The sequence below is a fragment of the Chromohalobacter sp. 296-RDG genome, assembly GCF_029889885.1.
In the GTDB taxonomy this organism is placed as follows: domain Bacteria; phylum Pseudomonadota; class Gammaproteobacteria; order Pseudomonadales; family Halomonadaceae; genus Chromohalobacter.
On record NZ_JARANY010000004.1, the window covers coordinates 57,672 to 149,884 of the forward strand.

Annotated in this window: 82 protein-coding genes and 4 tRNA genes (1 of these 86 only partly in view); 35 read left to right on the forward strand and 51 right to left on the reverse strand. The window is 62.5% G+C overall.

Features of this window, described 5'->3' with window-relative positions; translation table 11 throughout:
- The 3 genes from tatB to ppk1 all read left to right on the forward strand — a co-directional run.
- Nucleotides 1–6, forward strand: the 3' end of a protein-coding gene (gene tatB / locus OP495_RS03060; RefSeq protein WP_280562735.1) for a Sec-independent protein translocase protein TatB. The gene continues 390 nt to the left of window position 1, outside the view; the window shows 6 of its 396 coding nt (coding positions 391–396); its start codon lies off the left edge, out of view; its stop codon occupies nucleotides 4–6.
- A complete protein-coding gene (gene tatC, locus OP495_RS03065; RefSeq protein WP_280567115.1) occupies nucleotides 3–782 on the forward strand; it encodes a twin-arginine translocase subunit TatC in 780 nt (259 codons plus the stop codon). Before tatB ends, tatC begins: the two co-directional genes overlap by 4 nt.
- 115 nt (nucleotides 783–897) lie before the next feature.
- Nucleotides 898–3,099: a polyphosphate kinase 1 gene (gene ppk1, locus OP495_RS03070; protein WP_280567118.1), complete on the forward strand. Its 2,202-nt coding sequence runs from the start codon at nucleotides 898–900 to the stop codon at nucleotides 3,097–3,099.
- 130 nt (nucleotides 3,100–3,229) lie between these two features.
- Here ppk1 and OP495_RS03075 read toward each other — a convergent pair whose 3' ends face one another.
- From OP495_RS03075 to OP495_RS03105, 7 genes are all read right to left on the reverse strand, one after another.
- A complete protein-coding gene (locus tag OP495_RS03075; RefSeq protein WP_280567121.1) occupies nucleotides 3,230–5,377 on the reverse strand; it encodes a PhoX family phosphatase in 2,148 nt (715 codons plus the stop codon).
- A gap of 95 nt (nucleotides 5,378–5,472) precedes the next feature.
- Complete coding sequence (locus OP495_RS03080) at nucleotides 5,473–6,543, reverse strand: 3-deoxy-7-phosphoheptulonate synthase (protein ID WP_280567125.1); 1,071 nt, start codon at nucleotides 6,541–6,543, stop codon at nucleotides 5,473–5,475.
- A 508-nt stretch (nucleotides 6,544–7,051) separates the two neighbouring features.
- Nucleotides 7,052–7,765, reverse strand: a complete 714-nt coding sequence (folM, locus tag OP495_RS03085) for a dihydromonapterin reductase (protein ID WP_280567127.1) — start codon at nucleotides 7,763–7,765, stop codon at nucleotides 7,052–7,054.
- Nucleotides 7,762–8,574 carry an NAD(P)H-flavin reductase gene (locus OP495_RS03090; RefSeq protein ID WP_280567129.1) on the reverse strand — a complete coding sequence of 271 codons (813 nt, stop codon included), beginning with the start codon at nucleotides 8,572–8,574 and terminating at the stop codon, nucleotides 7,762–7,764. The genes folM and OP495_RS03090 overlap by 4 nt, the downstream gene beginning before the upstream one ends.
- Nucleotides 8,564–10,090 carry a 4-hydroxy-3-polyprenylbenzoate decarboxylase gene (gene ubiD, locus OP495_RS03095; protein WP_280562729.1) on the reverse strand — a complete coding sequence of 509 codons (1,527 nt, stop codon included), beginning with the start codon at nucleotides 10,088–10,090 and terminating at the stop codon, nucleotides 8,564–8,566. The genes OP495_RS03090 and ubiD overlap by 11 nt, the downstream gene beginning before the upstream one ends.
- Nucleotides 10,091–10,206: 116 nt before the next feature.
- Nucleotides 10,207–11,466, reverse strand: a complete 1,260-nt coding sequence (rho, locus tag OP495_RS03100) for a transcription termination factor Rho (RefSeq protein ID WP_280562728.1) — start codon at nucleotides 11,464–11,466, stop codon at nucleotides 10,207–10,209.
- A gap of 431 nt (nucleotides 11,467–11,897) precedes the next feature.
- Entirely contained in the window at nucleotides 11,898–12,230 is a 333-nt protein-coding gene (locus OP495_RS03105) for a thioredoxin domain-containing protein (protein ID WP_280567130.1), read from the reverse strand.
- Nucleotides 12,231–12,349: 119 nt separating this feature from the next.
- On the opposite strand from OP495_RS03105, the gene ppx reads away from it, so the two are divergent.
- Nucleotides 12,350–13,849, forward strand: coding sequence for an exopolyphosphatase (gene ppx / locus OP495_RS03110; RefSeq protein WP_280567133.1), 1,500 nt, complete (start codon nucleotides 12,350–12,352; stop codon nucleotides 13,847–13,849).
- Here the strand turns inward: ppx and tilS are convergent.
- From tilS to rpsB, 18 genes are all read right to left on the reverse strand, one after another.
- On the reverse strand, nucleotides 13,836–15,149 hold the full coding sequence (tilS, locus tag OP495_RS03115) for a tRNA lysidine(34) synthetase TilS (protein ID WP_280567154.1): 1,314 nt from the start codon (nucleotides 15,147–15,149) through the stop codon (nucleotides 13,836–13,838). The genes ppx and tilS overlap by 14 nt on opposite strands.
- Entirely contained in the window at nucleotides 15,133–16,086 is a 954-nt protein-coding gene (locus OP495_RS03120) for an acetyl-CoA carboxylase carboxyltransferase subunit alpha (RefSeq protein WP_280562724.1), read from the reverse strand. The genes tilS and OP495_RS03120 overlap by 17 nt, the downstream gene beginning before the upstream one ends.
- A 172-nt stretch (nucleotides 16,087–16,258) precedes the next feature.
- Nucleotides 16,259–19,765 (reverse strand): DNA polymerase III subunit alpha, encoded by a 3,507-nt coding sequence (gene dnaE / locus OP495_RS03125; RefSeq protein WP_280567155.1) that lies wholly within the window; start codon nucleotides 19,763–19,765, stop codon nucleotides 16,259–16,261.
- Nucleotides 19,766–19,845: 80 nt separating this feature from the next.
- Nucleotides 19,846–20,448: a ribonuclease HII gene (gene rnhB / locus OP495_RS03130; RefSeq protein ID WP_280562722.1), complete on the reverse strand. Its 603-nt coding sequence runs from the start codon at nucleotides 20,446–20,448 to the stop codon at nucleotides 19,846–19,848.
- A complete protein-coding gene (gene lpxB, locus OP495_RS03135; protein ID WP_280567158.1) occupies nucleotides 20,445–21,608 on the reverse strand; it encodes a lipid-A-disaccharide synthase in 1,164 nt (387 codons plus the stop codon). Before lpxB ends, rnhB begins: the two co-directional genes overlap by 4 nt.
- A 12-nt stretch (nucleotides 21,609–21,620) precedes the next feature.
- Nucleotides 21,621–22,388: an acyl-ACP--UDP-N-acetylglucosamine O-acyltransferase gene (gene lpxA / locus OP495_RS03140; RefSeq protein WP_280562720.1), complete on the reverse strand. Its 768-nt coding sequence runs from the start codon at nucleotides 22,386–22,388 to the stop codon at nucleotides 21,621–21,623.
- A complete protein-coding gene (gene fabZ, locus OP495_RS03145; RefSeq protein WP_280562719.1) occupies nucleotides 22,385–22,828 on the reverse strand; it encodes a 3-hydroxyacyl-ACP dehydratase FabZ in 444 nt (147 codons plus the stop codon). The genes lpxA and fabZ overlap by 4 nt, the downstream gene beginning before the upstream one ends.
- Nucleotides 22,829–22,942: 114 nt before the next feature.
- Nucleotides 22,943–23,992, reverse strand: coding sequence for a UDP-3-O-(3-hydroxymyristoyl)glucosamine N-acyltransferase (gene lpxD / locus OP495_RS03150; RefSeq protein WP_280562718.1), 1,050 nt, complete (start codon nucleotides 23,990–23,992; stop codon nucleotides 22,943–22,945).
- 48 nt (nucleotides 23,993–24,040) lie between these two features.
- Nucleotides 24,041–24,544: an OmpH family outer membrane protein gene (locus OP495_RS03155; RefSeq protein WP_280567160.1), complete on the reverse strand. Its 504-nt coding sequence runs from the start codon at nucleotides 24,542–24,544 to the stop codon at nucleotides 24,041–24,043.
- Between the two features lie 84 nt (nucleotides 24,545–24,628).
- Nucleotides 24,629–26,965, reverse strand: coding sequence for an outer membrane protein assembly factor BamA (gene bamA / locus OP495_RS03160; RefSeq protein WP_280562716.1), 2,337 nt, complete (start codon nucleotides 26,963–26,965; stop codon nucleotides 24,629–24,631).
- 196 nt (nucleotides 26,966–27,161) lie between these two features.
- Nucleotides 27,162–28,517: a sigma E protease regulator RseP gene (rseP, locus tag OP495_RS03165; protein WP_280562715.1), complete on the reverse strand. Its 1,356-nt coding sequence runs from the start codon at nucleotides 28,515–28,517 to the stop codon at nucleotides 27,162–27,164.
- Nucleotides 28,518–28,556: 39 nt separating this feature from the next.
- Entirely contained in the window at nucleotides 28,557–29,762 is a 1,206-nt protein-coding gene (ispC, locus tag OP495_RS03170) for a 1-deoxy-D-xylulose-5-phosphate reductoisomerase (RefSeq protein ID WP_280562714.1), read from the reverse strand.
- 8 nt (nucleotides 29,763–29,770) lie between these two features.
- Nucleotides 29,771–30,571, reverse strand: a complete 801-nt coding sequence (locus OP495_RS03175) for a phosphatidate cytidylyltransferase (RefSeq protein WP_280562869.1) — start codon at nucleotides 30,569–30,571, stop codon at nucleotides 29,771–29,773.
- The gene (gene uppS, locus OP495_RS03180; RefSeq protein ID WP_280562713.1) at nucleotides 30,564–31,322 is read right to left on the reverse strand and encodes a polyprenyl diphosphate synthase; all 759 of its coding nucleotides are present in this window, start codon (nucleotides 31,320–31,322) and stop codon (nucleotides 30,564–30,566) included. The genes OP495_RS03175 and uppS overlap by 8 nt, the downstream gene beginning before the upstream one ends.
- 50 nt (nucleotides 31,323–31,372) lie before the next feature.
- Nucleotides 31,373–31,930 carry a ribosome recycling factor gene (gene frr / locus OP495_RS03185; protein WP_280562712.1) on the reverse strand — a complete coding sequence of 186 codons (558 nt, stop codon included), beginning with the start codon at nucleotides 31,928–31,930 and terminating at the stop codon, nucleotides 31,373–31,375.
- A 4-nt stretch (nucleotides 31,931–31,934) separates the two neighbouring features.
- Entirely contained in the window at nucleotides 31,935–32,696 is a 762-nt protein-coding gene (gene pyrH / locus OP495_RS03190; protein WP_280562711.1) for a UMP kinase, read from the reverse strand.
- A gap of 124 nt (nucleotides 32,697–32,820) precedes the next feature.
- On the reverse strand, nucleotides 32,821–33,690 hold the full coding sequence (tsf, locus tag OP495_RS03195) for a translation elongation factor Ts (RefSeq protein ID WP_280562710.1): 870 nt from the start codon (nucleotides 33,688–33,690) through the stop codon (nucleotides 32,821–32,823).
- 265 nt (nucleotides 33,691–33,955) lie between these two features.
- Entirely contained in the window at nucleotides 33,956–34,702 is a 747-nt protein-coding gene (gene rpsB, locus OP495_RS03200) for a 30S ribosomal protein S2 (protein ID WP_280562709.1), read from the reverse strand.
- 354 nt (nucleotides 34,703–35,056) lie between these two features.
- Between rpsB and map the strand changes: the two genes are divergently transcribed.
- From map to OP495_RS03235, 7 genes are all read left to right on the forward strand, one after another.
- Nucleotides 35,057–35,848: a type I methionyl aminopeptidase gene (gene map / locus OP495_RS03205; protein WP_280567163.1), complete on the forward strand. Its 792-nt coding sequence runs from the start codon at nucleotides 35,057–35,059 to the stop codon at nucleotides 35,846–35,848.
- A 55-nt stretch (nucleotides 35,849–35,903) separates the two neighbouring features.
- Nucleotides 35,904–38,579, forward strand: a complete 2,676-nt coding sequence (locus OP495_RS03210; RefSeq protein WP_280567166.1) for a [protein-PII] uridylyltransferase — start codon at nucleotides 35,904–35,906, stop codon at nucleotides 38,577–38,579.
- A 116-nt stretch (nucleotides 38,580–38,695) separates the two neighbouring features.
- On the forward strand, nucleotides 38,696–39,895 hold the full coding sequence (gene dapC, locus OP495_RS03215) for a succinyldiaminopimelate transaminase (RefSeq protein ID WP_280567169.1): 1,200 nt from the start codon (nucleotides 38,696–38,698) through the stop codon (nucleotides 39,893–39,895).
- A gap of 41 nt (nucleotides 39,896–39,936) precedes the next feature.
- On the forward strand, nucleotides 39,937–40,284 hold the full coding sequence (locus tag OP495_RS03220; RefSeq protein ID WP_280567172.1) for an ArsC family reductase: 348 nt from the start codon (nucleotides 39,937–39,939) through the stop codon (nucleotides 40,282–40,284).
- Between the two features lie 60 nt (nucleotides 40,285–40,344).
- Nucleotides 40,345–41,370, forward strand: coding sequence for a 2,3,4,5-tetrahydropyridine-2,6-dicarboxylate N-succinyltransferase (gene dapD / locus OP495_RS03225; protein ID WP_280567174.1), 1,026 nt, complete (start codon nucleotides 40,345–40,347; stop codon nucleotides 41,368–41,370).
- Nucleotides 41,357–42,514, forward strand: a complete 1,158-nt coding sequence (gene dapE, locus OP495_RS03230; protein WP_280567177.1) for a succinyl-diaminopimelate desuccinylase — start codon at nucleotides 41,357–41,359, stop codon at nucleotides 42,512–42,514. The genes dapD and dapE overlap by 14 nt, the downstream gene beginning before the upstream one ends.
- A gap of 8 nt (nucleotides 42,515–42,522) precedes the next feature.
- The gene (locus OP495_RS03235) at nucleotides 42,523–42,912 is read left to right on the forward strand and encodes a hypothetical protein (RefSeq protein WP_280562702.1); all 390 of its coding nucleotides are present in this window, start codon (nucleotides 42,523–42,525) and stop codon (nucleotides 42,910–42,912) included.
- Between the two features lie 77 nt (nucleotides 42,913–42,989).
- On the opposite strand, the gene OP495_RS03240 is transcribed toward OP495_RS03235, so the two are convergent.
- The gene (locus OP495_RS03240) at nucleotides 42,990–43,457 is read right to left on the reverse strand and encodes a cold shock domain-containing protein (protein WP_280562701.1); all 468 of its coding nucleotides are present in this window, start codon (nucleotides 43,455–43,457) and stop codon (nucleotides 42,990–42,992) included.
- A gap of 183 nt (nucleotides 43,458–43,640) precedes the next feature.
- On the opposite strand from OP495_RS03240, the gene OP495_RS03245 reads away from it, so the two are divergent.
- Entirely contained in the window at nucleotides 43,641–43,877 is a 237-nt protein-coding gene (locus OP495_RS03245; RefSeq protein WP_280562700.1) for a SlyX family protein, read from the forward strand.
- A 33-nt stretch (nucleotides 43,878–43,910) separates the two neighbouring features.
- Here OP495_RS03245 and OP495_RS03250 read toward each other — a convergent pair whose 3' ends face one another.
- The 3 genes from OP495_RS03250 to polA all read right to left on the reverse strand — a co-directional run bounded on the left by OP495_RS03250 (nucleotide 43,911) and on the right by polA (nucleotide 49,470).
- Nucleotides 43,911–45,461, reverse strand: a complete 1,551-nt coding sequence (locus tag OP495_RS03250) for a DHA2 family efflux MFS transporter permease subunit (RefSeq protein WP_280562699.1) — start codon at nucleotides 45,459–45,461, stop codon at nucleotides 43,911–43,913.
- On the reverse strand, nucleotides 45,462–46,514 hold the full coding sequence (locus OP495_RS03255; protein WP_280567178.1) for an HlyD family secretion protein: 1,053 nt from the start codon (nucleotides 46,512–46,514) through the stop codon (nucleotides 45,462–45,464).
- 187 nt (nucleotides 46,515–46,701) lie between these two features.
- Nucleotides 46,702–49,470 (reverse strand): DNA polymerase I, encoded by a 2,769-nt coding sequence (polA, locus tag OP495_RS03260; RefSeq protein WP_280567180.1) that lies wholly within the window; start codon nucleotides 49,468–49,470, stop codon nucleotides 46,702–46,704.
- Between the two features lie 180 nt (nucleotides 49,471–49,650).
- Between polA and OP495_RS03265 the strand changes: the two genes are divergently transcribed.
- The 4 genes from OP495_RS03265 (at nucleotide 49,651) to speA (ending at nucleotide 53,528) form a co-directional block, all read left to right on the forward strand.
- Nucleotides 49,651–49,929: a DUF2782 domain-containing protein gene (locus OP495_RS03265; protein ID WP_280567182.1), complete on the forward strand. Its 279-nt coding sequence runs from the start codon at nucleotides 49,651–49,653 to the stop codon at nucleotides 49,927–49,929.
- Nucleotides 49,930–50,025: 96 nt separating this feature from the next.
- Entirely contained in the window at nucleotides 50,026–51,003 is a 978-nt protein-coding gene (locus OP495_RS03270; RefSeq protein WP_280567184.1) for a homoserine kinase, read from the forward strand.
- Nucleotides 51,004–51,227: 224 nt separating this feature from the next.
- Entirely contained in the window at nucleotides 51,228–51,533 is a 306-nt protein-coding gene (locus OP495_RS03275; RefSeq protein WP_280562693.1) for a hypothetical protein, read from the forward strand.
- A 93-nt stretch (nucleotides 51,534–51,626) separates the two neighbouring features.
- Nucleotides 51,627–53,528, forward strand: coding sequence for a biosynthetic arginine decarboxylase (gene speA / locus OP495_RS03280; RefSeq protein WP_280567186.1), 1,902 nt, complete (start codon nucleotides 51,627–51,629; stop codon nucleotides 53,526–53,528).
- Nucleotides 53,529–53,560: 32 nt separating this feature from the next.
- Here the strand turns inward: speA and OP495_RS03285 are convergent, their stop codons facing one another.
- A complete protein-coding gene (locus OP495_RS03285; protein ID WP_280562691.1) occupies nucleotides 53,561–54,232 on the reverse strand; it encodes a fumarylacetoacetate hydrolase family protein in 672 nt (223 codons plus the stop codon).
- 109 nt (nucleotides 54,233–54,341) lie between these two features.
- Nucleotides 54,342–55,355 (reverse strand): GlxA family transcriptional regulator, encoded by a 1,014-nt coding sequence (locus tag OP495_RS03290; RefSeq protein ID WP_280567189.1) that lies wholly within the window; start codon nucleotides 55,353–55,355, stop codon nucleotides 54,342–54,344.
- Between the two features lie 128 nt (nucleotides 55,356–55,483).
- On the opposite strand from OP495_RS03290, the gene OP495_RS03295 reads away from it, so the two are divergent.
- The 11 genes from OP495_RS03295 to OP495_RS03345 all read left to right on the forward strand — a co-directional run bounded on the left by OP495_RS03295 (nucleotide 55,484) and on the right by OP495_RS03345 (nucleotide 65,978).
- Entirely contained in the window at nucleotides 55,484–56,647 is a 1,164-nt protein-coding gene (locus OP495_RS03295) for a TauD/TfdA family dioxygenase (protein WP_280567191.1), read from the forward strand.
- Nucleotides 56,644–57,222, forward strand: coding sequence for an HD domain-containing protein (locus OP495_RS03300; protein WP_280567193.1), 579 nt, complete (start codon nucleotides 56,644–56,646; stop codon nucleotides 57,220–57,222). The genes OP495_RS03295 and OP495_RS03300 overlap by 4 nt, the downstream gene beginning before the upstream one ends.
- Nucleotides 57,219–58,811: a 5-guanidino-2-oxopentanoate decarboxylase gene (locus tag OP495_RS03305; RefSeq protein ID WP_280567195.1), complete on the forward strand. Its 1,593-nt coding sequence runs from the start codon at nucleotides 57,219–57,221 to the stop codon at nucleotides 58,809–58,811. Before OP495_RS03300 ends, OP495_RS03305 begins: the two co-directional genes overlap by 4 nt.
- A 26-nt stretch (nucleotides 58,812–58,837) precedes the next feature.
- Nucleotides 58,838–59,770: an ABC transporter substrate-binding protein gene (locus OP495_RS03310; protein WP_280567196.1), complete on the forward strand. Its 933-nt coding sequence runs from the start codon at nucleotides 58,838–58,840 to the stop codon at nucleotides 59,768–59,770.
- A gap of 43 nt (nucleotides 59,771–59,813) precedes the next feature.
- Nucleotides 59,814–61,004 (forward strand): pyridoxal phosphate-dependent aminotransferase, encoded by a 1,191-nt coding sequence (locus OP495_RS03315; protein WP_280567199.1) that lies wholly within the window; start codon nucleotides 59,814–59,816, stop codon nucleotides 61,002–61,004.
- 61 nt (nucleotides 61,005–61,065) lie between these two features.
- Complete coding sequence (locus tag OP495_RS03320; protein ID WP_280567201.1) at nucleotides 61,066–61,857, forward strand: amino acid ABC transporter ATP-binding protein; 792 nt, start codon at nucleotides 61,066–61,068, stop codon at nucleotides 61,855–61,857.
- Nucleotides 61,858–61,933: 76 nt separating this feature from the next.
- Nucleotides 61,934–62,722 carry a transporter substrate-binding domain-containing protein gene (locus tag OP495_RS03325; protein ID WP_280562684.1) on the forward strand — a complete coding sequence of 263 codons (789 nt, stop codon included), beginning with the start codon at nucleotides 61,934–61,936 and terminating at the stop codon, nucleotides 62,720–62,722.
- A 69-nt stretch (nucleotides 62,723–62,791) separates the two neighbouring features.
- Entirely contained in the window at nucleotides 62,792–63,496 is a 705-nt protein-coding gene (locus tag OP495_RS03330; protein ID WP_280562683.1) for an ABC transporter permease subunit, read from the forward strand.
- Nucleotides 63,497–63,534: 38 nt separating this feature from the next.
- Nucleotides 63,535–64,266: an ABC transporter permease subunit gene (locus tag OP495_RS03335; protein WP_280567202.1), complete on the forward strand. Its 732-nt coding sequence runs from the start codon at nucleotides 63,535–63,537 to the stop codon at nucleotides 64,264–64,266.
- 130 nt (nucleotides 64,267–64,396) lie between these two features.
- The gene (locus OP495_RS03340) at nucleotides 64,397–65,368 is read left to right on the forward strand and encodes an XdhC family protein (RefSeq protein ID WP_280567206.1); all 972 of its coding nucleotides are present in this window, start codon (nucleotides 64,397–64,399) and stop codon (nucleotides 65,366–65,368) included.
- Nucleotides 65,358–65,978 carry a nucleotidyltransferase family protein gene (locus OP495_RS03345; protein WP_280567209.1) on the forward strand — a complete coding sequence of 207 codons (621 nt, stop codon included), beginning with the start codon at nucleotides 65,358–65,360 and terminating at the stop codon, nucleotides 65,976–65,978. The genes OP495_RS03340 and OP495_RS03345 overlap by 11 nt, the downstream gene beginning before the upstream one ends.
- Before the next feature lie 12 nt (nucleotides 65,979–65,990).
- Here the strand turns inward: OP495_RS03345 and OP495_RS03350 are convergent, their stop codons facing one another.
- The 5 genes from OP495_RS03350 to OP495_RS03370 form a co-directional block, all read right to left on the reverse strand.
- Complete coding sequence (locus OP495_RS03350) at nucleotides 65,991–68,219, reverse strand: xanthine dehydrogenase family protein molybdopterin-binding subunit (protein WP_280567212.1); 2,229 nt, start codon at nucleotides 68,217–68,219, stop codon at nucleotides 65,991–65,993.
- Between the two features lie 23 nt (nucleotides 68,220–68,242).
- On the reverse strand, nucleotides 68,243–69,229 hold the full coding sequence (locus tag OP495_RS03355) for a xanthine dehydrogenase family protein subunit M (protein ID WP_280567214.1): 987 nt from the start codon (nucleotides 69,227–69,229) through the stop codon (nucleotides 68,243–68,245).
- Nucleotides 69,226–69,909, reverse strand: a complete 684-nt coding sequence (locus OP495_RS03360) for a 2Fe-2S iron-sulfur cluster-binding protein (RefSeq protein ID WP_280567216.1) — start codon at nucleotides 69,907–69,909, stop codon at nucleotides 69,226–69,228. The genes OP495_RS03355 and OP495_RS03360 overlap by 4 nt, the downstream gene beginning before the upstream one ends.
- A 277-nt stretch (nucleotides 69,910–70,186) precedes the next feature.
- A tRNA-Thr gene (locus tag OP495_RS03365) sits at nucleotides 70,187–70,262 on the reverse strand.
- A gap of 58 nt (nucleotides 70,263–70,320) precedes the next feature.
- Nucleotides 70,321–70,521 carry a hypothetical protein gene (locus tag OP495_RS03370; RefSeq protein WP_280562676.1) on the reverse strand — a complete coding sequence of 67 codons (201 nt, stop codon included), beginning with the start codon at nucleotides 70,519–70,521 and terminating at the stop codon, nucleotides 70,321–70,323.
- Between the two features lie 353 nt (nucleotides 70,522–70,874).
- Here OP495_RS03370 and OP495_RS03375 point away from each other — a divergent pair, with 353 nt between their 5' ends.
- Complete coding sequence (locus OP495_RS03375; RefSeq protein ID WP_280562675.1) at nucleotides 70,875–73,109, forward strand: NADP-dependent isocitrate dehydrogenase; 2,235 nt, start codon at nucleotides 70,875–70,877, stop codon at nucleotides 73,107–73,109.
- Nucleotides 73,110–73,765: 656 nt separating this feature from the next.
- On the forward strand, nucleotides 73,766–74,320 hold the full coding sequence (locus OP495_RS03380) for a flavin reductase family protein (RefSeq protein ID WP_280567219.1): 555 nt from the start codon (nucleotides 73,766–73,768) through the stop codon (nucleotides 74,318–74,320).
- Between the two features lie 106 nt (nucleotides 74,321–74,426).
- On the opposite strand, the gene OP495_RS03385 is transcribed toward OP495_RS03380, so the two are convergent.
- From OP495_RS03385 to OP495_RS03415, 7 genes are all read right to left on the reverse strand, one after another.
- Nucleotides 74,427–74,502 (reverse strand) — tRNA-Thr (locus tag OP495_RS03385).
- A gap of 21 nt (nucleotides 74,503–74,523) precedes the next feature.
- Nucleotides 74,524–74,598: transfer RNA gene (locus OP495_RS03390), tRNA-Gln, on the reverse strand.
- A gap of 6 nt (nucleotides 74,599–74,604) precedes the next feature.
- Nucleotides 74,605–74,680: transfer RNA gene (locus OP495_RS03395), tRNA-Phe, on the reverse strand.
- An 85-nt stretch (nucleotides 74,681–74,765) separates the two neighbouring features.
- Complete coding sequence (locus tag OP495_RS03400) at nucleotides 74,766–75,038, reverse strand: oxidative damage protection protein (protein WP_280567221.1); 273 nt, start codon at nucleotides 75,036–75,038, stop codon at nucleotides 74,766–74,768.
- Between the two features lie 27 nt (nucleotides 75,039–75,065).
- The gene (mutY, locus tag OP495_RS03405) at nucleotides 75,066–76,127 is read right to left on the reverse strand and encodes an A/G-specific adenine glycosylase (protein ID WP_280567224.1); all 1,062 of its coding nucleotides are present in this window, start codon (nucleotides 76,125–76,127) and stop codon (nucleotides 75,066–75,068) included.
- A gap of 114 nt (nucleotides 76,128–76,241) precedes the next feature.
- Entirely contained in the window at nucleotides 76,242–78,611 is a 2,370-nt protein-coding gene (locus tag OP495_RS03410; RefSeq protein WP_280567227.1) for an AsmA family protein, read from the reverse strand.
- Nucleotides 78,608–79,063, reverse strand: coding sequence for an acetyl-CoA sensor PanZ family protein (locus OP495_RS03415; RefSeq protein ID WP_280562670.1), 456 nt, complete (start codon nucleotides 79,061–79,063; stop codon nucleotides 78,608–78,610). Before OP495_RS03415 ends, OP495_RS03410 begins: the two co-directional genes overlap by 4 nt.
- 206 nt (nucleotides 79,064–79,269) lie before the next feature.
- Here OP495_RS03415 and hisB point away from each other — a divergent pair, with 206 nt between their 5' ends.
- The 4 genes from hisB to hisF all read left to right on the forward strand — a co-directional run bounded on the left by hisB (nucleotide 79,270) and on the right by hisF (nucleotide 82,122).
- Nucleotides 79,270–79,863, forward strand: a complete 594-nt coding sequence (hisB, locus tag OP495_RS03420; RefSeq protein ID WP_280562669.1) for an imidazoleglycerol-phosphate dehydratase HisB — start codon at nucleotides 79,270–79,272, stop codon at nucleotides 79,861–79,863.
- A 28-nt stretch (nucleotides 79,864–79,891) separates the two neighbouring features.
- The gene (hisH, locus tag OP495_RS03425) at nucleotides 79,892–80,533 is read left to right on the forward strand and encodes an imidazole glycerol phosphate synthase subunit HisH (RefSeq protein ID WP_280562668.1); all 642 of its coding nucleotides are present in this window, start codon (nucleotides 79,892–79,894) and stop codon (nucleotides 80,531–80,533) included.
- 63 nt (nucleotides 80,534–80,596) lie between these two features.
- The gene (gene hisA / locus OP495_RS03430; protein WP_280567230.1) at nucleotides 80,597–81,346 is read left to right on the forward strand and encodes a 1-(5-phosphoribosyl)-5-[(5-phosphoribosylamino)methylideneamino]imidazole-4-carboxamide isomerase; all 750 of its coding nucleotides are present in this window, start codon (nucleotides 80,597–80,599) and stop codon (nucleotides 81,344–81,346) included.
- Between the two features lie 2 nt (nucleotides 81,347–81,348).
- Entirely contained in the window at nucleotides 81,349–82,122 is a 774-nt protein-coding gene (gene hisF / locus OP495_RS03435) for an imidazole glycerol phosphate synthase subunit HisF (protein ID WP_280567233.1), read from the forward strand.
- Nucleotides 82,123–82,129: 7 nt separating this feature from the next.
- On the opposite strand, the gene OP495_RS03440 is transcribed toward hisF, so the two are convergent.
- Both OP495_RS03440 and OP495_RS03445 read right to left on the reverse strand, forming a co-directional pair.
- Nucleotides 82,130–82,726, reverse strand: a complete 597-nt coding sequence (locus tag OP495_RS03440; RefSeq protein WP_280562664.1) for a YjaG family protein — start codon at nucleotides 82,724–82,726, stop codon at nucleotides 82,130–82,132.
- 23 nt (nucleotides 82,727–82,749) lie between these two features.
- A complete protein-coding gene (locus OP495_RS03445) occupies nucleotides 82,750–83,046 on the reverse strand; it encodes an MGMT family protein (RefSeq protein WP_280567234.1) in 297 nt (98 codons plus the stop codon).
- 62 nt (nucleotides 83,047–83,108) lie between these two features.
- On the opposite strand from OP495_RS03445, the gene OP495_RS03450 reads away from it, so the two are divergent.
- Complete coding sequence (locus OP495_RS03450) at nucleotides 83,109–83,816, forward strand: type 1 glutamine amidotransferase (RefSeq protein ID WP_280567237.1); 708 nt, start codon at nucleotides 83,109–83,111, stop codon at nucleotides 83,814–83,816.
- 28 nt (nucleotides 83,817–83,844) lie between these two features.
- On the opposite strand, the gene mnmH is transcribed toward OP495_RS03450, so the two are convergent.
- From mnmH to OP495_RS03475, 5 genes are all read right to left on the reverse strand, one after another.
- The gene (gene mnmH, locus OP495_RS03455; RefSeq protein WP_280567241.1) at nucleotides 83,845–84,930 is read right to left on the reverse strand and encodes a tRNA 2-selenouridine(34) synthase MnmH; all 1,086 of its coding nucleotides are present in this window, start codon (nucleotides 84,928–84,930) and stop codon (nucleotides 83,845–83,847) included.
- The gene (gene selD, locus OP495_RS03460) at nucleotides 84,927–85,964 is read right to left on the reverse strand and encodes a selenide, water dikinase SelD (protein WP_280567243.1); all 1,038 of its coding nucleotides are present in this window, start codon (nucleotides 85,962–85,964) and stop codon (nucleotides 84,927–84,929) included. Before selD ends, mnmH begins: the two co-directional genes overlap by 4 nt.
- Before the next feature lie 54 nt (nucleotides 85,965–86,018).
- Nucleotides 86,019–87,395, reverse strand: coding sequence for a DNA repair protein RadA (gene radA, locus OP495_RS03465; RefSeq protein ID WP_280562660.1), 1,377 nt, complete (start codon nucleotides 87,393–87,395; stop codon nucleotides 86,019–86,021).
- A gap of 133 nt (nucleotides 87,396–87,528) precedes the next feature.
- A complete protein-coding gene (locus OP495_RS03470; RefSeq protein WP_280562659.1) occupies nucleotides 87,529–87,987 on the reverse strand; it encodes a copper resistance protein NlpE N-terminal domain-containing protein in 459 nt (152 codons plus the stop codon).
- 102 nt (nucleotides 87,988–88,089) lie between these two features.
- Nucleotides 88,090–89,187 (reverse strand): alkene reductase, encoded by a 1,098-nt coding sequence (locus tag OP495_RS03475; protein ID WP_280567245.1) that lies wholly within the window; start codon nucleotides 89,185–89,187, stop codon nucleotides 88,090–88,092.
- 197 nt (nucleotides 89,188–89,384) lie between these two features.
- Between OP495_RS03475 and hisC the strand changes: the two genes are divergently transcribed.
- On the forward strand, nucleotides 89,385–90,440 hold the full coding sequence (gene hisC / locus OP495_RS03480) for a histidinol-phosphate transaminase (protein WP_280562657.1): 1,056 nt from the start codon (nucleotides 89,385–89,387) through the stop codon (nucleotides 90,438–90,440).
- Between the two features lie 75 nt (nucleotides 90,441–90,515).
- Here hisC and fliD read toward each other — a convergent pair whose 3' ends face one another.
- Nucleotides 90,516–91,844 carry a flagellar filament capping protein FliD gene (gene fliD, locus OP495_RS03485; protein ID WP_280567247.1) on the reverse strand — a complete coding sequence of 443 codons (1,329 nt, stop codon included), beginning with the start codon at nucleotides 91,842–91,844 and terminating at the stop codon, nucleotides 90,516–90,518.
- Between the last annotated feature and the right edge of the window lie 369 nt (nucleotides 91,845–92,213).

A 92,213-nucleotide genomic window follows, 5' to 3' on the forward strand; every position in this document is an offset into this window, starting at 1 on the left:
CCATGAGCGATACATCGTCTCGCGAGCCGGAGGAGCACGCCCAGACACCCCTGGTCGAACACCTGATCGAGCTGCGCTCGCGGCTAGTCAAGGCGGTAGCCGTGATCGTCGCCATCTTCGCGGCGCTTTACGCCTTCTCCAATGACATCTACAGCTTCGTTGCCGACCCGCTGATGGCACTCTTGCCAGAAGGCGCGCAGATGATCGCCACCGAGGTGGCCTCACCGTTCCTGGCGCCTTTCAAGCTGACGCTGTTCACGGCCTTGTTCATCGCCGTTCCCTTCGTGCTCTACCAGGCCTGGGCATTCATCGCGCCGGGCCTCTACCGGCACGAGAAGACCTTGGCATTTCCCCTGCTCGCCTCGAGCATCCTGTTGTTCTACGGCGGCGTGGCCTTCGCCTATTTCGCGGTCTTCCCCCTGTTGTTCGACTTCTTTGTCCACACCGGGCCGGAGAACGTCACGGTCATGACCGATATCAATCAGTATCTCAATTTCGTGCTCAAGCTGTTCTTCGCCTTCGGTGCGGCCTTCGAGATTCCCATCGCCACTTTCCTGCTGATCTGGACCGGCGCGACCAGTGTCGAGAGTCTCGGCAAGAAACGCCCCTACGTGCTCGTCGGCTGCTTCGTGGTCGGCATGCTGATGACACCCCCGGATGTGGTCTCCCAGAGCCTGCTCGCCGTCCCCATGTGGCTGCTGTTCGAGATCGGCATTCTCTTCGGCCGCCTGGTTCCGCGTCGCCGGCACAACACTGATGACGAGTCACATAGCGAAAGCTGATATCCCGATAGGTGGACCGCTCTTCTAGCCCGCCGCCACTGTCATATATCTGTCACATAGGAGCGTCATACTGTCGCCCCAATAGTTGGTCACCCCCGACGACAGGGAGCTCATGATGGACGGTACGCGCTCTTCCGATGTTCCCCTCGGTAGCGACAACGTCACCTCTCAGGAGGGCGGTGAAACACCCCCGCTTCGCGTCAACCGCACGCGCACGGGCATTCACGCCAAGCCCGCGCCATCCCCCGGGGCCGATCTCGACGATCCAGTACTGTACTTCAACCGTGAGCTCTCGCACCTGCAGTTCAATATCCGTGTACTCGAGCAGTCCCTGGACCCTTCGCATCCGCTGCTCAACCGGCTGATGTTCCTGCTGATCTTCTCTTCCAATCTGGACGAGTTCTTCGAGATTCGCGTGGCCGGACTCAAGCATCAGATCGCCCTGGCCCGCGAGGAAAGCGGCGCCGATGGCATGCCGCCACGCCAGGTGCTGACCGAGATATCGCGCATCGCCCACGAGCAGGTCGAGCGGCAATACCACATCCTCAACGAGACGTTGATTCCCGCGCTCGAGGAACAGGGCCTACGCTTCCGGCGCCGTACGCAGTGGACCGAGGCCCAGGCCGATTGGGTACGCGAGTATTTTGCCGAGGAGATCATGCCGGTGATCAGCCCCATCGGCCTCGACCCTTCGCATCCCTTTCCGCGCCTGGTTAACAAGAGCTTGAACTTCATCGTCGAACTCGAAGGCACCGATGCCTTCGGTCGTGAAGGGGGACTTGCCATCCTGCCCGCACCACGCTCGCTGCCACGCTTGATGCGCCTGCCACGCGAGCTGAGCGAGGCTGGCTATACCGAATATGTCTTCCTGTCGTCGATGATCCACGCCCATGCTCAGGAGGTGTTTCCCGGCATGCAGGTGCGCGGTTGCTACCAATTCCGCCTGACGCGCAACGCCGATCTGGCCGTTGACCCCGAAGACGTTTCGGACCTGGCCTCGGCCTTGCGCGGGGAACTGCTGGCACGACGCTATGGCAGCGGCGTACGCCTCGAGGTGGCCGATAATTGCCCCGACCGGTTGACGCACTTCCTGCTCACCCAGTTCGAACTCGAGGCGGCGGATCTGTACCGCGTATCCGGCCCGGTCAACCTTACCCGGCTGATGTCGGTACTCAGCGACGTCGACCGCCCCGATCTTTTGTATCGCACCTTCACGCCCGGTTTACCGCGTCAGGTCAAGAGCGACGTCAGCCTGTTCTCGCAGATCGCCCAGAACGACATTCTGCTGCACCATCCCTTCCAGTCGTTTGCACTGATCGAGGACTGGCTCCAGGAGGCCGCCAGCGATCCGGACGTGCTGGCGATCAAGCAAACCCTGTACCGAACCGGCGCCGATTCGCCCATCGTTAGCGCCCTGGTCGATGCCGCACGCAACGGTAAGGAAGTCACCGTGGTCATCGAGCTGCGGGCGCGTTTCGACGAGGCCGACAACCTCGCGCTGGCATCGCGTCTTCAGGAAGCCGGCGCCATCGTCATCTACGGCGTCATGGCCTACAAGACCCATGCCAAGATGCTCCACGTGGTCCGCCGTGAACGCGGTGCGCTGCGCTACTACGCGCATCTAGGCACCGGCAACTATCACTCCAAGACCGCCAAGTTGTACACCGACTACAGTCTGCTCACTGCCAACGAGACGCTGTGCGAAGATGTTCACAAAGTCTTTCAGCAGCTCTCGGGAATGGGCAAACCGCGTCAGATCGATACGCTCCTGCACGCGCCGTTCGTGCTGCACGACCGCCTGGTGTCGATGATTGATCGCGAAGCGCGCTACGCGGAAAAGGGTCACAAGGCACAGCTGATCATCAAGTGCAATTCGTTGACCGAGCCGCAGCTGATCCGCGCGTTGTATCGCGCTTCGCGCGCCGGCGTGCAGTGCGACCTGATCGTTCGCGGCATGTGCTGCCTGCGCCCCGGGATCGAAGGAATCTCCGACAATATCCGGGTGCGCTCGATCATCGGTCGCTTCCTGGAGCACACCCGCGTTTTCCACTTCCACAATGGCGGCAAGCCCGAAACCTGGTGCTCCAGCGCGGACTTCATGGAGCGCAACATGTTTCGCCGCGTGGAGACCTGCTTCCCACTGCTCGACAAGAAGCTCGCCCAAAGCGTGCGCAAGGACCTGGCTACCTACTTGGTGGACAACTGCCAGAGCTGGGAGCTACAAACCGATGGTCGTTATCGCCTCCTCGACGCCGGCGATGCCGAACCTGTCAGCACCCAGGAAACCCTGCTCTACGCCTACGCCGCCAAGCCCTGACCTCGAAGCTCGAAGCTCGAAGCTCGAAGCTCGAAGGCAGCCTAAAACAAACCGCCTCCGTCGCAATAAGCGGCGGAGGCGGTTCTCCTTTTAATTTCTCGACGCGTAGCGGCGCTTGTATCGCTTTCAGTTATACTCCGACCTGGCCACCATCGTCTTTCTGGATCACGACCGTGGCCGCTCGTGGACGCACGTTGTCAGCGGCAGCGCGCGTGGCATCCTGCGTCGCGGCATCGGGGTTCGCCGGCCAATTGCCGGGGTGCTGGATATTGATAAATAACGCTGTCTTGTCGGGCGTAGCGAAGATCCCCGTTACTTCGCAGCCATTGGGGCCGACCGCGAACCGCTTGAGATGCTGCTGATTGCCGGCATCCACCACCGAGGCTTGGCCACTATCGTGTGATAAGGCATTCGGCACCACCGCCAGCACTTGGTCGTTGGTCTGCTCGGCGACGCCATCGTAGCCATTATCGGTCTCGATCCAGAGGATGCCCTGGCCATCGCCCCGCGCGTCATACCACAGTCCATCGGGGCTGGCGAACTGGTTATGTTCGGTCAGCCCTGAGAGGTTGGTCGTGTCGTCCGCGGCGGCACCGAACACGAACACCTCCCAGTCGAAACGCGTGACATCATCGCCTCGCTCCCGCCAACGCAGAATCTGACCACTTTCGTTATCGGCCCGTGGATTGGCGGCATTGGTGGGAGCCGTGGCATAGCCAGCACCCGCAGCATCGATATCGCCGCCGTGGGTGTAGGTCGGCTGAGTATTCTCCGCTGTACGGTCGGCGTTGTTGGTCAACGTCATGTAGACCTCACCGGACACAGGGTCGACGGTCCCCCATTCGGGACGGTCCATCGGCGTAGCACCGAGCAGATCGGCGGCGTCGCAGGTATGCACGATGACGCCTGCCCGATCGTCCTCCGCCAGCGATAGGGCCTGCGCCAGCGTGCGCCCGTCCGCCACGCGCGCATCCGGCTCGAGGGGCAGCCACTCACCACTGCCATCGGCGTTGAATCGCGCGACGTAGAGCGTGCCTTGGTCCATATATTTGGCGCCCAAGGCCAAGCGATCGTAACCCTCACCGGGACGATTGGCATCCGTCGGATCCCATTTGGCATCGGAGACGAACTTGTAGATGTATTCATTGCGCGAGTCGTGCCCGGAGTAGAAGACTACCGGCTCTCCCGCCGTTAGTTTGCCGGGCCAGCAGCCCTCGTGGCGAAAGCGCCCCAACGCGGTGCGCTTCACCGCCCGGGATTGGCCATCGTAGGGGTCGATCTCCACGACATAACCAAAGGTGCGCGTCTCGTTACGATAGTCGTCGCGAGGCTCCTCACCCTGCGGCGTGACGTCGAAACGCGCGAACTCGTCCTCGCGCTCACCATCGGTGCCGGCGGCGGTCTCCCAGCCATAGCGGCCGCGTTCGGTGGGCAGCCCCAGGCGCGCATCATCGATATTCAACTCGCCTCGGTTGACGAAGACCTCAGGCCAGTTTTCCTCGCAGGTCAGGTAGGTGCCCCATGGCGTGAAGCCATTGGCACAATTGTTGTTGGTGCCTCGCGTGCGCGTGCCCTCCGCGGAATAACGGGTTCTGACGTAGTCGCTGCCGGCCACGGGACCTGCCAAGTCTATCGGCGTAGCGCTGGTGAAGCGGCGATTGTGGGCGTCGCCGAGCACATGTACCCAGTGGCCATCTTCCTGCTTGCGAACCCGCACGATGGTGACGCCATGGGCGTTGATCTCGGTGCGCACCTCGTCGGCGGGACGCTGGCCTGCATCGGCATTCGTCGGCCCACCGCGCGGCGCCCAGAGCGCCTTCTGGTCGATGTACTCGTTGTTGAGGGCCAGCAGGAAGTCTCGCGAGGCATTATCCTTGCCCAGCGGGAAGGCATGCATGCCGTCGTGATGCATCCCCACGCTGCGGGCCTGTGTCTCGGCGGTCATCTCCTGCTCGTGATGCCAAGTCGGCCCTTGCTCATCCAGCGGCGTGCCCCAGGGAATCAACACCTGGGCGGTATAGCCCTCGGGCACTACCACGGCATCAGTGCGCGAGCCACGCAGCGATTCGAATGCCAGCGCCAGCGGCGTCTTCTGGGCACCGCTTTCCTGCGCCCTGGCCATATTGAGACCGCCGAAGCCACCCAACATACCCAAGGCGGCCAGGCTCAGGCCGCCGCGCATGATGTCGCGTCGCGACACATGGCGTGCCATCACCGATGAAAACGGCTCGTTATTGCTAGGATTCAGGTTGCTGTGATTCTCGATTTCCTTGCTCATGGTCTCTCCTCACGGCGATCGACCGACAGGATCGTCGGGCACAAGTTATATGTGCCTTACCTTAGAGAGACGATATGACAGAAGGATGAAGTCCTTCAGGCTCGTGAGTCACGCAATCGCTCGGCGGCCAATGTCAGCAGGTGCTCGGTACCTTCCCAACCCAGGCAGGCATCGGTGATGGAGACGCCATAACGCATGGCCCCCGGCTGCAACGGCTGTTTGCCTTCGTGCAGGTGGCTTTCCAGCATCACGCCGATCACATCGCGATTGCCAGCCAGACGTTGTTCGAGCACATCGAACATGACCTCGGTCTGGCGGCGATGGTCCTTGCGTGAATTGGCATGGCTGCAGTCGATCATCAGGCGCGGCGCGATGCCGGCGTTGTGTAGCTCGCGGCGACAGGCATGCACCGAGTCCGCATCGTAGTTAGGCTTGCCATGTCCGCCCCGCAGCACGATGTGGGTATGCGGGTTGCCCTCTGCCTCGCGCATCGCCGGGCGCCCGGTATCGTCGAGGGCGAAATGACGGTGCGGGTGCGCAGCGGACTGCATCGCAGCAATGGCGACATCGACGCTGCCATCAGTACCGTTCTTGAAGCCTACTGGGGCGCGCAGGCCACTGGCGAGTTCACGATGGATCTGCGACTCGGTAGTACGCGCCCCGATGGCCACCCAACTGAGCAGGTCCTCCAGGTATGGCGCGGCCATCGGCTGCAGCAATTCGGTGGCCACGGGCATGCCCAGGGCAGCGATGTCACGCATCAAGCGCCGCGAAACCTCCAGGCCCTGCGCCATGTCGTCACTGCCATCCAGATGCGGATCATAGGCGAACCCCTTCCAACCCACGGTGGTACGCGGTTTCTCGACATAGACGCGCATGACCATCAGCAGACGGTCGTCGAGGCGCGCGGCGAGCTCACTGAGCTTTTCGGCGTATGCCAGCGCCGCGCGCGGGTCGTGAATCGAGCAGGGCCCCACCACGACCAGCAGGCGATTATCGCGGCCATCGAGAATGGCCTGGATCTCGCCACGCTGGCGTTCGATCTGCGCCTCAAGATCACTTTCCAGAGGCAGGCGCTGCTTGAGTTCACCCGGTGTGGGCAAGGGCTGATGAGAGGGTGCCGTAGCAACCTCGGAGTGTTGGGGCATCGTCAAGGGTGCGTTCATGTCGAGTCTCTTGTCTGGGCTGTCCGTCACGGGCAGACAGCGGAACTTCGTGTTCGGTGGATACCACCCAGCGTTTCACGGTCGGAGGTGGCCGCTAGAGCCGACCGGACGTCGCTAAATCGCCAATAATATAGTGCCTGCGTGCTCTGCCATGCGCCGCCGATCTCGAACATGTTTCGCTCCTATGCCATTCGTCAAAAAGGGATGGATTAAACGCAAAAACCCCCGATCGGGTTGCCGACCGGGGGTTCGAAGACGCTGGAGGCAACCCGGGGTGGGGCGTGCCTCACGGCGTATCAGGTCATGAGACCCTACCGCCGGGCACGCCGGGGCTAAACCAATACCAATAGCTAAAGCCAAAGAACGCGCGCACGGCACTTTCCGCTGCCTGAATCGGCAGGGAATGCATGCTTGCGGTGGCTGATGCTATCGACATGGGTTGACTCCTGAACATGCCCTCATCCTACACGGCTGTCGCCACTTGACAAGCCCGCGGCAGGGCTATCGCTCATCGCAAGTGACGGCCGCCGTCGACAGGCAGTATCGCACCGGTCACGAAATCGTTGTCGAGCAGATAACGCAGCGTCTGATAAATGACTCCCGGCCCCGGCACCTTGGCCATCAACGACTTAGCCTTGGCCTTCTCGGCATAGGCTTCGTCGTCACCGTCGCCCAGCATGATCAAGGCCGGCGCGATGGCGTTGACCTGAATACTCGGCGCGTACATCGCGGCAAACGACAGGGTCAGATTTTCCAGCCCCGCCTTGGTCGCCGCATAGGCGGCGTGCTTGCGCGAGCCCTTCTGGCTGACGTAATCGGTCATGTGGATGATGTCGCGCTGCGGTTCCTGGCAGGCATCCAGCAGCTCGCGGGCATGCAGGTTGATCAGGTACGGGGCCTGCATGTGCACGCGAAACAGGCGTTCGAAATTGGCGCCGGCATCGTCGTCTAGGCTGTCCGGCGCCCAGTCGCTGGCATTATGGACGATGGCACGCAGCGACGAGGTCTGTGCCTTGAGGCGTGCGAGGAAGTCGTGAATGCCCGCCTCGCTGGAAAAGTCCGCCGGCAGGGTCACCACCCCACGCCGACGCAATCCCTCCAGAGACTCACGTTCTCGACGGTAGCTCATGATCACCGGCTGGCCATCGTCGAGCAGGCGCTCCACACAATGGCGCCCCAGGCGCTGGGCGCCACCCGTGACGAGAATCGGTGATTGGCTCATGCGTCGTCCTCCGCGTGGCGCTCCCCGGGCGATAGCGGCACGCGCTCGGGCGTATCGTCCGGCAGTGGAATCAGCGGCACACGCGGAGCATAGGCAAAGACATCCGAGAAGACTCGTTCAGGATCAAGCCCCAATGGCGCCAGCGTATCGACACACGCATAGACCATGCCCGGAGAGCCGGAGAGATAGACATCGTCACCGGACACGTCCCCCAGCGCGTCGGCAAGGATCGCATCGATACGCCCGACGTGGCGTGTCACGCCCGTTGGCGTGCTCAATCCGGGGTCGCTCTCCTCGCTGACGGTGTGCATCTCGACATGCGTATGCTCGGCGGCCCATTGCAGCGCCAGGCTTTCCAGATACAGATCCCGTGGATGCTTGACCGCCCACCACAACCGAATCGGGCCCGGATGCTCGTTGGCCAGCGCAGCCTCGACGATGGCCTTCATCTGAGCGAAACCGGTGCCTGCCGCAATCAGGGTCAGCGGCCGCCGGCTGTGCGTATCCAGTACGCAGCCGCCATTGGGCAGACGCACCGTCAACTGGGCGGCATGCACTAAGATTTCGCGCAAGCGTGCCGAGTTGCTGCGTTCCGGCCAATGCTGGACGTGCAACTCGATGATGCCGTCGTCGACATGGGCGTTGGCGATGGAGAACGGCACCCAGGTATCGTCGTCCAGCTTGAGTTCCAGATACTGGCCAGGGGCATGCGCGATCGCCTCGCGGCGCCCCGTCAGATGGACGCGAAATACGTCGGTCGTCAGGTCCTCGACCGACTCGACATGGCAGCTCAGCGTCTTAGGCGTCATCGTGTCCTCGTTCGTCGCTCTGAGGCGAATGGCGGGGTGCCGGTGGCGGCGTCGTGATGCCGTATTCCTCCCAGCGCGCGTCGACACGCTGCTTGACGGCATCGTCCATGACGATGGGCGTGCCCCACTCGCGGTCGGTTTCGCCTGCCCATTTGGTAGTGGCATCGAATCCCATCTTCGAGCCCAGGCCTGGTACCGGCGAGGCGAAGTCGAGATAGTCGATCGGCGTGTTCTCGACCATGACCGTATCGCGCGCCGGATCCATGCGCGTGGTGATGGCCCAGATCACGTCTTCCCAGTTGCGCGCGTCGACATCATTATCGAGCACGATCACGAACTTGGTGTACATGAACTGGCGCAAGAAGCTCCAGACGCCCATCATCACGCGCTTGGCGTGGCCCGGGTACTGCTTTTTCATGGTCACCACCGCCATGCGGTAGGAACAGCCCTCCGGTGGCAGGTAGAAATCGACGATCTCAGGAAATTGCTTGCGCAGGATCGGCACGAACACTTCGTTGAGTGCCAGGCCAAGGACGGCGGGTTCGTCCGGCGGCCGCCCCGTATAGGTGGAATGATAGATCGGGTCGCGGCGATGCGTGATGCGCTCGACGGTGAAGACCGGGAACGTCTCGACCTCGTTGTAGTAGCCGGTATGATCGCCATAAGGGCCTTCCGGCGCCGTATCGTCGGGGTAGAGGTAACCCTCGAGAACGATTTCGCTGGACGCAGGCACTTCTAGATCGGCATGGCCGCACTTGACCAGCTCGGTGCGCGAGCCGCGTAGCAAGCCGGCGAAGGCGTATTCGGAAAGACTGTCCGGCACCGGCGTCACCGCACCGAGAATGGTCGCCGGATCGGCGCCCAGCGCTACCGCCACCGGGAACGGTTCGCCCGGGTGGGCTTGCTGCCATTCCTGAAAATCCAGCGCTCCGCCGCGATGCGAGAGCCAGCGCATGATCAGGCGGTTCTTGCCCAGTTTCTGCTGGCGGTAGATGCCCAGATTCTGGCGCTCCTTATGGGGCCCCTTGGTCACCACCAGCGACCAGGTCACCAGCGGCGCCACATCGCCCGGCCAGCAATGCTGGATCGGCAGTTGGTCGAGATCGACATCATCGCCTTCGCGGATCACTTCCTGGCATGGCGCCTTACGCAACGTCTTGGGCCCCATGCTCATCACCTGCTTGAAGATCGGCAGCTTTTCCCAGGCATCGCGGAAGCCTTTGGGCGGCTCAGGCTCCTTGAGAAACGCCAGCAGTTCGCCGACCTCGCGCAGCGCGGCTATCGAGTCCTGTCCCATGCCCAGCGCAACACGTTCAGGCGTCCCGAACAGGTTGCCCAGCAACGGCATGGCATGTCCCTTAACGTTCTCGAACAGCAACGCCGGTCCGCCCGCGCGCAGCGTGCGATCACAGATCTCGGTGACCTCCAGGTAAGGATCGACCTCCGCCGTGATTCGCTGGAGCTCGCCACGTTCCTCCAGCGCCGCGATGAAATCGCGCAAGTCCCGATATTTCATGTGGTTTTCCGTGCCAGAACGCGAAAAGGGCAGCATAACATGCCGCCCTTTCATTGACCGCCCATCGGCCTTCAGTCCGGCGCTATCTTGCACGCGTCAGCCGAGGCAGGCCAGAATCAACGTTTTTTCATGGCCTCGAAGAACTCGATATTCGTCTTCGTATCCTTCAAGCGATCGATCAGGAACTCGGTCGCGGCCACGTCTTCCATGGGATTGAGTAACTTGCGCAAGATCCACATGCGCTGCATTTCTTCCTCGGAGGCAATGAGGTCCTCGCGCCGGGTACCGGAACGTCGAATGTTGAGTGCCGGATAGACGCGCTTCTCGGCCAGCTTGCGGTCCAGATGGGCTTCCATGTTACCCGTACCCTTGAACTCCTCGAAGATCACTTCATCCATCTTCGAGCCAGTGTCGACCAGCGCGGTGGCGATAATCGTCAGACTGCCGCCCTCTTCGATGTTGCGTGCCGCACCGAAAAAGCGTTTGGGCTTCTCCAGGGCATGGGCATCGACACCACCGGTCAACACCTTGCCGGAAGACGGAACCACGGTGTTGTAGGCCCGGGCCAGGCGTGTAATGGAATCAAGCAGTACCACCACGTCGCGCTTGTGCTCGACCAATCGCTTGGCCTTTTCGATGACCATCTCCGCCACCTGGACGTGCCTAGCGGGAGGTTCATCGAAGGTCGAGGCCACCACCTCACCACGCACGGTGCGCGCCATCTCGGTGACCTCTTCGGGACGTTCATCGATCAGCAGCACGATCAGATGGCATTCGGGATTGTTGCGCGTGATCGACGTCGCGATGTTCTGCAGCATCAGCGTCTTGCCCGCCTTGGGCGGGGACACGAGCAAACCACGCTGGCCCTTGCCGATGGGCGACGTAAGATCGATTACCCGCGAGGTCAGGTCCTCCGTCGAGCCATTACCGACCTCCATCACCATGCGTTCCTGCGGGAACAGCGGCGTCAGGTTCTCGAACAGGATCTTGTGCTTGGCGTTTTCGGGCCGGTCGAAGTTGATCTGGCTGACCTTGAGCAGCGCGAAATAACGCTCCCCTTCCTTCGGCGGTCGAATCTTGCCGGCGATACTATCGCCCTTGCGCAGGTTGAAGCGACGGATCTGCGACGGCGAGACATAAATGTCATCGGGGCCGGCCAGATAGGAGCTGTCAGCACTGCGAAGAAAGCCGAAGCCATCCTGCAGGATTTCCAGCACACCATCGCCATAAATGTCTTCACCACTTTTCGCATGCTTCTTGAGAATGGCGAAGATGATGTCTTGTTTACGCGAACGTGCCAGATTGTCGATGCCCATTTCCCGGGCAATATCCAGCAGTTCGGGAACGGTTTTTTGCTTGAGTTCGGTAAGATTCATCGGTTTCGTCAGAGATTGCTCGTGTCGGCGAGGCAATGGGATTGCCGGACAAAAGACAGGAGGCGGTTGTGCGCCGCGCGGTGCGTTCAGAGGGCCCCAGGACATCCGTTCCACTCGCCGCATTCATGCTTCAAGGCATCGCCGCGCGAGGGATTGGCGAAAAACGGTATTGAGAGATTCGGTTCGCGTCGCCTGGCGCCATGCCTAGCTCCTCATCGGGAGGCTTGGCGAGACAAGAATACTTGGGGCGATCTGACGACTTGGAGGACCGCGACGGCTATGCCGCGTTAACGGTCAGGAAGCATTCGGAACAGGCGAACGTCTCGATGGTAGTCAAGGCGCCAGCCAAACGCAAGCCCACTTTGCTCATGCGTGATGCCGAGGCGCAACGACGCGTCTTATCGGGAATTGGCCATCTCCATGACACGGCCTCAATTCGCGAGCTGGTGATCGAGCCATGTCTCGAGTTGCGCAGCGGACAGCGCCCCCACGCGCGTGGTATCCAACCCCGCATCGGTAAAAAGCGCCAGGGTCGGCATGCCGCGCACACCGTACTTTTGGGCCATGGCCGTATTGAAGTCGACATCGCACAGCGCGACCTGCAACGTCGTCGCACGCGCGCCGGCCAGGGCGGACAGGCGCGGGCGCAATTCGACGCAAGGGCCACACCAGGACGCCACGAAAGCCACCAGGGTGGGTGTAGCTGCTTCCAGAACGCGGGCCTCGAAGGTGTCGTCCGTCACCTCGAATAACTGTTCGGACATGCGCCGTCTCCTGGACATTAGGCCAATTCATCATTCCCCATTGGACGCCGCATGGCGACAATTGACAAGCCTCGGGCGCCCCCGCAACCTTGCCATACTTCTGTGAAAAGGATCCTCGCATGAGCAGCCGCCATCCGGCGCCAAGGCGTCTTGCCGCCATCGACCTCGGCTCGAACAGCTTCCACCTGCTGGTCGCCAATCATTACGCCGGTCAGCTCCAGGTCGTCGCCAAGCTCGGCGAGAAGGTACAGCTGGCAGCCGGGCTCGACGCCGAAGAGTACCTCGATGACGCCGCTTCAGAGCGAGCCCTTGCCTGCCTGGAGCGCTTCGCCCCCTACCTGAGTGGCCTCGACGCTGGCGACGTGCGCATCGTGGGCACCAACGCCTTGCGCGCGGCATACAACCGTCAGACGCTGATCGACCGAGCCGAGGCGCTGATCGGCCATCCCATCGAGATCATCGCCGGCCGCGAGGAAGCGCGCCTTGTCTATCTGGGCGCCGCACATGCGTTGGCGGAAGTACACGGACGCCGACTCATCGTCGACATCGGCGGCGGCTCCACCGAGCTCATTATCGGCGAGCGTTTCGAGCCCCTGGCGTTGGAAAGCTTGCACATGGGCTGCGTGGCCTATACGCGACGCTTCTTCGCCGACGGCGCGATCACCGAGCGGCGCTTTCGCGATGCCGAACTCGCTGCGCGTTCGGAGCTCGCCAACATTCGGCGCCCCTATCAAGAGCTCGGCTGGCAGGACCCGGTCGGCTCCAGTGGCACCATCAAGGCCATCGCCGCCGTGCAGGCCGCGAGCGGAGACGCGCCGGAAGGTATGATCACGCGCCAGGGACTACAGAACCTGCGTAGCCGACTACTAAAGTGCAAGAAGCTCGACAAGGTCGTCATGGAAGGGCTCAAGAGCGACCGAGCCCGGGTATTTCCGGCGGGCGTGGCGATTCTGTGCGCCATCTTCGAGGCCTTCGAACTCGAACGCATGCGCTACTCGGATGGCGCCCTGCGCGAAGGCGTGCTGTATGATCTTCTCGGCCGCAATACCGCCGAGGATTCCCGAGCCTCGGCGCTACTCACGCTGCGTCGGCGTTTTGACGTCGACACGCGTCAAGCAAACAATGTGCGCGCCACTGCCGTGCAACTCTGCGAGCACGTCGCCGACATCTGGCCGTTGAGCCAGGAGCAGCGTCAGTTCCTGGCCTGGGCCGCCGAGTTGCACGAAGTTGGCCTCGCGGTCTCGCACAGTCAGTTTCATCGCCACGGCGCCTATCTGCTCGAAAACTCCGACCTGGCCGGTTTTTCGCGTCCCGAGCAACAGTCTCTGGCCTTTCTGGTGCGCGCCCATCGACGCAAGTTTCCCGCCAAGGAACTCGATGCCCTGCCTGCCGCCACGCGATCGACCTATGCACGACTAGCGCGACTTCTGCGCCTAGCGGTGGCCCTCAATCATTCGCGCCCCGAGGCGCCCGTCCTCGATGTCCGCCTCCAGGCCGATGGCGAGACCCTATATGTGTATCTCGATCAGGCCAGCGACCGACCGCTGTTGATGGCCGACCTCGATCAGGAAGCGCGCTATCAACGCAATGCCGGCTTTTCGCTGGTTATCGATGCCTAGACGCATCAGCATCATCAGGCATCGCCCGCAGCCGCCAGCCTTCGGCGGCGGCGATGCCCAGCACCCCGACCAGGGTATCGTCCTCCCAGGCCAGCCACAGGCGTTCGCGCTGCCACGGTGGAACGTGGCGCTCCTGCAGCAAGCGCTTGAGATCGCGCCGCCCGCGCCCTGGGAGACGCAGCGTCTCGCCACCCCGACGCAAACGCAGCGTGAGACTGACATCACGCAGAGGATCGGGAAGCAGTTGCCACGCCAGCGGACCCAGCGGTGTCACCAGGGGCGCGCGGCCATCCCAGGTCAGGAAGGTATCCGCCACCGGTGGTGCGTCCAGCGGTGCCAGCAGATAGAGATGCCCTCGCCAGCGCCTGGCTTGCGCGCCCGGCCAATCGATATGGACCTGAGCATCGTCGCGGGCCTGCAATTGATCGAGCAAGCTTTCGAGGCGCGCGCGCGGTGGCGTGGGCAGGGAGAGTCGCCGACAGGCATGGCGTACCAGCAGACGCTGGCGGGGCCGGGAAAGCGCCAGGAGATCCGCCACCGACAAGCAGGCAGCATCGTCTCCCAATGCCTGCAAGGTGTCTTCGGCCAGTTCTTCCAGCAGCGCATCGCTCTCGCCTAGGTGCTCGGCGGTGCGCGCCAGCGATGTCGCCGCGCCCGGCCAGCGTGCCGCCAGCGCTGGCATGACCGTGTGGCGCAGATAGTTGCGATCGAAGCGCTCATCGGCGTTGGACGGATCCTCGACCCAACTTAAATCGCGTGTCGCGGCTTCACGCTCCAGCGCTGCACGCGTCACGGATAGCCACGGCCGGACCATGTAACGCTCCTGCCACTCGCGCCTCTCCGGCATGCCCGCCATGCCGCGCAAACCACTTCCGCGCAGTCCCGCCAGCAACAGGCCTTCGGCCTGATCGTCGGCATGCTGTGCCAGCAGCAGGGTGTCGCCCGGTGGGACACGGCGCGCATACGCTGCAAGCCGCGCCTCACGGGCATGAGCCTCGAGGCCGTGCTCACCACGTACCACCGTGACACGCTCGACGAAGAGCGGCACGCCCAGGCGTGAACAAAGCGCTCGACAATGACGCTCGAAATCCTCGGCGGCCGGCTGCAGGTGATGATTGACGTGCACCGCATAGAGCGGCCGTGGGTGACGACGACACGCCGCCACCGCCAACGTCAGCATCAAGGAGGAATCCAGGCCGCCTGACAGCGCCACCCAAACGCAACGCCCCGGCGAGGTCATCGCCAGGGCGTCGTCGACAAGGGCATCGGGGGAAGACGATGTGTTATTGGGGCGCGCCATAACTCATCAGTCGCTCATAGCGACGCGACAACAGGGCGTCCGTCTCCATGGCCTCCAGCCGCTCGAGGCTCGCGCCGAGGGCGTCCTTGATGCCATCGGCCATCTTCTGCGGATTGCGGTGCGCGCCCCCCAGCGGCTCCTTGATCAGGGTATCGACGAAGCCCAGCTCCTTGAGGCGCTCGGCGGTAATACCCATCGCTTGCGCCGCCTCGGAGGCCTTTTCGGCGCTCTTCCACAGGATCGAGGCACAGCCTTCCGGGGAAATGACCGCATAGGTCGAATACTGCAGCATCTGCAGCTCATCGCAGACACCGATCGCCAGGGCGCCACCGGAGCCACCCTCGCCCACGACGGTGGAGATGATCGGCGTCTTGAGGCGCGACATGACCGCCAGATTGTATGCTATGGCCTCGCTCTGGCCGCGCTCCTCGGCGTCGATTCCCGGATAGGCGCCGGGAGTATCGATGAAGGTCAAGACCGGCATCTGGAAGCGCTCGGCCATTTCCATCAGCCGGCACGCCTTGCGATAGCCTTCCGGGCGCGGCATACCGAAGTTGCGCCGCACTTTCTCTTTGACATCACGCCCCTTCTGATGACCGATGACCATCACCGGTTTATCATCGAGGCGCGCCACGCCACCCACGATGGCGGCGTCATCGGCAAAGTGACGATCGCCATGCAACTCGTCGAAATCCTCGAACAAGTTGTCGAGGTAATCCAGCATGTAAGGACGCTGAGGATGACGCGAGAGCTGCGATACCTGCCAGGCGCTGAGGTCGCGAAAAATCGATTCGGTGAGCTTGTGATTCTTGTCTTCAAGCTTGCCGATTTCGTCGCTCAAGCTGATACGGCTGTCGTTACCGACCAGACGTAGTTCATCGATCTTGGCTTCCAGCTCGGCGATCGGCTGTTCAAAGTCCAGGTAGTTGGGATTCATAGAACGTCTACTTTGTGGTCTTGGGCAGCCCGGGGCCGCACGTCCGATGTCGCGCGAGGCGACGCTGTGACGGACAGGGCATGGCGCCAACCGGCCGTAAACCGGCATTATCGCACCCTGAACGCATCACGCAAGACACCGCGCGCCAGCACCATGGCCAGCGATGACGGAATCACCCACGATAACGCAGCGTAACCGCCTCCTGTCCCTCCACTTCGCGCAGGGCGATAAGTAAGTCGTCGCTGGGCGATACGCGCCAGGGCTCACCCAGTTCCAGCACGCCGCTGGCCTGGGGGTTGCGGTAGCGCACGCGTACCGGCAGCCCCTGAGGATCCCGCCACCGCGTCAAGCTATCTTGCAAATTGCGCGCGAAACGTCCATTGAGACGCGTGCCGTCCACCGCGAGTTCCACGGCCTCGCCATAGCGCGTACGCGCATCGACCATCGGCGTCACTTCCTTGCCACGCAGGCGCAGCCCGCCCGAATAATCGTCGGTACTCACTTCACCTTCGATGATCAGGACGTCATCGGCGCCGAGTTTGCCACGCATCTGCTCGTACATCTCGCCGAACAGCGAGGCCTCGATACGTCCGGTACGGTCATCCAGGGTAATGAAGGCCATGGTGTCGCCGCGCTTGGACTTCATGGTGCGCATGGCCACCACCAGCCCCGCGACACGCTGCGACTCGCCGCGCTGCGGTTTCAGATCGACGATGCGTGTCGACACGAAACGCTTGAGCTCGCTTTCGTACTCGTCGATGGGGTGGCCGGTCAGGTAGAGGCCCAGGGTATCTTTCTCTCCCGCCAGGCGCTCTTTATCTGACCAGTCGCGGGCATGGTGATAGTCGGCGTAGACATCGCCACTTTCCGGTTCGACGAAGGCGTCGCCGAACATGTCGATCATCCCCGCGCTGGCATTGGCATTGCTCTGCGACGCCGCCTTGAGCGCGGCATCCAGCGACGCCATCAACACCGCCCGGGTCGGCCCCAGGTTATCCAGCGCACCGGAGCGGATCAACGCCTCCAGCGTACGCTTGTTGAGGCGCTTGGCGTCGACACGGCGACAAAAATCGAACAGGTCGTCGAAAGCGCCGTCAGCCTCGCGCGCCTCGACGATCGCCCCGATGGGCCCTTCACCGACGCCGCGAATCGCGCCCAAACCATATACGACGCGATTTTGCTCATCGACGGTGAACTTGTAGCTGCCGATGTTGACGTCCGGCGGCGTGACCGTCAGCCCCTGCTTGCGGCATTCCTCGATCAGCGGCACGACCTTGTCGAGATTATCCATCTCGGTGGACAACACCGCTGCCATGAAGGGGGCAGGATAATGCGCCTTGAGCCACGCCGTCTGGTACGAGACCAGGCCGTAGGCTGCCGAATGCGACTTGTTGAACCCGTAACCGGCAAATTTTTCCACCAGGTCGAAGAGGTTGCCGGCCAGGTCCTTGTCGACACCGTTGGCGGCGCACCCTTCCATGAAACCGGCACGCTGCTTGGCCATTTCCTCGGGCTTCTTCTTGCCCATGGCGCGGCGCAGCATGTCGGCCTGGCCCAGGCTGTAACCCGCTATCACCTGGGCGATCTGCATCACCTGCTCTTGATAGAGGATGATGCCATAGGTGGGACCAAGCACCGGCTTGAGCAACTCGTGCTGGTAATCCGGGTGTGGATAGGCGACCTCGGCGCGACCATGCTTGCGATTGATGAAGTCGTCGACCATGCCGGATTGCAGCGGCCCCGGACGGAACAGTGCCACCAGGGCGATCATGTCCTCCAGCGAGTCCGGCTGCAGGCGTTTGATCAGCTCCTTCATGCCACGCGATTCGAGCTGGAAGACCGCCGTTGTCTCGGCCTTCTTGAGCATATCGAAGGTCGGCACGTCATCGAGCGGGATCGACGCGATATCCAGCGGCCCCTGACCTTCGCGGGCGCGCACCGTATCGACCATCTCCAGCGCCCAGTCGATGATCGTCAGCGTGCGCAACCCCAGGAAGTCGAACTTGACCAGCCCGGCTTCCTCTATGTCATTCTTGTCGTACTGCACTACCAGCCCGCTGCCGTCTTCCTCACACAGCAGTGGCGAGAAATCGGTCAGCTTGGTGGGCGCAATCACCACCCCGCCGGCGTGCTTGCCGGTGCCGCGCGTGATCCCCTCGAGCTGGAGCGCCATGTCCCAGATTTCCTGGGATTCCTCATCGTTGTCCAGATATTCCTTGAGCGACGGCTCCTGCTCGATGGCCTTGGTCAGCGTCATGCCAACCTCGAAAGGGATCAGCTTGGATAGTTTGTCGCCCATCGAATACGGCTTGCCCTGGGCACGGGCCACGTCGCGCACCACGGCCTTGGCGGCCATGGTGCCGAAGGTCACGATCTGCGAGACGGCGTCTCGCCCATAACGGCTGGCCACGTATTCGATGACCCGGTCGCGCTTCTCCATGCAGAAGTCGACGTCGAAGTCGGGCATCGACACGCGTTCCGGGTTGAGGAAACGTTCGAACAGTAGATCGTACTCGAGCGGGTCCAGGTCGGTGATCTTGAGGGCGTAGGCGACCAACGAGCCAGCTCCCGAGCCACGCCCTGGCCCCACCGGAATGTCGTTATCCTTGGCCCACTGGATGAAGTCCATGACGATCAGAAAGTACCCGGGGAAGCCCATCTCGAGAATGATATTGAGCTCGAAGTCGAGCCGCTCGCGATAGGCCCCCTCGTACTCACTGAGGTCGCGCCCGGGATAGATCGGCGTCTCGCCGGTAAAGAGCTTTTCGAGCCGCTCGGTGAGGCCGTCGTGGGAGATCTTGCGGAAGAAGCTCTCCATGCTCATGCCATCCGGCACCGAATACTCGGGCAGGAAGATTTCACCCAACGGTACATCGACGTTGCAGCGCGCAGCGATCATCACGCTGTTCTCCAGCGCTTCGGGAAGATCGGCGAACAGCTCGGCCATTTCTTGCGGGCTCTTCAGGTACTGCTCTTCACTGTAGTGGCGTTCGCGTCGTGGATCGTCGAGCGCCTTGCCCTCGCCGATCGCCACTCGCGTTTCGTGGGCCCAGAACCCCTCGCGGGTCAGGAAACGGACGTCATTGGTCGCCACGACCGGTGTCTGGGTGTCGGCCGCCAGTGCCACCGACAGATGCAGGCATTCCTCATCATGTTCGCGCCCGGTGCGCTGGATTTCCAGATAAAACCGCCCGGGGAAGGCGGCGTTCCAGGCATCGCACAGCTCGCGGGCCGCCTGGCCGTGTTCGGTCAGAAGATGACGCCCGATCTCTCCTTCACGGGCACCGGACAAAGCGATCAACCCCGCGCTGCGCTCGAAGATCCACTCCTTCTTGAGGATCCCCTGACCACGCTGCTGCCCCTCGCTCCAGCCCTGAGATATCAACTCAGTGAGATGGCGATAACCGTCGTTGTCCATCGCCAACAGCGTCAAGCGGTAAGGATGCGCCTCGTCGTGAGGATTCTCCATCCACAGGTCGGCGCCGATGATCGGCTTGAGGCCCGCGCCTTGCGTGCCCTTGTAGGCCTTGACCAGGCCGAACAGGTTGGAATCGTCGGTCACGGCCACGGCCGGCATGCCGCTTTCGGCCGTCGCCTCGATCAGCGGCTTCAAGCGCACCAGGCCATCGACCAGGGAATATTCACTGTGCACACGCAGATGAACGAAAGGCGTAGTCATGACGAGCTCTTGAGACGCAACGGACGATGCCGTCCGGGCGACACCTTCCTGAATGAATTGGGTAACAGCGTGATGTGGCGCTACGCCGGCAGCAGCTGCTTGACCGGCGCAAACGAGCGGCGATGCTCATCGAGCGGCCCCAGGCGCTCGAGCGCCTCGCGGTGCTCACGGGTAGGATAGCCCTTGTGGCGCGCGAGTCCATACTCGGGATGGCGCTCGTGCAGGGCGAGCATCTGAGCGTCGCGCGTCACTTTGGCCAGAATCGAGGCAGCGCCGATGGCGGCATGGCGTTGGTCGCCCTTGACCACGCACTGCCCTGGCACATGATGCCCCGGCATCCGATTGCCGTCCACCAGCAGATATTCCGCCGCCACCGGCAGGGCATCGATGGCACGCCGCATGGCCAGATGCGTCGCGTGGTGGATGTTGTGCGTGTCAATCTCGGCGGGCGACGCTTCGCCTATCGCGAAGGCCGTCGCGTGTTGGCGAATGGCCTCGGCCAATGCCAGGCGGCGTTTTTCGCTGAGAGTCTTGGAGTCGGCCAGCCCCTCGATGGGTCGCGCCGGATCGAGAATCACCGCGGCCGCGACTACGCTGCCCACCAAAGGACCGCGCCCCACTTCATCGACGCCCGCCAGACACGCGCCCTGATAATCGATCACCAACGGTGGCAGCTCCGTCATGCGTTCTCCTCCTGTCGCGGCAAACGACCGTGGGTGATCAAGCCGTCGATGGCCTCGGCAGCGCGCTCGCTGGCACCACGCTGGAGCGTAGCGTGCAAGTCTGCAAAACGCATCTCCATCGCCTGGCGCTTGGCGTCGTCACCGAGCCATTCGAGCAACGCCGCGCCGATCGCCTCACTACTGGCGGCGTCCTGTACCAGCTCGGGCACCAGGGTCTCCTGGGCAATCAGATTGGGCAGCGAGATCCAGTCGGTCTTGACCATGCGCTTGGCTAACCAGTGCGTGGTTGGCGCCATCTTGTAAGCCACCACCATGGGACGATGGCAGAGCATGGCTTCAAGCGCAGCGGTCCCAGATGCGAGCAGCACCGCATCGGCGGCGGTCATCGCCTGACGCGACTCGCCATCGCACAGAACGACGCTCTCACGGGCCGGATGATCGGCCAGCAGTACCTCGAGTTCTTCGCGACGTGCCGGAGACGCCGCCGGCACGATCACCTGCAAGTCGGGGATACGCTCACGCAACCAGGCGACGCTCTCCAGAAATGTAGGTCCCAAAAAGCGGATTTCGTTACTGCGTGAGCCTGGCAACAACGCCAGCAACGGCGCTGTGGGCGACAACCCCAGTGCCGCGCGTGCCGCCTGACGATCGTTGACCAACGGCAGTTCATCGGCCAGCGGATGGCCGACGAAGGCCACCGGCACATCATGGCGCGCATAAAAAGCCGCCTCGAAGGGCAGGAAGGTGAGCATGGCATCGACCGACTGGGCAATACTCTTCACTCGGCCCTGGCGCCACGCCCAGACCGAAGGGCTGACGTAATGCGCAGTAGGGATGCCGACAATACGCAATTGGCGCTCGAGCCCCAGATTGAAGTCGGGGGCATCGATACCGATCATCGCGTCCGGCTGCCAAGCCAGGGCATCACGCCGCAAATGCCGTCGAACCTTGATCAGGCCAGGCAAGTGCTTGAGCACCTCGACCAGCCCCATGACCGATAGCGTCTCCAGCGGGTACAGCGAGTGCAAGCCTTCGGCGAGCATGCGTGGACCGCCGATACCGCGAAACTCGGCGTCGGGATAGCGACGCTTCAGCGCCTGCATCAAGCCGGCGCCGAGGATATCGCCCGATAGCTCTCCCGCGACCAGGTAGATACGCATGACGTGCCTCGTTCAGCGCGTGATACCGCGCTGGGAATTCTTCAGCGACGCCAGGAACGTCGCGACTTCCGGGCCTTCGAAATCGTTCGCGAGACGCTCCAGCGCTTGCTCCATGGTCAATCCCTGGCGATAGACGGTGCGGTAAGCTTCTCCCAGCGCGCGCAGGGCCTCGCGCGAGAAACCGCGACGTTTGAGCCCCACCAGGTTGAGCCCATGCGCCTGCGCAGGATTGCCATTGACGATGATGTAGGCCGGGACATCCTTGGTGATGATCGACCCGCCACCGCACATGGCATGCGTACCGATATGGCAAAACTGATGGATCGCCGAGAGCCCCCCGAGGATAGCGTGATCGCCGATGGTGACATGTCCGGCCAAGGTCGCCTGGTTGGCAAGGATGCAATCATCGCCGATGACGCAGTCGTGCCCGACATGTGCGTAGGCCATGAAAAGATTGCGCGAGCCGATGACGGTTGCCTCTTTATCCTGCATTGTCCCGCGATGCAGGGTAACCCCTTCGCGCACGACATTGTCGTCACCCATCTCCAAACGAGTGGGTTCTCCGTCGTACTTCTTGTCCTGACAATCCTCGCCAACGGAGGCGAACTGGAAGATCCGATTGCGTTTCCCCAGGCGCGTGGGCCCCTTGAGCACCACGTGCGGACCGATCACCGTGCCTTCCCCGATTTCAACGTCGGGGCCGATCACGCAGAACGGGCCGATGTCGACGTCATCGGACACACGCGCACTGGGGTCGACGATGGCGTTGGGATGAATCAAGCGACTTTCCTCTCGGCACAGATGATCTCGGCTTCGCAGGCCAGCTCGCCATCGACCGTGGCACGGCAGGCGAATTTCCAGATCCCGCGCTTGCTCATGATGACGTTGGCTTCCAATCGCAGTTGGTCGCCCGGCATCACCGGACGCTTGAAGCGCACGTTATCGCTTCCTACAAGATAATAGACATAACCGTCGGCGGGCATCTTGTCGACGGTTTTGAACCCGAGGATACCGCATGCCTGCGCCATGGCCTCGATGATCAACACACCGGGCATGATCGGATGATGCGGGAAATGTCCATTGAAAAATGGTTCGTTGATGCTGACATTCTTGTTGGCGACGATCGACTCGCCGACCGTGATGTCCATGACGCGATCCACCAGCAAGAACGGATAACGATGCGGTAAATACTCACGGATCTCGTTGATGTCCATTACCATCGATACAACCTCTGAAATAACGAAGTGCCTGCCGTGAAGGCAGGCACACGAGGACGGAGTACTCCGCCTATCTGGATGGGCAGGGATTATACAGACCCGCCTAGCTGGCAGCCATCAGCCTTGGGCGGCGTCCGAGGCATCCCGTTCCAGACGCACCAGACGCTTGGCGAGATCGTCGAGCTGTTTGAAACGCACCGCATTCTTGCGCCACAAGCCATTGGGCATGGCACCCGTTCCCGAGGAATAAACCCCGGGCTCGTAGATGGAGTTGGTGACCAGACTCATGCCGGTGACCTGAACGCCATCGCAAATCGTCAGATGCCCCGAGAGACCCACACCGCCACCCAGCATGCAGTGGCGTCCCACGCGGGTCGAGCCGGCGATTCCTACGCACCCTGCCAAGGCGCTATGATCGTCGATCTGCACGTTATGCGCGATCTGCACCTGGCTGTCGATCTTGACGTCATCGCCAATCAACGTGTCTCCCAAGGCGCCACGGTCGATGCTCGAGCAGCTACCGATTTCGACGTCATCGCCTACGATGACACCACCCAACTGCGCGATCTTGTGCCAGCCCTGGCCATCATGCGCAAAACCGAAACCATCGGCACCCACCACACAACCGCTGTGCAAGATGGCACGCCGTCCGACACTCACGCCGTGATAGACGGTGACATTAGCATGCAGGCGAGAGTCGACGCCGATTTCACTGTGGGCGCCGACGATGCTACCGGCGCCGATCACGCAGCCATTACCAATGACAGCGCCGTCTTCGATCACACACTGTGGGCCGACCGAGACGCGAGCCCCAAGAAGTGCGCTTTCGGCGACCACCGCACTGGGGTGAACGCCTTCCGGCGCCTGGCCGGCCAGCGGATCGAACAGCCTCGATAGCTCGGCGTAACCGAGATAGGGATTGTCGAGTTCGAGCCGTGCACAAGGCACCTCGGCGCCATACGCGGGGTGCACCAGCACGGCAGCCGCGCGTGTTTCGGGCAAGTACTTCAGATAGGTCTTGTTGGCCAGGAACGTAATGTCGTTCGGGCCCGCATCAAGCAAAGTAGCCAGGCCAGTGACACGATGATCGCTATCGCCGACCAAGCGGGCCTTGAGACGTTCGGCCAGTTCACCGAGCGTGAAGGCGCAAGGAGTAAGGGTCTTCATGTGCGCTTGGAACCGCTAACCATGGGGCGCCACCGGCGCCCCATGGGCTCAATTGAGCGAGTTAAAGATGCGAGTGACTTCCTCGGTAACGTCGAGGCCATCCTCCGAATATACCACCGCATCGCGATCCACCACGAGGTCCAGGCCATGCTTCTCGACGACCTGCTCGACGGCGCGATCGAGTTTGGGCTTGGCCGACTGCATGAAGGACTGTTCCTTCTCCTGTTGCATGCTCTGAATCTGCTGGCGCAACTGCTGGAACTCGGACCCCTTGCTACGCAGCTCCTGTTGAGCGCTGTTGCGCTCAGCATCGGACATCACCGCGCCATCTTGCTGGAGCTTCTGTTGCAACTGCTGCAGTTCCTGGCTGAGCGATTCGGCGCGCTGCTTCTTGTCGCCGATCTGATTCTTGAGCTCGTTCATGGAGCGCTGGGCGGCATCCGAATTCAACAACGCCTGACGCCAGTCGATCACGCCAACCTCGTTCGCCATGGCAGGCATGGACATCACACTCATCACCCCAAGACATAGGGCACCCGTCAATTTGCGCATCACACCCTCTCCTTGATTCGTTATGGTCACTCGATGCGGCGGTCACGTCGCCGCACCTGGCGCATGACGCTGCGTCAGCCTGCTTTAGAAGGTCTGACCCAGCGAGAACTGAAAGACCTGAGTATCGTCGTCTTCTTCGTCGCTGATCGGCTTGGCGACACTGAAGGTCAACGGCCCCACCGGGGTCAACCAGGAAAGTCCTAGCCCGACGCTATAGCGCAGGTCTCCCATATCCACGCCACTGCTACAGCTAGAACTTCTACCTTCCGGCACATCGTAGCAATCGGTCAGGTAGGTATTGCCGGCATCGAAGAACACACTGGTCTGCAGCGAGCGGCGATCCTCGACCCACGGAAATGGGTAGATCAACTCGGCGGAACCTTCGACGAGCACGTTACCTCCCAGGGTATCGTCGTCGCCATCGCCACCAGGCGTGGTCTTCGGCCCCAGCGTATTGCTGGAAAAGCCGCGTACCGAGCCTAGGCCACCCGCGTAGAAGTTTTCGTAGAACGGGTAAGCGTCGTCTCCGACGGTGTCTGCATAGCCAACGTTGGTGCTGAATTTCAGTGACCATTCGGGACGGAATTCAAACAGCTTCTGACCTTCGTAACGCGTCTTGTAGTACTGCGTATCGCTCCCCGGCACTGCGGTCTCCAGCGACAATTTCTGATAGCTGCCGTCGGTGGGCATGATGCCGCGATTGAGATTGTTACGCGTCCAGCTGGCGGTGAGCTTGTAGTTCAGGAAGTCGTCGCCCTCGTCTTCCGTGTACTGAACAATTTCCAAGGGCGTATCGCGATAGGTATCGAGTGACAGGTCCTCGATACCGACGCCGAAGTTGAGGCGTGACAGATCGTTGATCGGATACCCGAAGTTGATGCTGCCGCCAATGGCATCCGAGGAGTAGGTCGAGATGTCATCGAAGTCTTCATAGTTGGTTTCGCGATAATAGAGGTTATAGCCGCGCGAAATGCCGTCCAACGTCCAATAAGGGTCGGTATACCCGAAGTTGAGATTGGTAAAGTAATCACCTTTCTGCGCATTGACGTTGACGCGGTTACCGGTACCCAGGAAGTTACTCTGGGACAGCGACGCACCATAGATGACCCCGGCGCTTTGCGAAAAGCCCAAGCTGGCCGAGACCGAGCCGGACGGCTGCTCCTCGACGTTATAGGTCACATCGAGCTGGTCGGACTCATCGGAGACGGGACGTGTTTCGACGTCGACCGAACGGAAAAAACCCAGTCGCTGCAGGCGCTCGCGGGATTGACTGATCTGATCGGTGGAAGCCGGCGCGCCTTCCATCTGGACCATCTCGCGACGCAGCACTTCGTCCTGAGTCGTCGTATTACCCTCGAAATTGATGCGTCGCACATAGGCACGCCGCCCCGGATCGACCTGGAAAGTCACAGCCACGGTGTCGCCGTCGGCATCGACCTCGGGCACGCTGTTGATCTCGGCGAAGGCGAATCCTTCGGCGCCAAGACGCTTGCGCAAGGCCTCGGCGGACTCGGTCATTGCGCTTTGTGAGTAATATTCGCCGGGTTCGGCGGTCACCAGCTTACGCGCCTCGCTTTCGTCGATCTTGAGATCGCCTGCAAAGCGAATTTCGTCGAGCTTGTAACGCTTGCCTTCATCGACGTTGATGGTGATGAAGATATCGGACTTGTCTGGGCTGATCGACACTTGGGAAGAACTGATGTCGAAGTTGACGTAGCCGCGATCCAGGTAGAAGGAGCGTAGCGTCTCAAGATCGCCCGAGAGCTTGTCTCGAGAATATTCATCGTCGGAAAACCAGCCAAAGAACCAACCCGGCTTGTCTTCCAACGCGAACAAGTCACGCAGGGTGTCATCGTCGAAGTCCTGGTTGCCGACGAAGTTGATCTGGTGAATCTTGGCGACCGCGCCCTCGTTGATGTCGATATGGACTTCGACGCGGTTGTTGTCGAGCTCCTCGACGCTGGTCTCGATATTGGCGCTATAACGCCCTTGAGATTGATAAAGCCGCTCGAGCTCACGCTGCACCTCATCGAGCGTCGAGCGCTGCAACACCTGGCCTTCATCGAGCCCGGCCTCGGTCATCCCCTTTCGAAGATCCTCATCGGCCACCTGGGAGTTGCCGTTGAGCTCGATGCTGGCGATGGTGGGGCGCTCGACCACATTGACAATCAATACATCGCCGTCACGCGACAGTTCAATGTCGTCGAACAGGCCCGTATCGAACAGCTCCTGCGACGCCTCGGCCAATTCACGGTCATCGACCTGGTCACGTGCGCTGACTGGAAAGGCATTGAACACCGATGCCGGCGATACGCGCTGCAGCCCTTCCACGCGAATATCTGAAATCTCGAAGGAGGCCGCCAGTGCCGCGGGAGTCGCGGTCAGCAGCAGCACCGCCAATCCGATGGTCTTGATCTTCATGCAGTCGATTCGCTTTTGTCGAGTCCGCCCGCTCATGGAACAGGCACCTTATACATTTCCCTGGGTGACTGGCAAGGTCGTACCCCGCCTCGCCGTTTCACCCGGGTCGCTCATCCTTGCGGCCGATGGCCGCTTACGACATGCCATTGATGGCCCACATTAAAGCCTGCTGGCGAGCTGCCCCGCAACGACGCCTCTACAAACGCATCAAGTCGAAATACAACGCCATCAACATCAACGAGCCCACCAAGGCGACACCGATGCGCAACCCAAAGGCTTGTACCGCCTCGGGCACCGGACGCCCCCGCACCGCTTCGATCAGGTAATAAACCAAGTGACCGCCGTCGAGCACGGGAATCGGCAAGAGATTGAGAACCCCCAGGCTGATCGATAAATAAGCCAGGAAGCTGATGAAGCTTTCCACGCCATTGCGCGCGGAATCACCCGCGATGCGTGCAATCGTCACCGGCCCCGACAGATTGGAGGGCGAGATCAGCCCCACCAGCATCTTGCGGATCGAATCCAGTGTGAGCAAGCTCATCTCGCCGGTCTTGCTCACCGCCTCACCGACGGCATCCAGCGGCCCATAACGAATCTCGCGACGGTAACGCTCAGGCCACTCGGTGGTTTGTACCCCTACGCCGATGTACCCCATCGCCGTGCCGTCTTCCTGCTCGCGCGTGGCCGGCGTCAACATCACGTCGCGTCGCTCACCGTCCCGCTCGACTCGCAGCGCCAGCGTCTTACCGGGGTTGTCACGCACACGTTCGACGAATGCCATCCAATCCTCGACGCCGGCACCGTCGACGCTGACGATGCGGTCACCGCTTTGCAGCCCGGCCTGCTGGGCACGCCCGTCATTCAGCACCTCTCCCAGCACGGCGGGCAGCTCGGGACGCCACGGCGTCACCCCCAACGTGGCCAAGGGGCGCGGCGGATCCTGGCGTACCAGCCAGTCACTGACCGGTACGCGATGACGCTCCGGCGAGGCCGTTTCAGACTCACGCGTCGTGACCTCGAGCTCGCCATTGGCGCCAATGGCCGCCACCAACTTGAGATTGACCTCCCCCCAGGAAGGCGTACGTTCGCCCTCGACGGCCACGATCTCCTGCCCGGACTGCAAGCCGCCCCGGGCGGCCGGCGAGTCTGCAGCGATATCGCCAATCACCGGCGCCACCGTGGTCGTGCCATAGACGAACAGCGCCCAATAGGCGACGAAGGCAAGCAAAAAGTTCGCCAGCGGTCCAGCCGATACGATGGCGATGCGTGCCCAGACACTCTTGCGATTGAATGCCTGCGCTTGCTCCTCCGGCGCCACCGGGCCCTCACGCTCGTCGAGCATCTTGACGTAGCCACCCAGCGGTATCGCCGCCACGGCGAACTCCGTGCCATGGCGATCGACACGCGACCATAGCGGCTTGCCGAAGCCCACCGAGAAACGCAGCACCTTGACACCACAACGTCGCGCAACCCAGAAATGGCCGTATTCGTGAAAGGTGATCAACAACCCCAGCACCACGATCACTGCCAGCAGATTCTCAATCACGCCCATGGGGTCGCCCTCCTTCCTGCGGCTTGCCAAGTCCGCACATCATGACGTGAACCGCGTCAATTGCCGTTCGGCCTCGCGTCGCGCCGCCTCGTCCGCAGCCAGCACCGCGCTCAACTCATGCGCCGAATGTACCTCACAAGCCTCACAGACCGCCGCCACCAGGCGTGGAATATCCACGAACCCTAGCCGTGCGTCGAGAAACGCTTCCACCGCTACTTCATTGGCGGCATTGAGCGTGGCCGGGGCAGTACCGCCCACCGCCATCGCCTCACGAGCGAGACGCAGACAAGGGAAGCGTGCTTCATCGGGCGCCTCGAAATCGAGCCGCGCCACCTGAAACAGATCCAGCGGCGCCACGCCGGCATCGATGCGCTCGGGCCAAGCCAACCCATAGGCGATCGGCGTACGCATATCGGGATTGCCCAACTGCGCGATCACCGAACCGTCACTATAGGCGGCCATGGAGTGAACGACGCTTTGCGGGTGCACCACGACTTGAACCTGTTCCGGCTGCGCATCGAACAACCAGCATGCCTCGATCAGCTCGAGCCCCTTGTTCATCAGGGTGGCGCTATCCACCGAGATCTTGCGACCCATCGACCAATTGGGATGCGCACACGCCTGCTCCGGGGTCACGGCTTTCAATTGCGCCTGGGACCAGTCATGAAAGGGCCCCCCGGACGCGGTCAACAACAACTGAGTCACGCCCTGGCGCGCTAACCCACCACGATGCTCGGTGGGTAGACACTGATAAATGGCATTATGTTCAGAATCGATGGGCAACAATATCGCGCCATGACGTTCGACGGCCTCCATGAACAGCGCGCCGGACATCACCAGGGCTTCCTTGTTGGCGAGCAGCACGCGCTTGCCGGCGCGTACCGCAGCCAGTGTCGGCATCAAGCCGGCCGCCCCCATGATGGCAGCCATCACCACCTCGCTGTCGGCACTTCCAGCGACTTCCGATAACGCCGCCTCGCCGGCGCGCACTTGGGTATCGATGCCGACCTCGGCGAGCGCATCACGCAACCAGGCAGCGTCGCGTTCCTCGCCAAGCACCGCGACTTCGGGGCGATGAACCAAGCACTGATCGCGCAGCGTTTCGCGCGAACGATAGGCGGTCAAGGCATGCAGCCGATAACGTTGGGGATGACGGGCAATGACATCGAGAGTGCTCTTGCCGATGGAGCCGGTGGCTCCAAGCACGGTCACACGTTGTATCCGAGCGCAATCGGCATATTCCATGCGTCACCTCAGCCCAACCATGGGCGCAACAATACGAAAAGCGGAATCGCGGCAATCAAGCTGTCGATGCGATCGAGCACACCACCATGCCCGGGCAGCAGGCAGCTCGAATCCTTCAAGCCGCGCTGACGCTTGAGCATGCTTTCGAACAGATCGCCCAGCACCGATATCAACACCACCGGCAGCGCCAACACCATCAGCCACAACGCATCACCGGCGGCCATTCCCTGCCACTGCGCGAAAACCAGAGCCAGCACCGCCACCGCCGCCATACCGCCATAGACACCTTCCCAGGACTTTCCGGGGCTCACGTGTGCGGCCAGCTTGCGGCGCCCGAACGCACGCCCCGCGAAGTAGGCACCGATATCCGCCACCCAGATCAACAGCAGCACGAACAGCAGCCATGCCGCGCCGTCGCCGCGCAATTGAATGAAGCCGACCCAGCACGGTAGCAGCACCCACAGGCCCATGCCCAGGCGCACCGCACGACCTTGCCATTGCGCGTATTGTTGAGGATAGCGCACCACCCAATAGAGATTGGCCAGCCAACCCAGCATACCCAGCCACAACGGCCAGGACTGATGCACTGCACCACTTAGCCCTAGAAGAAGCAGCGCCACGGCACAGGCAGCGGCAAAGGCTAGTCGCGGCACCTGGCGCTCGAAACCAGCCAGGTTGGCCCACTCCCAGGCACCGATCAGTACGATCGCGCCCGTGAACAAGGCAAAAGGGAGACCCGTAAGCCCAAACAAGCCAAGCAGTGCCAATGGCGCCAGAACCAACGCAGTAAGAATACGTTGCCTAAGCACCATGCGCCTCGACTTGTTCAGGGGACATGCCGAAACGGCGCTGGCGCTCTGTGTAGGCGCTCAGCGCGGCATCGAATGCCTCGGCACCGAAATCCGGCCACAGCTCGGGAGTGAAATAGAATTCCGCGTAGGCCAGCTGCCACAACAAGAAGTTGGAAATCCTTTGTTCACCGCTGGTGCGGATGCACAAGTCGACGGGTGCTTCATCGGCCAGACTGATTTCAGCGCCAAGTGCTTCCTCGTCAATGGCGTCGGGTACCAACTCCCCCGCCGAGACCCGTTGCGCCAACCGCCGCGCGGCACGCGTCATGTCCCAGCGGCCGCCATAATTGGCCGCGATCACCAGGTGAAGCCCCTGGTTGTCACGGGTCATGGTCTCGGCACGTTCGATATATTGCTGAATGGACGTGGAAAATCCCTCGCGCTGGCCGATCACCGATAAACGAACGCCGTGGCCATGAAGCTTTTTAACCTCGCGCTTGAGGGCGATCAGGAACAGCTCCATCAGCGCGTCAACCTCGGAGGCAGGGCGTTTCCAGTTCTCGCTGGAGAAGGCGAACAAGGTCAGTGTACCGATACCACGCTCGGCGGCACGGCGGATCACTGCACGCACCGACTCGACACCCGCGCGATGTCCGCGGATGCCGGACAGCCCATGTGCACGCGCCCAGCGATTGTTACCATCCATGATGACCGCCACATGGCGTGGCAGTTCGCCCGTACGGGGTGGAGAAAACGGCTGTGAGGTCATGGGATCCCGTATCATGGAGGTCGACGGAAGCGCGTCCCGACGGTCACCTCTCAGACCTGCAAAAGGTCGTGTTCCTTATTTTCCAGAAGCTTGTCGATCTCAGCGACATACTTGTCGGTCATCTTCTGGATCTCATCGATGGCGTGATGTTCATCGTCTTCGGTGACCTCTTTCTTCTTGAGGAGCCCCTTGAGATCACCGTTGGCATCACGCCGAACGTTGCGGATCGCGACGCGCGCGTTTTCCGCCTCGCCACGCGCCTGCTTGATATAATTGCGGCGCGTTTCCTCGGTCAGCGGCGGCAAAGGCACACGAATCACGTTACCCGCAGCGGCGGGATTGAGGCCCAGATCGGCGGTCATGATGGCCTTCTCGACCTTGGGCACCATGCTCTTTTCCCACGGCATTACCGCCAGGGTCCGCGCGTCTTCCACATTGACGCTCGCCACCTGATTGAGCGGCATGTCGGCGCCGTAATAATTCACATGCACCGCATCCAACAAGCTGGGATGCGCGCGCCCGGTGCGGATCTTGTGAAAATTGGCGTTCATCGCCTCGACGCTTTTCTTCATGCGCGCGTCGGCGTCTTTCTTGATATCGTTGATCACTGTTTCAACCTCTATCTACCAGCGTTCCTTCCTTGCCCCCAACCACGAGGTTGAGCAAGGCCCCCGGCTTGGTCATATCGAACACGCGCACCGGCATGTCATGGTCCCGCACCAAGCAGATAGCGGTCAAATCCATCACGCCGAGCTTCTGATCGAGCACGTCGTCGTAGGAGAGACGTTCGTACTTGGCGGCATCGCTTTGCTTGACCGGATCCTTGTTGTAAACGCCATCCACCTTGGTAGCCTTGAGCACCACATTGGCATCGATCTCGATACCGCGCAGGCAGGCCGCCGAGTCGGTAGTGAAGAAGGGGTTGCCGGTGCCGGCAGAGAAAATCACCACGTCACCCGACGTAAGGTGACGGATGGCGGTACGCCGATCGTAATGCTCGACGACGCCACTCATGGGAATCGCCGACATTACCCGCGAGCGAATATTGGAACGCTCCAGAGCGTCGCGCATCGCCAAAGCGTTCATGACAGTGGCCAGCATGCCCATGTGATCGCCGGTAACACGCTCCATACCCGCAGCGTGTAGCGCCGCCCCACGGAACAGATTGCCGCCGCCGACCACGATCCCCACCTGGACCCCGATCCCGACCAACTGGCCGATTTCCAGCGCCATACGGTCGAGCACCTGGGGATCGATGCCGAACTCGTGCTCGCCCGTCAGGGCTTCGCCGGACAGTTTCAACAGAATGCGCTTGTACTTCGACTTCTCGTTACGCTCCTGGGAAGCGGCGTTACGATCGGTGGGAACAGACATTCGGACTCTCCTCGTCTCAGCGGACTGTATCGGCGTGGGTAGGAATGGCTCGGCCAGACAACGGCCGGATACGCGAAGGCGTGCGCAACCGCGCACGCCAACGACAGTACAAGCACATGGCAGCTTAGCTGCGACGCGCCTGATCCATGACTTCCTGAGCGAAGTCGACTTCTTCCTTCTCGATGCCTTCACCCACTTCGAAGCGAGTGAAGCTGACCACTTCGCCACCTGCGGCCTTCACGTATTCGGCCACGGTCTGATTGGGATCCTTGACGAAAGACTGCTGCGTCAAGCTGTTTTCGGCCAGGTACTTCTTCAAGCGCCCCTGGACCATCTTTTCGGCGATTTCCGCCGGCTTGCCGGCCATGTCCGGCTGCGCCAGGATGATCGCCTTTTCGCTGTCCAGCTCCGCCTGGGGCATATCTTCCGAATGAGAAACACTCGGATTGATTGCCGCCACGTGCATGGCAATATCCTTGGCCACATCGGCATTGCCGGCACTGAGGACGGTCAGCACGCCGATGCGACCACCGTGCACATAGGCACCCACGACACCGCCTTGCGGAGCATCGATGACCACCGCACGGCGCACGCTGATATTTTCGCCGATCTTCTGCACCAGCTGTTGACGCGCGTCTTCCAGCCCACCTTCCATCAGGCTCGCCACGTCCTCGCTCTTGGTTTCGAACACCTTGGCGATGACCTGGTCGGTGAAGGCGGTGAAGTTATCGTCACGCGCCACGAAATCGGTCTCGGAGTTGACCTCGAGCATCACCCCGTAAGAACCGTCGTCGGCGACACGCGTCACCACGGCCCCTTCGGCTGCCGTACGGTCGGCTTTCTTGGCCGCTTTAAGGCCGGAGTTCTTGCGCAGGTTTTCGATGGCGGTTTCGATTTCACCGTCAGCTTCGGTAAGCGCTTTCTTGCACTCCATCATGCCAAGGCCGGTGCGCTCGCGCAGTTCCTTGACCAGAGATGCGCTGATAGCTGCCATGGTAAATACCTCTGAATGTGGTTCGACGTCTGGTGGAAACGCTGCCTCGTCGCCGGTACGGCTTGAGCGTGAATTGGCGTGAAATGCACGCGCGGCGCACGACCAGCATCTCCTTTGAATGAAGAATTTCTTCAGGGTTCACCGCCCTTGCATCCGGACGGTGAAAAGGGGGCTTGAGCCCCCTTTTAGTCCGTACTGCGCCGCCTTCACGGGCTGTCTAGTGTCTCGTCGCTCGCGTGCGAGCGTCAGCACGGACCCGCCACCATCACTCGGCAGCGGCTTCGTTCGCTTCGCTTGCCTCGTCGGTCACTTCGACGAACTCGCTAGCGCTGTTGCCCTTGGCCTGCACGCAGGCGTCGGCGACGGCCTGAGTGTAGATCTGAAGAGCGCGAATGGAGTCGTCGTTGCCCGGGATCACGTAGTCGACACCGTCCGGATTGGAGTTGGTATCGACGACACCGATGACCGGAATGCCCAACTTGTTGGCTTCGTTGATCGCGATGCGCTCGTGATCGACGTCGATCACGAACATCGCGTCGGGAAGACCGCCCATGTCCTTGATACCGCCGACGCTACGCTCGAGCTTGTCTTGCTCGCGGGTCGCCATCAGGACTTCTTTCTTGGTCAGCTTCTCGAACGTGCCATCTTCATGCATGGCTTCAAGCTCGCGCAGACGCTTGATCGATACGCGAATGGTCTTGAAGTTCGTCAGCATGCCGCCCAACCAGCGATGGTTGACGAACGGCTGACCAGCACGACGCGCCTCTTCCTTGACGATCTTGCTGGCGGCACGCTTGGTGCCGACGAACAAGATCTTGTTGTTGGACGCCACCATCTTTTCGACCACCGCGAGCGCGTCGTTCAGCGCCGGCAGCGTGTGCTCGAGGTTGATAATGTGGATCTTGTTGCGTGCACCAAAGATGTACTTGCTCATCTTCGGGTTCCAGTAACGGGTCTGGTGACCGAAGTGAGCGCCTGCCTTGAGCAGGTCACGCATATTGACTTGTACCATGGATGACTCCTGAATCGGGTTAGGCCTCCATACACCCCATGGATCCGACCACGGCGGCACGCCTGCCGCCCCGGCACCCGGGACCATGTGACGGTGCATGTGTGTTTTCAAGGCGTTATCTTTCACCTACTATCTTCACCGCGCCAATGTTTCGGTCGAGCCGAACACGCTAGGCGGCGATTGCAGTAAAGCGCGCGGCTTTATACCATAGATCGACTCCAAGATGAAGTCGCTCCCGGTTACCGCGCTTGATGACTGCGCGCATATACCGCGTCTCGCGCCAGCCTGAGCGCCGAGACTATAGGCCAGGAGCCACCCCGACGCCAGACCCGAACCCTCCGAATTCGAGATCGCATGAACATTCACATCAAGACCGCCGACGAAATCGAAAAAATGCGTGAAGCTGGCCGCCAGGCCGCTTCGGTACTTGAAATGATCACGCCGCATGTGGTGGCCGGCATCAGCACCGGCGAAGTCGATCGTCTGTGCCACGCATACATCGTGGACGAGCTCGGCTCCACTCCCGCGCCACTCAACTACCATGGCTTCCCCAAGGCGACCTGCACCTCGATCAACCATGTCGTCTGCCACGGCATTCCCGATTTCGCCAAGAAGCTCAAGAATGGCGACATCATGAACCTCGACATCACCGTAAAGACCGCCGACGGCTATCACGGTGACTCCAGCATGATGTTCGTTGTCGGCGAAAGCATTCAGGGCGGACGCCTGGCACGCATCACCCAGGAATGCCTGTACAAGAGCATCGCCCAGGTACGCCCCGGCGTACACCTCTCCGAGCTGGCGCGCACGATCCAGCAGCACGCCGAAAGCAATGGCTATTCGGTGGTGCGCGACTTCTGCGGCCACGGCATCGGTGCCGGTTTCCACGAGGATCCGCAGTTCCTGCATTATGACGGCTACGAGCCCAGTGCCGACGCCGTACTGGCCGAAGGCATGTGCTTGACCATCGAGCCCATGATCAATGTCGGCGACTATCGCACCAAGGTGCTGCGCGACGGCTGGACGGCGGTGACCAAGGACAAGAGCCTGTCGGCCCAGTGGGAACACACGCTGCTGGTCACCGCGACCGGCGTCGAGGTACTCACCCTGCGTGGCGACGAAGACCTGAGCTTACTCGAGGCGTAAGCAGTGCCGCCTGGCCGGTCACCCGACGTAACGCGCGAACAGGAGTGCCACGCGAATGTTGCTTCATCACTATCGCTTCGTGCCCGACGAGACGCTGTTCGATGCGTCCGCCTTCCGCGAAGCGCTAGCTGCCAGTCGCACACCGATCGCCGTATTCAAGGACGCGCTACGCGAGCTGCAAGCGAGCCTCGACGCACGCTTTCACGCCGGCAGCGACATTCGCGACCTGGTCCATGGCCGTGCCTGGTGCCTGGATCAGCTACTGAGCATCGCCTGGGAGCGTTATGACTGGCCAGACGATGGTATCGCCCTGCTCGCCGTCGGCGGTTATGGGCGCGGCGAGTTGCACCCGCATTCCGATATCGACTTGTTGCTGCTTCTCGAACGCGACGACGATACGCTCTACCGCGAAGGCCTGACCGGCTTCATCACCTTTCTCTGGGACATCGGCCTGGAAATCGGCCATAGCGTGCGCTCATTGGCCGATTGCGAGCGCGAGGCGCGCGCGGATCTCACGGTCATCACCAACCTGCTGGAATCACGCACCCTCGCCGGCCCCGAGCACCTGCGCGAAACGATGCGCGGGCGCCTCTCCAACGAGACGATGTGGCCGAGCGACGCCTTCTTCGAGGCCAAGTGGCAGGAGCAGATCGCCCGTCACTATCGCTACAACAACTCCGAGTATCACCTCGAGCCCAACATCAAGAGCTCGCCGGGCGGACTACGCGACATCCAGATGATCGGATGGGTGGCCAAGCGCCACTTCGGCGAGTTGCGCTACGAGGACGTCGTCGCCCAGGGCTTCATGAACGACGCCGAGTTGCGCATTCTCAGCCAGGGCCAGTCCTTCTTGTGGCAGGTGCGCTATGCGCTGCACATGCTCAACGGCCGTGCCGAGGACCGTCTATTGTTCGACCATCAGAATACCATCGCCGAGCTATTCGGCTATCGCGACACGCCGGAGCGTCTCGCCGTCGAGCAGTTCATGAAGCGCTACTACCGTCATGTCACTGCGCTGGCGGGGCTCAACGACATGCTGCTTCAGCACTTCGACGAGGTCATCCTGCGCGCCCACGAGACCCCGGACATCACACCGCTCAACGCGCGCTTCGAGATTCTCGGCGGCTATATCCAGGTGCGCCATGCCAATGTGTTTCGCCACCGCCCCGGCGCCCTGCTCGAACTGTTCCTGTTGATGGCCCAGCACCCCGAGATCGAGGGTGTGCGTGCCGAGACCATCCGTCTGATCCGCGATCATCGCCACCTGATCGACGAGAGCTTTCGCGACGACCTGCGCCACCAGAGCCTGTTCATGGAACTGCTGCGCAGTGGAGGCAACATTCCGCGCCAACTGCGGCGCATGAACCGCTACGGCATCCTCGGCAAGTACCTGCCCGAGTTCGGCCAGGCCGTGGGACTGATGCAGCACGACCTTTTCCACCTATATACCGTCGACGCCCACACCTTGCGTCTGCTGAAGTTCGTGCAACGCTTCCGCGAATCCGAAGGCCACGAGGATTTCCCCGTCGCTGCGACCCTGATTCATCAGTTGCCCAAGCTCGAACTGCTGTGGATCGCCGGGCTCTATCACGACATCGGCAAGGGGCGCGGCGGCGATCATTCCGAACTCGGGGCCGTCGACGCTACCGCCTTCTGCGAGCGTCATGGCCTCTCGGTGCGCGATACGCGCCTCGTGGCCTGGCTGATCGAACATCACCTGCTGATGTCCAAGACTGCCCAGAAGCGCGATATTTCCGACCCCGACGTCATCCATGAATTCGCGCTGTCGATGCGTGACGAGGTCCATCTCGACTACCTCTACGTGCTCACCGTGGCCGATATCACCGCCACCAACCCTTCGCTGTGGAATGGCTGGCGCGCGGCCTTGTTGCGTCAACTGCATACCGAAACCAAGCGCGCCTTGCGGCGTGGTCTCGACCACGTCATCGACCGCGACGAATGGGCCCGCGAGTCGCGTGAAGAAGCCCGTGGCTTGCTCGGCACGGTGGGCATCGATGCCGCCAGCGCAGACGCCTTGTGGGCGTCGTTCGGCGACGATTATTTCCTGCAGTACGCGCCCAGCGAGATCATCTGGCAGACTCAAGGAATTCTCGAGCATCAGCCCTCGGAGCTGCCACTGATCCTCGCCAACGCGCCCACCGAGGACATGGCCGAAGGCGGCACCAAGGTGTTCATCCATACCCGTTCGGTCAACGACCTGTTCGCCGCCACCGCCGCCGCCATGGAGCAACTGGGGCTGTCGATCCACGACGCGCGCATCGCCACCTCCAGCAACGACTGGACGCTCAACACTTTCATCGTGCTCGACGACGACGGCGAACCGATTCGCGATCCGCAGCGTCTCGAGGAAATCCGCCATCATCTGGTGGAAGAACTCGACGACCCGGCCGACTATCCACGCATTGTCACACGCCACACCTCGCGCCAGCTCAAGCATTTCAAGGTACCCACCCGGGTCATGATCGAGCAGGACGAAGCCAACGCCCGCACTATCGTCGAACTCATTGCCCCCGACCGCCCCGGCCTGATGGCGCGCGTCGGACGCATCTTCATGGAGCAGGACATCGCCCTCTCGGCGGCCAAGATCGCCACCCTGGGCGAACGTGTCGAGGACGTCTTCTTCATCACCGACAAGGCCGGCGAGCCACTCACCGACCCCGATCGCCAGGCGCAACTGCGCGAGCGTCTGTGCGAGATGCTCGACGTCTGAGCCACCCCCATTTGAGGCCCTTGGCCGGCTTGCCTATAATCGGGCCCTCCCGACGGCGCCGTGCGCCTCCATGACAACGCCATGTCCGGCATGCCGGACCCGCTGCTGGATTGCCGATGAACCCCGATCTCGACGCCCTCAAGCCCTACCCCTTCGAGAAGCTTGCCGCCCTCAAGGCCGAGGTAACGCCGCCCGCGCTCTCGCCCATCGCGCTGTCCATTGGCGAGCCGCGCCACGCGCCGCCGGCAGCCGTACTCGAGGCGCTGCACCACTTCGAGGGCGAGGTCGCACGCTATCCAGCCACGGCGGGGCTCGCCGAATTGCGCGGCACCATCGCCCAATGGGCGACACAGCGTTATGCGCTGACACCCGGCTCGCTCGACCCCGAGCGCCACGTGCTGCCGGTCAACGGCACCCGCGAGGCGATCTTCGCCTTCGTCCAGAGCGCGCTGGACCGTACGCGACCCGCCAAGGTGGCGATGCCCAATCCGTTTTATCAGATTTACGAAGGCGCGACCCTGCTGGCCGGCGGCGAGCCGTTGTATCTCGATTGCGCCCCCGAAAACGGCTGCCTGACCGATCTGGATGCCGTACCCGCCGCCACCTGGCGCGACGTGCAATTGGTCTTCGTCTGTTCGCCGGGCAATCCCACCGGTGCCGTCACGCCGCTGAGCGAGTATCAAAAACTGATCGCCCTGGCCGACGAGCACGACTTCCTGATCGCCTCCGACGAATGCTATTCGGAGCTTTACCTCGACGAGGCCGCACCGCCGCCGGGGCTGCTCGAGGCCTGCCGCTCGCTGGGGCGCGACGATTACCGCCGCTGCCTGGTGTTTCATTCACTGTCCAAGCGCTCCAACCTGCCCGGGCTGCGCTCGGGCTTCGTCGCCGGGGATGCTGGGTTGATCGCGCCCTTCAAGCGTTACCGCACCTATCACGGCTGCGCGATGCCGCTAACGACCCAACACGCCTCGATCGTCGCCTGGGACGACGAGGCGCATGTGCGCGCCAACCGCGATGCCTATCGCAATAAATTCAGCGCAGTGGGCGAGATTCTGGCGCCGGTCATGGATTTCCCCACGCCGCGCGCCAGCTTCTATCTGTGGCCGGAGGTGCCCGGCGGCGACGATGAAGCCTTCGCCCGCGATCTATTTGCCGAGGAAAACGTTACCGTGCTGCCCGGGCGCTACATGTCGCGTGACGGCGCCCAGGGCAACCCCGGCGCGGGACGCGTGCGCCTGGCGTTGGTCGCCGAGCTCGACGCCACCGTGGAAGCCGCATGGCGCATCCGACGCTTCATCGAGCGCCGCGCCTGACCCACTGCGCGACACCGCAACCCATTCATGAGGAGGCCGTCATGGTCACGCTCTACGGCATCAAGACCTGCGACACCTGCCGCAAGGCACGTCGCACACTCGACGATCTGGGCATCGCGTATCGTTATCATGACCTGCGTGAGGACGGTCTCGACGCCGCACGGCTCGATGCCTTCCTGGCACGCAGCGACTGGAGCACGCTACTCAACACGCGCAGCACCACCTGGCGCGGACTGGACGACGCCGACAAGCGCGATCTCGACGCCGACCGGGCTCGCTCGCTGCTGCTAACGCACCCGACGCTGCTCAAGCGCCCCGTACTGGAAACGCCGGAGCATTTCCTGGTGGGCTTCAAGGTCGACGCCTACCGCGCCCTTCAGGCGGCCTAGGCGCCCACCGGCATTACACGTATCGCCGACTTTTTTCATCTAACCCTCGAGGACTTCCCCATGCTGAGTTTCGCTCTCGGAATCGGCCACCAGAACACCCAAGGTGAGTGGCTGGACGTCTACTACCCGACGCCGCTGCTCAACCCCGATGACACCCTGGTCGCAGCGGCGCGCGAGGCGCTGAACGCGCCGACGGGCAACGCCGTGGTCAGTTTCCTGCCCGAGCACTGCCAGGCGCTCGCCGAGGCACTGCGCCAGGCCGGCGATAACGCGCAAGCCGAATTGGCCGACGCCTTCGCCGCCGGCCAGCGGCCGCTCGTCGCCGTCTTCCTCGACGAGGACAACGCGCCGGCCAGCGTGCCCGAGGTTTACCTCAAGCTGCACCTGCTCTCACATCGCCTGGTCAAGCCCCACGGCATCAAGCTCGACGGCATGTTCGGCCTGCTCAAGAACATCGCCTGGACCAACGAAGGCCCCATCGATGTCGACGAACTCGGTGCACGGCGACTCAAAACGCGCCTCGAAGGCCGCCCGTTCACGGTCGACTGCGTCGACAAGTTCCCCAAGATGGCCGATTACGTAGTACCCAAGGGCATACGCATCGGCGACACCGCCCGCGTGCGCCTGGGCGCCTACCTCGGCGAGGGCACCACGGTCATGCATGAAGGCTTCTGCAACTTCAATGCCGGCACCGAAGGGCCGGGCATGGTCGAAGGGCGTATTTCCGCTGGCGTGGTGATCGGCAAGGGCTCGGATCTCGGTGGCGGCTGCTCGACCATGGGCACCCTCTCGGGCGGCGGCAACATCATCATCTCCATCGGCGAGGGTTGCCTGATTGGCGCCAACGCCGGCATCGGCATCCCGCTGGGCGACCGCTGCACGGTGGAAGCCGGTCTTTACATCACGGCCGGCGCCAAGATCGCCGTACTCGACGAGCAGGGCGAACTGGTGCAGACCGTCAGCGGCCGCGACCTGGCCAATCAGAGCGACCTGCTGCTGCGTCGCAACTCGCAGAACGGCCGCATCGAGTGCCTGACCAACAAGAGTGCCGTGGCACTCAACGAGGCACTGCATGCCCACAACTGATCGCACCGTGCCAGCGTCACCGACCCTGGCACTGGCCTTCGAGTTGCTGCGTCGTCGTTCGGTGACCCCGGACGATGCCGGCTGTCAGGCGCTGATGATCGCGCGCCTGGAGCAGTTGGGATTTCATGTCGAACGCTTGCGCATCGGCGAGGTGGACAACTTCTGGGCCACCCGCGGCGATAGCGGCCCCATGTTGGTGTTCGCCGGACATACCGATGTCGTGCCCACCGGGCCCGAAAGCGACTGGGAATATCCACCCTTCGAGCCATGCATCGACGCTGCGGGCATGCTCTGCGGACGCGGTGCGGCGGACATGAAGGGCAGCCTGGCGGCGATGATCACCGCCGTGGAAGACTTTCTCGCCACGCACCCGGCGCATCCCGGCCGACTCGGTTTTCTGATCACCGCCGACGAGGAAGGCCCCGCCGTTCACGGGACCCGGGCCGTGGTCGAGCACCTCCGCGAACACGGCGTCATCCCGGATTACTGCATTGTCGGCGAGCCTTCCTCCAGCGAACGCCTGGGCGATACCCTCAAGAACGGGCGCCGCGGATCGCTGGGTGGCGTCCTGCGCGTCAAGGGCGTCCAGGGCCATGTCGCCTACCCGCACCTGGCGCGCAACCCCGTGCACGAAGCGGCCCCGGCATTGGCCGCGCTGGCCGCCGAGCACTGGGATGCCGGCAACGAGTTCTTTCCCGCGACCAGCTTCCAGATTTCCAACCTCCAGGCCGGCACCGGGGCAACCAACGTGATTCCCGGGCAATTGGAAGTGGTCTTCAATTTCCGTTTCTCCACGGAGGTCACCGCCGAGGCACTGAAGGCGCGTACCGCCGAGATTCTAGAGAGTTTCGCGCTCGACTACACGCTCGACTGGACGCTCAACGGTGAGCCCTTTCTCACTGCCGGAGGCGCTCTGGTCGATGCTACCGTGGCCAGCGTGGAAGACATGCTGGGCTATCGTCCGCAGCTTTCGACCGGCGGCGGCACCTCGGATGGCCGATTCGTCGCCACACTGGGCGCGCAAGTCATCGAACTGGGCCCGACCAACGCCACGATACACAAGGTCGACGAGCGCATACGCGCCGCCGACCTGGAGACGCTGAGCCGTCTCTATACGACCATCATGCAACGTTTGCTTACCTGAGGTCCGCCGTGGAGCGCTACCCCGACATCGAGATCTATCTAGCCGACGCCGACATCGAAGCCGTGCAAGGCTGGCTCGCCGAACATTTCGACGAACGACCCGCGCTGGTCAAGCGCGGCAAGAGCCAATGGCGAGCACAGGCACGCTATGCCGACAGCGAGGTGCCGATTTTGCTGGTGACCCATGCCGCCGACGGTTTCGCCAGCCTGTGGTTCGACAGTCCGCACACCCCCTGGCCACGCGATGTGGACTGCGCGCGTGATGCCGCGCGCTCGCTTGGCTGTGAGGTGCGTTGCTCATTGGGCGGATGGCAACCCGGCGACGAGCCGGACCGCTTCTGGCGCGTCCGCGCGGACGGCGAGGAAAGCGCCATCGACTGGCCGGATTCAGGACAATAGCGCGGCTCATGACGTAAAACGCCCCATCCGATGCAACCGAATGGGGCGTTGTCATGCCTGCGTGGCAGGATCTGCAGTCAGGAAATAACGGTCACATCATCGGCCTGCAGGCCACGTTCGTTCTCGATGACGTGATAGCGGACCTTCTGACCTTCCGCGAGCGTGCGATGTCCCTTGCCACGGATGGCGCGAAAATGCACGAACACATCCTCGCCGCTATCGCGGGTGATGAAGCCGTACCCTTTATTGACGTTGAACCACTTCACTTCGCCGATCTCACGGTCGTCGTTTTCCAACTCGACGAGATGCGCCAGCTGCCGCGACTGCGGGCCCAGAACTTGCGTGCTCAGCGTTCCCAGCAACAACAGCACGAACACGGCCAGGGCCGTGGCGCTATACGCGATGGCAATGCCATCGGCTTCGAGCATCAGGGAAAACTCCAGCACGCTACCGCTCAACGTCACGAACAGCGCGATCAACAGTGGAGAAGGAATGGCCAACAGGACACTGATGAGACTACAACGTAGGAATATCTTACGATTCATGGACCTCGATATCTCTTGTTGTCCGATGGAAATGCTCCTTGGGCGCCTGAGCGCGTACAGAGCCGACATGAGTTGCGCAGTCAATACGCAACGTGATGAACACAACTTTTGAACACAACGCTCTTGAACGCATTGCATAAGGTGCCAGAAATGAACGGTGACACACCGTCAAAAGATTCTAGCATGACCGAGGATGTCACGCGCGACCGCCTCGACGCACTGGAGTCCCGACTCGCCTATCAGGAAGACTGGTTGGACACGCTCGACCATGCCCTGGCCGCGCAGGACCGACGCATGGCCCAGCTCGAACGCACCAATGACATGCTGCGCAAACGCCTGCGCAACCTGCGTCAAAGCGTCGACCACATGAGCGATGACGACGCTCCAACGCCCAGCGACGAGATACCACCCCATTATTGAGCACAACCCACGCCTCGGCCGTTGGGCCATGAATCAAGCGTGCTGGGGCTTTTTCAGCAGCAGAATCAATGGCGCCACCAACAGGTACAGCACGCCCAGCCACAGAAAGATATCGTTGTAAGCCATGACCATGCTTTGCTCAAGCAGGGTGCGCGCCAGCATCTCGACCGAGGCGGCATGTGGGTCACCGGTCGACGCCAGCAGCTGCTGATACTGCGCCTGGGTCGCGTTGACGACCTCGCGGCCTTGATCGATGGCAGGAATCAGCTGATTCCAATGGTAGTCTTCACGCCAGTCGCGAATCGTGTCCAACAACGCCAGGCCCACCGCCCCGCCGAGATTGCGCATCACGTTGAACAGACCACTGGCATTGCCGACCTCGCTGGGCGGCAAGGTGCCAAAAGCAATGCGCGAGATGGGAATCAAACACACCACCAGTCCCACGCCACGCACTACTTGCGGCCAGAAAAACACGTCAAAGCCCGATTCGGCTGTCAGATCGGCATTCATCACCGTGCCGATACCGGTCAATAGCATCCCCAGCAGCAAGAGTGCGCGCAGATCGACCGTGTCGGAGGCACGCCCCACCAGAGGTGCGGTCAAGAACATCGCGCCACCGGTAACGATCATGACCTCACCAATCTGCAAGGCCGAATAGCCGCGCACGTTGCCCAAGAACAACGGCAATAGATACACCAGGCCATACAAGCCGATTCCCACCACGAACCCTAGCCCAGCCCCTACGGCGAAATTAAGGTTAGTAAAGGCGCGCAGGTCGACGATGGGGTGACGGTGGCGTAGAGCGCGCCAGAAGAACCCCACCGAGGCGAGTGCGCAGACGATTGCGGCAATGAGGATCGTGCGGCTGGCGAACCAGTCGTCGCCGGGGCCTTCCTCGAGCGAAAATTCCAGCGTGCCCAGGAACAGTGCCAGAAGCGCCAAGCCGATGAGGTCGAGGTGGCGCAACGCGCGATGGTCGGGGCGATCGATATCTAGAAGCCGCCACACCGCAGCCGACACCAGGACACCGGGCACGAGATTGGCGAGAAACAGCCAATGCCAGCTCGCGAACTCGGTGATGTAGCCACCCACGGTCGGCCCGATCGACGGCGCCAGCGTCGCCACCAGGCCCATCACACCCTGTACCGTGCCCATCATGCGCCGTGGAAAGACACTGAAACTGATGGCATAGGCGATGGGAATCATCGCCCCGCCCATGAAGCCCTGAATGGCCCGCAGCACGATCAGCGATTCGATGGAATTGGCCATGGCGCAGCCGAGGCTCGCCAGCGTGAAGCCCAGGCAAGAGGTCACGAGCGCGACTCGGGTGGAAAGAATCCGCGTCAGCATGCCCGACAGCGGGATCATGATGATCTCGGCGATCAGATAAGAGGTCTGAACCCAGGATATCTCGTCAGCGCTGGCCGAAACCCCGGCCTGAATCTCATTGAGAGAACTCGCGACGATCTGGATATCCAGAATCGCCATGAACATTCCGAACACCGCTGCCACGAAGGCCAGTTGAGTACGCCGTGAAGGCGCCTCCTGCGGACCCGCCGAGTCGCTTGCGATCGCCTCGGCCATTTAACCGTCGTACTCGGGGTCGAGGTCGCGCGTATCCACCGATGGCACCACCGAGAGGCCATCGCGCAAGCGCTCCAAGGCATCATCCGGGCCCGTCACGCGGATACGCACCGGCACCCGCTGGACGATCTTGTTGAAGTTACCGGTGGCGTTGTCCTGCGGCAGCAGGCTGAAGCGCGAGCCCGTGGCAGGCGCCAAGCTATCGACGACGCCTTCGAACTCGGTATCGGGATAGGCATCGACATGCAACGATACCGACTGCCCCGGCCGCATGCGCGTGGTCTGGGTTTCCTTGTAATTGGCAACGACATAGGCCGAGCGAATCGGCACCAGTTGCATCAAGGTCAACGACGGCTGGGCCAGCGTGCCGACTTCCACCGTCTTGTTGCCGATCACACCGGCCACCGGCGCCGTCAGGCATGTCTTATCGAGCTGGTGGCGCGCGTTGTCGATGTCGGCACGGGCGGATTCGATATTGGCCTCGGCACTGTCGCTTTCGGCTTCGAGCACGTCGAGCTGCTTGCGTGACGAAGCCAGCGTGGCACGCCGAGCCGCAAGCGTCGCTTCCGCGACCTGCACGGCCGCCTGATCGTCCTGGTACTCTTGCTGAGAGGCGTAGCTTTTCTCAGCCAGGCGCTTCGAGCGCTCGAGATGCAAGCGTGCCTGTTCGAGATCCGCCTGCGCCGAGTTCACCTGCGCCTGGGCCTCGTCGATCGAGGCGTGTTGCTGCTCGACCTGGCGATCAGCACTGACGGCATTGGCCTGGGCCACGGCCAGCGACGCCTGGGCCTGGGCAAGTTGAGACTTGGCATCGCTGGGGTCGAGCCTCACCAGAATATCGCCGGCCGAGACGCGCTGGTTATCGGACACCGCCACCTCGTCGACACGCCCGCTGACCTCGGCCCGCACCGCAACACTGTCGGCATGTACGTAAGCGTTATCGGTCTCTTCGAAGTAACGACCGGTCTGCCACCAATGTATCCCCCAGACGAGGGCCACCAGCACCAACACGACCAATGCCAGCGCCGTATAAAGTCGCTTCTTGATTTTCATAACTCGAGTTCACCGGACGGTCTACAGAGGTCGTACAGGATACACTAATCCGCCCGGTGGACGCTTGGGGAGCTATCCAGGCACTACTGAGGCTCTCCCTTCCGTCCCCGCTGCGTCTCAACAACGCGCCACGGCCGATCGATATCCGTCCGGGCACGTGCATATCCTGCCATGTCTCATGGCCGCCTCAGTGCGCTTCGTCCCAGTTGGCGCCGGCGTTGGCTTCGACGGTCAACGACACGTCGAGCTTGACGGCATCTTCCATGCGTTGGCGGATGGCGTCGGTGAAGGCGTCGATCTGACTTTCCGCGACTTCGAAGACCAGTTCGTCGTGGACCTGCATCACCATCCAGGCGTCGAAGTCCCCGTCACGTAGCCAACGGTCGACGTCGATCATCGCCAGCTTGATGATGTCGGCGGCGGTGCCCTGCATCGGGGCGTTGATGGCGGTGCGCTCGGCGGCCTGGCGGCGAGTACGGTTCTGAGCATTGATCTCGGGGAGATAGAGGCGACGACCGAACACCGTCTCGACATAGCCATCGTCGGCGGCCTGGGCACGAATACGCTCCATGAAGCGTGCCACGCCGGGATAACGGTCGAAGTAGCGGTCAATGTAGGTCTGCGCCTGATTGCGTTCGATATGCAGCTGTCGCCCCAGCCCCCAGGCGCTCATGCCGTAGATCAGACCGAAGTTGATGGCCTTGGCACTGCGCCGTTGCTCACCGCTGACGGCATCGAGCGCCACACCGAACACTTCCGCTGCGGTGGCGGTGTGGATATCGCGTTTCTCGGCGAACGCCTCGAGCAATCCCTTATCGCCGGAGAGGTGCGCCATGATGCGCAACTCGATCTGCGAATAGTCGGCGGCGACGATGCGATAGCCGGGGCGCGCCACAAAGGCCTGGCGAATCTTGCGCCCTTCTTCGGTACGGATGGGGATGTTCTGCAGGTTGGGATCGGATGACGACAGACGCCCGGTGGCCGTGACCGCCTGGTGATAGCTGGTATGCAGCCGCCGCGTGGTGGGATTGACCAATTGCGGTAGTTTGTCAGTGTAGGTCGACTTCAATTTGGCAAAGCCGCGATGCTCGATGACCACCTTGGGCAACGGATAATCCAGCGCCAGTTCCTCGAGCACCGCCTCGGCGGTGCTCGGCGCGCCCTTGGGCGTCTTCTTGATCACCGGGATTTTCAATTCATCAAAGAGGATCTCGCCGAGTTGCTTGGGCGAGCCCAGGTTGAATTCTCGCCCGGCCAGCTCGTACGCACGCGCTTCCAGTTCCCGCAGACGCTTGTCCAGCGCGCGGCTCTGGGTGTGCAGGCGCTCGGCGTCCAACGCCACGCCGTTGCGTTCCATGTGCGAAAGTACCGGCACCAACGGCAGCTCAACCTCATCCAGCACCGCCGCCAGGCGGCCTTCGCCGTCCACGCGTGGGCGCAATTCACGGTGCAACCGCAAAGTGATGTCGACATCTTCGCAGGCGTAGGGCGCGGCTTCTTCGAGTGCGACCTGATCGAAGGTCAGCTGCTTGGCGCCCTTACCGGCAATCTCCTCGAAGGTGATGGTCTCCTCGCCGAGGTACTTGAGCGCCAGCGAGTTCATGTCGTGGCGCGTCGCCGTGGAATCGAGCACATAAGACGCCAGCATGGTGTCCTCGAGGCACCCCGTGACCTCGATGTCATAACGCGCCAGCACCGAGATGTCGTACTTGAGGTTCTGGCCGACCTTGGCCTTGGAAGCGTCTTCCCACAGCGGCTTGAGCGCGGCCAGCACCGTGTCGCGATCGAGTTGATCGGGCGCATCGAGATAGCGGTGCGCCACCGGGATATAGGCAGCCTCGCCGGCGTCCAGCGCCAGGCCGATGCCGACGATCTCGGCCTCCATGTAGTTGAGGCTGGTGGTTTCCAGATCGAAGCAGAAGATGTCCGCCTGCGCCAGACGATCGCGCCAGGCATCGAAGGCCTCTTGCGTGACGATGACATGATCCTCGCGCAGCGTTGAGCTCGTATCGGCCGCCGGTGCGTCATCCTCCTTCGCTGGCGCCCCCTTGGCCACATCATCGACGCCCTCATCGCGTCCCTCGAGCAACTCACCCAGCCAGTTCTTGAATTCAAGCTCGGTATAAAGCGCCTTGAGCGCCTCACGGTCGGGATGCGCAATGTTCAGATCGTCGAGGCCCACCGGTAGCGCGCAATCGGTCTTGATCGTTGCCAGTCGGTAGGACAGGAAGGCCTGATCGCGATTGGCGTCGAGCTTCTTGTCCAGCGTCTTGGCGCCGCGAAAGTCCAGCGTCTTGATACGCTCGAGATCGGCGTAGAGGGTCTCGAGTCCGCCCTGCATGCCTTGCAGCAAGCCGAGCGCGGTCTTCTCGCCGACGCCCGGCACGCCGGGGATGTTGTCGACCTTGTCGCCCATCAACGCCAGATAATCGATGACCAACGACGGCGGAATCCCGAACTTGGTCTCGACGCCGGCCACGTCGAGCGTCTCGCCCTTCATGGTGTTGACCAGGGTGATGTGCGCGTTGACGAGCTGCGCCATGTCCTTGTCACCGGTGGAAATCACCGCATCACGCCCCGCCTCGGTGGCATGCCGCGCCAGGGTGCCGATCACGTCATCGGCCTCTACGCCCTCGATGCACAAAAGCGGCAAGCCCAGTGCACGAATGCAATCGTGCAACGGTTCGACCTGAGGCCGCAGGTCGTCGGGCATCGGCGGGCGGTGCGCCTTGTACTCGGCGTAGATCTCGTCGCGGAAGGTCTTGCCCTTGGCGTCGAAGACCACCGCCATGGGGCTGTCGGGATACTGCTTGAGCAGGCTCTTGAGCATGTTGAGCACGCCCTTCACCGCGCCGGTGGGATTACCCTTGGACGTGGTCAGCGGCGGCAAGGCGTGAAAAGCCCGGTACAAGTACGACGAGCCGTCGACGAGAACGATGGGGGGCGTGTTGGCCATGGCATCAGCATCCATTGGAAATTCGCGATACCGCCATGATACGCAAGGCATTGCGCAGCGTCAGGCAAAACCCTCTGCACATGCGCCGAACGCGCATGATGTGGGATAATGACCTTTCATTACCTCATGGGCTCGGGGCGCAATACCATCGTGTTTGCCCCACCAGCCGAGGAGAGCGTCATGCAGCGTCTACCTATTGTTCTATGTCTGGGATTCGGCCTCATTATCGGCACCGGCGCCTCGCTTGCCGTCGCGCAGCCGTCCCCGGACATCACCGTGCGCCAGGACGACAACCGCACACTCAAGGAATACCGCGTCAACGGCGAGCTCTATGCCATCGAGATCGTTCCTCGGCAAGGCGCCAGTTACTTCCTGATCGACGACGACGGCGACGGTAACTTCAAACGCCGCGATGCCGCACGCGTCGAGGTGCCCGACTGGGTCACCGGCGACGAATGATGTTGCCGGCCGCACATCAACGACCTCAACAACGGCGGTAGGACTACCCGCGCCAAGCCGCTACAATGCGCGCTTGGCACCCCGGGCGAGAGGCACATGGCCGTATTCACTCCTTTGACCGAGACCCAGGTCGCACGCTTTCTCGAGCGTTTCGCGATCGGCACGTTGACCACGCTGGAAGGCGTGCCCAGCGGCACGGAGAACTCCACCTTCTTCGTCACCACCGACCAAGGACGCTTCGTGCTCACCCTGTTCGAGCAGGGCGAAAGCGATGAGCTTCCCTTCTTCGTCGCCTTGCTCGACTATCTCGCCGAGCACCGGCTACCCGTGCCGGGCCCCGTTCACGATCACGACGGCGTGGCCCTGCAAGAACTCGCCGACCGCCCGGCGCTATTGTTCCCGCGCCTGCCGGGTCGGCATCCCGAATCACCGACGCTCGCCCAGTGCCGCGAACTAGGTGATGCCCTGGGGCGCATGCACAAGGTCTCGCAGCGCTTCGAAGGCCAACGCCCCAACCCCCGCGACCTGCACTGGTTGTCCAGCGCGCAACATAAGGTCATGAGCTATCTGTCCGAGGCCGATCAGCGTTTGATGGGCGACGAGATAGACGCCTATCAGGGCATTTTCTGCGATGCCTCGAAGCTTCCCCAGGGCGCGATCCATGGCGATCTGTTTCGCGACAACGCCCTTTTCGACGGTGACCAACTGGGCGGCATCATCGACTTCTACAACGGCTGCACAGGCGATTTGCTCTTCGATCTGGCCATCGTCGTCAATGACTGGGCCAGCGCTGCCGACGGCCGCTTCGACGACGCCCGCTACACGGCGCTCCTCGGCGCCTACCAGGCGCGCCGCCCGCTTACCGCAACCGAGCAAGCCCTGTGGCCGGTGATGTTGCGCATGACGGCATTGCGCTACTGGCTATCGCGGCTGCTGGTCGTCTACGTCGACCCGCCCGCGCACGACCTCACGCCCAAGGATCCCAGTCAGTACCGTCACATGCTCGCGATGCGTCTCGAGCACGGCGCCCCGCTCTTGCCGCCCGCCAGCCCGCTCCCGTCAACAACGCCATAGGTTCTGTACGAAAAGTCGGCGAGCGATGGCCAGACAAGGCAAAAATTGGCGAAAAGACGGAGTTTACGCGGTGTAAATGAGTACTTTGAGCCAATTTTTAACGCCGTATGGGCGAGCGCAGGCAGTTGTCGTACAGAACCTAAGACTGCTTTAAGAAACGCGGCATAGTCTGGAACCGTCATCGACGGCGGAGCACGATGCTCCGCCCTGGACGGGAGCTCACCATGCCCACCTTCACGCACGTCGTCACGACCGTACGCCCCTTTCGTTTGGTCTCTGCCACCCTGCATCGCTACCTGCGCTACGGCTGCGCGTCGCTGGCCTTGGCACTCACGGCCCTGGCTTGGCAATCCCAGAGCACGGTGCCCGCCCTGGTGCTCACCTTCGGCCTGGGCTGCGCGCTACTGGGTGACGCCCTGCAACGCACAGGCGCGACTTTCGAGCGCCTGGATGCCGCATTCGGCGAGGCGCTGACGCACCTCGGCATGGCCAGTGGCACCACTCTCGGCGTGCTGTTCATTCTGCGCTGAGCACGCCGGCGCCTCTTTGCAGCCCTGTATGCGAGCGGCATAATGCCACCCCGTTCGTTCACCGGGCCACGCCGGCCCGTCCAGGAGTGCGCCATGACCTCGCCCGCCGATCAGGCACGCCGCACCTACAATATCGATCAGTGGGGCAGCGACTACTTCAACGTCGACGACGCCGGTCATGCCGTCGTGTGTCCGCGAGGTAGCGACACCGCAGGCCCCGCCCTGCCGCTCAAGGCCCTGGTCGACGAGTTGCGCCGCGCGGGTTTGCGTCTGCCGGTGCTGGTACGTTTCACCGACATCCTCCACGACCGCGTCGAGCGACTATGCGCCGCCTTCGACACTGCCATGCAGGATGAAACCTACACCGGCGGCTACACCGCCGTGTATCCCATCAAGGTCAACCAGCAGCGCCGCGTGGTGGAAGAAATGCTCGCCACTCAGGCACGTGGCCATGGACGGGTCGGCCTGGAGGCCGGCAGCAAGCCGGAACTGCTGGCGGTACTGGCGCTTTCCGGTGACGGCCCCTCGCTGATCGTCTGCAATGGCTACAAGGACCGTGAGTACGTGCGCCTGGCATTGATGGGCGAGAAGCTCGGCCATCGCGTCTACCTGGTGGTCGAGAAGCATTCCGAACTCACGCTAATCCTCGAGGAAGCCGAGCGCCTGCAGGTCACGCCGCGCATCGGTCTACGCGCACGGCTGGCCTCGGTGGGCAAGGGCAAGTGGCAAAATAGCGGCGGCGAGAAATCCAAGTTCGGGCTCACCGCCAGCCAGATTCGCGACGTCGTCGAACGCCTGCGCGACGCCGACGCCCTGGCCAGCCTGCAATTGGTGCATTTCCACCTCGGCTCACAGATCGCCAACATCCGCGACATCCAGCGCGGCCTGCGCGAATGCGCGCGCTTCTACCAGAGCCTGAACGCCCTGGGCGCACCGGTGGATACCGTCGACGTCGGCGGCGGCCTGGGGATCGACTACGAAGGCACCCGCTCACGGAGCTTCTGCTCGATCAACTACTCGATGCATGAATATGCGAGCAACGTGGTATGGGCCTTCCGTCAGGTCTGCGACGCCGAAGACTTGCCGCACCCGCATCTGATTTCCGAATCGGGGCGCGCCCTGACCGCGCATCACGCGGTACTGATTACCAACGTCATCGGCGAGGAGCGCTTGAGCGAAGAAGCGCCCACGCAACGCCTCGGCGGCGATGCCGAGCTCGATGAATTGTGGCGGGTACACGCCAAACTGGACACCACCCAGGAACCGCGCGGCCTCGCCGAGGCCTACCATGACCTGGTGCAGGCCATCGGCGAACTGCAGGACCGCTTCGTGCTTGGCCTGGCCACCCTCGACGCACGCGCCGAGGGCGAGACGGTCTACTTCGCCGCCTGCCGACGCCTGAGCGCACAGCTCGACCCGCGCAATCGCGCGCATCGCGAGATCGCCGATGAACTCGCCGAAAAGCTCGCCGACAAGCTGTTCGTCAACTTCTCGCTGTTCCAGTCGGTGCCTGATGTGTGGGGCATCAACCAAGTCTTCCCGGTGCTGCCCCTGACCGGCCTCGACCGGCCACCCACACGGCGCGGCGTGATTCAGGACATCACCTGCGACAGCGACGGGCGCATCGATTGCTATGTCGACGGCCAGGGCCTGGAAGCGACGCTCCCGCTCCCCGAATGGCAGGACGGCGAGGACAAGCTGATGGGTCTGTTTCTGGTTGGCGCCTATCAGGAGATCCTCGGCGACCTGCACAACCTGTTCGGCGATACCGACGCCGTGGACGCCACGTTGGATGCTAACGACCAATGGCAGCTCAGCAATCACCAACAGGGTGATACCGTCGCCGACGTGCTGCGTTACGTGAACTTCGACGCCGACGAACTCAGCCAGCGTCTATCGCATCAGCTCAAGAACAGCGCGCTGAGCGATGCCCAGCGCGACGACTTCATGCGCGATCTCGCCGCCGGCCTGGAAGGCTACACCTATCTCGAGTGACGCCAAATCTCTGGAGTGACGCCAAATCCACGTCACCGCGTCTGCGTAGACGCCTCCAGCCCGAACGAGCCCCACAGCGACAGTTGGGCATTGCAGGGTAACGGCCCGACTCCCGCCGGTGTGCCGGTGAGCACCACATCGCCGGGCTGCAGCGTGAAACGCCGCGACATCTCGGCCAGAAGTTTAGGAATGGCGAACAGCATGTCGCGCGTCTCGCCGGTCTGACGGCGCTCGCCGTCGATCTCCAGCGTGAAGCGCAAATCCGCCCAGTCGGGCACCTCATCCAGCGCTACGAACGGCGACAGCGGGCAAGCACCATCGAAGGCCTTGGCGGCTTCCCACGGGTGGCCTTTTTCCTTCAATTGCGCCTGCACGTCGCGCAGCGTCAAGTCTAGCGCCAGGCCAAGCCCGGTGACGGCGCGCTCGGCCTGCTCGGCGCTGGCCCCGCTCAAGCGCTTGCCGATGAGCAGCGCCAGCTCGGTTTCGAAGTGCACCTCGCCACGCGTGAATTGCTCGGCGATATCGCGTGCCATGGGCACCGCGCTGGTGGCGGGCTTGATGAACAACAGCGGCGCGCCAGGTACCGGATTGTCGAGTTCACGGGCGTGCTCGGCGTAGTTGCGACCCACGCAGACGATCTTGCCCAGCATATGGGGAAAGACGCCGCCATCGGCCAGGCGGGTCACGAAGGGTTGGGCGGACATGCAGACTCCTTGCAAACGAAAAGCGCCGCAACGGCGAAGCCCCAAGTCTAACGCGACCGACGACGCGGTACACTGCAACCTCCGGCGAGGCTGCCTCTTTGTCGTCACTTCACACGGTACCTCGCTCGGCCGTCGCGCTGGGCCGCTCGCCGAAACGTGCCTGGTAGACGCGCGAGAAGTGTGCCAAGTGCGCGAAGCCGCTAGTCAAGGCGGCCTCGGTCACCCGGCAGCGGCTGTCAGCGAGCAAGCGTCGGGCATAGTCGAGGCGCATCCCCACATAGCACTGCTTGGGCGTCTCGCCGAAATGCGCCACGAAAAGACGCGTCAACTGCCGTTGGGACTGGCCGATCAGACGACATATCTCGGGAATCGACAAGACCTGGTCGAGATGGGTTTCCATCACCGCCAGCGCGCGCACCACACTGCGCGGTAAATTCTCCAGAGTACGCGCTGCGCCTGCCCTCCAGGCTTCTTCCTCGGAAACACGCTGGTGCACGAGCTGCCGCCCCACGGCATTGGCCAGCGCCGGCCCGTAGTCGTGCTCGATCCATTGCAGCATCATGTCGATGCCCGCCGCGCCGCCAGAGCCGGTCAAGCGCTGCCCGGCGAATTCGAAGCGCGCCTCGCTGACGCTGATATGCGGAAACTCCGCGCGGAAGGCCGGCACGCTCTCCCAGTGAAGCGCCACACGATGCTGGTCGAGCAAGCCCGCCCGGGCAAGGATGAAAGGCCCGGTATCGAGCCCGCCGACACGCCCGCCATGCGCCGCGACGTGCCGCAGCACCGCGCGCTCGGCACCAGTCACACTGACTTCCGCCTCGTACGAGGAAATCACCATCAGCAAATCGCCGGGGGTATGTTCCGCCAGGACGCCCTCGACCTCAATGCGCACGCCGTTGCTGGCCACCACCGCCTCGCCATCCGCCGAGAGCAGCCGCCAGGCGAACAGCTCGCGACCGAAGCGATTGGATACGCGTAACGGCTCGAGCAGGCAAAAGAGCGTCAGCATCGAGAAATTGGGAACCAACCACACATTCACGGTATGCGCCGCGTCGCCGGGATTGGGAACCGGGGGTTGCTCGGGACGGGGGTAGGGCCAATCGGTTCGAGTATTCTCGCTCATGGCTAAAATCATCTATTAAATGGCGAATTAGTGCAAACCCCGTTCGGTCAATCCGCCTAGGGTAGGGAAACGCCTTGGCTCACCCGCCGGGGCAGTCGACCCCATGCCAGCAGTGGAGAGCATCGTTCATGTCCATTTCCGCCAACGTCGAACTCCAGGACGAAGGGCGACGTGTGATTCTGCGCGCCGCCGGCCAGCGGTGTGAATTCGCCGCCCTCTGGCTGCGTGAGCGAGCGCCGGATGCGGCCACGCTCGATACCCGCACCGGGCAGCGCTTGATTGAAGCCGCCCAACTGCCCCTGACCTTGCACGTCGAGTCGGCAAGCAGCGACGCGCAGACCCTGCACGTGCGCTTCAGCGATGGCCACGTCACCGCCTATGCGCTGGATGCCCTGCTCACCGACGCCGCGCCCGACAATGCCGACATGGCGCCCGAGCTCAGCTTATGGGACGCCGATCTCGAGACCCCGCCTCAAGCAAGCTTCGACGCAGCGCTCGAGGACGACGACGCCCTGCTGGCGATGCTCGAGGCCTTGCAGCGTTACGGCTTCGTCAAGGTAAGCGGCGTACCGTGCGAGGAAGACGGCATGCAGCCGTTGATCGACCGTATCGGCCCGCTGCGACGCACCAACTGGGGCGGCATCGCCGACGTCAAATCGGTGGCCAACGCCTATGATCTGACCATGACGCAACGCGGGCTCGAACCGCACACCGACAACCCCTATCGCGATCCGATTCCCGGCTACATCTGGCTGCACTGCCTGAGCAATGCCGCCGCTGGGGGCGATAGCACACTCACCGACGGTTTCATGGCGGCGCAGCGCCTCAAGGCCGAAGCGCCCGAGGATTTCGACTGCCTGACGCGCCTCTCGACGCAGTTTCGCTATACCGACGCCACCACCGACCTGGCGAGCGAGGGTCCGCTGATCGAGCTCGACAGTCACGGGCGACTGGCGCGCGTACGCTACTCCAACCGCACCGAGCGCATCACCGCCCACGACGCGGCCTTGCTGGAGCGCTACTACGCCGCGAGGCAGCACTTCTATCGCTTGATCACCGATGAGGCGTTGACCGTGCATCTCAAGCTCGGCCCCGGCGATATGCTGATCATGGACAACTACCGCCTACTACACGGGCGTACCGCTTACCAGCTCGAAGGCGGCGTGCGCCACCTGCGCCAGGGCTATGTCGATCGCGATAGCACCGCCAGCCGGCGTCGCGTACTCGCCGCTCAGCACGCCGACAGTGACAATGATGCCGCACCGCGATCCGTCCAGGGAGCCAACGCATGAACCAGGCGACGTTTACCCGCTTCGACGAGAGCACCCGCGACGACTGGGCACTGATCGACGCGCATTTCCAGCACTACCAGAACGATGCCAGCCGCCGCGTGCTCGAGCACCTGTTGCGCCTCAAGGGTGATCCCCACGGCTATCCCGTCGACCGTTACGAGCATTGCCTGCAGACCGCGACCCGCGCGCTGGAGGCGGGCGCCGACGAAGAAACCGTGGTCTGCGCCCTGCTTCACGACATCGGCGACGACCTGGCTCCCGCCAATCACGCGGAAATCGCCGCGGCAATCCTCGAACCCTTCATCGACCCGCTCAATGTGTGGATGATCCGGCACCACGAGCTGTTTCAGGGCTATCACTACCACGCCTTCTATGGCATGGATCCCCACGCCCGCGAGGCCTATCGCGAGCATCCCGCCTACGCACGCACTGTGCGCTTCTGCGACGAGTGGGATCAGTGCTCCTTCGACCCCGACTACCCCACACGGCCTCTCGAGGACTTCATCCCCATGGTCGAGCGTGTCATGTCGCAACCGCCATTCGGCGAAACCATAAGCGTCGAGGGCACGCCATGAGCAATTGCGCACAACGCTTGCTCGACCTGCTCGTCGCCCACGGTATCGATACCGTCTTCGGTATCCCCGGCGTACATACCGTCGAGTTGTATCGCGGTTTGCCCGACAGCGGCCTCGAGCACGTCACACCGCGCCACGAACAGGGCGCCGGCTTCATGGCCGACGGTTACGCCCGGGCGACCGGTAAACCGGCCGCCTGCTTCATCATCAGCGGGCCGGGCATGACCAATATCGCCACCGCCATGGGCCAGGCGCTGGCCGATTCGGTGCCAATGCTGGTGATTTCCAGCGTCAATCGCCGCGATACCTTGGGGCGCGGTCAAGGATGCCTTCATGAGCTTCCCGATCAGCAGCGCACCCTGGACGGCGTCAGCGTTTTCAGTCATACCCTGCATACGCCCGAGGCACTGCCCGAGGTGCTGGGGCGCGCATTCGCCATCTTCAAGAGCGCTCGCCCCGGCCCGGTACACATCGAGATTCCGCTGGATGTGATGCCGCAGGCTTGCCCGGCGCTCGAGCCCAAGATCACCGAGTTTTTCCCACCGGCGGCGCCGGATGCCGCACTGGCCTGGGCCGCCGACTGGCTGGCCGACGCCGAACGCCCTCTGGTGCTACTCGGGGGCGGCTGCGCGGCGGCCAGCGACGCCGTGCGCGCCCTCGTCGAACGCCTTGATGCACCCACCATGACCACCATCAACGCCAAGGGCATGCTGGGATGCGACCACCCGTTGGATCTCGGTGCCTGCGCGAGCCTGCCCGCCGGACGCGAACTCGCGCGCCACGCCGACGTGGTGCTGGCGCTGGGCACGGAACTCGGTGAGACCGACTACGACCTGACCTTCAACGGCGGCTTCCAGCTCGACGGACGGCTGATCCGCGTAGACATCGACACCCAGCAACTGGCGCGTAACCAAGCCGCCGACCTTGCCCTGCTCGCCGATGTCGGTGAAGTCGCCCAGGGACTGCTCACACGCTTGCCGACGCAGTCCTCTCGCGGCGGCGCCGGGCGCGTCTCACACACCAGGACGGCACTCGCGCTGCGTGACGCCGAGGACGTCGCGCCCTACGCCGCTTTTCTCGACACGCTGCGCGAGGCGTTGCCCGACGCCACCATCGTTGGCGACTCCACGGGGCCGGTGTATGCCGGCAACTTCATCGCCGAGATGCCTGCGCCACGCCGTTGGTTCAACGCCGCCACTGGCTACGGCACGCTGGGTTACGGATTGCCCGCCGCCTTGGGTGCAGCACTGGGCGTGCCCGAGCGGCCGGTGATCGCACTGGTCGGCGACGGCGGGCTCATGTTCACCCTCGGTGAAATCGCCACCGCGCGCGAGACCGGCGTGCCCATGGCGATCGTGATCTGGAATAACGCGGGGTATGGCGAGATCCGCCGCTACATGGACGCCCAGGACGTGCCACGTCTAGGTGTTGATCTTGCCGCACCGGATTTCGTGACACTGGCCCGCTCGATGGACTGCCACGGCGTGCGCGTGTCGACGCGTGCCGCGCTGCACCAGGCACTGCAGGCTTCGCGCCAGGCGCCGGGGCCGACCCTGATCGACGTCGAGGCCGACAGCTGGTCCGCTTGAATTCATCGTATTTAACAGGAGAGATCATGCGACGCACCACCACGCGGCTGCTGGCCGCCCTTGCCCTACTACCTCTGGCAGCCCACGCCACCGACGAGGCTACCCAGGTCTCCTTCGTCGCTCCGCCGTGGCCCGGCGTCACGGTCAAGACCGAAATCATGGCACAGATCCTCGCCCCGCTGGGCTATACCAACGAACGCCAGGAGCTCAGCAGCACGGTGGGCTACAAGACCTTGCAGACCGGCGACAGCGACGTTTTTCTCGCCGGCTGGCTTCCCGCCCAGCAGGACAGCTACGACGCCGCGATGGACGATGGCACCATCATCGATCTGGGCAATAACGTCACCGGCGCGCGCATGGGCTTCGCGGTGCCCGATTATGTGTATGAGGCCGGCGTGACCAGCGCCGAGCAGCTCGACGATCCCGAGAACCGCGAACGTTTCGAGGGCCGCTACTATTCCATCGAGTCCGGCTCGACGGTCAGCGACTTCATCCACGACGCCAAGCGTAACGACACCTACGGCCTGGGCGACTGGGAACTGCTGGAGTCCTCGACGCCGGGGATGCTCAGCGCGGTGCGCAGCGCCTACGACGAAAAGCGTTGGATCGCCTTCTACGGCTGGACGCCGCACTGGATGGTGCCGGAATTCGACATGCATATCCTCGACGACCCTGAAGGCATCTATGGCGATAACCAGGGCCGCAGCGACGTGCGCACCATCGTCGCCAAGCCCTTCAGCGAGGCCAACCCCAACCTCATGCGTTTGCTCGATCAATTCGTGCTCAGCGCCAAGCAACAAAGCGATTTCATCCGCGAGTACGGTCTGAAAGAGCGCGAGCTCGAGGCGGTAGCCCACGAGTGGTTGCAAAACCATCCCGACGAGCTGGCCGAGTTCCTCGACGGCGTGACCACGCGTGACGGTGAGCCCGGCCTGGCAGCGGTCAAGGCCAGCTTGTAACGCACGGCGTGTAACGCACCGACGACGCTAACGAGGAACCTGCATGCACTATTCCCGACTGACCCAGCGCATCGCCGGCGAGGGCGCCGCCGCCTGGGATATCCACTACCGCGCCCTGGCGCGGCAGGCCGAGGGCGAGGACGTGATCATCCTCTCGGTGGGCGATCCGGATTTCGCCACGCCGACCCCCATCGTCGACAGCGCGGTCGATAGCTTGCGTGCCGGCGCCACGCACTATGCCGATGTACAGGGCAAGACGCGGCTACGCGAACTGATCGCCCACCATCACCGTCAGACCGGCGGTGCACCAGCGACCCATGCCGACAACGTGGCGGTGCTGGCCGGCGCCCAGTGCGGCCTGTATGCCGTGGCGCAGTGCGTGCTCGATCCCGGCGACGAAGTGATCGTGCCCGAGCCGATGTACGTCACCTACGAAGCGGCCCTGCAAGCCGCCGGCGCGACCCTGGTGCGCGTACCGCTGCGCGCGGAAAACGACTTCCAGCCCGATCCGGCCGACTTCGCCGCCGCCGTGACGCCGCGCACCCGGGCGCTGCTGCTCAACAGCCCGCACAACCCCACCGGCCAGGTGTTCACGCGGGCGCACTGGGAGGCGCTGGCCACGCTGTGTCGCGAGCACGACCTGTGGCTGCTTTCCGATGCGGTCTACGCCGAGCTGGTCCACGACGGCGAACCGTTCTCGCCGGACAGCCTGTCCGGCATGAGTGAGCGCACTGCCATCATCAATAGCCTCTCCAAGTCGCATGCGATGACCGGCTGGCGACTGGGCTGGGTAGTCGGCCCCGAGCCCCTGATCCAGCACCTGAGCCACCTGGCGCTATGCATGCTCTACGGCTGTCCCGATTTCATTCAGGACGCCGCCTGTGAGGCGCTGGCTAATCCGCCTGCAGCGCTCGCCGAGATGCGTCATGCCTACCGGACACGCCGCGATACCGTGCTCGAGGCGCTCGCCGACAGCCCGAATGTCGAGGCGCTGTGCCCGGCAGCCGGCATGTTCATGATGATCGATATCCGCCGCACCGGGCTTTCCGCGCAGGCCTTCGCCGACCGTCTGCTCGACGAGCAGGGCGTCTCGGCACTCGCCGGCGACGCCTTCGGGCCCTCGGCGGCGGGCTTCGTGCGCTTGAGCCTGACGGTGGACGCCGAACGCCTGCGTGAGGCATGCCGGCGCCTGGCGCGTTGCGCCGATGAATGTCGAGCGACCGCCCAAGCATGACCCACGCGCGACCCCGGAGAATTCGCCGGGTCGCGATCTTTTCACCCACTGCAGGAGGGGTATGGCTAATCACAAAAATCTGGCCATCGAGGCCCGTCACCTGGTCAAGCGCTACGCCGAGCTGGAGGTCCTCAAGGACGTCTCCCTCGATGTGCATGAAGGCCACGTGGTCTCGATCATCGGCTCCAGTGGCTCCGGCAAGAGCACCTTGCTGCGCTGCATGAACCTCCTCGAAACGCCTGACAGCGGCGACCTGACCATCGCCGGCGAGTCGCTAAACTTTTCCCAGGACACTCGCCATAGCGCCTCCCAAGGCAGTCGAACCGGCATCAAGCGCCGTCAACTGCAACGCCTGCGTACCCAGGTCAGCATGGTCTTTCAGCAATTCAATCTATGGCCGCATCTGAGCGTGCTCGGCAATGTCATCGAAGCCCCCGTGCGCGTGCGTGGCCTGTCCAAACGCGAGGCCGTGACGCTGGGTGAGCATTACCTGGAGCGGGTCGGCATGGCCGATAAGCGCGACCAATATCCCGCCTATCTTTCCGGCGGTCAGCAACAGCGCGTCGCCATCGCCCGGGCCCTGGCCATGGAGCCGCGAGTATTGCTGTTCGACGAACCCACCTCGGCCCTCGACCCGGAACTCGTCAACGAGGTACTCGGCGTCATCCACGGTCTCGCCGAGGAGGGCCGCACCATGCTGCTGGTCACCCACGAAATGGGCTTCGCCCGCGACGTCTCTCACCAGGTGGCCTTCCTGCACCAGGGCTGCGTCGAGGAAATCGGCACCCCGGCACATGTTTTCGAAACCGCGACCAGCGAGCGCTGCCGTCAGTTCGTCTCGAGCGTGGCCTGAGCCTTTCACGTGGCGCCGCCAGCGGTGCCATATCATCCCGGGCCCTCACGGCCCGACACAACAACGATGGGGAACCATGATGATCAAGCAACTGACAGCGACCCTGATGCAGACAGCGGGCCTCGTCCTGCTGGCGCTGAGCGCGACCTCGGCGATGGCGGACGAGCCGCTCAAGATCGGCATCTCCGCGGAGCCCTACCCACCGTTCACCTACAAGGACGCCAACGGCAGCTGGACCGGCTTCGAAGTCGAGCTGGGCCAGGCACTCTGTGAGGAGATGAACGCCGCGTGCGACATCACGCCGACCGGATGGGGTGGGATTTTCCCGGCGCTCAAAAGCGGCAAGATCGATATGATCATGAACTCGCTATCGATCACTGAGAAACGCAAGCGCGTCATTGCCTTCAGCGACCCGTACTATTTCACGCCTTCGGCGTACGTCACCGCCAAGACCAACGACATGCAAATTCCCGACGATCTCGACGGCAAGATTCTCGGCGTTCAAGGGTCGACCACGAATGCCACCTTCGCGCGCCGCTCGCTGGCCGATACCGGGGTCGAGCTCAAGGTCTACGACCAGCAGGAACAGGCCAACCGCGACCTGCTCGCCGGACGTGTCGATGCCATCCTTGCCGACAAGATCGCCATGACGGAATTCGTCGAGCGCGACGCTGCCCAGGACTTCGAGATCCGTGCCACCGCGCCGCGTGACGATGCCTTCGGCGACGGCGTGGGCATTGGTCTGCGCCAGGACGACGACGCCCTGCGCGACAAGCTCAACGCCGCGATCGCCAGCGTGCTCGACAACGGCCGCTGCGCCGAGCTCTCCCAGCAGTACTTCGGTACCGACATCTGCGGCGGTTGATCCGCCTCGCGATCCGCCGGTCGGGCCCTGCTCGGCCGGTCCCGTTTCCGACACTGCGAGACTTCGACCATGCCAAGCGATCATAGCAATAGCCTGCTGGAATGGCTCGGCCCGATCCTGCAAGGCGCCCTGGTGACACTGGAAATCGCCTTGCTGGCCTATGCCATCGGGCTCGTCCTGGGGCTACTCGGGGCCACGGCACGCCTCAGCCCCTGGCGCCCCCTGCGCGGCCTGGGTACGGCGTATTCCACGCTGGTCCGCGCCATTCCCGAATTACTGTTGATCATCCTGCTGTATTACGCCGGCAGCCAGGCGCTCAATGCCCTGCTCGCCAAACTCGGCGGCGACATGCACATCGAGATCAGCGGTTTCGTCACTGCCGTGGGCGTGCTCGCCTTCGTTCAGGGCGCCTACATGACCGAGGTCTTCCGTGGCGCCATCCAGGCGATCCCCAAGGGACAACTGGAAGCCGCCGACGCCTATGGCTTTTCGCGCCCGACACGCTTTTACCGCATCGTGCTGCCCGGCATGCTGCCCAACGCCCTGCCCGGGATGTCCAACCTGTGGCTGATCCTGGTCAAGGACACCGCATTGATCAGCGTGATCGGCTTCGAGGAGTTGTTCTTCACCGCCCAACAAGCGGCCGCCAGCACTCGCGACTATGCCCTGTTCTACGCCCTCGCTGGCGCGCTCTATCTGGTCATGACGCTGGGCTCCAACGCCTTGTTCGCCCGCGCGGAGCGTCACGTCCGCCGCGGCCAGCCCAGCGCCTAGTCGACATCGACTAGCTCGCATCGAGGAGTATCCCTGCCATGGACTTTTCCTGGCTGAGCGATCCGTTCTATCAAAAAGCCCTCTGGACTGGCTTCGTCAATACCCTGTGGCTGGTCGCCGTCTCGGCCGTCTGCGGTTTCGCGCTGGCAGTGACCTTCGCCATGATCCGCCTGCGCGGCCCACGCCCGTTGGCCATGCTGGTCACCGGACTGACCACGGTAGTACGCGGCACGCCGTTGCTCGTGCAGTTGTTCTTTTTCTACGACGGCGTGGGACGCTTGCTGCCGGAGATCCCCGGCCTGCAGGAGAGCCTGATCTGGCCGCTGCTGCGCGATCCGTTCTTCTACGGCACGCTGACCTTCACGCTGAGCGTCGGCGCCTACACGGGCGAGGTCCTGCGCGGAGCGCTATTGAGCGTACCCGAGGGCGAGCTCGCCGCCGGCCGCGCCTTCGGCCTGAGCCCTTGGCAGATTCTCTATCGGCTGTGGCTGCCGCGCGCCATCCAGATGTGCCTGCCCACGCTGACCGGCGAGCTGATCCTGCTGCTCAAGTCGGTGCCCCTGGTCTCGACCATCGCGCTGATGGATCTGCTCAAAGCCGCCAACATGGTGCGCGACGAAACCTTCCTGGTATACGAGCCACTCCTGCTCATCGCTGGCATCTACCTGGCCCTGACTCTGGTGCTCACCAGCGTGATGCGCCTCATCGAGCAGCGTTTTCCAGGCGCTCGTCCCGCCACTCCCAAGCGCCGACGCCTGTTGCCCGGCTAGCCGGCGCGCGTACGCCGAGGTGTTACAATGAGCGCCACGCAGGCAAGCGCCTGCCAAGGGAACATCGTACGGCCAGTTCATCGGAGCCGCACGACGTTCGACGTTCATTGATCGATTGGACGCCTCGAGCATGCAGCACTTGGATTTGCAGGTCATCGAGCGAGCGCTCGACTGGGCCCGCGACGGTGAAACGGTATGGTTGTGCACGGTGCTGGCGACGTTCGGCTCGTCGCCCCGCGAGCCCGGTTCATTGTTCGTCGCACGCGGGGATGGCCGCCATGAAGGTTCCTTGTCGGGCGGATGTATCGAGGAGGACTTTCTCGAGCGCCTGACACAGGGCGCCTTCGAGTCGCCGGTCACCACGCTACGTTACGGTGATGGTCACGCCGAGGGGCCGACAGTCACCCTGCCCTGCGACGGCATTCTCGACGTCATGATCGAGCGCCTGCCGCCAACCCCCGAGCAGCTCGCCCATCTCGACGCCTTGTACGACGTCCTGCGTGGGCAGCGCCCGGCTATTCGCCAGGTCGATACCGCTACCGGGCTAGCGACACTTGCCGATGACGACAGCGAAGGTCCCCGAGTGACGCTAGATGAGCACCAAGCCCGGGTGCGCTTGGGACCGGTGGCACGCTTGATCGTGGCCGGCCTCTCGCCGGTCTCGATCGCTTGCGCCGAGTTCGCGCGCTCGCTGGGCTTCGAGGTCATCGTCTGCGACCCGCGTGAGGACGCCTGGCGGGATGTCGCGATACCGGGCGTCCAGACGCAGGTCACGCTGCCGTCCTCGTTCATCGCCTCGGGGGGATGTCATGCGGCGACGGCCGTGGTCGCCCTGACCCACGACCCACGCCTCGACGACCTGACGATGATCGAGGCCGTGCGTACGTCGGCGTTTTATATCGGCGTCATGGGCTCGCGGCGCACCTCCACGGCGCGCGCCGAACGCTTGCAGCGCACCGGTGGGCTCAGTGAGGCCGATATCGAGCGCCTGCACATGCCCGTCGGCCTGGCGCTGGGGAGCAAGACGCCCGCCGAGATCGCACTGGCGGTGATGGCCGATATCGTGCGTGTGCGGCGCGGCAAGGCACGCGATGCACTCTGAACGGGTGGTCGCCGTGATCATGGCCGCCGGCGGGTCGCGGCGTTTCGGGGAGGAGGACAAACGCCGCGCGAGCGGACCTTGGGAAGGTACGCTGCTCGGCGCCTCGTTGGCCAAGGCGCGCGAAGCGTTTGCATGCCATCGCGTGGTACTGCGTACCGGGGACGACCCCGCGCGCCTCGGACTTGCCGACGACACGCCGCTGATTCGTGCGACACGCGCCGAGCACGGCCTGGGCGCCAGCCTGGCCGAAGCCTTCGCGGCGCTCTCGCAGGACCCGTCACTCGCTGACGTTCAGGCAGCGGCGATCCTGCTCGGCGACATGCCTACCATCCGGCGCGATACCCTGCTTCACCTGCAGCGTCTCGCCGATGCCGAACACATCCTACGCCCCTGCCACGCCGGTCGTCCCGGCCACCCGGTACTGTTTGGGCGCGCGTTCTGGGCGGCACTCACATGCCTGGACGGCGACGCTGGAGCACGGCGGCTGATCCGCCAGCACCCCGAGCGCTACCGGGAATTCGAGGTCGATGACCCCGGCATCCTCCTGGATATCGACACGCCAGCGGACCTGAAGCGCATCACGCCGCCGGACGGTGACGCGACACGCTGACGTCGGCGACCCTCACGCACTTTGCGCCTGGGGCACGTCGTCCATCAGCTTATCGAGGGTGATGGGCAGCTCGCGAATGCGCTTGCCGGTGGCATGGTGCACCGCATTGCCGATGGCGGCGGCCAACCCAGTGACGCCGATCTCGCCGATACCGCGCGCGCCGTATTCATTGAACGCCAGATCGGGATAATCGAGCAGAATGACGTCGATCTCCGGCTGGTCGGCATGCACCGGCACCACGTACTCGGCGTAGTCGTTGTTCACGGGGCGGCCGTTGCGCTCGTCGTACTCGGTGGCTTCGAAAAGCCCCATGCCGATACCCATCACGACCGCGCCCTCGACCTGGTTGCGTGCGGTGGTCGCGTTGATCACTTTGCCCACGTCGATGGCGCTGACCACTCGCGATACACGCAGATGGGAGATGCCCGGATCCCAGCGTACCTCGACGAAATGGGCACCGAAGGAGCGGTAGGAGTATTTCGAGTCGGCGGCCTCGGTATGCGCTTCGCCATCGGCACTACCGTAACGCGCAGCGTCGAGCACCTCGGCGAAACTCGCCTGCTTGCCGTCATAACGCAGGCCACCATCGGCCACGCTCAGATCGTCCGCACTGGCCTCGGCGAAGATACCATTGCCACCAGTGGCATAGCGCTTGAGCTCGTCAAGCGCATTGCGCGCCGCACCGGCGATGGCCGGAAGCGTCGTTGCCGTGGCCCAGGAGCCGCCGGAAATAGGGCCATCAGGATAGGAGGAGTCCCCCAGCTTGACGGTGATCCGATCCAACGGCACACCGGTCACGTCGCTCACCGCCTGGGCGACGATGGTGTAGGTGCCGGTGCCGATATCCTGGGTCGCACAGGAAGCGAAGACGGTGCCATCGGCACGCAGCGACACGCGTGCATCGCAGGGCCGCTTCAGCGCTTCCCAGTTGCAGGCTGCCATGCCGTAACCGACGACCTCGCGTCCCTCGCGCATGCTACCGATCTCGGGGGTGCGGTCATGCCACCCGAAACGCTCGGCGGCCTGCTGCGTTGCTTCGATGATGTGATTGCTGGAGAAGTCGAGATCCTGGCTCTCGTCGCGCTCAGCGTAGTTATCGAGGCGAAACTGCACCGGATCGACACCCGCCGCCAGTGCCATCTCGTCGATGGCGGATTCCAGCGCGAATAGCCCCGGCGCCGCACCCGGTGCACGCATCGAGGTCGGCGTGCCGCGATTCACTTGCGTCGTGGCATGGCTCACCGTCAGATCGGGGCAACTGTAGAGGCTCTTGGTCACGCTGCCGCAGGTTTCCACGTACTGATCGGTGAACGAGGTCGTGTTGATGGCCTCATGACGCAGCGACACCAGTTTGCCGTTGCCGTCGGTCGCCAAACGCATGCGCTGGCGGGTTTCAGGACGGTGCCCGGTGGTGGTGAACATCTGCTGACGCGGCACGACGAGCTGCACCGGGCGGCCCAGCTCACGCGAAACCGCCGCCGTGGCCACCGCATGCGGCCAGGTCCACAACTTGCTGCCGAAGCCCGAGCCGATGTAGGGCGCGTGCACGGTGATGCGCTCGGGTGCAATGGCGAAAATCTTGGACAGCGCATTGCGCTCGACCACGACCCCTTGCGACGCGTCATGAATGGTCAGGTCACCCTGCGCATCCCAGTACGCCACGGAGGCATGCATTTCCATCGGGTTATGGGTTTCCACCGGCGTGTGGTAAGTGACGTCGATGGTCGTGTCGGCGGCATCGAAGGTTGCGGCGGCATCGCCACGCGAATGACCGCCACCCGCCTGCGTGCCGTTGTCCTCGAGACCCTGGGCGAGGTTGGCGACGGCCGATTCGCCAGCGTATTCCACCTTGACGTGTCGCGCGGCGGCACGCGCGTTCTCGAAACTGTCGGCAACCACCAGCGCCACGAACTGGCCCTCGTAGTAAACGCGCTCATCCTCGAACGGCAGCCGTGTTTCCTCCACCTTGTTGCCCTGCACGAAGCTCGACGGCGTGCGGTACAGCGAAGGGAAGTGGCCGTGGTGGAAAATATCGATGACACCCGGCATCCGCTTCGCCTCATCGACATCCAGCCGCGTCACCTTGCCCTTGGCGATGGTACTGAAGACGCCATAGCCGTATGCCATGTTGGCCGGCAAGTTGTCAGCGGCGTAGTTGGCGCGCCCCGCGAGTTTATCGGGACCGTCGATGCGCGGCACGCCCGCGCCGATAATGGGATCTTTCGTATCCGTGTCGCTCATGTTCCATTCTCCTCGCGGGCGATTCAGGCGGCAGTCAGATCGGTGAGATTACGTACGATGGCCTGCTGGCCGAGCGGAATCTTGTAGCCGTTCTGGGCGTAGGCGACGGCGTTCTCGAAGGCGCGCTTGGCCGCGTCCGCGAACAGCGTCTCACTGGCGGTCTTGCCCTTGAGCGCCGCTTCCACTTCCGGCGCACGCCACGGCTTGGTGCCGACACCGCCCATGGCTACTCGTGCCTCGCGAATGGTGTTGCCGTCCATGCGCACGATCACCGCACTGGAGGCCAGCGCGAACTGATACGACTGACGGTCGCGCAGCTTGAGATAGGCAGACCGGCTGCCCTCGAGCGGCGCGTCCAGCGTCACGTGGGTGATCAACTCGCCCGCTTCCAACGCATGCTCGCGTGCCGGCGTGTCACCGGGCAGCAGGTGAAAGTCGGCGAAGTCGATCTCGCGCCGGCCTTCCGGCCCCTGTACCTCGACGGTAGCCCCGATGGCGGCCATCGCCACGCACATATCCGAGGGATGCGTCGCAATGCAGTTGTCGCTGGTGCCGAGCACCGCGTGGACGCTGCGGTTGACGCCGCCGATGGCCGCGCAGCCGCTGCCCGGCTCGCGCTTGTTGCAGGCGGACACGCCATCGCGGAAATACGGGCAACGCACGCGCTGCATCACGTTGCCACCAGTGGTCGCCTTGTTGCGCAGCTGCGTCGAAGCGCCGGCCAGCAATGCCTGGGAAAGTACGGCATAGTCGTCGACCACGCGCTCATCACGGGCCAGCGCCGTGTTGGTCACCATCGCGCCGATACGTAGCCGGCCGTCGTCGAGGCGTTCGATGGTATCGAGATCGACACCGTTGATATCGACCACCTTCTGCGGCTGCATGACATCGAGCTTGACCAGATCGAGCAGCGTGGTACCCCCCGCCAGGAAGGCGGAGTCGCGTTCGCTGCCATGCGCCGCCACCGCTTGCTGCGCGCTTTCGGCGCGGGCGTAATCGAAATGTCTCATGCATTGCCCCCTTGCATTGCACCGCGAGCGGACTGAATGGCCGCAACGATGTTCTTGTAGGCGCCACAACGACAGATATTGCCGCTCATCGCCTCGCGCACGTCGGCGTCACGGGTGCCGATGTCGTCATCCTGCAGGATCGCCAGCGCGCTCATCATCTGACCCGCCGTGCAGTAACCGCACTGATAGGCATCATGCTCGAGAAACGCCTGCTGCAACGGATGCTGCTGGCCGTTCTTCTCTAGCCCTTCGACGGTGGTGATCTCGTCGCCGTCGTGAGTCACGGCAAGACTCAAACAGGAATTGATGGACGTGCCATTGACAAGGATCGTGCAGGCACCGCACTGGCCGTGGTCGCAGCCCTTCTTGGTGCCGGTCAATTGCAGGGCGTGGCGCAGCGCATCGAGCAGGATCACGTTGGGCGTGACATCAAGCTGTTCGCGCCGGCCGTTGACGGTCAGCGTGATGCGGCGCTGGCCTTCGGCGGGGGGTGTTTCGGCTTGCGTATCCGGATCATCCGGCGAGCCGGCATAGCTCACCGACGACAACGCCGGCGCAGCCGCTACCGCAAGCCCGGAGGCACCGGCCGATTTTAGAAAGCGTCGCCGCGACGGCGATGCGGGGTGTCGCTGGGGATCAAAATACGAAACCTCAGTCTTGAGGCGCTCACGGTCATCCATGTCTTATCCTCGCCATTCACCAGTCAGGGCTGGCATCGTTCTTGAGCGACGCCCGAAACGCACAATTTAGCGTTGGCGGGCGCTCGCCATCAGAAAGCATCGTGCGAAGCCAAGCCGTGTCAGGCAGCTCGACCAACCTTAACGTTAGGAGAGGATAGGAGGTGCCGCAAAGCATGCGGCGAAAATTCAGAGGAATCCGGCAGAATGCCAGAGAATCAGGCATGCAACGCAAACCGCCGCCCGGAAGCTCCGTGGCGGCGGTTTACGGATATCTTTCTGGTGCCGGTGAGTGGACTCGAACCACCGACCTACGCATTACGAGTGCGTTGCTCTTCCAACTGAGCTACACCGGCGACGGCGCATGATAGTAATCAGGTTCGCGTGGTCAGACAAGCCTCTCGGCCTGTCACCTTATGCAGGCAATACCGGCATGGTCAGCAGTAGCCAGAGGTATATCGCAATCAATGCCGCGACGACCGCTGCGATGGCCCAGGCCATGCGTTCTCGCGTCGCTTGATCCCGGGCGACAAGGTGCTTGAGCGCTATTCGTGCGCCCCACCAGACGCCTACCAGCACCAGCAATGGAATGCCTACGCCGATCAGAAATGTCATATCGCCTCCCACTTTCCGACCATGCCCAACTATCATGACGCAACGCCCGCGAGTCTCGCAGCGGTCGCTAAGCTCGACAAGTGTATGTCTTCTGATGACAAGATTGTCGACAGTGTATATGCGCAACAAACACTGCACTGGTATAATCTGACACGATCGCTGGGTCGCCGGCACCATGACGGGCCAACCGAATTCACCATCTGCATGATGATCCAAGCGCTTTCGCGGGGACAGCATCATCGCCGCACGAGCGGGGCTGCCCAAGACCGCCGGCAAGCACTTGTATCGCCCCCAGCCAACCCGCATCGCTGAAGATTCGTGCAACCGCTGTGACAAGAGAGGTCAATATCCAAATGTCCAACACGCCGAAGATCATCTATACGCTCACTGATGAGGCCCCCGCGCTGGCGACCCATTCCCTGCTTCCGATCATCGCCGCTTACACGAGCACAGCCGGCATCAGCGTCGAGACCCGCGATATCTCGCTGGCTGGTCGCATCCTCGCTCAGTTCCCGGATCTCCTGAGCGACGAACAGCGCATGAGCGACGACCTGGCCGAGCTCGGCGAGCTGGCCAAGACGCCGGAAGCCAACATCATCAAGTTGCCCAACATCAGCGCTTCCGGCCCGCAGCTCAAGGCCGCGATCAAGGAACTGCAGAGCCAGGGCTATCCGCTGCCGGATTATCCGGACGAGCCGAAAAACGACGCAGAGAAGGCGATCAAGGCCGCTTTCGACAAGGCCAAGGGCAGCGCGGTCAACCCGGTTCTGCGCGAAGGTAACTCCGACCGTCGCGCGCCGCAATCGGTCAAGAACTACGCGAAGAAGTATCCACACCGCATGGGTGAGTGGAGCGCCGACTCTCAGTCGCATGTCGCGCACATGAGCGAAGGCGACTTCTATGGCAGCGAGCAGTCCGCCACCATCGAAAAGGCCGGCAAGCTCAAGATCGAACTCAAGCAGAAAGACGGCACCACCAGCGTCCTCAAGGAAGGCCTGGCGGTTCAGGACGGTGAAGTCGTCGACGCCTCACGCATGAGCAGCCGCCATCTGCGCAACTTCATCGACAGCGAGATCAAGGATGCCAAGAAGCGCGGCGTGCTGTTCTCTCTACACCTGAAAGCCACCATGATGAAGGTTTCCGACCCGATCATGTTCGGCATGGTGGTCGAAGAGTTCTACAAGGACGTGCTCGAGAAACACGCCGACGCCCTCGAACTGGCGGGCTTCAATCCCAACAGTGGCATCGGCGACCTCTACAGCGCGATCGAGTCCCTGCCCAGCGAACAACAGGACGCCATCACGAGCGACATCGACGCGCTCTACAAAGAGCGTCCGCCGATGGCGATGGTCAACTCGCACAAGGGTATCTCCAACCTGCATGTGCCCTCTGATGTGATCATCGACGCGTCCATGCCGGCGATGATTCGCGATTCCGGCAAGATGTGGGGCACCGACGATGCGCTGCACGATGCCAAGGCCGTGATCCCGGATCGCTGCTACGCCGGCATCTATCAGGTCACCATCGATGACTGCAAGAAGAATGGCGCCTTCGATCCGACCACCATGGGTAGCGTACCCAACGTCGGCCTGATGGCGCAGAAGGCCGAGGAATACGGCTCTCACGACAAGACCTTCCAGGCCGATGCGGACGGCACCATCGTGGTCACCGACGAAAACGGTCATCAACTGTTCAACCATGACGTGGAAGCCGGCGACATCTGGCGCATGTGCCAGACCAAGGACGCGCCGATTCAGGACTGGGTCAAGCTTGCCGTCACTCGCGCCCGCGACAGCGCCACCCCCGCCATCTTCTGGCTGGATGCCAACCGCGCGCATGATGCGAAGCTCATCGAGAAAGTCGAAGCCTACCTCAAGGATCACGATACCAGCGGCCTGGATATCCGCATCATGGCGCCGGAAGACGCCATGCGCTTCTCGCTGGAACGCACTCGCAAGGGCGAAGACACTATCTCCGTCACCGGCAACGTGCTGCGCGACTACCTGACCGACCTGTTCCCGATCATGGAACTCGGCACCAGTGCCAAGATGCTCTCCATCGTCCCGCTGATGCAGGGCGGCGGCCTGTTCGAGACCGGCGCCGGCGGCAGCGCGCCCAAGCACGTCGAGCAGCTCCTGGAGAAAAATCACCTACGCTGGGACTCGCTGGGTGAGTTCCTCGCCCTGGCCGCGTCACTCGAGCACCTCGCCAAGGCGTACGACAATCCCAAGGCCAAGGTGCTGGCCAAGACGCTGGATCAGGCCACCGGTGAATTCCTCAACAGCAACAAGTCGCCGTCACGCAAGATCGGCGAAATCGATAACCGCGGCAGCCACTTCTATCTCTCGCTCTACTGGGCCCAGGCACTCGCCTCTCAGGACGAAGACGCCGAGCTGAAGGGGCAGTTCAGCGAGTTGGCCAAATCGCTCAAAGCCGACGAAGACAAGGTCGTCAAAGAACTCACCGAAGTGCAAGGTAAGCCGGTAGAGATCAATGGCTACTACCATCCCGATTATGATCTGACCAGCCAAGTCATGCGTCCCAGCGCGACGCTGAACGCCGCTCTGGATGCCCTCATGAAGCGTTAAACGCTGTATGCCGGGGCACAACATTTCGCCCCGCGCAGTAACAGCGTCAGAACAGGCCCATGCCCCGTGCATGGGCCTGTTTCGTTCAGAGGCAGGAAATTCAGAGGCAGGAAAAGAGTAGGAAGACCCGCTTCACCACCTTTCAGGCAGAAAAAAGCCCTCCGCCATGGGAGGGCTAAAACGTCGTACGCAGTGTGAACCACTACGCGATGGAATTGCGACTTCCTTGAAGGTTCCTCGCCGTCCATGGCTCACGTATACAAAAAATAACACATTAGAGACGCTTCGTTTACCTATATTCGATGTCTTTCTAGTAAGCCAATGCCGACGCAACGGGTCAGCATCCGACGACACCCGAAGAATTTTATCAGACGACCACTAATTCCCGAGTAAAATTGTCGGGTATTTAACCCAGATCAATCCAACCGCCTGTTCACTATGACATTGTGAGCGCCGTCGAGCAGGGATACGACCTCGGTGCTCAGCATCGCGCACAAGGAAGTGTGGAAAGGTCGCAAGGAGCTCGACAGGACATGCAATGACGCAACGTCCACAGCCCGGCCTCGGTCGGGCTTACTTGTGTCTGGCCCCCGCCAACGCCTTTCTCTGCCGCAATGGGCTATTTTAATCGGAGTGCCATCGTGCAAGGAGAAGGTATGACACCACGCAAGGCCGACTTCCCCCTCGATCAATGCCGCTGTCACCTGGAAACCGGCCCCATCGTACTGGTGGGCTCGCAATGGCAGGCAGAACGTAACCTGATGGTGATGGGCTGGCACATGATGCTCGGCTTCACGCCGGCACACTTCGGTTGCCTAATCACCGCCGCCAATCACAGCCATCGCCTCGTACGCGAAAGCCGCGAATGCACGATCAACATACCGACACTGGAGCTAGTCGACGCCGTGGTCGGGGTGGGCAATAGCGATGGTGATACGCTCGATAAGTTCGACGCCTTCGGGCTGACACCGACACCGGGCAAGATCGTCTCTGCACCGCTCGTTGAGGAATGCTATGCCAGCTTCGAGTGCCGCCTGGTCGACGACAGCCAGATAGACCGCCACGAGCTGTTCATCTGGGAGATCGTCAAAGCCCATGTAGACACCTCAATCGGCCTTCCCCGCACCCTGCATTATCGCGGTCACGGCCGCTTCATGGTCGCCGGCGACGAAATCGATTGCTCGGCGGACTTCAGGGTGCAGAATTTGTAATGCCTAATGAGCGCTGTGGATACTTGATGGACACCCACAAAAAAACCGCCTCGATGGGCGGTTTCTTTCAAGGCTAAAAAAGCCTTTAGAATCAGTCGCTAAGCTATGGTGCCGACACCAGGAGTCGAACCCGGGACCTACTGATTACAAGTCAGTTGCTCTACCAACTGAGCTATGTCGGCATAGCATAGAGCCGTTAGCGATGGCTGGGGTAGCAGGATTCGAACCTGCGCATGCTGATACCAAAAACCAGTGCCTTACCACTTGGCTATACCCCAGCAAATTGGTGGCCAGAGACGGAATCGAACCGCCGACACGAGGATTTTCAATCCACTGCTCTACCGACTGAGCTATCTGGCCGCTGCCAACGGAGACGCATTAAACCGAATTCTTCGGTTCGGGTCAAGCCTTTTAATTCAAAAAGATGCCGACCACCGGGCCTGCTTTACTGGCTCGGGGGTACGTAGCCTTCAGCCTGGTCGGTATCTTGATTGTCCAGGAAGCGCTCCATCTGCTCCATGAGATAGGTACGCGCTTCGGGGTCCAGCAGGCTGAGGTGCTTTTCGTTGATCAAACGGGTCTGCTGCGCCTGCCATTCGTCCCAGGCTTGCTTGGAAACCGTTTGCTGGATCTCCTGCCCCTTGGCACCGGGTAGCGGCGGAAACGGCAGGGCCTCGAGCTCCTGTTGGTACTTGCGGCAAAAGACAGTCTGGCTCATGGCGCTTACTCCTAACGTATTGCGGGGTTACGAAACATCTCGGTCGAGCAGTGTCTTGACCGGCGCCGCCAATCCTACACTAGCGGGCGCCTTGGCGTCGTACCATAGTGCCTCTGCCTCTCCGACCTCGGAAGGTAGCTCATCCAGACGTGCCGGCGAGGGCGTGATCTTCAAGCGAAAATGGCTAAAGGTATGCGTGAATGCCTCGCCATCCGCCTCGCGCTTGGCGTGGGGGAAGCGCTGATCGAGCCAGGCGCGTAGCGCTTGCTCGTCATCGAACTGGGGCAGACTCCACAAACCGCCCCACAATCCGCTAGCTGGACGTTGCTGGAGGAAGACGCGCCCCTGTGGGTCACGCAATACCAGCATCTGTGTGACGCGCTCAGGCAGTGCCTTGCGCGGTTTGGATTCGGGGAAGCGCGTTTCTGCGCTACGCGCATGCGCCACGCAAACATCTTCGAAGGGGCATAGCAGGCATGCCGGCTTGCTTCGCGTACATAGCGTCGCCCCCAGGTCCATCATCGCCTGGGTATAGTCGGCCAGACGCTCATCCGGCGTGTAACGCTCCGCCAGTGTCCATAGCTCACGCTCTACGGCAGGACGGCCGGGCCAGCCTTCCACGGCATGCAGACGAGTCAGTAAACGCTTGACGTTGCCGTCGAGAATCGCCGCGCGTCGGCCAGTGCTGATGCTGATGATGGCGCCGGCGGTGGAACGCCCGATGCCGGGCAGCGCGGAAAGCGCCTCGACGCTGTCCATCGGAAACTCGCCGCCATGTTCATCCATCACCACTTGGGCGGCCTTGTGCAGGTTACGCGCTCGTGCGTAATACCCCAGCCCCGTCCAAAGATGCAGCACCTCGTCTTGTGGCGCTCGTGCCAGGGCGGCGACATCCGGGAAGCGTTCCATGAAACGCTGATAGTAGGGAATCACCGTGGCGACCTGCGTCTGCTGCAGCATGATTTCCGACACCCAAATGCGGTAGGGCGTCTTGTCGAATTGCCAGGGCAGTGTCTTGCGGCCGTGAACGTCGAACCATTCGAAGACCCGCCGACGAAAGGTGTCAGCGGTAAGCGGAATTTCCTGCATGCGCGTTATCGTCCAGCCGGCGGCGATGCCGTCAGATCATGGGGATGAGGGGTCAGGTAGATACTAAAAAAAGCGCCGACAGGTGTCGGCGCAGGGACTGGCTTTAGGCTTTGCTCACTTGAGTAGACCACGCAACTTGTCCCCGAGTTCCTTGGCGGAGCCTTCTCCCAACGTTTCGTCGATCTTGCGCGCAGTATCGCTGTCGAGGTTGTCTTCCAGCGCTTCATCGAGCTTATCACCGGCTTCGTGCTTGGCTTTATCCTTGGCCAGCTCTCCCAACGTGTCCTGGAAGGCCTCACGATCGAAGCGACACCATTCACCCGGCTCTCCGCCCAGTTGCCCTTCACAACGCACCGGCAGGCTTACCTGTTGCAGGCGCGAGGTTACCCGACAGGCATTTTGGTCGGCGGTATCGATGAAGCGCGCCTTGAGATCGTAATCGAAACGCTCGGTAGGAATGTTGAACGAGCCCGCGCCAGTCATTTCGATGCCCGGAATGCGCACCTCGAGATCGTCGTTGCGCGCCACGCCATCGGTGATATCGAGACTCGCCGACAACGTGTCGAAGGGCGTGTCGTCGCTCCATTCGCGATCCGACTGGTTGCCGTCCAACATGGCAGCGGCGGTACATAGCTGACGCGAGACATTGACGTCGAGCATCGCGCCGTCGTCGATGCGTAGCGAAGCCGTACCGTTGAGATGGCGCTTGAGCGACTCGAGCTGATTGGTCTGCGAGGTGACGTCGCTTTCCAGATTGAGCCGGCCGCGCAAGGGCGATTCCGCGTCGTTGATATCTTTATACAACGGCGCGATCTGCACCCCGGAGAGCGACTGCGTCATGGCCAGGCGCAACGGCGATTGACGGAGATCCAAGCTACCCTGGGCGTCGAACGTGCCATCGTAGAGCTTGGCCGACAGGGACTCCAGACGCTGACGCCCGTCGTCACCCGCCACGCGCAGCGCTACATCCTGAAGTGTCATGCCCTTGAGGATCACGGTGTTCACGTCCAACTTGCCATCCAACGTCAAGTTGGACAGCCATTCAGCGGGAAGCAAGCCGGCGCTCTCGGCGGCGGCATAGGCCGACGAGACGCCCAGCGTTTCGACGACGCTCGCCGTGTCTTCGTCCTTACCCTTCTCTGCACTTTCGCCATCCTTCCCGGCGGGCGGCAGATAGGCGTCCAGATCGAGACGCTCGCCCTGAAGATCGAAACTCAGCCACTGGCCATCGAAACCGGCGCCCAACTCCCCGGTCAGCGTTTCGCCATCGAGCAACAGGCTAAGATTCGAGAAATTGATGCGCTGGAGATCGCCATGCACGGGGCTGGTCATGGCGAGCTCGCTCAGCGCCTTTTCATCCCCGGTCTCGGGCAGGGCATCGAAACGCTTGAGCCAATCCCGCAGGGGAAGCGGCGCCAGCTTGAGCTGTCCGGTGTACTGCGGCGTCCCGAGCAGTTGGGTAAAGCTCAGTGTCCCCGTCAGGTTCAGGTCGTCATCGCCGCTCAAGGTGATATCACGCAACTGGGCGGTTTGAGCATCGAGATCGGCTTCGCCGTCGAAGCCCAGGCTCAACCCAAGCGGTTTGCCTTTCACGGCGGGATGGTGCAGCCGCGTATCGAGCTTGGCGTCATCGAGACGGTAATGCTGCTCCTGCGTCTCGGCCAGCAGGTGGCCGAGTTTCAGATTGATGCCCTGCGCCTGATCGGAAAGCGCCGGCCACTGCGTGCTGGTTTCCAGAGTCACGTTGTTGAGTTCATAGCGGCCGTCGCGCAGGCCCAAGCGTACACGGCTCTTGAGCTTCACCTGGCTGGTCAACTCAGGCGCCTGGCTGTCGAGATCAAATGACATCTGCAATGGAAAGGCGGCATCGGGGTTGACGTTGCTACCCTCCATGCTGAGCTTGGAGAGCGTTAGATCCAAATTGCGCTGGGCGTCCTGATAATGCACTCGACTGTTGCGTACCTGGACACTCGCGATATCCAGCGCCACGGGCAGACTGTCGGGATTCTGATTCAGCCCCGGCCCTGCCGATGCCGGCGCCAAGGCCTCTTCAGCCTGGTCACCGCCGCGCCCCATGCGATCGAGCAAGACTTCCCAATTGCCGCGACCTTCGGCGTCGCGCTCGAGATTGAGCCGCATGCCATCCAGCGTCAGCCCTTCCACGGCTACCTCGCCGGAGAGCAGCGGCGCGAACGCCACGCTGACCTCGGCTCGGTCGAGCGCCGCGAATGCCGAGTCATCGTGCGACTGCTCGGGCAACCAGGCCTCGGCCTGCTCGACACTGAAGCCCAGGCGTGGATAGAAGGACCATGACAAGGGGCCGTCCAGGTTGAGCTCCAGCCCGCTTTGATCGCGCACCGCCTCGACGAGCCGGGGCTTGAGGTCGTTGGGATCGAAGAACGTGGTGATATAGACCACGGCGCCGACCACGATCAAGGCCAACACCCCGACCACCGCCAGCAATGCTCTCAGCAGCGCTCTCATTGGCGCCCTCCCTGTGACGCTAATGGATGAAATTCATAGTACGTTCCGTCGGCGGCGGGATGATAGCCAAGCCGGGTCAACAACAGTTGGTCCCCCATCATCAGTACTGCAGTGGGAACGCGCGGCGTACAGCCTTCGCCTTGCGCACGCTCGGCAATCAGCATCAATAACCGTGAGCCGACTCCGCGGTGCCGGGTTTCGGCACGTACGCAGAAATGTGACAACCACCATACGCGAGTTTCGCGACGCACGGCGACCGCTCCCAGTCGACGCGCGTTGAATAACGCGCAGCAGAACACGCCGCCCTGGGTGAAGTGACCGTCGATGAAGCCCTCGACAGGCGCGGGAAGACGCTCGGTGGGAGCATCGCGGTAGATGCGCGCGAGATCCTGCGCCACTTGGGCATCCTTTTCCCATTCGGCGTAATCGATTTCCTGCAAGGTCACCGGCATGCCTACTCTCCCTGGACGATCTCCCTGGCCCTGTCACAAACCCTCGAGCATTGGTGGAGGGACGTGGGCATCGCCCCTGAACTCCCGTCATTGTAGCGGATGGCCGGGGCGATTCTCTATAATGACCGTTCCATGGCGCCGCGAGCCTTGCGCATCCACGCCTGCATCGCGCGCCCCGTTCACGTCCGAAGTGCTGGAGACCCCCTATGGCCGAGCGCGTCGCCACCGTGTCCCGCGACACCCACGAGACCCAGATTCAGGTCCGTATCAACCTCGACGGCGAGGGCCATTTCCAATCCGAAACGGGCGTCGCATTTCTCGATCACATGCTCGATCAGGTAGCGCGCCACGGCCTGATCGACCTGGAGATCAATGCTCAGGGCGACCTGCACATCGACGATCATCATACCGTTGAGGATCTCGGCATCACCCTAGGGCAGGCCTTCGTCCAGGCCATCGGCGACAAGCACGGCATCCGGCGTTACGGTCATGCCTACGTGCCGCTGGACGAAGCACTCTCCCGCGTCGTGGTAGACTTCTCGGGGCGCCCAGGACTGAGCATGGATGTCGAGTTCACACGCGCGAACATCGGCCGATTCGACACGCAGCTGTTCTGGGAGTTTTTCCAAGGCTTCGTCAATCACGCCCAGGTCACGCTGCACATCGACAACCTCAAAGGCTTCAACGCCCACCATCAGGCGGAAACCATCTTCAAGGCCTTTGGCCGCGCACTGCGCATGGCGGTGGAACCCGACCCCCGTATGACCGGGCGGATGCCCTCCACCAAAGGCAGCCTGTGAGGCTCTCACGACGCGCTAAGGAGCGAGCATGACGATTGCGGTCATCGATTACGGCATGGGTAACCTTCACTCCGTCGCCAAGGCGCTGGAACACGTCACGCATGAGAACGTCGTCATCACTGACGATTCGCGCAGCATCCGTGGCGCTAGCCGCTTAGTACTGCCCGGCCAAGGGGCGATTCGTGACTGCATGGGCGAATTGCAGCGCAACGATCTGCAGGGTGTGGTTCACGAAGTGCTACGCGCCCAGGCCAAGCCGTTACTAGGCATCTGTGTCGGCCAACAGATGCTGATGGAAGAAAGCGAGGAAAACGGCGGTGTGGTGTGCCTTAGCCATCTGCCAGGGCGCGTGCGTCATTTCGAGCGTGACCTTCGCGATACCCAGGGCCAGCGCCTGAAAGTGCCTCACATGGGCTGGAACCGCGTCACGCAACATCACCCGCATCCGCTCTGGGCGGGCATCGACGACGACGCACGCTTTTATTTCGTGCACAGCTATTACGTCGAGGCACAGGAAGACAGCGATATCTTCGGCACCACCGAATACGGCGGGCATACCGCGCATGTCGCCACCGGCCGTGGCCCGGTCTTCGCTGTGCAGTTCCATCCCGAGAAAAGCGCGCGTGACGGGTTACGCTTGCTCGAAAATTTCGTCACCTGGACGCCCTGAACGTCCAGGCCGGACACGCCGCCTTTCGATGGCGGCGCCACACGTATACCGAGAGGACACGTCATGCTGGTGATTCCCGCCATCGATCTCAAGGACGGCCAGTGCGTCCGCCTCAAGCAGGGACGAATGGACGACTCGACCACCTATGGTGACGATCCGGTGGCCATGGCCGCGCGCTGGGTCGAGACCGGAGCCCGCCGGCTGCATCTAGTGGATCTCAACGGCGCCTTCGAAGGCCAGCCAGTGAACGCCGAGGCGGTAACCGCCATCGCCCGCGCCTATCCCGAGCTGCCAATCCAGATCGGCGGTGGCATTCGCACCGCCGCGATCATCGAGGCCTATCTCGAGGCGGGCGTGTCTTACGTCATCATCGGCACCCAAGCCGTCAAAGACCCGGCTTTCGTCACCGAGATGTGCCGCGCCTTTCCGGGCCGCGTCATCGTGGGGCTCGACGCCCGCGACGGTTATGTCGCCACCGATGGCTGGGCCGAAGTGTCGACGCTCAAGGCCGTGGACCTGGCCAAGCGTTTCGCCGACGATGGCGTCACCTCGATCGTGTACACGGATATCGCCCGCGACGGCATGATGCAGGGCGTCAACATCGCGGCCACCGCCGACCTGGCGCGCGAGGGTGGCCTCCCGGTGATCGCCTCCGGCGGTGTCACGCATCTGGGCGACCTCGAGGAACTGCTCGAGGTGGAGCACGAAGGCATTCTCGGCGCCATCACCGGACGCGCCATCTACGAAGGCAAACTCGACGTCGCCGAGGCCCAGCGCCTGTGCGACGCCGCGCCAGCCACACGGAGAAGCTGATCATGGCACTCGCCAAGCGCATCATTCCCTGTCTCGACGTCGATGCCGGCCGCGTGGTCAAGGGCGTCAATTTCGTCGGCATCCGCGACGCCGGCGACCCAGTCGAGGTCGCCAAACGCTACAACCAGCAGGGCGCCGACGAAATCACCTTCCTCGACATCACCGCCAGCCACGAGGATCGCGGCACCACGGTGGAAATGGTCGAACGCATCGCCGGGGAGGTCTTCATTCCGTTGACGGTGGGCGGTGGCATTCGCACCTGCGACGACATCCGCACCATGCTCAACGCCGGCGCCGACAAGGTCTCGATCAACACCGCAGCGGTGACCAACCCGGATTTCGTCCACGAAGCGGCAGAACGCTTCGGGAGCCAGTGCATCGTCGTCGCCATCGACGCCAAGCGGGTCTCGGCTGAGGGCGAGCCGCCGCGCTGGGAAATATTCACCCATGGCGGACGCAAGCCCACCGGGCTCGATGCCGTGGAATGGGCGAGCAAGATGGTCGAACTCGGGGCGGGAGAATTGCTGCTAACCAGTATGGACCGCGACGGCACCAAAGCCGGTTTCGATCTAGGCGTGACCCACGCCATCGCCGATGCTGTCAGCGTCCCGATCATCGCCTCCGGCGGCGTCGGCCATCTCGATCACTTGGTCGCGGGCGTCAAGGAAGGCGGTGCGGATGCCGTGCTCGCCGCCAGTATCTTCCACTTCGGCGAGTACACCATCCCCGACGCCAAACGCTATATGGTCGAACAGGGGATCGAGATGCGACTGTAGGAGATGGCTACTCCTCGGCGCTGAGTCCCAGGTTGCTGACGCCTTCGTTACGCCCCAGGCGTCGCAGCGACTTGAGGGCGTCACGCGTCAGCGGCGCCTCGACGTGCTCGAGTACCGCTTCCTGGAAGTCGTGTTCGTCATCCATCAACGGATGCTCACGCACACGTGCCGCCAGCCGCTCGGCATCATCCTCCGCGCCGTCGGTCATCTCGATATAGGCATGCACGCCATCGCGTGACAGGCGACTCACGTCACGCGGCGACTCAGGCGCCTCACCACGCAAGGCATCGAGCAGTGCTGCCAAGGCCATCACCACCTCAACCGCCCGCCGCGCGCCGAAGCTGTCATCGGTTTCCGGCGGCTCCTGCTCGGCAAGTTTCTCGGCCTGCTTGTCGAAGTCGATCGCCGCATCCTTCACGACCAGCGCTTCCCACGCCAGGTCGAGCACGTTGCGCACTACCTTCGTGTCGCCGACGCCGCTCATCTCGGCATACAACGCATAGTTGGGCCACATGCGCTCGATCAAGGCCGCCATGAAGGCCAGCCGAGCCCGCGCGGGCAGTTGATCCAGACGGGCATGGAAGCCGTCGGCGGACGCTGTCATATCATTGCTCCTCATCAGCCTCGTCAGGGCCAGAGTATGTCTTGAAGAACGCGCCCACGGGCATCGAACACGACGCCTTCGGCGCGCAGCTTTTCATACTGACGCACGGCACCAGTATGCTCGGTCACGCGTCGGCTGGCATTAATGACGCGATGCCAGGGCAACCCATGGCCGCTGGGCAGGTGGCGCATGGCGCTACCCACCATGCGTGCCGTGGCGCCATCGGTCATGTTCGCGATGCGCCCGTACGTTGTCACTCGCCCCTCGGGAATCTGAGCGACGATGGTATAAATCTGTTCAAGTACCTCGGCTCGCGGCATGCTAGCTCTCCTCGACGACCCCACTTGCTGCGGGGGGACGGCTTTACCATCATGGGCGCATCATGCATATCTACTTTCTTCAGCACGCGGATTATCTCGGCCCAGCGCGCTTCGCCGATTGGCTGACGGGCATGGGCCACAGCCATAATACCTGCCATTTATACGCGGACGAGGCGCCGCCGATCTTCGACAATTTCGATGCCTTGATCGTGCTCGACGCCCCGTTCGGGCTCCACGAGGACACGCCACCAGCATGGCTCAAGCGCGAGCGTAAGTTGATCGCGCGCATGCTCAAGAGTGGCAAGCCGCTGCTCGGCGTCGGTGTGGGTGCGCAGTTGATCGCCGAGGCGCTGGGCGCCATCGTCTCCCGGGGTACCTATGCCGAGCGCGGCTGGCAGCCTATCACCCTGGCCGACGAGAGTCCCTTCAATCTGCCCGAACGCTTCGAGGCATTCACTTGGCATCACGATGTCTTCGGCTTACCGGACGAGGCCTCGCCTCTGGGCGGCAGTACCGCCAGCCCGTTGCAAGGGTTCGCCTGGGACAGCGGCCGCGTGGTGGCGCTGCAATGTCACCTGGAGGCCACCGTCGCCTCGGTCAGCGCCCTTTACGATCATCTTGCGGCATTCGACGAGCGGCTCGCGGCTGCCGACGGCGCTTACCTGCAAACCCGCGAGACGGTCATGGAGGAACCGCGGCGTTTCGACCGCCTGGCCGCCCTGCTCGACCGCGTCATGCTCGATTGGCTGCATCACGCCCGCCGGTCTTGAGCCCAGACAAGGCGCAAGACTGGTTCATCTAACGCACGAGCGATGCCGACCAGTCCTGGGCAAAGGCCAGGCAGCTCTCCCAGTCGCCGACATGCAACGCCTCATGGGGAGACTGCTCAAGCTGATAGCGATACATGGGATCGTAGTATTCGAGCATCAGCGGCGCGAGCCAGGCTTCGTGCGCTTGGGTGTTGCCGCGCTCGTGTTCACGGAAGGCCAGCGCCTGCAAACGCTGCAGACGCTGGAAACGCGCACTGCCCAGGCGTTTACGCACACGCTTGAGCGCGCTGGAAAGCTGCTTGCGCATCAACGCCCAACCCAGCCACTCGCCATAGTGGCCACGATAGGTCTGCCACAGGGTCTCGATATAGTCTTTGCGTATCTGTTCGAGGCGCCAGTCCAACGGCATTTCCACGCGAATGCGCGGCGCCGCTTCCATGGTTCGCCAGAAAGACAAGGGAATATCCAGCCGCCCGATCATGCGTGACTCATCCTCCACCACGCAGCCGTGCGCCTTACGCGACAGCGCCACACCTAGCGCATGCTCAAAGTCGATCTGCGACGGCCCCTGCAAGGGATGCCACCCGAACGCAGAGCCTTTATGCCGCGCATGACCTTCGAGATCGACGCCCGTGTCGAGACGTTGAATCAACTCGGTCTTGGCGCTACCGGTGAGGCCGGCCACGACGAGCGTCGGCCGCGTCGCCGCCGAGGTAATCTCGGCGTTCAGGCACTGGCGCATAGCCTTCCAGCCGCCTTGAATACGCGGCAGGGTGATGCCCGCCTCCTGCAGCCACTGCTGCGCGATTTGCGAACGCAGCCCGCCCCGAAAGCAATAGATCAGCGCTTGAGGATGACGCTCGGCAAACGCCTGCCACGCCGACACACGACGCCGTTTGAGGGCGCCATCCACCAATTGCGTGCCCAGCTCGATGGCGGCGGCCTGACCGGCTTCCTTGTAGCGAATACCCACCGCCTGGCGCTCAGCATCGTCCATCAACGGCAGGTTGACGGCGCCCGGCAAGGCACCCTGAGCGAACTCCACCGGGGCCCGCACATCGATCAACGGGCGCTCAAGCAGCGCCAACCCAGGCTCGATCTGCGGTAGGCTCACCCACGCACCTCGATCACACTGGCACCACTCGCGGAGCGCATCTCGCCGAAGGCTTCCAGCGTGAGGCCGTGTTGACGACCGATGCGCTCGACGTCATCCGCCCAGGCGGGGTCGACGCTCAGCAGCAGGCCGCCCGAGGTCTGGGGATCGCACAACCACTGCCAATGCGCCGCATCCATATCGGGCAAGGCCTCGCCCAGAGCCTGACGGTTACGCTGCGTGCCGCCGGGCACCGCCCCGCGCCGCCGGTACGCTTCCGCCTCGGCAAGCCGGGGCAGCTTGGTGAAGTCGATCCGCGCCTTGAGGCCGCTCGCCTGGCAGATCTCGCTGAGGTGTCCCGCCAAGCCAAAACCGGTGACATCGGTCATGGCATGCACGCCCTGGACCTTGGCCATCTCGATCCCGATCCGGTTGGCCTTCAGCATCGTGCGGCGCGCCAACCCTTGGTGACCGGATTCCAGCCAACCATGTTTTTCGGCTGTGGTCAGAAGCCCCACCCCCAGCGGCTTGGTGAGATACAGCAAGTCGCCTGCCTTGGCGTAGCTGTTGAGCTTGAGATGATCGAGATCGACCAGGCCATTCACTGCCAGGCCAAAGATCGGTTCGGGGGCATCGATGGAGTGCCCGCCGGCTAAGGCAAGGCCCAGCTCGCGGCAGATCGATTGCGCGCCGCCTACCACGTCGCCGGCGATTTCGGCGGCCAGCTTGTCGAGCGGCCATCCGAGAATGCCCAGTGCCATGATTGGTGTGCCGCCCATGGCATAGACATCGCTGATAGCATTGATGGCGGCGATGCGCCCGAAATCGAAGGGATCGTCGACGATGGGCATGAAGAAGTCAGTCGTCGATATAAGACCGCGACCGTCGCCGAGGTCATAAATGGCAGCGTCTTCGCGGCCCTGGTTGCCCACGATCAAGCGCTTGTCGGTGGCACCAGGGCCCGCCTTGGACAGGATGCTGTCCAGCACGTCGGGGGCGATCTTGCAGCCACAGCCAGCGCCGTGGCTGTATTGCGTCAGGCGAATGGCACTCATTGGGCACTCCTTGGCAATCGTTCACTCCATTCTACATCACCGGCGCGCCAGCGTTTACAGGGCTTCCAGGGCATCGCCGAGTTTATCGACAGCGATCACTTCCATGCCCTCGGGCGCCTGCCGTGGGGCATTGGCACGCGGTACGATGGCACGCTTGAAGCCGTGTTTGGCGGCCTCGACGATACGCTCCTGACCGCTGGGTACGGGGCGAATCTCGCCGGAGAGCCCCACTTCGCCAAAGGCCACCAGCTCACGTGGCAAGTTACGGTTCTGCAGACTGGAGACGACGGCCAACAACACGGCCAGGTCGGCGCTGGTCTCGAGCACTTTGACGCCGCCGACCACATTGAGGAAGACGTCCTGATCGCCAGTGAACAAGCCACCATGCTTGTGCAGCACGGCCAGCAGCATCGCCAGGCGATTCTGATCGAGCCCCACGGCGACGCGCCGTGGGTTGCCTAGCGCCGAATCGTCGAGCAATGCCTGGACCTCGACGAGAATCGGCCGCGTGCCTTCCCAGACCACCATCACCAGGCTACCGGGCGCTTGTTCTTCGGCGCGCGACAGGAAGATGGCGCTGGGGTTCTTGACCTCCTTGAGGCCATGCTCAAGCATCGCAAACACACCCAACTCGTTGACCGCGCCGAAGCGGTTCTTCTGCCCGCGCAGGGTGCGAAATCGCGAGTCCGCCCCGCCCTCGAGCAGCAACGACGCATCGATCATGTGCTCCAGCACCTTGGGGCCAGCCAGCGTGCCGTCCTTGGTGACGTGCCCGACCAGCATCAGCACGGTGTTCGACTGCTTAGCGAAACGCGTCAACGCCGACGAGGATTCACGCACCTGCGCCACGCCACCCGGCGCCGAGCTAATATCCTCCAGATGCATGGTCTGGATCGAGTCGATGATCAGCACGGCGGGCTTTTCACGCTCGGCGACCGCAAGCACCGTTTCGATGCTGGTCTCGGCGAGCATATTGAGTCCCTTGATCGGCAGCTGCAGCCGATGCGCACGCATCGCTACCTGGGAGAGCGATTCCTCGCCGGTGACGTACACAACCTTGTGCGACTGGGCCAGCTTGCAAGCGGTCTGCAGCAGCAACGTCGACTTGCCGGCACCGGGGTTGCCGCCCAACAGCACCGCCGATCCAGGAACGAGACCACCGCCCAGCACGCGGTCGAACTCGCCGAAGGAAGACGAGAAACGCGGCACTTCGGTGAGGTCGACTTCGCCCAGGTCGACCACGTCGCGCGAGACCAATCCCGCATAGCCGCTACGCCCCGTCGTCGATGGTGATTGCGCATGCGGCCGAGCGCTCCCCAGGCGCACTTCGTTGAGCGTATTCCACTCGCGACAGCTCGAACACTGCCCTTGCCACTTGCTGTACTCGGCACCGCATTCGGTGCACACGAAAGCGCTTTTCGCCTTGGCCATGTCGTCACTCCTTGCTGATCACCGACATTCTATCATCGCGCCCGGCATCGCCTCGTCCGGGTATGCCCCACGAAAGGTCCAGACATGCAAAAGGCGGCCCGTGGGCCGCCTTTTCGGTGATACGAGAACGCGATTACTGTTGGCGTTGCAGGCGCAGCGTTTCACCGTTCTCGAAGCGACGCAGTTGCGGATCGATCAGTTCCAGTGTGTTGGCATCGAGCTTCTGGAAGTAATAGATCTGCCCTTCGCCTTCAGGCGTCAGCTCGTAGACAGTCGCCTCGGGGTCTTCTGCGGCACCATCGATGACTTCCCACTGGCCGCTGTATTCTTCGGCCGGCGGATTCTCCGGATGGTTACGATATTCGGCTTGCAACTCGAAGGTGCGTTCATCCGCAGTCGCGTCTTCATCACCCATCAGTTGCACTTCAAGATCGATACCGTCGCAGCTGCGGCATGGCAAGGTGCCGCTGTAGACGGTCGGCTGTTCGGCTTGCTCCGACGCGCCAGGCTGGCCTTGCTGTGAGGTGCCCGTGGCACAACCGGCAAGTATGGCGAGCATGGCGGAACCGGCGAGCAACGTCCTGATCTGCATGATAGTCCTCCTAACCAATGGGTCTTGGGCCGCTCCCGCGGCCCCGTGGGTGACAGCATAGCGTCATGTGGCGCCATCGGACACCCTTTGCAGGCTTAGACCTCATGATAATGTCGGATAGTCCGTGTAACCTTCGGCACCACCGCCGTAGAACGTTGTCGGATTGGGCGCATTGAGCGTGCTATCGCGACGAAAGCGTTCGACGAGATCAGGGTTAGCGATATACGGACGCCCGAAGGCCGCGCCATCGCCCAGGCCATCGCGAATCAACGCCTCGGTGCGCTCGGCGGTGTAGTGCCCGCAGTAGATCAACGTTCCCGGGAAGCGCTTGCGCAACTCTCGGCGGAAGGTGTCGGTCAGTTGCGGTCCTTCGCCGGTCCAGTCGGGCTCGTTGACATGCAGGTAGGCAATGCCGCGACGCGTCAATTGCTCGGCCAGATAGAAGGCCATGGCCTCCGACTCGTCATCGCTCAGACCGAAGATCTCGATGAACGGTGAGATACGAATCCCGACTCGATCGGCACCCATGACCTCACTGACGGCATCGACGACTTCCAGGACCAGGCGCGCCCGGTTGACCAGGTTACCACCATAGCGGTCAGTACGCTTATTCGAGCCCGTCGCCATGAACTGTTGCAGCAGGTACGCATTGGCGGCGTGTACCTCGACCATGTCGAATCCGGCACGCTTGGCGCGTTTGGCAGCTTGGCGATAATCATCGATCAGCGCGGGGATTTCGTCGGTTTCCAAGGCTCGTGGCGTACTGGTCGGGTGCTGGCCCGAGCTGCCGTCCTCGAACTCGAGGAAGCAGTTGGCGCCTTCTGCCCGTAGCGCGCTCGGCGCCACCGGCGGTTGACCACCCGGCTGAATCTTGTGATGAGAGATTCGCCCCACGTGCCACAGCTGCAAGGCGATCCGTCCGCCGGCACGGTGCACGCTATCCACGACACCCCGCCAACCGGCTTCCTGCTCGTCGGTATAAATGCCCGGCGTATAGACATAGCCCCGCGCAGTGGGAGAAATGTTCGTTGCCTCGCTGAATATCAAGCCGGCATCGGCGCGCTGCGCATAATAGGTTTGCTGCAGCGCCTTGGGCACCATATCCAGCGTGCGAGCGCGGGTCAGCGGTGCCATCAGCACTCGGTTGGGGAGCGTCAGCTTGCCCATGGTGAGCGGTGAAAGCAGCGATTCGTAGGCCATGTCGCCTCCTGTAGAACTCTTGGGGATCATCACGATGTGCAAGAGATGAGGTCGTTAGTAAACTAATCAAGGGTCGAGTCGCATCGGAACAACCTACATCGGCCAACAGCAGAGCTGTTAAACACGGCGCGCCTTGCGCGTCACGAGGCGTGGCGTCACCATGGACGCCTACCTCATCACTGCTTGGGCGAGCGTTCATGAGCAAGTTCTGGAGTCCCGCCGTGCGCGAACTCACTCCTTATGTACCGGGAGAGCAGCCGCGCGAGCGCCTTATCAAACTCAATACCAACGAGAATCCCTATCCGCCCGCGCCCGGCGTCGAGCAGACGCTACGCGATTTCCCGGCCGACCATCTGCGCCTCTACCCGGATCCTGGTGCCACTGCGCTTCGCGAGGCACTGGCCGAAGAATATGGCGTCACGACCGAGCAGGTATTCGTCGGCAACGGCTCCGACGAAGTACTGGCACTGGCCTTCCAAGCGTTCTTTCGGCAGCCTCGTCCGCTGCTGATGCCGGCGATTTCCTATAGCTTCTATCCTGTCTACTGCAAGCTCTACGACGTGTCCTACAGAAGCGTGGCACTGGACGACCAGTGGCGCGTGCCACTGACGGCTTTCGATACCGACAATGGCGGCATCATCTTCGCCAACCCCAACGCACCGACCGGGCACGGACATCCGCGCGAGGCGATCGCTGCCTTGCTGGAGCGTAATACCGAGAGCGTGGTACTGGTCGATGAAGCCTACGTAGACTTCGGAGGCGAAAGCGCGATCCCTCTGGTCGAGCGTTTCCCGAACCTGTTGGTGACGGGGACATTCTCCAAATCGCGCAGTCTGGCAGGGCTACGGCTGGGCTTTGCAATCGGCCCGCGCGAACTGATCGAGGGGCTGGAGCGCGTCAAGGACTCCTTCAATTCATTCCCTATCGACAGCATCACCATCGAGGCAGGCATTGCCGCGCTGCGGGATCCAGCATACTTCGATGCCTGCCGCGAACGCGTCATCGCAACACGCGAGTGGACACAACGCTGCCTCGAAACGCTGGGATTCGAGGTGTTGCCCTCGCAGACCAACTTCCTGTTCGTACGCCACGATGCCTATCAGGGGCGTATGCTCTTCGACGCCTTGCGTGAGCGGGGAATTCTGGTGCGCCACTTCAACAAGGAAGCACTGAGCGACTTCCTGCGCATCAGTATCGGCACGGATGATGAGATGACGAGTCTCGTGGAAGCGCTCGAGGCTGTATGCAGCTAGCAAGGAGAGCCACAAAGCAAGACGCCTGCACGAGGGGCGGGCGTCGATCATGGCAAGCGTAACAGTGACGGATAATTACATCGCGGACAGCTGCTGTGTGAGATAATCACTAGTCTGATTCATCTCGGAGACCATGCTGTCGAGCTCCTGGAACTGGGAACGATAACGATCCACCGTGGTCGCTATGCTATCTTCCATCGATGAGTAACGCTCGTCGAGACGGTCCATCTGGTTTTCGGCACCGGTCACGGCGCCCTCCACCATACCGTCTTCACCTAGCATGGTATCCAGCTCTTCCTCGACTCTTCCCGCAATCCCCGTTGATTCGTCGGTCCCAGAAAACAAGGCCTGAACGTCGCCGGGCTGGCTAGCAAGCACCTCGTCGAGCCGATTCTCGTCAACTTCTAGCTCACCATCGACGTTCATCGAAATACCAGCATCTTCAAGGGTTTGCAGCGCCTCATCACCGACGCGTTCGGTCATCGTGCTTCGCAGTCGGGATTCCGCCATACGCGTCGTGCTGTCACCCAACAAGTCGCCGGCTTGCGTCTCGCCATCCTCGGAGCTGAAACTAGTGAGATCAGCAGTGGTCGATTTCATATCGTTGTAACTATCGACGAATCCCGTGATGGCGCCCCGGATCGACTCCTCGTCACGTGCTACCGTTACCGTGGACTCACCAGTATCCGTCAGGCTCAGTGTCGTGCCCTGAATGGCCTCTTCGACCTGATTGCTATCGCTCGTGATGGCAATGCCATTGACGTTCAGCTTGGCATCCTGAGCTTCGATTTCCGTATCAGCATCTAACGTCAATCCATCGAGACCATTGAAGGTGACGCTATCTATCGCCGCCTGCTCTCCCGTATCTTTGGACGCCAGAGCCAAGCGATGTTGATCACCGTCAAAAACGACGGAGGACGACACTCCAGTATCGCTGGCGTTGATCGCATCGCGCACATCGCTCAGCGTACTGTCTGCTTCAATTGTGACGTTCTTTGTCGTCCCGTCGCCTAATGCAACATCGAGGCTCGCCTCGGCCCCAGCATTGAGAACGGCTTCTTCATCGACGCCTTGTGTCGCCATACTGGAAGCTGTGGCTAATTGTTCGACGTCAACATCATAACGCCCAGGCGGAGCATCGGGCGTTGCGGCGGCACTCACGCTGTCGCCCTCGACATTGCTGGTCACGCTGTTGAAAAGCTCGGGATCATTCAAGTCGCTTGCGGATGACTGCACGTTCGACAAGGCACCCTGCAGCTTGCCATAAGCCGATATCTTCGTTTTCTGGTCGGCCTGCTGCTGCTGGATGGGCACGAGTTTCTGTTGCTCTGACTCTTGAAGTTGATCAAGCAGCCCGTTGAGATCAAGGCCGGAGCCAACGCCTAGTGACGAGATGGAAGCCATAACCGCCTCTTCCCCTTTTAGATGCGTTTCATCGCAAGCTTACGTCTGCTGATGTCTGTGCCCTACCCTAGCAAACCTCCAGCATATTAGGGAGGGAGAATAGCAACGAGAACTCTCGCGACTCCCGGCATTCAAAAGACTAAAGTTTTCACTCTGGCGGCCGATATTGCAGCGTTTTTCAGCCCCATAAACGACAAAACCCCCGCCTCTTTCGAAGCGGGGGTTTTCGAATAAATGCCTGAAATGCCTGACGATGACGGGCCGGCCATCCGGGACTCTCCATGGGGAAGGCCCTCAATGAATGAACCCCGACCAATGGCCGGGGTTCGAAATAAATGCCTGACGATGACCTACTCTCGCATGGGGAAG

Coding starts and splice junctions, on each gene's coding strand:
- tatC (WP_280567115.1), top strand. CDS start 3: ATGAGCGATACATCGTCTCGCGAGCCGGAGGAGCACGCCCAGACACCC.
- ppk1 (WP_280567118.1), top strand. CDS start 898: ATGGACGGTACGCGCTCTTCCGATGTTCCCCTCGGTAGCGACAACGTC.
- OP495_RS03075 (WP_280567121.1), bottom strand. CDS start 5,377: ATGAGCAAGGAAATCGAGAATCACAGCAACCTGAATCCTAGCAATAAC.
- OP495_RS03080 (WP_280567125.1), bottom strand. CDS start 6,543: ATGAACGCACCCTTGACGATGCCCCAACACTCCGAGGTTGCTACGGCA.
- folM (WP_280567127.1), bottom strand. CDS start 7,765: ATGAGCCAATCACCGATTCTCGTCACGGGTGGCGCCCAGCGCCTGGGG.
- OP495_RS03090 (WP_280567129.1), bottom strand. CDS start 8,574: ATGACGCCTAAGACGCTGAGCTGCCATGTCGAGTCGGTCGAGGACCTG.
- ubiD (WP_280562729.1), bottom strand. CDS start 10,090: ATGAAATATCGGGACTTGCGCGATTTCATCGCGGCGCTGGAGGAACGT.
- rho (WP_280562728.1), bottom strand. CDS start 11,466: ATGAATCTTACCGAACTCAAGCAAAAAACCGTTCCCGAACTGCTGGAT.
- OP495_RS03105 (WP_280567130.1), bottom strand. CDS start 12,230: ATGTCCGAACAGTTATTCGAGGTGACGGACGACACCTTCGAGGCCCGC.
- ppx (WP_280567133.1), top strand. CDS start 12,350: ATGAGCAGCCGCCATCCGGCGCCAAGGCGTCTTGCCGCCATCGACCTC.
- tilS (WP_280567154.1), bottom strand. CDS start 15,149: ATGGCGCGCCCCAATAACACATCGTCTTCCCCCGATGCCCTTGTCGAC.
- OP495_RS03120 (WP_280562724.1), bottom strand. CDS start 16,086: ATGAATCCCAACTACCTGGACTTTGAACAGCCGATCGCCGAGCTGGAA.
- dnaE (WP_280567155.1), bottom strand. CDS start 19,765: ATGACTACGCCTTTCGTTCATCTGCGTGTGCACAGTGAATATTCCCTG.
- rnhB (WP_280562722.1), bottom strand. CDS start 20,448: ATGACGGAGCTGCCACCGTTGGTGATCGATTATCAGGGCGCGTGTCTG.
- lpxB (WP_280567158.1), bottom strand. CDS start 21,608: ATGCGTATCTACCTGGTCGCGGGAGAGCTATCGGGCGATATCCTCGGC.
- fabZ (WP_280562719.1), bottom strand. CDS start 22,828: ATGGTAATGGACATCAACGAGATCCGTGAGTATTTACCGCATCGTTAT.
- lpxD (WP_280562718.1), bottom strand. CDS start 23,992: ATGAAGACCCTTACTCCTTGCGCCTTCACGCTCGGTGAACTGGCCGAA.
- OP495_RS03155 (WP_280567160.1), bottom strand. CDS start 24,544: ATGCGCAAATTGACGGGTGCCCTATGTCTTGGGGTGATGAGTGTGATG.
- bamA (WP_280562716.1), bottom strand. CDS start 26,965: ATGAAGATCAAGACCATCGGATTGGCGGTGCTGCTGCTGACCGCGACT.
- rseP (WP_280562715.1), bottom strand. CDS start 28,517: ATGGGCGTGATTGAGAATCTGCTGGCAGTGATCGTGGTGCTGGGGTTG.
- ispC (WP_280562714.1), bottom strand. CDS start 29,762: ATGGAATATGCCGATTGCGCTCGGATACAACGTGTGACCGTGCTTGGA.
- uppS (WP_280562713.1), bottom strand. CDS start 31,322: ATGACCTCACAGCCGTTTTCTCCACCCCGTACGGGCGAACTGCCACGC.
- pyrH (WP_280562711.1), bottom strand. CDS start 32,696: ATGTCTGTTCCCACCGATCGTAACGCCGCTTCCCAGGAGCGTAACGAG.
- tsf (WP_280562710.1), bottom strand. CDS start 33,690: ATGGCAGCTATCAGCGCATCTCTGGTCAAGGAACTGCGCGAGCGCACC.
- rpsB (WP_280562709.1), bottom strand. CDS start 34,702: ATGGTACAAGTCAATATGCGTGACCTGCTCAAGGCAGGCGCTCACTTC.
- map (WP_280567163.1), top strand. CDS start 35,057: ATGAACATTCACATCAAGACCGCCGACGAAATCGAAAAAATGCGTGAA.
- OP495_RS03210 (WP_280567166.1), top strand. CDS start 35,904: ATGTTGCTTCATCACTATCGCTTCGTGCCCGACGAGACGCTGTTCGAT.
- dapC (WP_280567169.1), top strand. CDS start 38,696: ATGAACCCCGATCTCGACGCCCTCAAGCCCTACCCCTTCGAGAAGCTT.
- OP495_RS03220 (WP_280567172.1), top strand. CDS start 39,937: ATGGTCACGCTCTACGGCATCAAGACCTGCGACACCTGCCGCAAGGCA.
- dapD (WP_280567174.1), top strand. CDS start 40,345: ATGCTGAGTTTCGCTCTCGGAATCGGCCACCAGAACACCCAAGGTGAG.
- dapE (WP_280567177.1), top strand. CDS start 41,357: ATGCCCACAACTGATCGCACCGTGCCAGCGTCACCGACCCTGGCACTG.
- OP495_RS03240 (WP_280562701.1), bottom strand. CDS start 43,457: ATGAATCGTAAGATATTCCTACGTTGTAGTCTCATCAGTGTCCTGTTG.
- OP495_RS03245 (WP_280562700.1), top strand. CDS start 43,641: ATGACCGAGGATGTCACGCGCGACCGCCTCGACGCACTGGAGTCCCGA.
- OP495_RS03250 (WP_280562699.1), bottom strand. CDS start 45,461: ATGGCCGAGGCGATCGCAAGCGACTCGGCGGGTCCGCAGGAGGCGCCT.
- OP495_RS03255 (WP_280567178.1), bottom strand. CDS start 46,514: ATGAAAATCAAGAAGCGACTTTATACGGCGCTGGCATTGGTCGTGTTG.
- polA (WP_280567180.1), bottom strand. CDS start 49,470: ATGGCCAACACGCCCCCCATCGTTCTCGTCGACGGCTCGTCGTACTTG.
- OP495_RS03265 (WP_280567182.1), top strand. CDS start 49,651: ATGCAGCGTCTACCTATTGTTCTATGTCTGGGATTCGGCCTCATTATC.
- OP495_RS03270 (WP_280567184.1), top strand. CDS start 50,026: ATGGCCGTATTCACTCCTTTGACCGAGACCCAGGTCGCACGCTTTCTC.
- OP495_RS03275 (WP_280562693.1), top strand. CDS start 51,228: ATGCCCACCTTCACGCACGTCGTCACGACCGTACGCCCCTTTCGTTTG.
- speA (WP_280567186.1), top strand. CDS start 51,627: ATGACCTCGCCCGCCGATCAGGCACGCCGCACCTACAATATCGATCAG.
- OP495_RS03285 (WP_280562691.1), bottom strand. CDS start 54,232: ATGTCCGCCCAACCCTTCGTGACCCGCCTGGCCGATGGCGGCGTCTTT.
- OP495_RS03290 (WP_280567189.1), bottom strand. CDS start 55,355: ATGAGCGAGAATACTCGAACCGATTGGCCCTACCCCCGTCCCGAGCAA.
- OP495_RS03295 (WP_280567191.1), top strand. CDS start 55,484: ATGTCCATTTCCGCCAACGTCGAACTCCAGGACGAAGGGCGACGTGTG.
- OP495_RS03300 (WP_280567193.1), top strand. CDS start 56,644: ATGAACCAGGCGACGTTTACCCGCTTCGACGAGAGCACCCGCGACGAC.
- OP495_RS03305 (WP_280567195.1), top strand. CDS start 57,219: ATGAGCAATTGCGCACAACGCTTGCTCGACCTGCTCGTCGCCCACGGT.
- OP495_RS03310 (WP_280567196.1), top strand. CDS start 58,838: ATGCGACGCACCACCACGCGGCTGCTGGCCGCCCTTGCCCTACTACCT.
- OP495_RS03315 (WP_280567199.1), top strand. CDS start 59,814: ATGCACTATTCCCGACTGACCCAGCGCATCGCCGGCGAGGGCGCCGCC.
- OP495_RS03320 (WP_280567201.1), top strand. CDS start 61,066: ATGGCTAATCACAAAAATCTGGCCATCGAGGCCCGTCACCTGGTCAAG.
- OP495_RS03325 (WP_280562684.1), top strand. CDS start 61,934: ATGATGATCAAGCAACTGACAGCGACCCTGATGCAGACAGCGGGCCTC.
- OP495_RS03330 (WP_280562683.1), top strand. CDS start 62,792: ATGCCAAGCGATCATAGCAATAGCCTGCTGGAATGGCTCGGCCCGATC.
- OP495_RS03335 (WP_280567202.1), top strand. CDS start 63,535: ATGGACTTTTCCTGGCTGAGCGATCCGTTCTATCAAAAAGCCCTCTGG.
- OP495_RS03340 (WP_280567206.1), top strand. CDS start 64,397: ATGCAGCACTTGGATTTGCAGGTCATCGAGCGAGCGCTCGACTGGGCC.
- OP495_RS03345 (WP_280567209.1), top strand. CDS start 65,358: ATGCACTCTGAACGGGTGGTCGCCGTGATCATGGCCGCCGGCGGGTCG.
- OP495_RS03350 (WP_280567212.1), bottom strand. CDS start 68,219: ATGAGCGACACGGATACGAAAGATCCCATTATCGGCGCGGGCGTGCCG.
- OP495_RS03355 (WP_280567214.1), bottom strand. CDS start 69,229: ATGAGACATTTCGATTACGCCCGCGCCGAAAGCGCGCAGCAAGCGGTG.
- OP495_RS03360 (WP_280567216.1), bottom strand. CDS start 69,909: ATGGATGACCGTGAGCGCCTCAAGACTGAGGTTTCGTATTTTGATCCC.
- OP495_RS03370 (WP_280562676.1), bottom strand. CDS start 70,521: ATGACATTTCTGATCGGCGTAGGCATTCCATTGCTGGTGCTGGTAGGC.
- OP495_RS03375 (WP_280562675.1), top strand. CDS start 70,875: ATGTCCAACACGCCGAAGATCATCTATACGCTCACTGATGAGGCCCCC.
- OP495_RS03380 (WP_280567219.1), top strand. CDS start 73,766: ATGACACCACGCAAGGCCGACTTCCCCCTCGATCAATGCCGCTGTCAC.
- OP495_RS03400 (WP_280567221.1), bottom strand. CDS start 75,038: ATGAGCCAGACTGTCTTTTGCCGCAAGTACCAACAGGAGCTCGAGGCC.
- mutY (WP_280567224.1), bottom strand. CDS start 76,127: ATGCAGGAAATTCCGCTTACCGCTGACACCTTTCGTCGGCGGGTCTTC.
- OP495_RS03410 (WP_280567227.1), bottom strand. CDS start 78,611: ATGAGAGCGCTGCTGAGAGCATTGCTGGCGGTGGTCGGGGTGTTGGCC.
- OP495_RS03415 (WP_280562670.1), bottom strand. CDS start 79,063: ATGCCGGTGACCTTGCAGGAAATCGATTACGCCGAATGGGAAAAGGAT.
- hisB (WP_280562669.1), top strand. CDS start 79,270: ATGGCCGAGCGCGTCGCCACCGTGTCCCGCGACACCCACGAGACCCAG.
- hisH (WP_280562668.1), top strand. CDS start 79,892: ATGACGATTGCGGTCATCGATTACGGCATGGGTAACCTTCACTCCGTC.
- hisA (WP_280567230.1), top strand. CDS start 80,597: ATGCTGGTGATTCCCGCCATCGATCTCAAGGACGGCCAGTGCGTCCGC.
- hisF (WP_280567233.1), top strand. CDS start 81,349: ATGGCACTCGCCAAGCGCATCATTCCCTGTCTCGACGTCGATGCCGGC.
- OP495_RS03440 (WP_280562664.1), bottom strand. CDS start 82,726: ATGACAGCGTCCGCCGACGGCTTCCATGCCCGTCTGGATCAACTGCCC.
- OP495_RS03445 (WP_280567234.1), bottom strand. CDS start 83,046: ATGCCGCGAGCCGAGGTACTTGAACAGATTTATACCATCGTCGCTCAG.
- OP495_RS03450 (WP_280567237.1), top strand. CDS start 83,109: ATGCATATCTACTTTCTTCAGCACGCGGATTATCTCGGCCCAGCGCGC.
- selD (WP_280567243.1), bottom strand. CDS start 85,964: ATGAGTGCCATTCGCCTGACGCAATACAGCCACGGCGCTGGCTGTGGC.
- radA (WP_280562660.1), bottom strand. CDS start 87,395: ATGGCCAAGGCGAAAAGCGCTTTCGTGTGCACCGAATGCGGTGCCGAG.
- OP495_RS03470 (WP_280562659.1), bottom strand. CDS start 87,987: ATGCAGATCAGGACGTTGCTCGCCGGTTCCGCCATGCTCGCCATACTT.
- OP495_RS03475 (WP_280567245.1), bottom strand. CDS start 89,187: ATGGCCTACGAATCGCTGCTTTCACCGCTCACCATGGGCAAGCTGACG.
- hisC (WP_280562657.1), top strand. CDS start 89,385: ATGAGCAAGTTCTGGAGTCCCGCCGTGCGCGAACTCACTCCTTATGTA.
- fliD (WP_280567247.1), bottom strand. CDS start 91,844: ATGGCTTCCATCTCGTCACTAGGCGTTGGCTCCGGCCTTGATCTCAAC.